Source organism: Escherichia sp. MOD1-EC5433 (genome assembly GCF_002966005.1).
GTDB lineage: Bacteria > Pseudomonadota > Gammaproteobacteria > Enterobacterales > Enterobacteriaceae > Escherichia > Escherichia ruysiae.
Map to the genome: position 1 here is coordinate 170,196 of NZ_PTRL01000005.1, position 115,343 is coordinate 285,538.

At 50.3% G+C, this 115,343-nt stretch carries 117 protein-coding genes, 2 tRNA genes, 2 other RNA genes and 1 other annotated feature (1 of these 122 only partly in view); of the genes, 61 read left to right on the plus strand and 60 right to left on the minus strand.

Features of this window, described 5'->3' with window-relative positions; all coding sequences use genetic code 11:
• Positions 1-315, minus strand: partial view of an aminoacyl-tRNA hydrolase gene (gene pth / locus C3D30_RS12495; RefSeq protein ID WP_000152950.1) — the 5' portion only. It extends 270 nt beyond the left edge of the window; the window shows 315 of its 585 coding nt (coding positions 1-315); the start codon lies at positions 313-315; its stop codon lies beyond the left edge, outside the window.
• Between the two features lie 276 nt (positions 316-591).
• Between pth and ychH the strand changes: the two genes are divergently transcribed.
• Positions 592-870, plus strand: coding sequence for a stress-induced protein YchH (ychH, locus tag C3D30_RS12500; protein ID WP_000823884.1), 279 nt, complete (start codon positions 592-594; stop codon positions 868-870).
• A 59-nt stretch (positions 871-929) separates the two neighbouring features.
• Here the strand turns inward: ychH and dauA are convergent, their stop codons facing one another.
• The 4 genes from dauA to lolB all read right to left on the minus strand — a co-directional run bounded on the left by dauA (position 930) and on the right by lolB (position 5,306).
• Complete coding sequence (dauA, locus tag C3D30_RS12505) at positions 930-2,609, minus strand: C4-dicarboxylic acid transporter DauA (RefSeq protein WP_001033163.1); 1,680 nt, start codon at positions 2,607-2,609, stop codon at positions 930-932.
• 124 nt (positions 2,610-2,733) lie between these two features.
• Positions 2,734-3,681: a ribose-phosphate diphosphokinase gene (gene prs / locus C3D30_RS12515; protein ID WP_001298109.1), complete on the minus strand. Its 948-nt coding sequence runs from the start codon at positions 3,679-3,681 to the stop codon at positions 2,734-2,736.
• Between the two features lie 150 nt (positions 3,682-3,831).
• Positions 3,832-4,683, minus strand: coding sequence for a 4-(cytidine 5'-diphospho)-2-C-methyl-D-erythritol kinase (gene ispE / locus C3D30_RS12525; RefSeq protein ID WP_001260349.1), 852 nt, complete (start codon positions 4,681-4,683; stop codon positions 3,832-3,834).
• Entirely contained in the window at positions 4,683-5,306 is a 624-nt protein-coding gene (lolB, locus tag C3D30_RS12530; protein WP_001130692.1) for a lipoprotein insertase outer membrane protein LolB, read from the minus strand. Before lolB ends, ispE begins: the two co-directional genes overlap by 1 nt.
• Before the next feature lie 213 nt (positions 5,307-5,519).
• On the opposite strand from lolB, the gene hemA reads away from it, so the two are divergent.
• Genes hemA through kdsA form a run of 6 tightly spaced genes read left to right on the plus strand, consistent with a single transcriptional unit; the run spans position 5,520 to position 10,824 of the window.
• Complete coding sequence (gene hemA / locus C3D30_RS12535) at positions 5,520-6,776, plus strand: glutamyl-tRNA reductase (RefSeq protein WP_010352454.1); 1,257 nt, start codon at positions 5,520-5,522, stop codon at positions 6,774-6,776.
• A gap of 40 nt (positions 6,777-6,816) precedes the next feature.
• Positions 6,817-7,899, plus strand: a complete 1,083-nt coding sequence (prfA, locus tag C3D30_RS12540; RefSeq protein ID WP_000804729.1) for a peptide chain release factor 1 — start codon at positions 6,817-6,819, stop codon at positions 7,897-7,899.
• Positions 7,899-8,732: a peptide chain release factor N(5)-glutamine methyltransferase gene (gene prmC, locus C3D30_RS12545; protein ID WP_000456437.1), complete on the plus strand. Its 834-nt coding sequence runs from the start codon at positions 7,899-7,901 to the stop codon at positions 8,730-8,732. The genes prfA and prmC overlap by 1 nt, the downstream gene beginning before the upstream one ends.
• Entirely contained in the window at positions 8,729-9,121 is a 393-nt protein-coding gene (gene sirB2, locus C3D30_RS12550; protein ID WP_000200409.1) for an invasion regulator SirB2, read from the plus strand. The genes prmC and sirB2 overlap by 4 nt, the downstream gene beginning before the upstream one ends.
• A 3-nt stretch (positions 9,122-9,124) precedes the next feature.
• Positions 9,125-9,934: an invasion regulator SirB1 gene (gene sirB1, locus C3D30_RS12555; RefSeq protein WP_001257033.1), complete on the plus strand. Its 810-nt coding sequence runs from the start codon at positions 9,125-9,127 to the stop codon at positions 9,932-9,934.
• A 35-nt stretch (positions 9,935-9,969) separates the two neighbouring features.
• Positions 9,970-10,824 carry a 3-deoxy-8-phosphooctulonate synthase gene (gene kdsA / locus C3D30_RS12560; protein ID WP_000811058.1) on the plus strand — a complete coding sequence of 285 codons (855 nt, stop codon included), beginning with the start codon at positions 9,970-9,972 and terminating at the stop codon, positions 10,822-10,824.
• Positions 10,825-10,970: 146 nt separating this feature from the next.
• Here the strand turns inward: kdsA and C3D30_RS12565 are convergent, their stop codons facing one another.
• From C3D30_RS12565 to chaA, 4 genes are all read right to left on the minus strand, one after another.
• A complete protein-coding gene (locus tag C3D30_RS12565) occupies positions 10,971-11,078 on the minus strand; it encodes a type I toxin-antitoxin system toxin Ldr family protein (RefSeq protein ID WP_001441942.1) in 108 nt (35 codons plus the stop codon).
• Between the two features lie 427 nt (positions 11,079-11,505).
• Positions 11,506-11,613, minus strand: a complete 108-nt coding sequence (locus tag C3D30_RS20355; protein WP_001441942.1) for a type I toxin-antitoxin system toxin Ldr family protein — start codon at positions 11,611-11,613, stop codon at positions 11,506-11,508.
• A 427-nt stretch (positions 11,614-12,040) separates the two neighbouring features.
• Positions 12,041-12,148, minus strand: coding sequence for a type I toxin-antitoxin system toxin Ldr family protein (locus C3D30_RS12575; RefSeq protein ID WP_000170954.1), 108 nt, complete (start codon positions 12,146-12,148; stop codon positions 12,041-12,043).
• Between the two features lie 405 nt (positions 12,149-12,553).
• Complete coding sequence (gene chaA / locus C3D30_RS12580; protein WP_000180147.1) at positions 12,554-13,654, minus strand: sodium-potassium/proton antiporter ChaA; 1,101 nt, start codon at positions 13,652-13,654, stop codon at positions 12,554-12,556.
• A gap of 267 nt (positions 13,655-13,921) precedes the next feature.
• On the opposite strand from chaA, the gene chaB reads away from it, so the two are divergent.
• Positions 13,922-14,152: a putative cation transport regulator ChaB gene (gene chaB / locus C3D30_RS12585; RefSeq protein ID WP_001146436.1), complete on the plus strand. Its 231-nt coding sequence runs from the start codon at positions 13,922-13,924 to the stop codon at positions 14,150-14,152.
• 157 nt (positions 14,153-14,309) lie between these two features.
• Complete coding sequence (chaC, locus tag C3D30_RS12590) at positions 14,310-15,005, plus strand: glutathione-specific gamma-glutamylcyclotransferase (protein ID WP_010351803.1); 696 nt, start codon at positions 14,310-14,312, stop codon at positions 15,003-15,005.
• Positions 15,006-15,060: 55 nt separating this feature from the next.
• Here chaC and ychN read toward each other — a convergent pair whose 3' ends face one another.
• Positions 15,061-15,414, minus strand: coding sequence for a DsrE/F sulfur relay family protein YchN (ychN, locus tag C3D30_RS12595; protein WP_001169665.1), 354 nt, complete (start codon positions 15,412-15,414; stop codon positions 15,061-15,063).
• A gap of 183 nt (positions 15,415-15,597) precedes the next feature.
• On the opposite strand from ychN, the gene C3D30_RS12600 reads away from it, so the two are divergent.
• Complete coding sequence (locus C3D30_RS12600) at positions 15,598-16,992, plus strand: YchO/YchP family invasin (RefSeq protein WP_000087126.1); 1,395 nt, start codon at positions 15,598-15,600, stop codon at positions 16,990-16,992.
• On the opposite strand, the gene narL is transcribed toward C3D30_RS12600, so the two are convergent.
• Positions 16,993-17,643: a two-component system response regulator NarL gene (gene narL, locus C3D30_RS12605; protein WP_000070495.1), complete on the minus strand. Its 651-nt coding sequence runs from the start codon at positions 17,641-17,643 to the stop codon at positions 16,993-16,995.
• Positions 17,636-19,432 (minus strand): nitrate/nitrite two-component system sensor histidine kinase NarX, encoded by a 1,797-nt coding sequence (gene narX, locus C3D30_RS12610; protein ID WP_000918091.1) that lies wholly within the window; start codon positions 19,430-19,432, stop codon positions 17,636-17,638. Before narX ends, narL begins: the two co-directional genes overlap by 8 nt.
• A 338-nt stretch (positions 19,433-19,770) precedes the next feature.
• Here narX and narK point away from each other — a divergent pair, with 338 nt between their 5' ends.
• From narK to narI, 5 genes are all read left to right on the plus strand, one after another.
• Entirely contained in the window at positions 19,771-21,162 is a 1,392-nt protein-coding gene (narK, locus tag C3D30_RS12620) for a nitrate transporter NarK (protein ID WP_000019814.1), read from the plus strand.
• A 391-nt stretch (positions 21,163-21,553) separates the two neighbouring features.
• Positions 21,554-25,297, plus strand: a complete 3,744-nt coding sequence (locus C3D30_RS12625) for a nitrate reductase subunit alpha (protein WP_105286949.1) — start codon at positions 21,554-21,556, stop codon at positions 25,295-25,297.
• Positions 25,294-26,832: a nitrate reductase subunit beta gene (gene narH, locus C3D30_RS12630; protein ID WP_000702663.1), complete on the plus strand. Its 1,539-nt coding sequence runs from the start codon at positions 25,294-25,296 to the stop codon at positions 26,830-26,832. Before C3D30_RS12625 ends, narH begins: the two co-directional genes overlap by 4 nt.
• Complete coding sequence (gene narJ, locus C3D30_RS12635) at positions 26,829-27,539, plus strand: nitrate reductase molybdenum cofactor assembly chaperone (RefSeq protein WP_000571678.1); 711 nt, start codon at positions 26,829-26,831, stop codon at positions 27,537-27,539. The genes narH and narJ overlap by 4 nt, the downstream gene beginning before the upstream one ends.
• The gene (gene narI, locus C3D30_RS12640; protein WP_001160110.1) at positions 27,539-28,216 is read left to right on the plus strand and encodes a respiratory nitrate reductase subunit gamma; all 678 of its coding nucleotides are present in this window, start codon (positions 27,539-27,541) and stop codon (positions 28,214-28,216) included. Before narJ ends, narI begins: the two co-directional genes overlap by 1 nt.
• A 151-nt stretch (positions 28,217-28,367) precedes the next feature.
• Here the strand turns inward: narI and C3D30_RS12645 are convergent.
• The 6 genes from C3D30_RS12645 to C3D30_RS12670 form a co-directional block, all read right to left on the minus strand.
• A non-coding RNA gene (locus C3D30_RS12645) (RtT sRNA) lies at positions 28,368-28,499 on the minus strand.
• A gap of 43 nt (positions 28,500-28,542) precedes the next feature.
• A tRNA-Tyr gene (locus C3D30_RS12650) sits at positions 28,543-28,627 on the minus strand.
• 33 nt (positions 28,628-28,660) lie between these two features.
• Positions 28,661-28,792, minus strand: a non-coding RNA gene (locus C3D30_RS12655) — RtT sRNA.
• A gap of 43 nt (positions 28,793-28,835) precedes the next feature.
• Positions 28,836-28,920, minus strand: a tRNA-Tyr gene (locus tag C3D30_RS12660).
• 159 nt (positions 28,921-29,079) lie between these two features.
• Complete coding sequence (gene purU / locus C3D30_RS12665) at positions 29,080-29,922, minus strand: formyltetrahydrofolate deformylase (protein ID WP_000555850.1); 843 nt, start codon at positions 29,920-29,922, stop codon at positions 29,080-29,082.
• A gap of 49 nt (positions 29,923-29,971) precedes the next feature.
• On the minus strand, positions 29,972-30,430 hold the full coding sequence (locus C3D30_RS12670) for a YchJ family protein (protein WP_016158404.1): 459 nt from the start codon (positions 30,428-30,430) through the stop codon (positions 29,972-29,974).
• 112 nt (positions 30,431-30,542) lie between these two features.
• Between C3D30_RS12670 and rssA the strand changes: the two genes are divergently transcribed.
• From rssA to galU, 3 genes are all read left to right on the plus strand, one after another.
• Positions 30,543-31,454, plus strand: coding sequence for a patatin-like phospholipase RssA (gene rssA / locus C3D30_RS12675; protein ID WP_010350469.1), 912 nt, complete (start codon positions 30,543-30,545; stop codon positions 31,452-31,454).
• An 86-nt stretch (positions 31,455-31,540) separates the two neighbouring features.
• Complete coding sequence (rssB, locus tag C3D30_RS12680; RefSeq protein WP_000193438.1) at positions 31,541-32,554, plus strand: two-component system response regulator RssB; 1,014 nt, start codon at positions 31,541-31,543, stop codon at positions 32,552-32,554.
• Between the two features lie 201 nt (positions 32,555-32,755).
• The gene (galU, locus tag C3D30_RS12685) at positions 32,756-33,664 is read left to right on the plus strand and encodes a UTP--glucose-1-phosphate uridylyltransferase GalU (RefSeq protein ID WP_000718987.1); all 909 of its coding nucleotides are present in this window, start codon (positions 32,756-32,758) and stop codon (positions 33,662-33,664) included.
• A gap of 146 nt (positions 33,665-33,810) precedes the next feature.
• Here the strand turns inward: galU and hns are convergent, their stop codons facing one another.
• Positions 33,811-34,221, minus strand: a complete 411-nt coding sequence (gene hns / locus C3D30_RS12690; RefSeq protein ID WP_001287384.1) for a histone-like nucleoid-structuring protein H-NS — start codon at positions 34,219-34,221, stop codon at positions 33,811-33,813.
• Between the two features lie 603 nt (positions 34,222-34,824).
• Here hns and tdk point away from each other — a divergent pair.
• Positions 34,825-35,442: a thymidine kinase gene (gene tdk / locus C3D30_RS12695; RefSeq protein WP_016158403.1), complete on the plus strand. Its 618-nt coding sequence runs from the start codon at positions 34,825-34,827 to the stop codon at positions 35,440-35,442.
• A gap of 305 nt (positions 35,443-35,747) precedes the next feature.
• On the opposite strand, the gene adhE is transcribed toward tdk, so the two are convergent.
• Entirely contained in the window at positions 35,748-38,423 is a 2,676-nt protein-coding gene (adhE, locus tag C3D30_RS12700) for a bifunctional acetaldehyde-CoA/alcohol dehydrogenase (protein WP_000301665.1), read from the minus strand.
• A gap of 479 nt (positions 38,424-38,902) precedes the next feature.
• Between adhE and ychE the strand changes: the two genes are divergently transcribed.
• The 6 genes from ychE (at position 38,903) to oppF (ending at position 45,872) form a co-directional block, all read left to right on the plus strand.
• Entirely contained in the window at positions 38,903-39,550 is a 648-nt protein-coding gene (gene ychE / locus C3D30_RS12705; RefSeq protein ID WP_000616769.1) for an NAAT family transporter YchE, read from the plus strand.
• 736 nt (positions 39,551-40,286) lie between these two features.
• Positions 40,287-41,918: an oligopeptide ABC transporter substrate-binding protein OppA gene (gene oppA, locus C3D30_RS12715; RefSeq protein WP_024257611.1), complete on the plus strand. Its 1,632-nt coding sequence runs from the start codon at positions 40,287-40,289 to the stop codon at positions 41,916-41,918.
• An 84-nt stretch (positions 41,919-42,002) separates the two neighbouring features.
• Positions 42,003-42,923 (plus strand): oligopeptide ABC transporter permease OppB, encoded by a 921-nt coding sequence (oppB, locus tag C3D30_RS12720; protein ID WP_000911117.1) that lies wholly within the window; start codon positions 42,003-42,005, stop codon positions 42,921-42,923.
• Positions 42,924-42,937: 14 nt separating this feature from the next.
• A complete protein-coding gene (oppC, locus tag C3D30_RS12725) occupies positions 42,938-43,846 on the plus strand; it encodes an oligopeptide ABC transporter permease OppC (RefSeq protein ID WP_000979659.1) in 909 nt (302 codons plus the stop codon).
• Between the two features lie 11 nt (positions 43,847-43,857).
• Positions 43,858-44,871 carry a murein tripeptide/oligopeptide ABC transporter ATP-binding protein OppD gene (gene oppD / locus C3D30_RS12730; RefSeq protein ID WP_000110935.1) on the plus strand — a complete coding sequence of 338 codons (1,014 nt, stop codon included), beginning with the start codon at positions 43,858-43,860 and terminating at the stop codon, positions 44,869-44,871.
• Positions 44,868-45,872: a murein tripeptide/oligopeptide ABC transporter ATP-binding protein OppF gene (oppF, locus tag C3D30_RS12735; RefSeq protein ID WP_000994883.1), complete on the plus strand. Its 1,005-nt coding sequence runs from the start codon at positions 44,868-44,870 to the stop codon at positions 45,870-45,872. The genes oppD and oppF overlap by 4 nt, the downstream gene beginning before the upstream one ends.
• 51 nt (positions 45,873-45,923) lie before the next feature.
• On the opposite strand, the gene C3D30_RS12740 is transcribed toward oppF, so the two are convergent.
• Positions 45,924-46,253, minus strand: a complete 330-nt coding sequence (locus C3D30_RS12740) for an HI1450 family dsDNA-mimic protein (protein WP_000366958.1) — start codon at positions 46,251-46,253, stop codon at positions 45,924-45,926.
• A 34-nt stretch (positions 46,254-46,287) separates the two neighbouring features.
• The gene (gene cls, locus C3D30_RS12745; protein WP_000214525.1) at positions 46,288-47,748 is read right to left on the minus strand and encodes a cardiolipin synthase; all 1,461 of its coding nucleotides are present in this window, start codon (positions 47,746-47,748) and stop codon (positions 46,288-46,290) included.
• A 142-nt stretch (positions 47,749-47,890) separates the two neighbouring features.
• Between cls and C3D30_RS20360 the strand changes: the two genes are divergently transcribed.
• Positions 47,891-48,064 carry a YciY family protein gene (locus C3D30_RS20360; protein ID WP_001309467.1) on the plus strand — a complete coding sequence of 58 codons (174 nt, stop codon included), beginning with the start codon at positions 47,891-47,893 and terminating at the stop codon, positions 48,062-48,064.
• A 53-nt stretch (positions 48,065-48,117) separates the two neighbouring features.
• On the opposite strand, the gene kch is transcribed toward C3D30_RS20360, so the two are convergent.
• On the minus strand, positions 48,118-49,365 hold the full coding sequence (kch, locus tag C3D30_RS12755) for a voltage-gated potassium channel protein (protein WP_010350461.1): 1,248 nt from the start codon (positions 49,363-49,365) through the stop codon (positions 48,118-48,120).
• A gap of 300 nt (positions 49,366-49,665) precedes the next feature.
• Positions 49,666-49,962: a YciI family protein gene (locus C3D30_RS12760; RefSeq protein WP_000967596.1), complete on the minus strand. Its 297-nt coding sequence runs from the start codon at positions 49,960-49,962 to the stop codon at positions 49,666-49,668.
• Positions 49,963-50,185: 223 nt separating this feature from the next.
• Here C3D30_RS12760 and tonB point away from each other — a divergent pair, with 223 nt between their 5' ends.
• Positions 50,186-50,905, plus strand: a complete 720-nt coding sequence (gene tonB / locus C3D30_RS12765; protein WP_105285543.1) for a TonB system transport protein TonB — start codon at positions 50,186-50,188, stop codon at positions 50,903-50,905.
• Positions 50,906-50,944: 39 nt separating this feature from the next.
• Here the strand turns inward: tonB and yciA are convergent, their stop codons facing one another.
• The 3 genes from yciA to C3D30_RS12780 form a co-directional block, all read right to left on the minus strand.
• Positions 50,945-51,343 (minus strand): acyl-CoA thioester hydrolase YciA, encoded by a 399-nt coding sequence (gene yciA / locus C3D30_RS12770; protein ID WP_000108155.1) that lies wholly within the window; start codon positions 51,341-51,343, stop codon positions 50,945-50,947.
• Positions 51,344-51,447: 104 nt separating this feature from the next.
• Positions 51,448-51,987, minus strand: a complete 540-nt coding sequence (locus C3D30_RS12775) for a septation protein A (protein ID WP_000808667.1) — start codon at positions 51,985-51,987, stop codon at positions 51,448-51,450.
• A 29-nt stretch (positions 51,988-52,016) separates the two neighbouring features.
• A complete protein-coding gene (locus tag C3D30_RS12780) occupies positions 52,017-52,760 on the minus strand; it encodes a YciC family protein (RefSeq protein WP_000028527.1) in 744 nt (247 codons plus the stop codon).
• A 354-nt stretch (positions 52,761-53,114) separates the two neighbouring features.
• Here C3D30_RS12780 and ompW point away from each other — a divergent pair, with 354 nt between their 5' ends.
• Positions 53,115-53,753: an outer membrane protein OmpW gene (ompW, locus tag C3D30_RS12785; protein WP_000737249.1), complete on the plus strand. Its 639-nt coding sequence runs from the start codon at positions 53,115-53,117 to the stop codon at positions 53,751-53,753.
• A gap of 58 nt (positions 53,754-53,811) precedes the next feature.
• Here ompW and C3D30_RS12790 read toward each other — a convergent pair whose 3' ends face one another.
• The 9 genes from C3D30_RS12790 to trpL form a co-directional block, all read right to left on the minus strand.
• On the minus strand, positions 53,812-54,318 hold the full coding sequence (locus tag C3D30_RS12790) for a ferritin-like domain-containing protein (protein WP_001079483.1): 507 nt from the start codon (positions 54,316-54,318) through the stop codon (positions 53,812-53,814).
• A gap of 45 nt (positions 54,319-54,363) precedes the next feature.
• Positions 54,364-54,864, minus strand: a complete 501-nt coding sequence (locus tag C3D30_RS12795) for a YciE/YciF ferroxidase family protein (protein ID WP_001056502.1) — start codon at positions 54,862-54,864, stop codon at positions 54,364-54,366.
• Positions 54,865-54,949: 85 nt separating this feature from the next.
• On the minus strand, positions 54,950-55,129 hold the full coding sequence (locus tag C3D30_RS12800) for a con-10 family general stress protein (RefSeq protein ID WP_000807651.1): 180 nt from the start codon (positions 55,127-55,129) through the stop codon (positions 54,950-54,952).
• A gap of 380 nt (positions 55,130-55,509) precedes the next feature.
• Complete coding sequence (gene trpA / locus C3D30_RS12805; RefSeq protein WP_105286950.1) at positions 55,510-56,316, minus strand: tryptophan synthase subunit alpha; 807 nt, start codon at positions 56,314-56,316, stop codon at positions 55,510-55,512.
• Positions 56,316-57,509: a tryptophan synthase subunit beta gene (gene trpB, locus C3D30_RS12810; protein WP_105286951.1), complete on the minus strand. Its 1,194-nt coding sequence runs from the start codon at positions 57,507-57,509 to the stop codon at positions 56,316-56,318. The genes trpA and trpB overlap by 1 nt, the downstream gene beginning before the upstream one ends.
• Positions 57,510-57,520: 11 nt before the next feature.
• Positions 57,521-58,882, minus strand: coding sequence for a bifunctional indole-3-glycerol-phosphate synthase TrpC/phosphoribosylanthranilate isomerase TrpF (trpCF, locus tag C3D30_RS12815; protein WP_176242091.1), 1,362 nt, complete (start codon positions 58,880-58,882; stop codon positions 57,521-57,523).
• A complete protein-coding gene (trpD, locus tag C3D30_RS12820) occupies positions 58,883-60,478 on the minus strand; it encodes a bifunctional anthranilate synthase glutamate amidotransferase component TrpG/anthranilate phosphoribosyltransferase TrpD (RefSeq protein WP_016158394.1) in 1,596 nt (531 codons plus the stop codon). It lies immediately after the preceding gene.
• Positions 60,478-62,040 (minus strand): anthranilate synthase component I, encoded by a 1,563-nt coding sequence (gene trpE, locus C3D30_RS12825; protein WP_105286952.1) that lies wholly within the window; start codon positions 62,038-62,040, stop codon positions 60,478-60,480. The genes trpD and trpE overlap by 1 nt, the downstream gene beginning before the upstream one ends.
• Positions 62,041-62,063: 23 nt before the next feature.
• Positions 62,064-62,157 (minus strand) — a sequence feature (Trp leader region).
• Positions 62,134-62,178: a trp operon leader peptide gene (gene trpL, locus C3D30_RS12830; protein WP_001700591.1), complete on the minus strand. Its 45-nt coding sequence runs from the start codon at positions 62,176-62,178 to the stop codon at positions 62,134-62,136. (Overlaps the previous feature by 24 nt.)
• A gap of 137 nt (positions 62,179-62,315) precedes the next feature.
• Between trpL and rnm the strand changes: the two genes are divergently transcribed.
• The 5 genes from rnm to C3D30_RS12855 all read left to right on the plus strand — a co-directional run bounded on the left by rnm (position 62,316) and on the right by C3D30_RS12855 (position 66,280).
• Entirely contained in the window at positions 62,316-63,197 is an 882-nt protein-coding gene (rnm, locus tag C3D30_RS12835; RefSeq protein WP_001285653.1) for an RNase RNM, read from the plus strand.
• Positions 63,194-63,814 carry an L-threonylcarbamoyladenylate synthase gene (locus C3D30_RS12840; RefSeq protein WP_001516499.1) on the plus strand — a complete coding sequence of 207 codons (621 nt, stop codon included), beginning with the start codon at positions 63,194-63,196 and terminating at the stop codon, positions 63,812-63,814. The genes rnm and C3D30_RS12840 overlap by 4 nt, the downstream gene beginning before the upstream one ends.
• Before the next feature lie 100 nt (positions 63,815-63,914).
• Complete coding sequence (rluB, locus tag C3D30_RS12845) at positions 63,915-64,790, plus strand: 23S rRNA pseudouridine(2605) synthase RluB (protein WP_001291217.1); 876 nt, start codon at positions 63,915-63,917, stop codon at positions 64,788-64,790.
• A gap of 169 nt (positions 64,791-64,959) precedes the next feature.
• Complete coding sequence (locus tag C3D30_RS12850) at positions 64,960-65,961, plus strand: hypothetical protein (protein WP_105286953.1); 1,002 nt, start codon at positions 64,960-64,962, stop codon at positions 65,959-65,961.
• A gap of 10 nt (positions 65,962-65,971) precedes the next feature.
• A complete protein-coding gene (locus tag C3D30_RS12855) occupies positions 65,972-66,280 on the plus strand; it encodes a hypothetical protein (protein ID WP_105286954.1) in 309 nt (102 codons plus the stop codon).
• A gap of 52 nt (positions 66,281-66,332) precedes the next feature.
• On the opposite strand, the gene cobO is transcribed toward C3D30_RS12855, so the two are convergent.
• A complete protein-coding gene (cobO, locus tag C3D30_RS12860) occupies positions 66,333-66,923 on the minus strand; it encodes a cob(I)yrinic acid a,c-diamide adenosyltransferase (protein WP_001278900.1) in 591 nt (196 codons plus the stop codon).
• On the minus strand, positions 66,920-67,678 hold the full coding sequence (locus C3D30_RS12865; protein WP_000559298.1) for a YciK family oxidoreductase: 759 nt from the start codon (positions 67,676-67,678) through the stop codon (positions 66,920-66,922). Before C3D30_RS12865 ends, cobO begins: the two co-directional genes overlap by 4 nt.
• Positions 67,679-67,896: 218 nt before the next feature.
• Between C3D30_RS12865 and sohB the strand changes: the two genes are divergently transcribed.
• Positions 67,897-68,946, plus strand: a complete 1,050-nt coding sequence (gene sohB, locus C3D30_RS12870) for a protease SohB (protein ID WP_000422075.1) — start codon at positions 67,897-67,899, stop codon at positions 68,944-68,946.
• 35 nt (positions 68,947-68,981) lie between these two features.
• Here the strand turns inward: sohB and C3D30_RS12875 are convergent, their stop codons facing one another.
• Positions 68,982-69,233: a YciN family protein gene (locus C3D30_RS12875; protein WP_001031530.1), complete on the minus strand. Its 252-nt coding sequence runs from the start codon at positions 69,231-69,233 to the stop codon at positions 68,982-68,984.
• Between the two features lie 379 nt (positions 69,234-69,612).
• Between C3D30_RS12875 and topA the strand changes: the two genes are divergently transcribed.
• The 6 genes from topA to acnA all read left to right on the plus strand — a co-directional run bounded on the left by topA (position 69,613) and on the right by acnA (position 77,077).
• Positions 69,613-72,210, plus strand: a complete 2,598-nt coding sequence (gene topA, locus C3D30_RS12885) for a type I DNA topoisomerase (RefSeq protein ID WP_010350249.1) — start codon at positions 69,613-69,615, stop codon at positions 72,208-72,210.
• 209 nt (positions 72,211-72,419) lie between these two features.
• A complete protein-coding gene (gene cysB, locus C3D30_RS12895) occupies positions 72,420-73,394 on the plus strand; it encodes an HTH-type transcriptional regulator CysB (RefSeq protein ID WP_000776255.1) in 975 nt (324 codons plus the stop codon).
• Positions 73,395-73,712: 318 nt separating this feature from the next.
• The gene (locus C3D30_RS12900) at positions 73,713-73,853 is read left to right on the plus strand and encodes a YmiA family putative membrane protein (RefSeq protein WP_001234284.1); all 141 of its coding nucleotides are present in this window, start codon (positions 73,713-73,715) and stop codon (positions 73,851-73,853) included.
• A 3-nt stretch (positions 73,854-73,856) separates the two neighbouring features.
• Positions 73,857-74,027, plus strand: coding sequence for a YciX family protein (locus C3D30_RS12905; protein WP_000261430.1), 171 nt, complete (start codon positions 73,857-73,859; stop codon positions 74,025-74,027).
• Between the two features lie 116 nt (positions 74,028-74,143).
• The gene (gene ymiC, locus C3D30_RS20365; protein ID WP_016158389.1) at positions 74,144-74,239 is read left to right on the plus strand and encodes a small membrane protein YmiC; all 96 of its coding nucleotides are present in this window, start codon (positions 74,144-74,146) and stop codon (positions 74,237-74,239) included.
• Between the two features lie 162 nt (positions 74,240-74,401).
• A complete protein-coding gene (acnA, locus tag C3D30_RS12915) occupies positions 74,402-77,077 on the plus strand; it encodes an aconitate hydratase AcnA (RefSeq protein ID WP_000099544.1) in 2,676 nt (891 codons plus the stop codon).
• Positions 77,078-77,140: 63 nt separating this feature from the next.
• Here the strand turns inward: acnA and ribA are convergent, their stop codons facing one another.
• On the minus strand, positions 77,141-77,731 hold the full coding sequence (gene ribA / locus C3D30_RS12920) for a GTP cyclohydrolase II (RefSeq protein WP_001176292.1): 591 nt from the start codon (positions 77,729-77,731) through the stop codon (positions 77,141-77,143).
• A 169-nt stretch (positions 77,732-77,900) separates the two neighbouring features.
• On the opposite strand from ribA, the gene pgpB reads away from it, so the two are divergent.
• The 5 genes from pgpB to yciH all read left to right on the plus strand — a co-directional run bounded on the left by pgpB (position 77,901) and on the right by yciH (position 81,554).
• Positions 77,901-78,665 (plus strand): phosphatidylglycerophosphatase B, encoded by a 765-nt coding sequence (pgpB, locus tag C3D30_RS12925; protein ID WP_105286955.1) that lies wholly within the window; start codon positions 77,901-77,903, stop codon positions 78,663-78,665.
• Positions 78,666-78,813: 148 nt separating this feature from the next.
• Positions 78,814-79,122: a lipopolysaccharide assembly protein LapA gene (gene lapA / locus C3D30_RS12930; RefSeq protein ID WP_000876294.1), complete on the plus strand. Its 309-nt coding sequence runs from the start codon at positions 78,814-78,816 to the stop codon at positions 79,120-79,122.
• Between the two features lie 6 nt (positions 79,123-79,128).
• Positions 79,129-80,298, plus strand: coding sequence for a lipopolysaccharide assembly protein LapB (gene lapB / locus C3D30_RS12935; RefSeq protein WP_000891364.1), 1,170 nt, complete (start codon positions 79,129-79,131; stop codon positions 80,296-80,298).
• Positions 80,299-80,490: 192 nt separating this feature from the next.
• A complete protein-coding gene (pyrF, locus tag C3D30_RS12940) occupies positions 80,491-81,228 on the plus strand; it encodes an orotidine-5'-phosphate decarboxylase (protein WP_024191126.1) in 738 nt (245 codons plus the stop codon).
• A complete protein-coding gene (yciH, locus tag C3D30_RS12945; RefSeq protein WP_010355617.1) occupies positions 81,228-81,554 on the plus strand; it encodes a stress response translation initiation inhibitor YciH in 327 nt (108 codons plus the stop codon). Before pyrF ends, yciH begins: the two co-directional genes overlap by 1 nt.
• A 125-nt stretch (positions 81,555-81,679) precedes the next feature.
• Here the strand turns inward: yciH and osmB are convergent, their stop codons facing one another.
• The 3 genes from osmB to C3D30_RS12960 form a co-directional block, all read right to left on the minus strand.
• Positions 81,680-81,898, minus strand: coding sequence for an osmotically-inducible lipoprotein OsmB (gene osmB / locus C3D30_RS12950; protein ID WP_000498252.1), 219 nt, complete (start codon positions 81,896-81,898; stop codon positions 81,680-81,682).
• 268 nt (positions 81,899-82,166) lie between these two features.
• Positions 82,167-82,916 (minus strand): DNA-binding transcriptional regulator YciT, encoded by a 750-nt coding sequence (yciT, locus tag C3D30_RS12955; protein ID WP_001088634.1) that lies wholly within the window; start codon positions 82,914-82,916, stop codon positions 82,167-82,169.
• An 88-nt stretch (positions 82,917-83,004) separates the two neighbouring features.
• The gene (locus tag C3D30_RS12960; RefSeq protein ID WP_001288366.1) at positions 83,005-83,178 is read right to left on the minus strand and encodes a YciZ family protein; all 174 of its coding nucleotides are present in this window, start codon (positions 83,176-83,178) and stop codon (positions 83,005-83,007) included.
• A 35-nt stretch (positions 83,179-83,213) separates the two neighbouring features.
• Between C3D30_RS12960 and C3D30_RS20865 the strand changes: the two genes are divergently transcribed.
• Complete coding sequence (locus C3D30_RS20865) at positions 83,214-83,342, plus strand: hypothetical protein (RefSeq protein WP_225762567.1); 129 nt, start codon at positions 83,214-83,216, stop codon at positions 83,340-83,342.
• Here the strand turns inward: C3D30_RS20865 and pdeR are convergent.
• Positions 83,324-85,309, minus strand: coding sequence for a cyclic di-GMP phosphodiesterase (gene pdeR / locus C3D30_RS12965; RefSeq protein ID WP_016158387.1), 1,986 nt, complete (start codon positions 85,307-85,309; stop codon positions 83,324-83,326). The genes C3D30_RS20865 and pdeR overlap by 19 nt on opposite strands.
• Before the next feature lie 53 nt (positions 85,310-85,362).
• On the opposite strand from pdeR, the gene C3D30_RS12970 reads away from it, so the two are divergent.
• The gene (locus C3D30_RS12970; protein WP_000221850.1) at positions 85,363-85,485 is read left to right on the plus strand and encodes a hypothetical protein; all 123 of its coding nucleotides are present in this window, start codon (positions 85,363-85,365) and stop codon (positions 85,483-85,485) included.
• 65 nt (positions 85,486-85,550) lie between these two features.
• Here the strand turns inward: C3D30_RS12970 and C3D30_RS12975 are convergent, their stop codons facing one another.
• The 13 genes from C3D30_RS12975 to puuA all read right to left on the minus strand — a co-directional run bounded on the left by C3D30_RS12975 (position 85,551) and on the right by puuA (position 99,621).
• Entirely contained in the window at positions 85,551-87,485 is a 1,935-nt protein-coding gene (locus C3D30_RS12975; RefSeq protein WP_105286956.1) for an exoribonuclease II, read from the minus strand.
• 67 nt (positions 87,486-87,552) lie between these two features.
• Entirely contained in the window at positions 87,553-88,692 is a 1,140-nt protein-coding gene (locus C3D30_RS12980; protein WP_105286957.1) for a CMD domain-containing protein, read from the minus strand.
• Between the two features lie 143 nt (positions 88,693-88,835).
• Positions 88,836-89,624 carry an enoyl-ACP reductase FabI gene (gene fabI / locus C3D30_RS12985; protein ID WP_000506490.1) on the minus strand — a complete coding sequence of 263 codons (789 nt, stop codon included), beginning with the start codon at positions 89,622-89,624 and terminating at the stop codon, positions 88,836-88,838.
• 487 nt (positions 89,625-90,111) lie between these two features.
• On the minus strand, positions 90,112-90,474 hold the full coding sequence (locus C3D30_RS12990; protein WP_105286958.1) for a DUF559 domain-containing protein: 363 nt from the start codon (positions 90,472-90,474) through the stop codon (positions 90,112-90,114).
• A 70-nt stretch (positions 90,475-90,544) separates the two neighbouring features.
• Entirely contained in the window at positions 90,545-91,351 is an 807-nt protein-coding gene (gene sapF / locus C3D30_RS12995) for a peptide ABC transporter ATP-binding protein SapF (RefSeq protein ID WP_000573415.1), read from the minus strand.
• A gap of 1 nt (position 91,352) precedes the next feature.
• Complete coding sequence (gene sapD, locus C3D30_RS13000) at positions 91,353-92,345, minus strand: peptide ABC transporter ATP-binding protein SapD (RefSeq protein WP_001128858.1); 993 nt, start codon at positions 92,343-92,345, stop codon at positions 91,353-91,355.
• Positions 92,345-93,235, minus strand: a complete 891-nt coding sequence (gene sapC, locus C3D30_RS13005) for a peptide ABC transporter permease SapC (RefSeq protein WP_105286959.1) — start codon at positions 93,233-93,235, stop codon at positions 92,345-92,347. The genes sapD and sapC overlap by 1 nt, the downstream gene beginning before the upstream one ends.
• Positions 93,222-94,187, minus strand: a complete 966-nt coding sequence (sapB, locus tag C3D30_RS13010; RefSeq protein WP_000583302.1) for a putrescine export ABC transporter permease SapB — start codon at positions 94,185-94,187, stop codon at positions 93,222-93,224. Before sapB ends, sapC begins: the two co-directional genes overlap by 14 nt.
• Positions 94,184-95,827 (minus strand): ABC transporter substrate-binding protein SapA, encoded by a 1,644-nt coding sequence (gene sapA, locus C3D30_RS13015; RefSeq protein WP_021550857.1) that lies wholly within the window; start codon positions 95,825-95,827, stop codon positions 94,184-94,186. Before sapA ends, sapB begins: the two co-directional genes overlap by 4 nt.
• 307 nt (positions 95,828-96,134) lie before the next feature.
• Positions 96,135-96,380 carry a YmjA family protein gene (locus C3D30_RS13025; protein WP_001015114.1) on the minus strand — a complete coding sequence of 82 codons (246 nt, stop codon included), beginning with the start codon at positions 96,378-96,380 and terminating at the stop codon, positions 96,135-96,137.
• A 132-nt stretch (positions 96,381-96,512) separates the two neighbouring features.
• The gene (gene puuP, locus C3D30_RS13030; RefSeq protein WP_105285794.1) at positions 96,513-97,898 is read right to left on the minus strand and encodes a putrescine/proton symporter PuuP; all 1,386 of its coding nucleotides are present in this window, start codon (positions 97,896-97,898) and stop codon (positions 96,513-96,515) included.
• On the minus strand, positions 97,888-98,052 hold the full coding sequence (locus tag C3D30_RS20375) for a YmjE family protein (protein WP_123058196.1): 165 nt from the start codon (positions 98,050-98,052) through the stop codon (positions 97,888-97,890). The genes puuP and C3D30_RS20375 overlap by 11 nt, the downstream gene beginning before the upstream one ends.
• Positions 98,053-98,202: 150 nt before the next feature.
• Positions 98,203-99,621 (minus strand): glutamate-putrescine ligase, encoded by a 1,419-nt coding sequence (gene puuA, locus C3D30_RS13035; RefSeq protein WP_000449634.1) that lies wholly within the window; start codon positions 99,619-99,621, stop codon positions 98,203-98,205.
• A 212-nt stretch (positions 99,622-99,833) separates the two neighbouring features.
• Between puuA and puuD the strand changes: the two genes are divergently transcribed.
• The 5 genes from puuD to puuE all read left to right on the plus strand — a co-directional run bounded on the left by puuD (position 99,834) and on the right by puuE (position 105,397).
• Complete coding sequence (gene puuD, locus C3D30_RS13040) at positions 99,834-100,598, plus strand: gamma-glutamyl-gamma-aminobutyrate hydrolase (RefSeq protein WP_010350587.1); 765 nt, start codon at positions 99,834-99,836, stop codon at positions 100,596-100,598.
• A gap of 25 nt (positions 100,599-100,623) precedes the next feature.
• Positions 100,624-101,181, plus strand: a complete 558-nt coding sequence (gene puuR / locus C3D30_RS13045; protein WP_001278727.1) for an HTH-type transcriptional regulator PuuR — start codon at positions 100,624-100,626, stop codon at positions 101,179-101,181.
• A 149-nt stretch (positions 101,182-101,330) separates the two neighbouring features.
• Positions 101,331-102,812: an aldehyde dehydrogenase PuuC gene (gene puuC / locus C3D30_RS13050; protein ID WP_105286961.1), complete on the plus strand. Its 1,482-nt coding sequence runs from the start codon at positions 101,331-101,333 to the stop codon at positions 102,810-102,812.
• 1 nt (position 102,813) lies between these two features.
• Positions 102,814-104,094 (plus strand): gamma-glutamylputrescine oxidase, encoded by a 1,281-nt coding sequence (gene puuB / locus C3D30_RS13055; protein WP_000134879.1) that lies wholly within the window; start codon positions 102,814-102,816, stop codon positions 104,092-104,094.
• A gap of 37 nt (positions 104,095-104,131) precedes the next feature.
• Positions 104,132-105,397: a 4-aminobutyrate transaminase gene (puuE, locus tag C3D30_RS13060; protein WP_105286962.1), complete on the plus strand. Its 1,266-nt coding sequence runs from the start codon at positions 104,132-104,134 to the stop codon at positions 105,395-105,397.
• 121 nt (positions 105,398-105,518) lie between these two features.
• Here the strand turns inward: puuE and pspF are convergent, their stop codons facing one another.
• Positions 105,519-106,496 carry a phage shock protein operon transcriptional activator gene (pspF, locus tag C3D30_RS13065; protein WP_016231730.1) on the minus strand — a complete coding sequence of 326 codons (978 nt, stop codon included), beginning with the start codon at positions 106,494-106,496 and terminating at the stop codon, positions 105,519-105,521.
• A gap of 166 nt (positions 106,497-106,662) precedes the next feature.
• Between pspF and pspA the strand changes: the two genes are divergently transcribed.
• The 8 genes from pspA (at position 106,663) to tyrR (ending at position 112,850) form a co-directional block, all read left to right on the plus strand.
• Complete coding sequence (gene pspA, locus C3D30_RS13070; RefSeq protein WP_000511032.1) at positions 106,663-107,331, plus strand: phage shock protein PspA; 669 nt, start codon at positions 106,663-106,665, stop codon at positions 107,329-107,331.
• Positions 107,332-107,384: 53 nt separating this feature from the next.
• On the plus strand, positions 107,385-107,609 hold the full coding sequence (pspB, locus tag C3D30_RS13075; protein WP_001274965.1) for an envelope stress response membrane protein PspB: 225 nt from the start codon (positions 107,385-107,387) through the stop codon (positions 107,607-107,609).
• On the plus strand, positions 107,609-107,968 hold the full coding sequence (pspC, locus tag C3D30_RS13080) for an envelope stress response membrane protein PspC (protein ID WP_000907390.1): 360 nt from the start codon (positions 107,609-107,611) through the stop codon (positions 107,966-107,968). Before pspB ends, pspC begins: the two co-directional genes overlap by 1 nt.
• A gap of 8 nt (positions 107,969-107,976) precedes the next feature.
• Positions 107,977-108,198, plus strand: coding sequence for a phage shock protein PspD (gene pspD / locus C3D30_RS13085; protein ID WP_105286963.1), 222 nt, complete (start codon positions 107,977-107,979; stop codon positions 108,196-108,198).
• A gap of 74 nt (positions 108,199-108,272) precedes the next feature.
• Entirely contained in the window at positions 108,273-108,587 is a 315-nt protein-coding gene (gene pspE, locus C3D30_RS13090; RefSeq protein WP_000473120.1) for a thiosulfate sulfurtransferase PspE, read from the plus strand.
• Between the two features lie 118 nt (positions 108,588-108,705).
• Positions 108,706-110,103 (plus strand): YcjX family GTP-binding protein, encoded by a 1,398-nt coding sequence (locus tag C3D30_RS13095; protein ID WP_000825802.1) that lies wholly within the window; start codon positions 108,706-108,708, stop codon positions 110,101-110,103.
• Complete coding sequence (locus C3D30_RS13100; protein WP_000138700.1) at positions 110,100-111,158, plus strand: YcjF family protein; 1,059 nt, start codon at positions 110,100-110,102, stop codon at positions 111,156-111,158. Before C3D30_RS13095 ends, C3D30_RS13100 begins: the two co-directional genes overlap by 4 nt.
• A gap of 150 nt (positions 111,159-111,308) precedes the next feature.
• Entirely contained in the window at positions 111,309-112,850 is a 1,542-nt protein-coding gene (gene tyrR, locus C3D30_RS13105) for a transcriptional regulator TyrR (protein ID WP_010348994.1), read from the plus strand.
• A 44-nt stretch (positions 112,851-112,894) separates the two neighbouring features.
• Here tyrR and tpx read toward each other — a convergent pair whose 3' ends face one another.
• Positions 112,895-113,401, minus strand: a complete 507-nt coding sequence (gene tpx / locus C3D30_RS13110; RefSeq protein ID WP_000078459.1) for a thiol peroxidase — start codon at positions 113,399-113,401, stop codon at positions 112,895-112,897.
• A gap of 118 nt (positions 113,402-113,519) precedes the next feature.
• Between tpx and ycjG the strand changes: the two genes are divergently transcribed.
• Entirely contained in the window at positions 113,520-114,485 is a 966-nt protein-coding gene (ycjG, locus tag C3D30_RS13115; protein ID WP_105286964.1) for an L-Ala-D/L-Glu epimerase, read from the plus strand.
• Here ycjG and mpaA read toward each other — a convergent pair.
• The gene (gene mpaA / locus C3D30_RS13120) at positions 114,460-115,188 is read right to left on the minus strand and encodes a murein tripeptide amidase MpaA (RefSeq protein ID WP_105286965.1); all 729 of its coding nucleotides are present in this window, start codon (positions 115,186-115,188) and stop codon (positions 114,460-114,462) included. The two genes, ycjG and mpaA, sit on opposite strands and share 26 nt — an antisense overlap.
• Positions 115,189-115,343: the final 155 nt, after the last annotated feature.

Genomic DNA, 115,343 nt, shown 5'->3' on the forward strand with positions numbered 1-115,343 from the left:
AAATTTGGCGACGCCAGGGGGCAGATCCAGTTCGTCGTGGGCGACCAGAATTTCGTCCGGGTTAATGCGGAAAAAACTGGCCATCGCCGCGACGGCTTTGCCGCTGAGATTCATAAATGTGGTCGGGACTAACAGGCGGACATCTTCGCCTCCAACGGTAACTCGCGAGGTATAACCAAAAAATTTAGCTTCTTCGCGCAGGGGGGCGCGCAAACGCTCCGCCAGTAAGTCAACGAACCAGGCGCCAGCATTGTGTCGCGTTGCGGCGTATTCAGCGCCGGGATTCGCCAGGCCGACAATCAATTTAATCGTCACGTTTTTTGTCCTGAGTGAGTGCATAACTGGCGCGTAGTTTACTGGTTGTGGCCTCGCTTGACAAAAAACAGCACCTTATACGCAGACAACACAATCATTGCCTCTGCGAACTATTAGAAAGTCAGGGTGTTCAGGCGGTTATTTGTAAAGTTTTGTTGAAATAAGGGTTGTAATTGTGATCACGCCCGCACATAACCTACAGGGTGTTGTCTATACTTTACACATAAGGAAGAGGGGTATTCCCTGTTACAACCCAGAAAGTTCCGGAGGTGACATATGAAACGCAAAAACGCTTCGTTACTCGGTAACGTGCTCATGGGGTTGGGTCTGGTGGTCATGGTGGTCGGCGTGGGGTATTCAATCCTCAACCAGTTACCACAGTTTAATATGCCCCAGTATTTCGCACATGGTGCAGTGCTGAGTATTTTCGTCGGTGCCATTCTCTGGCTGGCGGGTGCCCGTGTTGGCGGGCATGAACAGGTGTGTGACCGTTACTGGTGGGTTCGCCACTATGACAAACGTTGCCGCCGTAACGATAATCGTCGTCATAGCTAACGCATAATGTAGTTTGCTGACCAGTCAGTTTGCGCTGACTGGTCAATTTAATGCCTTTCTTACAGATCAGCCATTGCTGCGCTGCGATTCGGGAAGAACGCCAGGCGTCCAGGGATCGGTTGAATACCAGAACGAGCCATGGTGCGCAGTGGCTGGAATTCCACGTTACACACCCGCAGTTCACACCCTTCAGGCAGGCGCTTCACAAAACGCTGGAACGCATCAAGGCCACCGGCATCAAGCACCGGAACTGCATCCCACTTCAGAATAACAATTCGTTTGCCTTCCAGACGCGATTCAAGATCGGTGAATAAGCCTTCAGCCGCAGCGAAAAACAGCGGACCAATAACTCTCAGAACCAGTACATCGTCAGGAACATCTACCGCCACAGGTGCCAGACGAGTCATACGGGCGATGCGACGCATAAACAGCAGCGATGCCAGTACGATACCCACACTGATGGCAATAACCATATCAAACAGCACGGTCAGCGACATGCAAAGCAGCATGACGATGATGTCATCTTTCGGCGCATGGCGCAGCAAGTCGACCACTTTGTGTGCTTCACTCATGTTCCATGCCACCATTAACAGCAGGGCAGCCATGGCGGAAAGCGGCAGCCAGGAGAGCAGCGGTGCCAGTACCAGCAGGGCGAGAATAACCAGAATCGAGTGGATCACCGCCGAGATGGGCGAGGTTGCACCGGCACGGACGTTAGCGGCAGAACGCGCGATCGCGGCTGTAGCGGTAATACCACCAAAGAACGGGGCAATGATATTCCCCAGACCCTGACCGACCAGCTCGCTGTTCGCTTTGTGTTTAGTCCCGGTCATACCATCCAGTACCACAGCGCAGAGCAGAGATTCGATTGCGCCGAGCATTGCCATTGAGAATGCCGCAGGCAGCAGTGTGCGTATGGAGTCCCAGGTCAGCGTGAATTCTGAATTAGGTAGATCCCACGGCAGTACCAGTTGCGGCAGCAGTTGCGGAATACCATTACCCTGAGATCCATCGGCGAGGACGTAGTGGAATTGCGAGCCGATGGTAGCAACGTGTCCACCGAGCAGGTTAACAATACCCATCACCGCACAACCAGCCAGCAAGGCCGGAAGATGACCAGGTAAACGAATGCCCAGACGCGGCCAGAAAATCAGTATCCCAAGCGTTACAATACCAATTGCGGCATCGCCCACGTTAATGGTCGGTAGCGCCATAAATAATGCGCCAACTTTTTGCAGATAATGTTCCGGGACATGTGCCATTTGCAGACCGAGAAAATCTTTAATCTGCATCGTACCGATGGTGATCCCGATACCCGAAGTGAAGCCTAAGGTAACGGAAACCGGAATATACTCAATCAGGCGACCGAAGCGCGCCAGCCCCATCAGGATCAAAAAGATCCCCGACAACAACGTCGCAACCAGCAGGCCTGCCAGTCCAAACTGTTGCGAAACAGGATAGAGAATTACCACAAATGCCGCAGTCGGACCGGAAACGCTAAAACGCGACCCACCCGTCAGAGCAATGACAATCCCTGCAACAGCAGCGGTATATAAACCGTACTGCGGAGCTACGCCACTACCAATTGCCAACGCCATCGCCAGCGGAATAGCGATAATCCCGACGGTAATCCCGGCAATCAGGTCACGGGTAAACCGTGCGGCAGTGTATTTTTCTTTCCAGCAAGCGTCGATCAGAGCGCGGAAAGGCATCACATGTGAGAAGAATATTTTGTTCACAATAATGTTTCATCCGTGAGCGCATCATCTGTCAACTAAATGGCAGGTGAAGGAGGCATAGGTCATACAAATGGATATTACAGACAAAAAAACCCGCCGCAGCGGGTCTTTGAGCCGGGTTCGATTAATGTTCGAACATAGCAGAGATCGATTCTTCGTTGCTGATACGACGAATCGCTTCGGCCAGCATACCTGACAGGGTCAGAGTACGCACGTTCGGCAGTGATTTGATTTCATCGCTCAGCGGAATGGTATCGCAGACAACGACTTCATCAATTACAGAGTTACGCAGGTTGTTCGCCGCGTTGCCAGAGAAGATCGGGTGAGTCGCGTACGCAAATACACGTTTAGCACCACGTTCTTTCAGAGCTTCAGCAGCTTTACACAGCGTACCGCCAGTGTCGATCATATCATCGACCAGTACGCAGTCACGACCTGCAACGTCACCGATGATATGCATCACCTGGGAAACGTTCGCACGCGGACGACGTTTATCGATGATTGCCATATCGGTATCGTTCAGCAGCTTAGCGATAGCGCGGGCACGCACAACGCCGCCGATGTCCGGGGAAACCACAATCGGGTTATCCAGATTCAGCTGCAGCATGTCTTCCAGCAGGATCGGGCTACCAAATACGTTATCAACCGGAACGTCGAAGAAACCCTGAATCTGTTCAGCGTGCAGATCCACTGTCAGCACACGGTCAACACCGACGCTGGAGAGGAAGTCTGCAACCACTTTCGCAGTGATTGGTACACGAGCGGAACGGACGCGACGGTCCTGGCGCGCATAGCCAAAGTAGGGGATAACAGCGGTGATACGACCTGCGGAAGCACGACGCAGGGCATCAACCATAACGACTAATTCCATCAGGTTGTCGTTAGTAGGGGCACAAGTGGACTGGATGATGAAAATATCACCACCGCGTACATTTTCATTGATTTGTACGCTGACTTCGCCGTCGCTAAAGCGACCTACAGCGGCGTCGCCGAGTGAAGTGTACAGGCGGTTGGCAATACGTTGTGCTAGTTCCGGGGTGGCGTTACCAGCAAAAAGCTTCATATCAGGCACGAGAAGAACCTCAGGCATGCGTCCATTGGTGGAAAGAATCTGCCGAAAACTGTGCGGGCCAGGCAATATTCTTTCCAGGCGGTGTATTAAAGAGCGCGATGCAACGTCTGGAACAAGGTGACGTTGTCACCGAAACTCAGCTTGCCCGGCTTAAAGCATGGCTCTGTGCAATGGGGAAAGGTTGACGCCTTTCGCCACAAAGCCATTGAGCCATTCCGGGGCTTGCTCTAGCACCTGGCGGGCTTCAGACTCTGTATCAAATTCAGCAAAGACACAGGCCCCTGTCCCAGTCAGGCGCGACGGGGCGTATTCTAACAGCCAGGAAAGCACCGCATCAACCTCGCGAAAACGTTTTCTTGCGATAACCTCGCAATCATTACCGAATTCACATTTTAGCAACGTATCAATTGACCTTTTCGGCGTGTTGCGCGGGAGTTCAGGATCTTTAAAAATCACCGGTGTCGGAATACTTACACCAGGGTGCGCCACCAGATACCATTTCTCTGGCGGATTCACTGGCGTTAATATTTCACCCACTCCCTCAGCAAAAGCGGCATGACCACGGACAAATACAGGAACATCTGCGCCCAGCGTCAGACCCATTTCCGCTAGCTCATCGATGCTCAGGCCGCATTGCCAGAGATGATTCAGCGCCACCAGAACAGTCGCGGCATTCGATGAACCACCGCCCAGGCCGCCGCCCATCGGTAATTGTTTGTCAATGCTGATATCTGCACCGCTTCCCGCCGGAAGACGCCCGCTGTTTGCTGCTGTTTTCATCAACAACCGTGCTGCGCGAACGATCAGATTATCTTCGTGTTCCACGCCTTCAACGGGTGTTAACAGGCGAATATCCCCATCGTCACGAAGTTCAATGCTGATGGTGTCGCCGTAATCAAGAAACTGAAACAGCGTTTGCAGCGTGTGGTAACCATCCGCACGCTGACCGGTAATGTATAAGAACAGATTAAGTTTTGCCGGAGAGGGCCACTGTGTCCGCATTATTTCACTATCCAGTTATCCATTTTTAACTTGATGCGCTGACCACCGTCGGTGAGTTCCATATTGGCAGGCATCGCAGGTTGCGTTTTGGTGTCATAACCACCGTATACGACTTTCCAGTTTTTGCCGTTCTGGCTGTAGGTGATTTCGCTCAGGCGGTACTGATCGTCCAGTTTGTAGTCGGTCGCATCACCAGGCAAACCTAAAATCCACTGACGCAAGCTGTTGAGCGGAATCGGCATTCCTGTCAATTTGCCAATCATCTCTTCGGCGTCATCGGCGGTGTAACGTTGACCTTTGTTATCTACGAGCTGCACGTTACCCGGCTGAGCATTCAGCTCCAGTTCGGTGCTTCCCAATGGGTTAGTCAGCAGCAGACGGTAGCGATCCTGGCCAGTTTGCTGCCAGAAGAAGCGGGCATACACTTTCTGCTGGTCGGAAATATACGCAAATGCACCGCGTGTCTGATATTGATTGAGGTTACGAACGTCTTGCTGATGCTGACGCCACTGCGGGGAATCCGGGCTTTTGCCGGGGCCTTTTGGCGTGGTAACGGAACAGGCAGTGAGCACGAGGGCAGCCAGCGGTAGCAGGCGGATAAGACGAAAATCGGGCAGGGGCATAGTGATGACAAGTCCTTGAGATACGTTGCAGTTATAACCCTTAATGCTAGCGTTACCGTCCGCTATCGTCTATGTTCAAGTTGTCTTAATTGCCAGAATCTAACGGCTTTTGGCAATTACTCCAAAAGGGGGCGCTCTCTTTTATTGATCCCACGCATCCTGTATGATGCGAGCAGACTAACCATATCAACGTTGGTATTATTTCCCGCAGACATGACCCTTTTAGCACTCGGTATTAACCATAAAACGGCACCTGTATCGCTACGAGAACGTGTATCGTTTTCGCCGGACAAGCTCGATCAGGCGCTTGACAGCCTGCTCGCGCAGCCGATGGTGCAGGGCGGCGTGGTGCTGTCGACGTGTAACCGCACGGAACTTTATCTTAGCGTTGAAGAGCAGGATAACCTGCAAGAGGCGCTCATTCGCTGGTTGTGCGATTACCACAATCTCAACGAAGAAGATCTGCGTAATAGCCTCTACTGGCATCAGGATAACGACGCGGTCAGCCATCTGATGCGTGTTGCCAGCGGGCTTGATTCACTCGTCCTTGGTGAGCCGCAAATCCTTGGTCAGGTGAAAAAAGCATTTGCTGATTCGCAAAAAGGCCATATGAAGGCGAGCGAGCTGGAACGCATGTTCCAGAAATCTTTCTCTGTAGCAAAACGCGTCCGCACTGAAACGGATATTGGCGCCAGTGCCGTATCTGTCGCTTTTGCGGCTTGTACGCTGGCGCGGCAGATCTTTGAATCGCTCTCAACGGTAACGGTTTTGCTGGTTGGTGCGGGTGAAACCATCGAGCTGGTGGCGCGTCACCTGCGCGAACACAAAGTTCAGAAGATGATTATCGCCAACCGTACTCGTGAACGTGCCCAAATTCTGGCAGATGAAGTCGGTGCGGAAGTGATTGCATTGAGCGATATCGACGAACGTCTGCGTGAAGCCGATATCATCATTAGTTCCACTGCAAGCCCGTTACCGATCATCGGTAAAGGTATGGTGGAGCGCGCATTAAAAAGCCGTCGCAACCAACCGATGCTGTTGGTGGATATTGCCGTTCCGCGCGATGTTGAGCCGGAAGTCGGCAAACTGGCGAATGCTTATCTTTATAGCGTTGACGATCTGCAAAGTATTATTTCGCATAACCTGGCGCAGCGTAAAGCTGCAGCAGTTGAGGCGGAAACTATCGTCGCTCAGGAAACCAGCGAATTTATGGCGTGGCTGCGCGCACAAAGCGCCAGCGAAACCATTCGCGAGTATCGCAGTCAGGCAGAGCAGGTTCGCGATGAGTTAACCGCCAAAGCGTTAGCCGCCCTTGAGCAGGGCGGAGACGCGCAAGCCATTATGCAGGATCTGGCATGGAAACTGACTAACCGCCTGATCCATGCGCCAACGAAATCACTTCAACAGGCCGCCCGTGACGGGGATAACGAACGCCTGAATATTCTGCGCGACAGCCTCGGGCTGGAGTAGCAGTACATCATTTTCTTTTTTACAGGGTGCATTTACGCCTATGAAGCCTTCTATCGTTGCCAAACTGGAAGCCCTGCATGAACGCCATGAAGAAGTTCAGGCGCTGCTGGGTGATGCGCAAACCATCGCTGACCAGGAACGTTTTCGCGCATTATCTCGTGAATATGCGCAGTTAAGTGATGTTTCGCGCTGTTTCACCGACTGGCAACAGGTTCAGGAAGATATCGAAACCGCACAGATGATGCTCGACGATCCTGAAATGCGTGAAATGGCGCAGGATGAACTGCGCGAAGCTAAAGAAAAAAGCGAGCAACTGGAACAACAACTTCAGGTTCTCTTGCTGCCAAAAGATCCTGATGACGAACGCAACGCCTTCCTCGAAGTGCGTGCCGGAACCGGTGGTGATGAAGCCGCATTATTTGCCGGCGATCTGTTCCGTATGTACAGCCGTTACGCAGAAGCCCGTCGCTGGCGCGTGGAAATCATGAGCGCCAGCGAGGGCGAGCATGGTGGCTATAAAGAGATCATCGCCAAAATCAGTGGTGATGGTGTATATGGTCGTTTGAAATTTGAATCCGGCGGTCATCGCGTGCAGCGTGTTCCGGCCACTGAATCTCAGGGGCGTATTCATACTTCTGCTTGTACCGTTGCTGTAATGCCAGAACTGCCTGACGCGGAACTGCCGGATATCAACCCGGCAGATTTGCGCATTGATACTTTCCGCTCTTCAGGGGCAGGCGGGCAGCACGTTAACACCACCGATTCGGCAATCCGTATTACCCACTTACCAACCGGTATTGTTGTTGAATGTCAGGACGAACGTTCACAACATAAAAACAAAGCTAAAGCTCTTTCTGTACTTGGTGCTCGCATCCACGCAGCAGAAATGGCAAAACGCCAGCAGGCGGAGGCGTCTACCCGTCGTAACCTGCTGGGCAGTGGCGATCGCAGCGACCGTAACCGTACCTACAATTTCCCGCAGGGGCGCGTCACCGACCACCGTATCAACCTGACGCTCTACCGTCTGGATGAAGTGATGGAAGGGAAGCTGGATATGCTGATTGAGCCGATCGTCCAGGAACATCAGGCTGACCAACTGGCGGCGTTGTCCGAGCAAGAATAATGGAATATCAACACTGGTTGCGTGACGCAATAACCCAACTTCAGGCGAGCGAAAGTCCGCGTCGCGATGCTGAAATCTTGCTGGAGCATGTTACCGGCAAGGGACGCACCTTCATTCTCGCTTTTGGCGAAACACTGCTGACTGATGCGCAGTGTGAGCAACTCGACGTACTGCTGGCGCGTCGTCGTGCGGGTGAACCTATTGCTCATTTAACCGGTGTGCGTGAATTTTGGTCGTTGCCGTTATTTGTTTCGCCAGCGACCTTAATTCCCCGTCCTGACACCGAATGTCTGGTGGAACAGGCTCTGGCGCGGTTGCCTGAACAGTCTTGTCGTATTCTCGATCTCGGTACGGGCACCGGGGCAATTGCGCTGGCGCTGGCCAGCGAGCGTCCAGATTGTGAGGTAACCGCCGTTGACCGAATGCCGGATGCTGTTGCCCTTGCGAAGCGTAATGCGCAGCATCTGGCGATTAAAAATATCCATATCCTGCAAAGCGACTGGTTTAGTGCGCTTGGCGAGCAGCAATTTGCGATGATTGTCAGCAATCCGCCATATATTGACGAGCAGGACCCCCATCTTCAACAAGGCGATGTCCGCTTTGAGCCGCTGTCGGCGTTGGTTGCGGCAGACAGCGGTATGGCGGATATCGTTCACATCATCGAAAAGTCTCGTAACGCACTGACATCTGGCGGATTTCTGCTTCTGGAGCATGGCTGGCAGCAGGGCGAAGTGGTTCGACAGGCATTTATGCAGGCGGGTTATCGTAATGTCGAAACCTGCCGGGACTACGGTGATAACGAGCGCGTGACGCTTGGTCGCTATTATCGATGACAAGTTTTACTACGCTGCTTAGCGTTCATCTCATTAGCATCGCGCTTTCTGTTGGGCTACTAACCTTACGTTTCTGGCTACGTTATCAGGAGCATCCTCAGGCATTTGCTCGCTGGACGCGCATTACGCCGCCGGTTATCGACACGGTGTTATTGTTAAGCGGCGTTGCGCTAATGGCTAAAGCGCACATCCTGCCATTTTCCGGGCAGGCACAATGGCTGACTGAAAAGCTGTTTGGAGTTATCATTTATATCGTTTTGGGTTTTATTGCTCTCGATTATCGTCGGGTGCACAGTCAGCAGGTGCGCATTATTGCCTTCCCGCTGGCGCTGGTGGTGCTGTACATCATCATTAAACTCGCCACCACAAAAGTACCGTTACTGGGGTAAGTCATGAGATCGTTAGCTGATTTCGAATTTAATAAAGCGCCGCTGTGCGAAGGCATGATCCTGGCTTGCGAAGCAATCCGCCGCGATTTTCCCTCGCAAGATGTATACGACGAACTGGAGCGTCTCGTTAATCTGGCGAAGGAAGAAATTAGCCAGCTTCTGCCTTTAGAAGAGCAGCTGGAAAAATTGATCGCGTTGTTTTACGGCGAATGGGGATTTAAAGCCTCACGCGGTGTTTATCGTCTTTCCGATGCATTATGGTTGGATCAGGTGTTAAAAAATCGGCAGGGCAGTGCGGTATCATTAGGCGCCGTTTTGGTGTGGGTCGCTAATCGTCTTGATTTGCCGCTGATGCCGGTGATATTCCCGACGCAGCTTATATTGCGCATTGAATGTCCGGATGGCGAAATTTGGTTGATTAACCCTTTTAACGGTGAATCGTTAAGCGAACATATGCTGGATGTATGGTTAAAGGGAAATATCAGCCCGTCAGCGGAACTGTTTTATGAAGACCTGGATGAAGCCGATAACATTGAGGTTATCCGCAAACTATTGGATACGCTGAAAGCGTCGCTGATGGAAGAAAATCAGATGGAACTGGCATTACGCACCAGCGAGGCCTTATTACAGTTCAACCCAGAAGATCCGTATGAAATTCGCGATCGTGGGTTGATTTACGCGCAACTGGATTGCGAACACGTTGCGTTAAATGATTTAAGTTATTTCGTTGAACAGTGTCCGGAAGACCCGATCAGCGAAATGATCCGTGCGCAAATTAATAACATCGCGCATAAACATATTGTGCTGCATTAATTAATCGACATTTTACTTAAGATTAAGGCGATCCTATGAAACAAAAAGTGGTTAGCATTGGCGACATCAACGTAGCAAATGACCTGCCGTTCGTGCTGTTTGGCGGTATGAACGTGCTGGAATCTCGCGATCTGGCGATGCGCATTTGCGAACACTACGTAACCGTGACCCAGAAACTGGGTATCCCTTACGTGTTCAAAGCCTCTTTTGACAAAGCCAACCGCTCCTCTATCCACTCTTATCGTGGACCGGGCCTGGAAGAAGGGATGAAAATCTTCCAGGAATTGAAGCAAACTTTTGGCGTGAAAATTATCACCGACGTTCACGAACCAAGCCAGGCACAGCCAGTTGCTGATGTTGTGGATGTGATCCAGTTACCGGCATTTCTCGCTCGTCAGACTGACCTGGTGGAAGCCATGGCGAAAACCGGTGCGGTAATTAACGTCAAGAAACCGCAGTTTGTCAGCCCGGGTCAGATGGGTAACATCGTTGATAAATTCAAAGAAGGCGGCAACGATAAAGTGATTCTTTGCGATCGCGGCGCTAACTTTGGCTATGACAACCTGGTTGTCGATATGCTGGGCTTCAGCATTATGAAGAAAGTTTCTGGCAACTCGCCGGTGATTTTCGACGTGACCCACGCACTGCAATGCCGCGATCCGTTTGGTGCAGCTTCTGGTGGTCGTCGTGCTCAGGTGGCTGAGCTGGCACGTGCTGGTATGGCGGTAGGTCTGGCGGGGCTGTTTATTGAAGCGCATCCGGACCCGGAACACGCAAAATGCGATGGCCCATCTGCGCTGCCGCTGGCTAAACTGGAACCGTTCCTCAAGCAGATGAAAGCGATTGATGATCTGGTGAAAGGTTTCGAAGAACTGGATACCAGCAAGTAATTTTTTGCTTGAAAACAAAAGCCTTATCGTTCTGCGGTAAGGCTTTTTTCATGGTTGACGGAGACAAAAAAGGCCGCAGGCTGTTACCCCTGCGGCCGGTTTCGGGCGCATATTACCATCACGGCAGCCTGACGCCCGTATTCACCTTATTTCCGGTTACGCCACCAGCCGACAATCGCTGCGGTAATAATTCCCGCAAGTATCGGTGCTGCCAGGTCGTGCCAGAAAATCACGGCAAACTGTGCGAGCGTCATATAGCCGCCTTGTTGTAATGACAACATTTTGCGGCTATTCTTGAAGTGTCTGGTTTCAAGATTAGCCCCCGTTCTGTTGTCAGGTTTTACCTCTCAACGTGCGGGGGTTTTCTCTTTCCAGCAACCAATGCCGCCAGGGATAAAACCCCCACAACATTGCGCCTCACCGGATAACGCCGGCTTGGTGTGGATTCTATATCTCAAGTGTTCTTCACTTCACCCCAGGAATGTTCGTAATGCAGTATGCATTCCGGCTTTTTATCAGCCGTTGCAGTTGTTTCATGAATGCTCTGGTTGATGCTTCCAGGTTGGGTTGACGGTGTCTACTTCTGAAAGAGATAAAGACAAAAAAGGCCGCAGGCTGTTACCCCTGCGGCCGGTTTCGGGCGCATATTGCCATCACGGCAGCCTGACGCCCGTTTTCACCTTATTTCCGGTTACGCCACCAGCCGACAATCGCTGCGGTAATAATTCCCGCCAGGATCGGCGCTGCCAGGTCGTGCCAGAAAATCACGGCAAACTGTGCGAGCGTCATATAGCCGCCTTGTTGTAATGACAACATTTTGCGGCTATTCTTGAATTGTTCTGGTTCAAGATTAGCCCCCGTTCTGTTGTCAGGTTTTACCTCTCAACGTGCGGGGGTTTTCTCTTTCCAGCAACCAATGCCGCCAGGGATAAAGCCCCCACAACATTGCGCCTCACCGGATAACGCCGGCTTGGTGTGGATTCTATATCTCAAGTGTTCTTCACTTCACCCCAGGAATGTTCGTAATGCAGTATGCATTCCGGCTTTTTATCAGCTGTTGCAGTTGTTTCATGAATGCTCTGGTTGATGCTTCCAGGTTGGGTTGACGGTGTCTACTTCTGAAAGAGATAAAGACAAAAAAGGCCGCAGGCTGTTACCCCTGCGGCCGGTTTCGGGCGCATATTGCCATCACGGCAGCCTGACGCCCGTATTCACCTTATTTCCGGTTACGCCACCAGCCGACAATCGCTGCGGTAATAATTCCCGCCAGGATCGGTGCTGCCAGGTCGTGCCAGAAAATCATGGCAAACTGCGCGAGCGTCATATAACCGCCTTGTTGTAATGACAACATTTTGCGGCTATTCTTGAATTGTTGATGGTTCAAGATTAGCCCCCGTTCTGTTGTCAGGTTTTACCTCTCAACGTGCGGGGGTTTTCTCTTTCCAGCAACCAATGCCGCCAGGGATAAAGCCCCCACAACATTGCGCCTCACCGGATAATCCCGGCTTGGTGTGGATACTACGTCTCAAGTCTTCTTTACTTCACCACTGAAACGTTCGTAATGAAGAGTTCATTCCAGCTTTTCATCAACTGTTGCAGTGCTTTCTTGCATGTTGTGGTACAGGCTCGCAATCATGTCTGACGAATTGTTCAGAATAACTGAAGAAAGGAACCGGGCAGGTATTTTTATTATCTCCCCCAGCTTCCGTCGCCAGGGGAGATATCAATGTCAGGCAAATATTGTCATCAAATAGGCGGCAAAGAGTGCCAGATGTGCAGCGCCGTTGAGCACGTTAGTACGTCCGGTGGAGAAGGAGATATGGCACAGCACCAAAGAGGCTACCATCACCACCATTTCAGGCGCACCAAGCGCAAACTGCAATTCATTGCCTGTCATAAAGGCGATCAGCGTGACGACAGGTACGGTAAGCGAAATTGTCGCTAAAACCGAACCAAAGAACAGATTCATCGCGCGCTGGACCTGGTTGTTTAATACCGCTTTTAACGCCCCTAAACCTTCCGGCGAAAGAATCAATAGCGCCACCAGGAAACCGGTAAAGGCCACCGGGGCATTCATGCTGGTGAGCAGTGTTTCCAGCGGACTTGCGTTCATTTTGGTAACCGCTATCACTGCAATTAAATGGATAATCAACCAGACGGCATGCCACAGGCTGCTATGGGCAGAGGGTTTGCCATGGTGCGGATCGTCATCATCACTGTCATCTTCATGTTCATAGACAAACAGACTTTGATGCGTTTTGGTCTGAATTAGCAAAAATACTCCGTACATTGCTGCGGAAATTAATGCCACCAGCAACGCCTGACCGGTTGAAAAATTCGCCGCAGGCAGGGCCATCGGGAATACCAGCACAATAATTGCCAATGGAAACAGGGCGATTAAATACTGTTTAATACCAAACAGATTCATATATTGGGTGGCAAATTTGCGCCCGCCCAACAGTAATGAAAAACCAACCAGTCCACCAGTAACAATCATAATGATTGAATAGAGCGTATCTCGCATTAACGTCGGCGCCGCATCGCCAGTCGCCATTAAGGCTGATATCAGGCTGACTTCAAGAATAACCACGGAAAGGCTAAGAATAAGAGAACCATAAGGTTCTCCCAGTCGATGGGCTAATACGTCCGCATGACGGACAACACTAAAGGCGCTGCTTAAAATACCAATAAGCGCAAGAAGATTGATGCCTATGACCACTGGTAGTGTTTGACTGCTTCCCCAAAGGAACAGCACTACCAGCGCCAGAACCGGGAAAATAAGAGAGGTCTCCTTGTGGCGGGTTTTTACCGCCTCGTGAGCATTTGTCATTATGGTTATCCTTTGCAGATGAATTTGTCGAAAATGTAATAAATAGGCAGAAAAAATAACAGAAAGTGTCTGGATATCGGTAACATTTTACGAAATTTTACCCCACTGTCGCTTTTTTACTCTTTGGGGTATAAAAATAATCAACGTGTTTAGACAACGTTTGTATTAGCACCTCTTAAGAAAAGTCTGACGTGAAAAGTCTTATATGCTGGCAAGCGTGGATTTGTTGACCACACTTAAAGTTCACCTTTAAAAAAGGAGTCAACAATGCCGTATAAAACAAAAAGCGATCTGCCGGAAAATGTAAAACACGTTCTACCGTCCCATGCCCAGGATATCTATAAAGAGGCATTCAACAGCGCCTGGGATCAATATAAAGATAAAGAAGATCGGCGTGATGATGCCAGTCGGGAGGAGACAGCGCATAAAGTGGCCTGGGCAGCAGTGAAACATGAATATGCCAAAGGGAGTGATGATAAATGGCATAAAAAGTTATAACTCCCGGTGATGAGTTAAAGCTATTCGTGCGGCGCCGCCTTGCAAGTGGTCTGCAGATTGCATATTGTCCCGGTAATGGTTCCAAAATGAGCAGTAAAAATGTCCGGAAGACACCAAAAAGTTGTCGCAGGGAAGTATGCAGTGGCGGAGGTATAAGGTGATAACTCGGGATTTCTTGATGAATGCCGATTGTAAAACGGCATTTGGCACTATTGAAGAATCACTCTTATGGTCGGCAGAACAGCGGGCAGCCTCGCTGGCAGCTACGCTGGCTTGTCGTCCTGATGAGGGGGCGGTGTGGATCTTCGGTTATGGATCGTTGATGTGGAATCCGGCGCTGGAGTTTATCGAGTCCTGTACCGGTACGCTGGTTGGCTGGCATCGGGCATTCTGTCTGCGCCTGACCGCCGGAAGGGGGACTGCACACCAGCCGGGAAGGATGCTTGCCCTGAAAGAGGGCGGTCGCACCACGGGAGTGGCGTATCGCTTGCCGGAAGAGACGCTGGAGCAGGAACTGACCCTGCTGTGGAAACGGGAGATGATTACCGGCTGCTATCTGCCAACCTGGTGCCAGCTTGATCTTGACGACGGGCGCACAGTCAATGCGCTGGTGTTTATTATGGATCCGCGCCATCCTGAATATGAATCTGATACCCGAGCTCAGGTGATTGCTCCGTTGATTGCTGCGGCGAGTGGTCCACTTGGAACCAATGCACAGTATTTATTTTCTCTGGAACAAGAGCTCAACAAACTGGGGATGCAGGATGACGGGCTGAATGATCTACTGGTGTCGGTGAAAAAACTGCTGGCGGAGAATTTCCCGGATGGTGTCTTGCGGCCCGGTTTTGCCTGATGAAACAGTCATCACAGCGGGGCGTTTCTGTAGCCTTAAGCGCCCCATACTGTAATTAAAATGTGAGCACTTTATCGGCAACCAGCGTCCATTGCGCCAGCTCGACCAGTGTGCCAATTTCAACTCCATCAATCAGCGGAAGTGGGCTGATACCGCGACCATCGGTGCAGGTTTTGCACAATTTCACAGGCACATTTTGCGCAGTGAGGATCTCGAGCATTTGCTGAATATTGTAGCCTTCCCCCGGTTTTTGTCCGCGTAATCCGGCAGTTACCGCATCAGACATCAGGAACAGACGTAGATCCAGGTTGCTCTCCTGCTCCCGTAGCGCAATGGCCAGCCGCAGGCTGTTAAATAAGGATTCGCTCCCGTAGGGCGCGCCATTGGCAACGATCACGATTTTTTGCATTACTCACTCCTGTATTCAGATAATTAGATTTCCGACTTCTATCTTACTGCTTTTACGCTGTCTGACCAATTTGCCACATTTTTAGGATTTTCCATAAAGCATGAGAAAGTACGAGAAAAGTTACCAGTAATCGTTATTCTATAAAGTAATGGGTGTTCATTTTTACCGGAAATTACTGACGTTTTGAGCCGTATCGTCTCTCGTGTTACCCCACTTTATTTACTCTTGCTGCTGGCAGGCGGTATAGCCAGCGCACAGCCATCCGTTGAGCAGCAATCGGCAAATCCTTTTGATAACGATAAGGATGGTCTGCCGGACTTAGGAATGGCACCGGAAAATCATGACGGTGAAAAACACTTCGCCGAAATCGTGAAAGATTTTGGTGAAACCAGTATGACCGATAACGGTCAGGATACAGGTGAGCAGGCAAAAGCCTTTGCGCTGGGAAAAGTCCGTGATGCGCTCAGTCAGCAGGTTAATCAGCATGTGGAATCGTGGCTTTCGCCGTGGGGGAACGCCAGTGTTGACGTCAAAGTGGATAACGAAGGGCATTTCACCGGCAGCCGGGGGAGCTGGTTTGTACCGTTGCAGGATAACGAGCGTTATCTCACATGGAGCCAACTTGGACTCACCCAGCAGGACGATGGACTCGTAAGTAACCTTGGCGTTGGTCAACGCTGGAGGCATGGCACATGGTTGATGGGATACAACACGTTTTATGACAACTTGTTAGATGAAAATCTTCAGCGGGCAGGGTTTGGCGCTGAAGCCTGGGGAGAATATCTGCGTCTGTCGGCAAATTATTATCAGCCTTTTGCCTCATGGCATGAACAGACTGCCTCGCTCGAGCAGCGTATGGCGCGTGGTTATGATTTGACTGCCCGGATGCGAATGCCGTTTTACCAGCATCTCAACACCAGTGTCAGCCTCGAACAATATTTTGGTCAGCGTGTCGATCTGTTTAATTCTGGTACGGGTTATCATAATCCTGTCGCCATGAGTCTGGGGCTTAATTACACCCCTGTCCCACTCGTTACTATGACCGCCCAGCATAAACAAGGCGAAAGTGGAGAAAGCCAAAATAATCTCGGGCTGAATATTAACTACCGCTTTGGGGTGCCACTAAACAAACAACTTTCTGCTGGCGAAGTTGCTGAGAGTCAGTCGTTGCGCGGCAGTCGCTATGACAATCCGCAGCGGAATAATCTGCCGGTCATTGAGTATCATCAGCGTAAAACCTTAACGGTATTTCTGGCGACGCCCCCCTGGGATCTTAAACCTGGTGAAACGGTGCCGCTGAAATTACAAATCCACAGTCGTTACGGTATTCGACAATTGATCTGGCAGGGAGATACGCAGATGTTAAGTCTGACATCGGGAGCAACTGCCAACAGTGCGGATGGCTGGACGCTGATCGTGCCGGACTGGCAAAGTGGAGAAGAGGCGACCAATCGATGGCGCTTGTCGGTGGTGGTGGAAGATAACCAGGGACAGCGTGTCTCCTCCAATGAGATCACGCTAACGCTTGCCGAACCTTTCGATGCAATGGCAAAGGACGAACTGCGCTGGGAACCATAATCAGAAAATACGTTCCTGATGCACCCATACTGCGGCTTCCACACGAGATTTTAGCTTCATTTTTTTCAGCATGTGCTTCACGTGCACTTTGACCGTGCTTTCAGTGATGTCCAGGCGGCGGGCGATCATCTTATTCGGTAAGCCCTGAGCAATCAGTTTCAGAATATCGCGCTCGCGCGGCGTTAACTGGTTGACGTCGCGTTCAGTCGTGGCGCGGTTAGCACGCAGGCTGGCGGCCAGAACAGGGGTTAATGCCTCGCTTAGTACCATTTCGCCAGCAGCAGCCTGGTGTAACGCTTTCAACAGATCTTCCGGCTCCATATCTTTTAACAGATAGCCATCTGCGCCGCGTTTCAGCGCGGTGACGACGTCTTCTTCATGGTTCGAGACGCTGAATACCACAATGCGGCCGGATAAAGATTTTTCGCGCAGTTTATCCAGCGTTTCCAGACCGTTCATACCGGGCATATTCAGATCAAGCAGAATCAGATCAGGATCGAGAGATTCCGCAAGTAAAATACCCTGCTCGCCATTGCTCGCTTCGCCAACCACAGTGATATCGGGGGCCATGCTGATAAGCTGTTTTACGCCAGTTCGCAGCATCGGGTGATCGTCGATCAGCAGGATAGTAGCCGGTTCCTGATTACTCATGGGTATCTCCTTGGACGTCTGTGAAAGTTTTTTCGGGAATAAAGGTGACCACCACTTCGGTGCCACCTGATTCACGACGGCGGACGCGGCAGTCGCCACGCAGACTTTGCGCACGGTCACGCATAATTATCATGCCGTAGTGATTGCTGCGGATGGCATTTTCAGGCACCCCGCAGCCGTTATCCTGGACGGTCAGTTTGACCTGATTATCGTTTTGCGCCACCGTTACAACGACCTCGCTCGCTTGCGAATGTTTGAGGGCGTTACTTAATGCCTCACGGGCAATTTGCAATAGATGGATTGCCTGATGCGAGGGCACCAGACGCGGTGGCAACTGGTAATCCAGCTTCACCGGGAAGCCAAATTTGGCGCTGTACTCTTCACAACTCGCCTCCAGTGCCGGGCGTAATCCCGGTTCGGTGAGCTGCAAACGGAATGTGGTGAGCAACTCACGCAACTGCGCCCATGACGCATTCAGTTCGTTACGGATCTGGCTTAACAGTTCGCGGCTGCTTTCTGGCAGTGCGTCGCCTTGCATCTGTAAACAACTCACCTGCATCTTCATACAAGAGAGAGATTGGGCAATAGAATCATGTAGTTCGCGCGCAATGGTGGCACGCTCTTCCATCACGATCAACTGCTGCTGGCGTTCCTGATGGCGATCCAGCGCCAGAGTGGCGGTTAATTGCTCAACCAGTGTATCCACCAGTTGCTGTTGATCATGGCTCAGGTGGCGGCCCTGAGGCAGGGTCGCCAGCAAAATTCCGTACTGCATATGAGAATCCGCCAGTCGCCATTTCAGGGTCGTGCCGCGATCGCCGACGGGTAATACCCCGCGCGGGCAGAGCTGGCAACCTTTGTCGTCGCAGGTCATATCCGGCTGACAGGTGAACTCCTGATGATTCTCTTCATCTTCAGTGTCATATACCCGCAGTTCGATATCACGCAGCAGGGTTAAATTTTGCAAGCCGTTGAGTACAGGTGACAGGCGTTCACACAGCGGGGCGCGAGAATGCAAACGACGATTAGCCTGCCACAAAAACGAGAGTATTTGATTTTTATGCTCCAGCCCGGCGGTTTTCTCCTGTACCCGATGCTCAAGTACGGCATAACTCTCCGCCAGTTCCGCAGACATATTGTTCAGTGCCGTTCCGAGCATCGCCATTTCGTTGCGCCCGCTGATATTCGCCCGCTGGGTAAAATCGCGATGGCTGACGGCACTCGCCATCGCCAGTAATTGCCGCCACGGCTGTAGCAGCCGTGCCCGCAGCCATATGATGGTAAATACCAGTAGAAGTGCCATAAACACAGCCATCACCCGATGAACCAGTACGACCGTCTCAATACGCATTTCCGTGGTGCGGTCAAAACCAGATACCAGTTGATCAAGCCCGGCAACAAACTGGCTGACGTCAGCCGACACCGTTTCGCGGCTTTGTGCGTGTAGCAGCGCAGGAATCAGCTCATGGCGCCAGTAATCCTGCAAACCCTGCAATTGCGCCAGTTGCCCGTCTCGTTCTGCTGCTCGAGTTAATTCGGGGCTAAATGCCGTTTGTTCCATCTCCTTGATTAAGGGCTTGTCTTTCTCGCTTAATGGCACTGCCGCCAGTAGCCGATAAGTTTGCATACGCAGCGATCCCGCTTTGTTAATAGCATGGGCGCTGCCCTGAACGCCTTGTACCAGCCAGCCAGAAACCGCCATCCCCGCCAGTCCAATAGCAGTAGAAAGCAAAACAATAAGCGCAACCTGATTAACCAGGGTGAGCGGAGAGAGACAACGTTTAAGCATGTAAACCTCTTCCTTCAGGCTTTGAATGAGCAATAACCTTAATGAATGTAACGATACATTCTGGAATGGCGTTATTCTCGGCTATTGGCTGAAGTATACCCATACCCGGAAAGAGTTACTCCTTATTTGCCGTGTGGTTAGTCGATTTACATCAGTAAGAGTAGGGATTTTACAGTACTGTGAAAAATCTCATAATTTTTATGAAATCTCTGTACTCACTATGGGTAATGATAAATATCAATGATAGATAAAGTTATCTTATCGTTTGATTTACATCAAATTACCTTTGGCTACAGACACTAAGGTGGCAGACATCGAAACGAGTATCAGAGGTGTCTATGAGTCACTCATCCGCCCCCGAAAGGGCTACTGGAGCTGTCATTACTGATTGGCGACCGGAAGATCCTGCGTTCTGGCAACAGCGCGGCCAGCGTATAGCCAGCCGCAATCTGTGGATTTCCGTTCCCTGTCTGCTACTGGCGTTTTGTGTATGGATGTTATTCAGTGCCGTCGCGGTGAATTTGCCGAAAGTCGGCTTTAATTTTACGACCGATCAGCTGTTTCTTTTGACTGCACTACCTTCGGTTTCTGGCGCATTATTGCGTGTGCCATACTCCTTTATGGTTCCAATCTTCGGCGGTCGTCGCTGGACGGCGTTCAGCACCGGTATTCTGATTATTCCTTGCGTCTGGCTGGGTTTTGCCGTGCAGGATACCACTACGCCATACAGCGTATTCATCATCATTTCTCTGCTGTGCGGCTTTGCTGGCGCGAACTTCGCCTCCAGTATGGCAAACATCAGCTTCTTTTTTCCGAAGCAGAAGCAGGGTGGCGCGCTGGGGCTGAACGGTGGTCTGGGCAACATGGGCGTTAGCGTCATGCAGTTGGTTGCTCCGCTGGTGGTATCACTGTCAATTTTTGCTGCATTTGGCAGCCAGGGCGTAACACAGCCGGATGGCACCGAATTGTATCTGGCTAACGCGTCCTGGGTATGGGTGCCGTTCCTCGCCATCTTCACCATTGCAGCGTGGTTTGGCATGAACGACCTTGCTACCTCGAAAGCCTCTATCAAGGAGCAGTTGCCGGTACTCAAACGGGGTCATCTGTGGATTATGAGCCTGCTGTATCTGGCAACCTTCGGTTCCTTCATCGGCTTCTCTGCGGGTTTTGCCATGCTGTCTAAAACGCAGTTTCCGGATGTACAGATCCTGCACTACGCCTTCTTCGGACCGTTTATTGGCGCACTGGCGCGTTCTGCGGGGGGAGCATTATCTGACCGTCTCGGCGGTACTCGTGTAACGCTGGTGAACTTCGTGCTGATGGCGATTTTCAGTGGTCTACTGTTCCTCACCTTACCGACTGACGGGCAAGGCGGAAACTTCATGGCGTTCTTTGTAGTCTTCCTGGCGCTGTTCCTGACGGCGGGGCTGGGTAGTGGTTCCACCTTCCAGATGATTTCCGTGATCTTCCGTAAACTGACGATGGATCGCGTGAAAGCAGAAGGCGGTTCTGACGAACGTGCTATGCGTGAAGCGGCAACCGACACTGCGGCGGCGCTGGGCTTCATCTCCGCGATTGGCGCTATCGGTGGCTTCTTTATCCCGAAAGCGTTCGGTAGCTCACTGGCATTAACAGGGTCGCCAGTCGGTGCAATGAAAGTATTTTTGATTTTCTATATCGCCTGCGTGGTAATTACCTGGGCGGTATACGGTCGGCATTCTAAAAAATAAATCGTAATATTTGATTATCCTTTGCGCGGCGTAATGTCGCGCTTTTTTTATTTCTCATTTAGTTACAACATACTTTAAGAGGATAATTATTTCAACGGCGTCAATTAAGCGCCATTAATATGTCATCCATGGGGGATACTCCTTAATACCCATCTGTATAAAAATCCGAAGTGTTTAAATGGTGATGGATGTAAAAAACATTAATTTACAATAAGTTGTGTAATAAATATTAATTATCCCAAAGGGGTATATTAGGAATTTACTTTATTTTTCATCCCCACCACTCTTGATCGTTATCAATTCCCACGACGTTTCAGAGCGTTACCTTCGTTTTAAACATTAGCAATGTCGATTTATCAGAGAGCCGACAGGCTCCCACAGGAGAAAACCGATGAGTAAATTCCTGGACCGGTTTCGCTACTTCAAACAGAAGGGTGATACCTTTGCCGATGGGCATGGCCAGCTTCTCAATACCAACCGTGACTGGGAGGATGGATATCGCCAGCGTTGGCAGCATGACAAAATCGTCCGCTCTACCCACGGGGTAAACTGCACCGGCTCCTGCAGCTGGAAAATCTACGTTAAAAACGGTCTGGTGACCTGGGAAACCCAGCAGACTGACTATCCGCGTACTCGTCCGGATCTGCCAAACCATGAACCTCGCGGCTGTCCGCGCGGTGCCAGCTACTCCTGGTATCTCTATAGCGCCAATCGCCTGAAATACCCAATGATGCGTAAACGCCTGATGAAAATGTGGCGTGAAGCGAAGGCGCAGCATAGCGATCCGGTTGAGGCATGGGCTTCTATTATCGAAGACGCCGATAAAGCGAAAAGCTTTAAACAGGCGCGTGGACGCGGTGGTTTTGTTCGTTCTTCCTGGCAGGAAGTGAACGAACTGATCACCGCATCTAACGTTTACACCATCAAAAACTACGGCCCGGACCGTGTCGCCGGCTTCTCGCCAATTCCGGCAATGTCGATGGTTTCTTACGCATCAGGTGCTCGCTATCTCTCGCTGCTTGGCGGTACTTGCTTAAGCTTCTACGACTGGTACTGCGACCTGCCTCCTGCGTCTCCGCAAACCTGGGGCGAGCAAACTGACGTACCGGAATCTGCTGACTGGTACAACTCCAGCTACATCATCGCCTGGGGTTCAAACGTGCCGCAGACGCGTACCCCGGATGCTCACTTCTTTACTGAAGTGCGTTACAAAGGCACCAAAACTGTTGCCGTCACGCCGGACTACGCTGAAATCGCCAAACTGTGCGATCTGTGGCTGGCACCGAAACAGGGCACCGACGCAGCAATGGCGCTGGCAATGGGTCACGTGATGCTGCGTGAATTCCATCTTGATAACCCAAGCCAGTATTTCACCGATTATGTGCGCCGCTACACCGACATGCCGATGCTGGTAATGCTGGAAGAGCGCGACGGTTATTACGCTGCAGGTCGTATGCTGCGCGCCGCCGATCTGGTTGATGCGCTGGGTCAGGAAAACAACCCGGAATGGAAAACCGTAGCTTTTAATACGCAAGGTGAAATGGTTGCGCCGAACGGTTCGATCGGTTTCCGTTGGGGCGAGAAGGGCAAATGGAATCTTGAACAGCGCGATGGCAAAACTGGTGAAGAAACCGAACTGCAACTGAGTCTGCTGGGTAGTCAGGATGAGATCGCTGAAGTGGGCTTCCCGTACTTTGGCGGCGACGGCACGGAACACTTCAATAAAGTGGAGCTGGAAAACATTCTGCTGCACAAGCTGCCGGTAAAACGCCTGCAACTGGCTGATGGCAGCACTGCACTGGTGACCACCGTTTATGATTTGACGCTGGCAAACTACGGCCTGGAGCGTGGTCTGAACGACGTTAACTGCGCGACCAGCTATGACGACGTGAAAGCCTACACCCCGGCGTGGGCTGAGCAGATCACCGGTGTTTCTCGTAGCCAGATTATCCGCATTGCCCGTGAATTTGCCGATAACGCTGATAAAACGCATGGTCGCTCGATGATTATCGTCGGTGCCGGTCTGAACCACTGGTATCACCTCGATATGAACTATCGCGGTCTGATCAACATGCTGATTTTCTGCGGCTGTGTCGGTCAGAGCGGCGGTGGCTGGGCACACTACGTGGGTCAGGAAAAACTGCGTCCGCAAACCGGCTGGCAGCCGCTGGCGTTTGCCCTTGACTGGCAGCGTCCGGCGCGTCATATGAACAGCACCTCTTACTTTTATAACCACTCCAGCCAGTGGCGTTATGAAACCGTGACCGCAGAAGAGTTGCTGTCGCCGATGGCGGATAAATCCCGCTATACCGGACACCTGATCGACTTTAACGTCCGTGCAGAACGCATGGGCTGGCTGCCGTCTGCGCCGCAGTTAGGCACTAACCCGCTGACTATCGCTCGCGAAGCGGAAAAAGCGGGCATGAATCCGGTGGACTATACGGTGAAATCCCTGAAAGAGGGGTCAATCCGTTTTGCTGCGGAACAACCGGAAAACGGCAAAAACCATCCGCGTAACCTGTTTATCTGGCGTTCTAACCTGCTGGGCTCTTCCGGTAAAGGTCATGAGTTTATGCTCAAGTACCTGCTGGGGACGGAGCACGGTATCCAGGGTAAAGATCTGGGGCAGCAGGGCGGCGTGAAGCCGGAAGAAGTGGACTGGCAGGATAACGGTCTGGAAGGCAAGCTGGATCTGGTGGTGACGCTGGACTTCCGTCTGTCGAGCACTTGTCTCTACTCCGACATCATTTTGCCGACGGCAACCTGGTACGAAAAAGACGACATGAATACCTCGGATATGCATCCGTTTATTCATCCGCTGTCTGCGGCGGTCGATCCGGCCTGGGAAGCGAAAAGCGACTGGGAAATCTACAAAGCCATCGCGAAGAAATTCTCCGAAGTGTGCGTTGGTCATCTGGGTAAAGAAACCGACATCGTTACGCTGCCAATTCAGCACGACTCCGCCGCCGAACTGGCGCAGCCGCTGGATGTGAAAGACTGGAAAAAAGGCGAATGCGACCTGATCCCAGGTAAAACCGCACCGCACATTATGGTGGTTGAGCGCGATTATCCGGCCACTTACGAACGCTTTACCTCTATCGGCCCACTGATGGAGAAAATCGGTAACGGCGGTAAAGGGATTGCCTGGAACACCCAGAGCGAGATGGATCTGCTGCGTAAGCTCAACTACACCAAGGCTGAAGGTCCGGCGAAAGGCCAGCCGATGCTCAACACCGCAATTGATGCGGCAGAGATGATCCTGACGCTGGCACCGGAAACCAACGGTCAGGTAGCCGTGAAAGCCTGGGCGGCACTGAGCGAGTTTACCGGTCGCGACCATACGCATCTGGCGCTGAATAAAGAAGACGAGAAAATCCGCTTCCGCGATATTCAGGCACAGCCGCGCAAAATTATCTCCAGCCCGACCTGGTCTGGTCTGGAAGATGAACACGTTTCTTACAACGCCGGTTACACCAACGTTCACGAGCTGATCCCGTGGCGTACGCTCTCTGGTCGTCAGCAGCTGTATCAGGATCATCAGTGGATGCGTGATTTTGGTGAAAGCCTGCTGGTTTATCGTCCGCCGATCGATACCCGTTCGGTGAAAGAAGTGATGGGACAGAAATCCAACGGTAACCCGGAAAAAGCCCTGAACTTCCTGACGCCACACCAGAAGTGGGGTATTCATTCCACTTACAGCGACAACCTGCTGATGCTGACTTTAGGTCGCGGTGGGCCGGTGGTCTGGCTGAGCGAAGCCGATGCCAAAGATTTGGGAATTGCCGACAACGACTGGATTGAAGTCTTCAACAGCAATGGTGCGCTGACTGCCCGTGCGGTTGTCAGCCAGCGTGTCCCGGCAGGGATGACCATGATGTACCACGCGCAGGAACGTATCGTTAACCTGCCGGGTTCGGAAATCACGCAGCAGCGTGGGGGTATTCATAACTCGGTCACCCGTATCACGCCGAAACCGACGCATATGATCGGTGGCTATGCCCATCTGGCATACGGCTTTAACTACTACGGCACCGTAGGTTCTAACCGCGATGAGTTTGTTGTAGTGCGTAAGATGAAGAACATTGACTGGTTAGATGGCGAAGGCAATGACCAGGTACAGGAGAGCGTAAAATGAAAATTCGTTCACAAGTCGGCATGGTGCTGAATCTCGATAAGTGCATCGGCTGCCACACCTGTTCAGTTACCTGTAAAAACGTCTGGACCAGCCGCGAAGGCGTTGAGTACGCGTGGTTCAACAACGTTGAAACCAAACCGGGTCAGGGTTTCCCTACCGACTGGGAAAACCAGGAAAAATACAAAGGCGGTTGGATCCGTAAAATCAACGGCAAACTGCAACCGCGTATGGGTAACCGCGCGATGCTGCTGGGTAAAATCTTCGCCAACCCGCATTTGCCGGGGATCGACGATTATTACGAGCCGTTCGATTTTGATTATCAGAATCTGCATACCGCGCCGGAAGGTAGCAAATCGCAGCCGATTGCCCGTCCACGTTCGCTGATTACTGGCGAACGGATGGCGAAAATCGAAAAAGGGCCGAACTGGGAAGATGACCTGGGCGGCGAGTTTGACAAACTGGCGAAAGACAAGAACTTCGACAACATCCAGAAGGCGATGTATAGCCAGTTCGAAAACACCTTCATGATGTATTTGCCGCGTCTGTGTGAACACTGCCTCAACCCGGCATGTGTGGCGACCTGTCCGAGCGGGGCTATCTACAAACGTGAAGAAGATGGCATCGTACTGATCGATCAGGATAAATGCCGTGGCTGGCGTATGTGCATCACCGGATGTCCGTACAAAAAAATCTACTTCAACTGGAAGAGCGGTAAATCTGAGAAGTGCATCTTCTGCTATCCGCGTATTGAAGCCGGTCAGCCGACGGTGTGCTCAGAAACCTGTGTTGGTCGTATCCGTTATCTTGGCGTGCTGTTGTACGATGCCGACGCTATTGAACGTGCAGCCAGCACCGAGAACGAGAAAGATCTCTACCAGCGTCAGCTGGAAGTGTTCCTCGATCCGAACGATCCGAAAGTCATCGAGCAGGCGATTAAAGACGGTATTCCGCTGAGCGTTATTGAAGCCGCACAACAGTCGCCGGTTTATAAAATGGCGATGGAATGGAAACTGGCGCTGCCGCTGCATCCAGAATATCGCACATTGCCGATGGTCTGGTACGTGCCGCCTCTGTCACCGATTCAGTCTGCGGCAGACGCGGGCGAGCTGGGTAGCAACGGCATTCTGCCAGACGTAGAAAGCCTGCGTATCCCGGTTCAGTACCTGGCGAATCTGCTGACCGCCGGTGATACCCAACCGGTACTGCTCGCGTTGAAACGTATGCTGGCAATGCGTCATTACAAACGAGCTGAAACCGTTGACGGTAAAGTTGATACCCGTGCGCTGGAAGAGGTCGGCCTGACCGAAGCCCAGGCACAGGAGATGTACCGTTATCTGGCGATTGCAAACTACGAAGATCGCTTTGTGGTGCCGAGCAGCCATCGTGAACTGGCGCGGGAAGCCTTCCCGGAGAAAAATGGTTGCGGCTTTACCTTTGGTGACGGCTGCCACGGTTCAGATACCAAATTCAATCTGTTCAACAGCCGTCGTATCGATGCCATCGACGTGACCAGCAAAACGGAGCCGCATCCATGATCGAACTCGTGATTGTATCGCGTCTCCTTGAATATCCTGATGCTGCCTTATGGCAGCATCAACAAGAGATGTTTGAGGCGATTGCTGCGTCGGAAAATCTGTCGAAAGAGGATGCCCATGCGCTGGGCATTTTCCTGCGCGATTTAACCGCGATGGATCCGCTGGACGCTCAGGCGCAGTACAGCGAACTGTTCGACCGTGGTCGCGCCACGTCGCTGTTACTGTTTGAACATGTGCACGGCGAATCCCGCGATCGTGGTCAGGCGATGGTGGATTTGCTGGCGCAGTATGAGCAACACGGCTTGCAGTTAAACAGTCGTGAACTGCCGGATCATCTGCCGTTGTATCTGGAGTACCTGGCGCAGCTGCCGCAAAGCGAAGCCGTGGAAGGTTTGAAAGATATCGCGCCGATTCTGGCGTTGCTAAGTGCTCGTCTGCAACAGCGTGAAAGCCGTTATGCAGTGCTGTTTGATCTGCTGCTGAAACTGGCGAATACCGCTATAGACAGCGACAAAGTGGCGGAAAAAATTGCCGATGAAGCGCGCGATGATACGCCGCAGGCGCTGGATGCTGTCTGGGAAGAAGAGCAGGTTAAATTCTTTGCTGACAAAGGCTGCGGTGATTCGGCAATCACTGCTCATCAGCGTCGCTTTGCCGGTGCCGTCGCGCCGCAATATCTGAATATCACCACCGGAGGACAGCACTAATGCAATTCCTGAATATGTTCTTCTTTGATATCTACCCGTACATTGCCGGGGCGGTCTTCCTGATTGGTAGCTGGCTGCGCTATGACTACGGGCAGTACACCTGGCGCGCGGCGTCCAGCCAGATGCTGGATCGCAAAGGGATGAACCTGGCGTCTAACCTGTTCCATATCGGGATTCTGGGGATTTTTGTCGGTCACTTCTTCGGTATGCTGACGCCGCACTGGATGTATGAAGCCTGGCTGCCAATTGAAGTGAAACAGAAAATGGCGATGTTTGCTGGTGGTGCCAGCGGCGTGCTGTGTCTGATTGGCGGTGTACTGTTGCTGAAACGCCGCCTGTTCAGCCCACGCGTGCGTGCAACGACTACCGGAGCGGATATCTTGATCCTGTCGCTGCTCGTTATCCAGTGCGCGCTGGGCCTGCTGACCATTCCGTTCTCCGCTCAGCATATGGACGGTAGCGAGATGATGAAACTGGTTGGCTGGGCGCAGTCGGTAGTGACCTTCCACGGTGGCGCTTCTCAGCACCTTGATGGCGTGGCGTTTATCTTCCGTTTGCACCTGGTGCTGGGGATGACGTTATTCCTGCTGTTCCCGTTCTCGCGTCTGGTACACATCTGGAGCGTACCGGTGGAGTATCTGACGCGTAAGTATCAGCTGGTGCGTGCTCGCCACTAAGCGAAATTTAGTTCACATAGACCCTGCTTCGGCGGGGTTTTTTGTTTTGTGTAAAAGTGTGCAGACCTAAAAACAGGCATGACGAATTCTGTGTGACAACAAGAAATAAATGGTTAGTAAATTGGTTTAGAAGAGTATTTTCAGGAAGTAATGGTGGTGGGGGAAGGATTATTCGTCGCTTCGCTCCTCATCCTTCGGGCCGTTGCCTGCGGCAACGTTCTCTCGCTTTCGCTCGAGTCGAACCTTAATCGAAGGTTCTCACCCTTCCTCGATGAGTGCAAAGATTAATAATCTCACCGAAGTTACCACATCGCTGTGGTGAATAATGGTGGTGGGGGAAGGATTCGAACCTTCGAAGTCGATGACGGCAGATTTACAGTCTGCTCCCTTTGACCGCTCGGGAACCCCACCAGGGGAAAATCAAATTGTAGGTAATGCTGAAGATGGTGGTGGGGGAAGGATTATTCGTCGCTTCGCTCCTCACCCTTCGGGCCGTTGCCTGCGGCAACGTTCTCTCGCTTTCGCTCGAGTCGAACCTTAATCGAAGGTTCTCACCCTTCCTCGATGAGTGCAAAGATTAACAATCTCACCGAAGTTACCACATCGCTGTGGTGAATAATGGTGGTGGGGGAAGGATTCGAACCTTCGAAGTCGATGACGGCAGATTTACAGTCTGCTCCCTTTGGCCGCTCGGGAACCCCACCACGGGGTAATGCTTTTTACTGGCCTGCTCCCTCATTGGGAAGCGGGGCGCATCATACCAAATGACACGCCGCTGTAAAGCGTTACGTTGAGAAAAATGAACTGGTTGCGTAATTTTCATCCGTAACGGATTAAAGGCAACCAGTTCTTTTTGCTGGCGATTAAAGAATAATCGTCCGGTTACCGTAAACAAACACACGTTGCGCCAAAACCTGGTAAAGGGCGCGGCTTAATACGTTTTTCTCGACGTCACGACCTGCACGCATCATATCTTCGGCTGTATAAGTGTGATCCACATGAATAACGTCCTGCATAATGATTGGACCTTCATCCAGATTGTCATTTACATAGTGTGCCGTTGCGCCAATTATCTTCACGCCGCGTTCATAGGCCTGATGATACGGACGTGCCCCAATAAACGCCGGCAGGAATGAGTGGTGAATATTGATAATTTTATTCGGGAAGCGCGCCACAAATTCCGGCGTTAATACGCGCATATACTTCGCCAGCACAACGTAATCAGGCTGATAAGCATCAATGGCATCCGCCATCTTTTGATCGTGCTCGTTGCGACTTAATCCTTCATGGCTGACCAGTTCAAATGGAATATCAAAACGTTCAACCAGCGAACGCAAGGTATCGTGGTTGCCGATGACTGCCGCGATTTCCACATCCAGTCCACCGTAATTGGCTTTCATCAGCAGATCGCCAAGGCAATGCGCTTCTTTAGTGACCAGAATGACTATCCGGCGACGACCGGCGGGATTTAGTTCGCGCACAGAGCCTTCCGGCAATGCGCTATCGAGATCCGCCAGCAGGGTCGAATCATTAAAAATGCCTTCCAGTTCCGTGCGCATAAAAAAGCGTCCGGTACGATGATCAACAAATTCATTGTTCTGCACGATATTTAACTCGTGCTTGTAGCAAATATTAGTAATGCGCGCGATCAGACCTTTTTGATCCGGACAAATAGTACGAAGAACTTTTCGTTGGAGTGAGTGCATTGCTGGAAAAACCTTGTTGAGAGTGTTTGCTAAACCGTACCGTCAACCATTATTGGCCGCAGCACTTTTTAAATTTTTTACCTGAACCACAAGGGCAGGGATCGTTGCGGCCAAACTGTGGACGTGTACCGTCAATATAGTACCACTGACCGTTTTCTTTCAAAAATCGCGAACGTTCAATTATCGCTCCTGTTTTACCCTGTTCGGCAAATCGGGCGACGAAGCTAACATAACCTACGTTATCTCCTTCGTGATATGAACGCTCAAATACGGTCAGCCCTAACCATTCGGTATGCGCAAACCCGGCAATCAATTCGGCACGTAACGCCGCTGCGCCACAGGACGGATGCCAGGTCTTAATTAAATAATCTGCGTCCTGCATCACAAAAGCGCAGTAACGCGAACGCATGAGATGTTCTGGATCAGGTGCGACCTTTTCACCAGACACATAACGGTGGCAACATAGGCTATACTCGACAGCACTACCACAGGGACAAAGCTCAGACACAAATAATCTCCCTGGAAACAATAACGGCGTATTAATCGCCTGCGTAGCACTATGTTAACCGAGCAGTAGCGATGTGGCTACGGCTGCATTCCAGGGGAAGCCTTCAGGAACAATGAGAAAGATAAAAATAGGGCTGGCGCTAGGATCTGGCGCGGCGCGAGGATGGTCGCATATTGGCGTCATTAACGCGCTTAAAAAAATGGGCATTGAAATAGATATCGTCGCTGGATGTTCAATCGGTTCGCTGGTGGGCGCTGCTTTTGCATGCGATCGCCTGACCGCGCTTGAACAGTGGGTTACCTCTTTTAGCTATTGGGATGTTTTACGGCTGATGGATCTTTCCTGGCAGCGTGGTGGATTGTTGCGCGGTGAGCGTGTGTTCAACCAGTACCGCGAAATAATGCCGGAAACAGAGATCGAAAATTGTTCACGCCGTTTCGCTGCGGTTGCCACTAATTTAAGCACGGGGCGAGAACTCTGGTTTACCGAAGGCGACCTCCATCTTGCTATTCGTGCATCATGCAGCATCCCCGGCCTAATGGCGCCGGTCGCTCATAACGGCTATTGGCTGGTTGATGGCGCAGTTGTTAATCCGATTCCTATTTCCCTCACGCGTGCGATGGGCGCTGATATTGTGATTGCGGTCGATCTGCAGCACGATGCTCATTTAATGCAACAAGATCTCCTTTCATTTAATGTCAGTGAAGATAATGGCGAGAACGACGATCCTCTCCCGTGGCATGCGCGTTTGAAAGAACGATTAAGCAGTATAACGGCACGTCGGGCAGTGACTGCGCCAACCGCAACAGAGATTATGACCACGTCTATCCAGGTGCTGGAAAACCGTCTTAAACGAAACCGTATGGCTGGGGATCCGCCTGATATTCTGATTCAACCTTTATGCCCGCAGATATCCACTCTGGATTTTCATCGTGCAAATGCTGCCATTGCGGCAGGACAATTAGCGGTAGAGAAGAAAATGGATGAACTTTTACCGCTGGTTCGAACCAACGTTTTGACCTGATTTTTTATCTACACTTAAGTTAATTCTGACAGGCACTGATGGCAATAGCATGTCACTATTGAATAAAGCCAGTCAGGGGAGAGAACATGACGCAGCCATTGGTCGGAAAACAGATTCTCATAGTTGAAGATGAGCCAGTCTTTCGCTCGCTTCTGGATTCATGGTTTTCCTCATTGGGAGCAACGACAGTACTGGCGGCTGATGGGGTGGATGCCCTTGAGCTACTGGGCGGTTTTACACCCGATCTGATGATATGTGATATTGCAATGCCAAGAATGAATGGCTTAAAACTGCTGGAACATATACGCAACCGGGGAGACCAAACCCCGGTTCTGGTGATTTCTGCTACGGAAAATATGGCAGATATTGCGAAAGCATTACGGCTGGGTGTGGAAGATGTTTTGCTGAAACCAGTTAAAGACCTTAATCGCTTACGTGAGATGGTTTTTGCTTGTCTGTATCCCAGCATGTTTAACTCCAGGGTTGAGGAAGAAGAAAGGCTTTTTCGCGATTGGGATGCAATGGTCGATAATCCGACAGCTGCCGCGAAATTATTGCAAGAATTACAACCACCGGTTCAGCAGGAGATTTCCCATTGCCGGGTTAATTATCGCCAACTCGTTGCTGTTGATAAACCTGGGCTGGTACTTGATATTGCAGCACTTTCGGAAAACGATCTGGCTTTTTATTGCCTTGATGTAACCCGTGCTGGACATAATGGCGTCCTTGCCGCCTTGTTATTACGTGCGTTGTTTAATGGCTTATTACAAGAACAGCTTGCGCACCAGAATCAACCTTTGCCTGAGTTAGGCGCGTTATTGAAGCAGGTAAACCATTTACTACGCCAGGCCAATCTGCCCGGTCAATTTCCTCTATTAGTCGGCTATTATCATCGTGAATTAAAAAATCTCATTCTGGTATCCGCAGGCTTGAATGCGACGTTGAATGCGGGTGAACACCAGATTCAAATCAGTAATGGCGTTCCGTTAGGAACATTAGGCAACACTTATTTGAATCAATTGAGTCAGAGATGTGATGCCTGGCAATGCCAAATTTGGGGCGCTGGTGGAAGGCTACGCTTGATGTTGTCTGCGAATTGAGCAAACGATAATTTGGGATAAAATTGCATTACCCGCTAATGTCGGCTGGTGGTACTATCGTCGCCATTCGTATAAGTAATTGTCTTAATTATGTTAACTCGCTTCCTTTTCGGAACCAGGCGTCGCCAGGGTACTGATATACTGGGATGTGATACAGAAATATGAACACGTTCAATACACGAACAGTCCAGGAGAATTTAAATGGCTGCCATTAACACGAAAGTCAAAAAAGCCGTTATCCCCGTAGCGGGATTAGGAACCAGGATGTTGCCGGCGACGAAAGCTATCCCGAAAGAGATGCTACCGCTTGTCGATAAGCCATTAATTCAATACGTCGTGAATGAATGTATTGCGGCTGGTATTACTGAAATTGTGCTGGTTACTCACTCATCGAAAAACTCTATTGAAAACCACTTTGATACCAGTTTTGAACTGGAAGCAATGCTGGAAAAACGTGTAAAACGCCAGCTGCTTGATGAAGTGCAGTCTATTTGCCCTCCGCACGTAACTATTATGCAAGTTCGTCAGGGGCTGGCGAAAGGTTTAGGGCACGCAGTATTGTGTGCTCACCCGGTAGTTGGTGATGAACCTGTGGCTGTTATTTTGCCTGATGTTATTCTGGATGAATATGAATCTGATTTGTCGCAGGATAACCTCGCAGAGATGATCCGCCGCTTTGATGAAACTGGCCATAGCCAGATCATGGTTGAGCCTGTTGCTGATGTGACTGCATATGGTGTTGTGGATTGCAAAGGCGTGGATTTAGCGCCGGGTGAAAGTGTACCTATGGTCGGTGTAGTAGAAAAACCGAAAGCAGATGTTGCACCGTCCAATCTCGCTATTGTTGGTCGTTACGTACTTAGCGCCGATATTTGGCCGCTGCTGGCAAAAACTCCTCCGGGAGCAGGCGATGAAATTCAACTTACCGATGCTATTGATATGCTGATCGAAAAAGAAACGGTTGAAGCCTATCACATGAAAGGGAAGAGCCATGACTGCGGTAATAAATTAGGTTACATGCAGGCTTTCGTTGAATACGGTATTCGTCACAACTCGCTGGGTGCTGAATTTAAAGCCTGGCTTGAAGAAGAGATGGGCATTAAGAAGTAACACCAATAGCGGTGTTTTCTACGAAACGGCATTGAGTTATCAATGCCGTTTTTTTATAGCTTATTCTTATTGGATAGTCTTAAAACGGACAATAAAAAATCCCGCCAATGGCGGGATTTTAAGCGAGCGTAATCTAAAAAAGATTATTACTTGATCAGGAAATCGTCGAGGGATTTACCTTGCTCATCCATTGCTTTTTTGATTACAGCCGGAGTACGACCCTGGCCAGTCCAGGTTTTGGTTTCGCCGTTCTCGTCAACGTAGCTATATTTAGCTGGACGCTGTGCGCGTTTAGCTTTGGTGCCGGATTTAACAGCCGCCATGCTATTCAGCAGTTCGTTCGGGTCAATACCGTCAGCGATCAGCATTTCACGATATTGTTGCAGTTTACGAGTGCGTTCTTCAACTTCAGCAGCAGCCGCACTTTCTTCTTCGCGACGCTCGTTAACAACTACTTCTAATTTTTCCAGCATTTCTTCCAGCGTTTCAAGTGTACATTCTCTTGCTTGCGCACGAAGAGTACGGATGTTGTTCAGAATTTTAAGTGCTTCGCTCATTGTAGTAATCTCAAACTTATATTGGGGTGGTTTGTTGAGGTAATAATAGAGCCTTAAATTCAGTTGTGCAATAGCCAGGAATGTAAGGAATTCAAAATTGTTCTTTATTTTGTGCCGCCAATAAATATCTTTTCATAAAATTAGCCAGAAAAGATGCGGCATATAGCCCTATTTGCACCGATGATTTCGCATCACCTAAGGTTAAAACTTCCTGATTCATGTCACATTTTATGTAGGGATTAACACGCGCTGACGTCTTTTACTCTTCGGTATTAGTCATGTTTACGAAAAATCCTCTATTAAGAGAATGATGAAAAGAAGAACAGTCGCAATAAGTGCAGGGACTTCGTATTGCCGTATCCTGGAGGTCAACAGAGGGTTATTACTTGTGCAACAAGTTAAAGATTGTGAATAGTTACCAGGAGTCATTTACGCAGTTATAACAAGCAAAAACAGACGCAATGATAGCTCTGAAGGATTATGTCATCCTTCTTAAGGAATGATGTATATACGCTCTTCTGCGTGTACTGTTGGGCTGTAAAACTGGCGAATTATGATAAACTTCAGCCAACTTTATTTCATATCATTGAGGGCCTGTGGCTGATGGCACAGCTATATTTCTACTATTCCGCAATGAACGCGGGTAAGTCTACGGCATTGTTGCAATCTTCATACAATTACCAGGAACGCGGTATGCGGACCGTCGTATATACGGCGGAAATTGACGATCGTTTCGGGGCAGGGAAAGTCAGCTCGCGTATAGGTTTGTCATCACCGGCAAAATTATTTAACCAAAATTCATCATTATTTGATGAGATTCGTGCGGAACATGAACAACAGGCAATTCATTGTGTACTGGTTGATGAATGCCAGTTTTTAACCAGACAACAAGTATATGAATTATCGGAGGTTGTCGATCAACTCGATATACCCGTTCTTTGTTATGGTTTACGTACAGATTTTCGCGGTGAATTATTTACCGGCAGTCAATACTTACTGGCATGGTCAGACAAACTGGTCGAATTAAAAACTATCTGCTTTTGTGGTCGTAAAGCAAGCATGGTGCTACGTCTTGATCAAGAGGGTAGGCCTTATAACGAAGGCGAACAGGTAGTTATTGGTGGTAATGAGCGTTATGTCTCGGTTTGTCGTAAACACTATAAAGAAGCGTTAGAAGTCGGTTCTTTGACGGCTATTCAAGAAAGACATCAACACGATTAATAAGATTTTCTTTACTGACAGGATGAATCGAGGCTTTTATCCTGTCAGTTCGTTTTACTAACTTCTTCCGAGCCATAATCCTTTCTCTACTCCTAACCATCGCTAAAAACGTAACAGAACGATTTAGTGCTTCGTCATCTACGATGTTGAGTCATTTTCAGGTTATCGCGGTTTGTGCGCATTAGATAACAGTATATATATGAGAATACTAATGCTGTTGGGTTATTTGACTTTGCATAGCGAGTGGCGAAAACAAAAAAACGGCCCCAAAAGGGACCGTTTATGAGGATGTACAGAGTTACTGATTAAGCGGATTTCTTCGCTTTTTTCTCTGCTTTAGCTGGAGCTGCTTCCTTTGCTGCCGCCGGTGCTCCTTCTACGTAATCACGACCATAGTAGGTATCCAGCAGAATCTGTTTCAGCTCGGAGATCAGCGGGTAACGCGGGTTAGCGCCGGTGCACTGGTCATCGAATGCGTCTTCAGACAGTTTATCTACGTTCGCCAGGAAGTCAGCTTCCTGAACGCCAGCCTCACGGATAGATTTCGGAATACCCAGTTCTGCTTTCAGCGTTTCCAGCCATGCCAGCAGTTTCTCGATCTTCGCAGCAGTACGGTCACCCGGTGCGCTCAGACCCAGATGGTCTGCGATTTCAGCATAACGACGACGAGCCTGCGGACGATCGTACTGGCTGAATGCAGTCTGCTTGGTCGGGTTGTCATTCGCGTTGTAGCGGATAACGTTACAAATCAGCAGGGCGTTGGCCAGACCGTGCGGAATATGGAACTGGGAACCCAGTTTGTGCGCCATTGAGTGACATACACCCAGGAAGGCGTTCGCAAACGCGATACCCGCGATAGTTGCCGCACTGTGAACACGTTCACGCGCTACCGGGTTTTTAGCCCCTTCGTGGTAAGACGCTGGCAGATATTCTTTGAGCAGTTTCAGCGCCTGCAGAGCCTGACCGTCAGAGAACTCAGATGCCAGTACAGAAACATAAGCTTCCATGGCGTGAGTGACTGCGTCCAGACCACCGAAAGCACACAGAGACTTCGGCATATCCATAACCAGGTTGGCGTCAACAATCGCCATATCCGGGGTCAGTGCATAGTCTGCCAGCGGATATTTCTGACCTGTTGCGTCGTCGGTTACAACCGCAAATGGAGTCACTTCAGAACCTGTACCGGAAGTGGTGGTTACGGCGATCATTTTCGCTTTCACGCCCATTTTCGGGAACTTGTAGATACGTTTACGGATATCCATAAAGCGCAGCGCCAGTTCTTCGAAGTGAGTTTCTGGATGTTCGTACATAACCCACATGATTTTCGCGGCGTCCATCGGGGAACCACCACCCAGCGCGATGATCACGTCTGGCTTGAAGGAGTTCGCCAGTTCGGCACCTTTACGAACGATGCTCAGTGTCGGGTCAGCTTCAACTTCAAAGAAGACTTCAGTTTCAACGCCGGCAGCTTTCAGTACAGAAGTAATCTGGTCAGCATAACCGTTGTTGAACAGGAAGCGGTCAGTCACGATGAGCGCACGTTTGTGGCCATCAGTAATCACTTCATCCAGCGCGATTGGCAGTGAGCCACGGCGGAAGTAGATAGATTTCGGAAGTTTGTGCCACAACATGTTTTCAGCTCGCTTAGCAACGGTTTTCTTGTTGATCAAGTGTTTTGGACCAACGTTTTCAGAGATGGAGTTACCACCCCAGGAACCACAACCCAGAGTCAGGGAAGGTGCGAGTTTGAAGTTATACAGATCACCGATACCACCCTGAGAAGCTGGGGTGTTGATCAGGATACGGGCAGTTTTCATTTTCTGACCGAAGTAGGCAACGCGTGCCGGTTGGTTATCCTGGTCGGTGTACAGGCAAGAGGTATGACCGATACCGCCCATGGCAACCAGTTTCTCTGCTTTCTCTACCGCGTCTTCGAAATCTTTTGCACGGTACATTGCCAGAGTCGGGGACAGTTTTTCATGTGCGAACGGTTCGCTTTCATCAACAACGGTCACTTCACCGATCAGAATCTTAGTGTTTTCTGGTACAGAGAAGCCTGCCAGTTCAGCAATTTTATAAGCCGGTTGACCAACGATAGCTGCGTTCAGTGCGCCGTTTTTCAGGATAACGTCCTGAACGGCTTTCAGCTCTTTACCCTGCAGCATGTAACCGCCGTGGGTAGCGAAACGTTCACGTACAGCGTCATAAACAGAGTCAACAACAACAACAGACTGTTCAGAAGCACAGATTACGCCGTTGTCGAAGGTTTTGGACATCAGTACGGATGCAACTGCACGTTTGATATCTGCGGTTTCATCGATAACAACCGGAGTGTTACCAGCACCTACACCGATTGCCGGTTTACCGGAGCTGTATGCTGCTTTAACCATGCCCGGACCACCGGTCGCGAGAATCAGGTTAATGTCAGGGTGGTGCATCAGCGCGTTGGACAGTTCAACAGAAGGTTGATCGATCCAGCCAATCAGATCTTTCGGTGCACCAGCAGCGATAGCAGCCTGCAGAACGATATCAGCAGCTTTGTTGGTTGCATCTTTTGCACGCGGATGCGGAGAGAAGATGATGGCGTTGCGGGTCTTCAGGCTGATCAGTGATTTGAAGATTGCAGTTGAAGTCGGGTTAGTCGTTGGAACGATACCGCAGATAATACCGATTGGTTCAGCGATAGTGATAGTACCGAAAGTGTCGTCTTCAGACAGAACACCGCAGGTTTTTTCATCTTTATAGGCGTTGTAGATATATTCAGAAGCAAAGTGGTTTTTAATTACTTTATCTTCGACGATACCCATGCCGGATTCGGCAACGGCCATTTTCGCGAGTGGGATTCGAGCATCTGCGGCAGCCAGAGCGGCGGCGCGGAAGATTTTATCAACTTGCTCTTGAGTGAAACTGGCATATTCACGCTGGGCTTTTTTTACACGCTCTACGAGTGCGTTAAGTTCAGCGACATTAGTAACAGCCATAATGCTCTCCTGATAATGTTAAACTTTTTTAGTAAATCATCTGCTCGAATACGAGAGTATAGTCAGTGTGGTGATGATTTGCTTAACCTATGAAAATCAAAAGCTTACTCGCGCTCACACTCACTGTGATTTACTAAAAGAGTTTAAACATTAGAGGGACTAATCTCTAATGCGTCACTTCCAGGTGGCGTAAGCAAGATTACTCACTTCTGGGTACTGATTACGTGATCTAGATCAAAATTCCGCAAAGCTGACACCTTTCAGCTCCGCTTTTAGCTATAAAAGCTAATAGTTAATAAATTGTAGTATTTATTGTTGGCTACATTAGCATGTTTTGCACGACTAGATAACAATAATGAATGATAGTAATTTTAAGCGGTTAGGAGGTGAAAAATGCTGCCAAAAGGCGTATTGTCAGCGCGTATTTTTTTACCTTTGTTTATGGCTAACATTATCCGGCTTTTGCTTCGGAGCTAACCGTGATTCAGACACTCTTTGATTTTCCCGTTTACTTTAAATTTTTCATCGGGTTATTTGCGCTGGTTAACCCGGTTGGGATTATCCCCGTGTTTATCAGTATGACCAGCTATCAGACTGCGGCAGCGAGAAACAAAACAAATCTGACTGCCAACCTGTCGGTAGCGATTATCTTGTGGATCTCGCTTTTTCTCGGCGACACGATTCTGCAACTTTTTGGAATATCGATTGATTCGTTCCGCATCGCGGGCGGCATACTGGTGGTTACAATTGCGATGTCGATGATCAGCGGTAAGCTTGGTGAGGATAAACAGAACAAACAAGAGAAATCAGAAACCGCAATTCGAGAAAGCATCGGCGTTGTACCGCTCGCATTGCCTTTGATGGCGGGGCCAGGGGCGATCAGTTCAACTATCGTTTGGGGAACGCGTTATCACAGCATTGGTTATCTGTTCGGCTTTTTTGTGGCAATTGCATTGTTTGCTTTATGTTGCTGGGGCTTATTCCGCATGGCACCCTGGCTGGTGCGAGTTCTGCGCCAGACCGGTATAAACGTGATTACTCGTATTATGGGGTTGCTGCTGATGGCATTAGGGATTGAATTTATCGTTAATGGAATCAAAGGGATTTTCCCTGGTCTGCTCAATTAATTTCTTTCATACGAAATGGAGCCATGGTGCTCCGTTTTTTCGTCATTATTTTTACTTTTGCCCAGCGCAGTTATCAAAAGCAAACGAAATAGATAAATATTTTTCCTCATATTACAGCTAGTTATAAGAATATCCTTACCCCGCCATCCTCCTCATCATGTTATTTTCGCGACATCATAATTCTGGGTCTTGCTGAAGAATAATTGAAATGATATTAGTAATTCCACTGCGTTTGGCAGAGGAATGTGCTAAATAATGGTCTGTTGTTAAATTATTGTGTATTTCTCTGTCGTGACGGCAACAAGGAAAAACAGACTTGCTTTCTGCGGTTTTATATCATTGTTTTTAAATGATTTTATTGGCAGCCTGATGAGGTCTTTAGATATTGGCGCGGTCAGCAAAAGAGAATTACTTAACAATTTTGCAAAATGTATTGGCGGGCAAGAAGCGCATTTGATACTTTCCGGCCAACCGTCAGGCGATTTTTTTGGTAATGAGAATAATTAACAATAAAAATTGCTGCATTAAAGAATAAATGTGTCTCGACAGGGGAGACACAGTAGGAACCGACGTAAGGTGGTCGTTCGAATCACCAGAATAAATAAAGTCGGTGATAGCAAAGCGTAACGATATATCAACCTGGCAGCAGAAAGTCTCCGAATCTGTCCAGGGTCCCAACCCGGGATTACACATGCTGGTTAAAGCCAGTAATTATAATGAGGGAGTCCAAAAAACAATGACCAACATCACCAAGAGAAGTTTAGTAGCAGCAGGCGTTCTGGCTGCGCTTATGGCAGGGAATGTTGCGCTGGCGGCTGATGTACCCGCTGGTGTTCAGCTTGCAGAAAAACAAACGCTGGTGCGTAACAATGGTTCTGAAGTTCAGTCATTAGATCCGCACAAAATTGAAGGGGTTCCGGAGTCTAATATCAGTCGCGACCTGTTTGAAGGCTTGCTGGTCAGCGATCTCGATGGTCATCCGGCGCCTGGCGTCGCTGAGTCCTGGGATAATAAAGATGCCAAAGTCTGGACATTCCATCTGCGTAAAGATGCGAAATGGTCCGACGGCACGCCAGTCACTGCGCAGGACTTTGTATACAGCTGGCAACGTTCTGTTGATCCGAACACCGCTTCTCCCTATGCCAGTTATCTACAATATGGGCATATCGCCGGTATTGATGAAATTCTCGAAGGAAAAAAACCGATTACCGATCTCGGCGTGAAAGCCGTCGATGACCACACTTTAGAAGTCACATTAAGTGAGCCTGTTCCGTATTTCTATAAATTACTGGTTCACCCATCGACTTCTCCGGTGCCAAAAGCCGCTATTGAGAAATTCGGCGAGAAATGGACCCAGCCAGGAAATATTGTCACTAATGGTGCCTATACCTTAAAAGATTGGGTCGTTAACGAACGTATCGTTCTTGAACGCAGCCCGACCTACTGGAACAACGCGAAAACCGTCATTAACCAGGTCACCTATTTGCCTATTGCTTCTGAAGTCACCGATGTTAACCGCTATCGTAGCGGCGAAATTGATATGACCTATAACAACATGCCGATCGAACTGTTCCAGAAGCTGAAAAAAGAGATCCCGAACGAAGTTCACGTCGATCCGTATCTGTGCACCTACTATTACGAAATTAACAACCAGAAACCGCCATTCAACGACGTGCGTGTGCGTACCGCACTGAAACTGGGTATGGATCGCGATATTATTGTTAATAAAGTGAAAGCACAGGGCGATATGCCAGCCTATGGTTACACTCCTCCTTACACAGATGGTGCAAAATTAACTCAGCCGGAATGGTTTGGCTGGAGCCAGGAAAAACGTAACGAAGAAGCGAAAAAATTGCTGGCTGAAGCGGGCTATACCGCAGACAAACCGTTGACCATTAACCTGCTATATAACACGTCCGATCTGCATAAAAAGCTGGCGATTGCCGCCTCTTCACTGTGGAAGAAAAACATTGGTGTAAACGTCAAACTGGTTAACCAGGAGTGGAAAACCTTCCTCGATACCCGTCACCAGGGAACTTTTGATGTGGCTCGTGCAGGCTGGTGTGCTGACTACAACGAACCAACTTCCTTCCTGAACACCATGCTGTCGAACAGTTCGATGAATACCGCGCATTATAAGAGCCCGGCCTTTGACAGTATTATGGCGGAAACGCTGAAAGCGACTGACGAGGCGCAACGCACTGCACTGTACACCAAAGCAGAACAGCAGCTGGATAAAGATTCGGCCATTGTTCCGGTTTATTACTACGTGAACGCGCGTCTGGTGAAACCGTGGGTTGGGGGTTATACCGGCAAAGATCCGCTGGATAATACCTACACCAGAAATATGTACATTGTGAAGCACTAATGGCAATACGTGGGGCAGGGGAACTTGCTCCACGGTGTCTGATTTTTATCGCATTACAGAAGGCACAGGCCAGAAGGTAGGGCAATGTTAAAATTTATTCTACGTCGCTGTCTGGAAGCGATTCCGACGCTATTTATTCTTATTACTATTTCGTTCTTTATGATGCGCCTTGCGCCGGGAAGTCCTTTTACCGGCGAACGTACATTACCGCCAGAAGTGATGGCCAATATCGAAGCGAAATATCATCTTAATGATCCGATCATGACACAGTATTTCAGCTACCTGAAACAACTGGCGCATGGTGATTTCGGTCCGTCTTTTAAATATAAAGATTATTCGGTCAATGACCTGGTCGCATCCAGCTTCCCTGTTTCTGCAAAATTGGGGGCAGCCGCGTTTATACTTGCGGTAGTGCTGGGTGTTAGTGCTGGCGTTATTGCCGCATTAAAACAAAACACCAAATGGGACTATACCGTGATGGGGCTGGCAATGACCGGGGTAGTTATCCCCAGTTTTGTGGTTGCGCCGTTATTAGTCATGATATTTGCGATCATATTGCATTGGCTACCAGGCGGTGGCTGGAATGGCGGGGCGCTGAAATTCATGATACTGCCGATGGTGGCGTTGTCTCTTGCCTATATCGCCAGTATTGCGCGTATTACCCGTGGTTCGATGATTGAAGTTTTACATTCCAACTTTATTCGTACTGCCCGCGCGAAAGGTTTACCTATGCGCAGGATCATCCTTCGCCACGCATTAAAACCTGCTCTGTTACCCGTACTCTCATATATGGGGCCCGCATTTGTCGGCATTATTACCGGTTCTATGGTTATCGAAACCATTTATGGTTTACCAGGGATCGGGCAATTGTTTGTGAATGGTGCGTTGAACCGTGACTATTCATTGGTATTAAGCCTGACCATTCTGGTTGGTGCATTAACCATTTTGTTTAATGCCATTGTCGATGTGCTATATGCGGTTATCGACCCGAAAATCCGTTACTGATACTGGAGCTCGCGATGATGTTAAGTAAGAAAAACAGCGAGACGCTGGAAAATTTCAGTGAAAAGCTGGAGGTCGAAGGGCGCAGCTTGTGGCAGGACGCACGCCGACGTTTTATGCATAACCGTGCGGCGGTCGCCAGTCTGATTGTACTGGTGCTGATTGCGCTGTTTGTTATCCTGGCACCGATGCTTTCGCAATTTGCTTATGACGATACCGACTGGGCAATGATGTCCAGCGCCCCGGATATGGAATCTGGTCACTACTTCGGTACTGACTCATCTGGTCGCGACCTGCTGGTGCGCGTTGCGATTGGCGGACGAATCTCACTCATGGTCGGTGTCGCTGCGGCGCTGGTGGCAGTGGTCGTAGGTACACTTTATGGTTCACTTTCCGGTTATCTTGGCGGCAAAGTGGATTCGGTAATGATGCGTCTGCTGGAAATCCTCAACTCCTTCCCATTCATGTTCTTCGTCATTTTGCTGGTGACCTTTTTCGGCCAAAACATCCTGCTGATTTTCGTGGCGATTGGCATGGTTTCCTGGCTGGATATGGCGCGTATTGTGCGTGGGCAAACCCTGAGTCTGAAGCGCAAAGAGTTTATTGAGGCGGCACAAGTTGGCGGTGTATCTACGCCCGGCATTGTAATTCGCCATATTGTGCCCAACGTGCTCGGCGTGGTGGTGGTCTACGCATCGCTACTGGTGCCCAGCATGATCCTCTTTGAATCCTTTTTAAGCTTCCTGGGGCTGGGTACACAAGAGCCGTTAAGCAGCTGGGGCGCATTGCTGAGTGATGGCGCGAACTCAATGGAGGTCTCTCCGTGGTTACTGCTGTTCCCTGCGGGATTTCTCGTGGTGACGCTGTTTTGTTTCAACTTTATCGGCGATGGCTTGCGTGATGCCCTCGACCCGAAAGATCGTTAAGGAGTGCAGCCATGAGCGTAATTGAAACTGCAACTGTGCCGCTCGCACAACAACAGGCTGACGCACTGCTGAACGTGAAAGATTTGCGTGTCACCTTTAGTACCCCGGATGGCGACGTCACGGCGGTCAATGATTTGAATTTTTCCCTGCGTGCCGGGGAAACTCTGGGTATCGTTGGTGAATCTGGCTCGGGTAAATCGCAAACCGCGTTTGCCTTAATGGGGCTGCTGGCTGCCAACGGACATATTGGCGGCTCGGCAACGTTCAATGGGCGAGAAATCCTCAATCTTCCAGAGCGAGAACTCAACAAACTGCGCGCTGAACAAATCTCGATGATTTTTCAGGATCCGATGACCTCATTAAATCCTTATATGCGCGTCGGTGAGCAGTTGATGGAAGTGCTGATGCTGCATAAAAGCATGAGCAAGGCTGAAGCGTTTGAAGAGTCGGTGCGGATGCTTGATGCAGTAAAAATGCCAGAAGCGCGTAAGCGCATGAAGATGTTCCCGCATGAATTTTCTGGTGGGATGCGTCAGCGCGTCATGATTGCGATGGCGTTGCTGTGTCGGCCTAAACTGCTGATTGCCGATGAGCCGACAACCGCGCTGGACGTGACCGTACAGGCGCAGATCATGACGCTATTGAATGAACTGAAGCGGGAATTTAATACCGCCATCATTATGATCACTCACGATCTTGGTGTCGTGGCGGGGATCTGTGACAAAGTGCTGGTGATGTACGCCGGGCGCACGATGGAATATGGCAATGCGCGCGATGTCTTTTATCAACCCGTTCATCCTTATTCTATCGGTTTGCTGAATGCGGTGCCGCGCCTTGATGCGGAAGGTGAAACCATGTTGACCATCCCGGGTAATCCGCCAAACCTACTACGATTACCGAAAGGTTGCCCGTTCCAGCCACGTTGTCCGTATGCGATGGAAATTTGTAGTAGTGCGCCGCCGCTGGAAGAGTTTACGCCTGGTCGTCTGCGTGCCTGCTTTAAACCGGTGGAGGAGCTGTTATGAATGCTGTAACCGAAGGAAGAAAAGTCCTCCTCGAAATCGCTGACCTGAAAGTGCACTTTGAGATCAAAGATGGCAAACAGTGGTTCTGGCAACCGGCAAAAACGCTGAAAGCGGTCGATGGTGTCACGCTTCGCCTGTATGAAGGGGAAACATTAGGTGTGGTAGGGGAATCGGGATGCGGTAAGTCCACCTTTGCTCGTGCCATCATCGGTTTGGTCAAGGCTACTGACGGTCGTGTTGCCTGGTTAGGCAAAGAGTTGTTGGGGATGAAGCCCGATGAATGGCGTGCCGTTCGTAGTGATATCCAGATGATTTTTCAGGATCCGCTGGCGTCGCTGAATCCACGTATGACCATCGGCGAGATCATCGCAGAACCGCTGCGCACCTATCATCCGAAAATGTCACGTCAGGAAGTTCGTGAGCGCGTGAAGGCGATGATGATGAAAGTTGGCTTGCTACCCAATCTGATTAACCGCTATCCGCATGAGTTCTCCGGCGGGCAGTGTCAGCGTATCGGGATTGCTCGTGCACTTATTCTTGAACCGAAGCTGATTATCTGCGATGAGCCGGTGTCGGCGCTGGACGTGTCAATTCAGGCGCAGGTAGTCAACCTGCTCCAGCAGTTGCAACGTGAGATGGGATTGTCATTAATCTTTATCGCCCACGATCTGGCAGTGGTAAAACACATTTCCGATCGCGTGCTGGTGATGTATCTCGGACATGCGGTAGAACTGGGGACGTATGATGAGGTCTACCATAATCCGCTGCATCCTTATACCAAAGCATTGATGTCGGCAGTGCCCATTCCTGACCCGGATCTGGAAAAGAATAAATCTATTCAGTTACTGGAAGGGGAATTACCGTCGCCGATCAACCCACCTTCTGGTTGTGTTTTCCGTACCCGCTGCCCGATTGCCGGTCCTGAGTGTGCCAAAACGCGACCTGTGCTGGAGGGGAGTTTCAGACATGCCGTTTCTTGCCTGAAAGTCGATCCGCTTTAAAACAAAAAGGGCTGACAACTGTCAGCCCTTTATCACGCCAAAAGCGATTATTTATTCTCGCCAGATAATATGGCAAAGTTTGTGATCTTTTTCGCGGCATAACAGGATACGGGCGAAAATATCGTTGATTTCACCATCTTCACTGTCCGCCAGGCCAATCACCACTTCGGCAAAAAAGTCCGGATTCAAGTCGAAATCAACATGCTCCTGCCAGTCTTCTGCCGGGTCGAATAACTCCGCACCGCCGCGCTCTTCAAACTGAAGATTGAACAGCAGGACATCAGCCGGATCGAGATTATCTGCGGCCAGTTCGAGAAAAATATCATAGGCCTGTTCAAGTGTTTCATCTTCAGTCAGGCGATTGTTTAAATCCATATCCATAGTCACTACCCGTTTAACATCTGTTGGCCACGTTTTACAGCAACGGGCTGAAGAAGTAAAACAGTCGCTCGGCAACGCGCTGCCAGAGTGGTCGTTTCGCCCACAATCGCGCATCAAGTAAACGTGAACGCGAAATATAATCGTCCTGAACGGCGGCGAGGTCAGCACCAAAACCTTTATCGTCGATCGCCAGCGTGATTTCAAAGTTCAGCCAAAGACTACGCATATCGAGGTTAACGGTGCCCACCAGACTTAACTCGCCATCGACCAGCACGCTCTTGGTATGCAGTAATCCGCCTTCAAACTGATAAATTTTAACCCCTGCAGCCAGTAGTTCAGTAAAGAACGCGCGGCTGGCCCAGCCAACCAGCATTGAGTCATTTTTACGTGGCAGGATAATACTGACATCAACACCACGTTGCGCTGCCGTGCAAATAGCGTGAAGCAAATCATCGCTGGGCACGAAGTAGGGCGTCGTCATAATTAAATATTCGCGCGCCGAATATGCAGCGGTGAGCAGGGCCTGGTGAATCAGGTCTTCCGGGAAACCGGGGCCAGAAGCAATGGTATGGATCGTATGGCCGCTGGCCTGCTCAAACGGCATAATATTGACGTCTGGCGGTGGTGGCAGAATGCGTTTTCCAGTTTCAATCTCCCAGTCACAGGAATAAATAATCCCCATTGCGGTAGCAATAGGACCTTCCATACGCGCCATCAGGTCAATCCATTGTCCTACACCTGCATCCTGTTTGAAGAAGCGCGGATCGACCATGTTCATGCTGCCGGTATAGGCAATGTAGTTATCGATCATGATCATCTTGCGGTGCTGGCGCAGATCCATACGGCGTAAAAATACGCGCATCAGATTAACTTTTAGGGACTCGACCACTTCGATACCTGCATTACGCATCAGTTCTGGCCACGGACTGCGGAAGAACGCGACGCTACCGGCGGAATCGAGCATCAGTCGGCAATGAATACCGCGTCGGGCTGCTGCCATCAATGACTCAGCTACCTGATCCGCCATACCGCCGGGTTGCCAGATATAAAACACCATCTCAATATTATGCCGGGCGAGCTGGATGTCGCGGATTAACGCCTGCATTACATCATCAGATTCGGTCATCAGTTGTAGCTGATTTCCTTTGACCCCGGCGATCCCCTGACGACGCTCGCAGAGCTTGAATAACGGCCCGGCGACACTGCTGTTTTCTTCCGCGAAGATATGTTTACAGGCTTTAAGATCGTTAAGCCATTTAGCGGTAGAAGGCCACATCGCTCTGGCGCGTTCGGCACGGCGTTTACCTAAGTGGAGTTCGCCGACTGCAAGATAGGCAATAATTCCGACCAGCGGCAGAATATAAATGATCAACAGCCAGGCCATGGCGGAGGGAACTGCACGTCGTTTCATCAGAATGCGTAATGTTACGCCTGCAATGAGCAACCAGTATCCCAGAATGGCCAACCAACTCACCAACGTATAAACGGTTGTCATAGATTAGAAATCCTTTTGAAAGCGCATTGTTATGAGTTTACGCATATGGATTCATCTGGCAAATAAAAACGCGGGAAAAGCACTGGTCAGCGTCGGGGGCGAGGGTATAATGACCGCTCTGTTATTGCATAGAGTAGTTAACATGAAGCGGAGTAGAACGGAAGTGGGACGCTGGCGTATGCAGCGTCAGGCTAGCCGGCGTAAATCGCGTTGGCTTGAGGGGCAGTCTCGCCGAAATATGCGTATCCACAGCATCAGGAAGTGCATTCTAAACAAACAGCGTAACTCGTTATTGTTTGCGATCTACAATATCTGAATGTTACGGGCACCATCGCGGTGCCCGATAAGTTTGCCTTCGGCCTTTATAATCTATTTTTGTGCCGATTCATTACTGCCAGTTTTCGTTTCATCGTCATCGCTGAAAATACCATGCCCGGAGTTCAGCAACATTGAGACGAGCATATCATTATTAATCTCTTCACCATTTAAAACCCGCGCCAGAATTTCGCTGCCAAAAAGCTGCGGCGAAAGAATGATGTCCGGATGTACCATTTTAATTTTGTTCAGGTTTTTGCTATCACTGACCGCAAGCACCGTTTTGACATCTTTGCTCATATCTTTGGCTGACAGGACGACAAAAGCGTTATCTGCATCGTTATCACTGAGTGCCAGAATAGCTCGACAGTGATCAATTCCCGCTTTCTTTAATACCGAACTGTCATTGCTGTCACCGGGAATAACATCAGCATTGTCGCCTAAGCGTTGCTCAAGTTGTTTGATGTCATCTTCTGGCAAGTTACTGATAACAGTTACGTTTTGTCCGCGTTGATTCAGTTGTAGAATCGTGTTGATTGCCAGAATGGAGTGACCGCAAACAATAAAGTGATCTTTACGATTCATCGTATGCTTGTTTCCTTTCACAAGTTTATTGAATCCTCCTCGGATAAGGGGACCAAAAATAGAGGTCATGGAGGTGGCGAAAACGGTAATGCCAGAAATAATGACGGAAATAGTAAACAGGCGTGCCGATTCAGAAACGGGGACGATATCGCCATAGCCCACGGTTGACATAGTTTCTATCGAAAAATAGAAGGCGGTCATCAGGCTCTCTATTCGCGGATTGAAACCCTCGCTTAAATACAGCGCGCCGTAGGTGGAGTAAAACAGTAACGTCGTAAAACTAATAAAAGCAAAAATTGTCCCGGCTGCGGCACTACTGTGTGAGAAGTCTTTGCGCAGCACCAGTAAAATTACCAGCGTAAAGATGCAAAAACCGATGCTGAATTTCAGCCAGGGATAAAAATGAAGGGTGTAAATCAGTGTTATTAACAACAAAATAATACTGATTGCCCATGCCAGTTTTGCCCGAAATAACAAGCCGATCGAATTCAGAACAAGAAAGACGCCGAGCATAAACAGCGGCGCATTGGCCAGCAAGGAGAGATCAAGTTCCGAAAACGCCTGGATATGGAAGATATCGAGCAGATTGACCGACATGCCATAGATTGTTTTAAAAATAAGCAATCCATTTAAAAAGACGGCTAGCGCGATAATATCGTGCCGCAGGGTCACCCATAAATTTACTGCTGTTTGCCTGAATGTAGCCCAGTGACTCACTGATACCTCTGTAACCACAATTTTGTTTAATTATCTCTACGCGTACATAATGTGCACATACATGCGACGCGTGAATATGTTAAACAATAGTAGATGACTTTATCCGCAGTAATCAAAGGATTTGATTGAGCAATACCTTGTCCGGGAGGGGCATTTTTCCTGAATATGCTGACATCGTATAAAGAAATACAGATAAAGTTATTATCTGTTTGTGATGGTGGCTGCGATGGCATACCTACAAGGAAAGGCCAAATAAGAACACGGTTGCTAAAACCGTGTTCTAAGATGTGGAGCCTCTATTCAGAATACTTTCTTAAAGGGCTTTACTGAAACTTGTTCATACACTCCGGCCGCCACGTAAGGATCGGCATCGGCCCAGGCTTGCGCTGCTTCCAGAGATTCAAATTCAGCAATCACCGTCGAACCGGTAAAACCAGCGGCACCAGGATCATTGCTATCAACTGCTGGCATTGGTCCCGCAGTCAGCAAACGACCTTCATCATGCAGTAACTGCAAACGCGCTAAATGTGCCGGACGAACGGAAAGGCGTTTTTCGAGACTATCGGCTTTGTCTTGAGCGTAAATTACATACAACACGGGCACAACTCCTTGTTCGGAAAAGTTGTAAAGTACGTTATTTGAAAGGGCGAAGATCTGCAACGGAAAGATGATGTCTTTGTTAAGAGTCTGGATAAAGTCAGGCTAATTACGCCAAAAATTGCGTTTTCACTGATCCTGATCGTTTTGCGTTATTGAATATGATTGCTATTTGCATTTAAAATCGAGGCCTGGTTTTTCTACTGAAATGATTATGACTTCAATGACCCTTGATTTACCTCGCCGCTTCCCCTGGCCGACGTTACTTTCAGTCTGCATTCACGGTGCTGTCGTGGCGGGTCTACTCTATACCTCGGTACATCAGGTTATTGAACTACCTGCGCCCGCGCAGCCGATTTCTGTCACCATGGTTGCGCCAGCCGATCTTGAACCGCCACAAGCTGTTCAACCGCCACCAGAGCCGGTGGCGGAGCCAGAGCCGGAACCTGAACCATTACCAGAACCGCCAAAAGAAGCGCCGGTGGTCATTGAAAAGCCGAAGCCGAAACCTAAGCCAAAACCGAAGCCAGTGAAAAAGGTGCAGGAACAGCCAAAGCGCGATGTTAAACCAGCGGAGTCGCGTCCGGCATCACCGTTTGAAAATACGGCACCCGCACGCCCGACATCAAGTACGGCAACGGCTGCAACTAGCAAGCCGGTTACAAGTGTGGCTTCAGGACCACGCGCATTAAGCCGTAATCAGCCGCAGTATCCAGCGCGCGCGCAGGCATTGCGCATTGAAGGGCAGGTTAAAGTTAAGTTTGACGTTACACCGGATGGTCGCGTGGATAACGTACAAATTCTTTCTGCCAAACCCGCGAACATGTTTGAGCGCGAAGTGAAAAACGCGATGCGTAGATGGCGCTACGAGTCGGGTAAGCCAGGAAGTGGGATTGTGGTAAATATTCTGTTTAAAATTAACGGCACCACCGAAATTCAGTAAGCAAAAAGTCAAAAGCCTCCGACCGGAGGCTTTTGACTATTACTCGACAGGTAAGGCGCGAGGCTTTCCTTCAGGATCAACCGCGACATACTTAAATAATGCTTCCGTCGCTTTATAGCGTTGCCCAAGTGGTTCAGACGCTACCTTTTTCACCCACACTTCAATATTAATGCTGACAGATGTTGTCCCTTTCTTGACACAGCGCGCATAGCAGCACACCACATCACCGACTGCTACAGGTCGCAGAAAAGTCATGCCTTCCACGCGAACGGTCACTACGCGACCGTGTGCAATTTCTTTTGCCAGAATGGCACCACCAATATCCATCTGCGACATCAACCAACCACCAAAAATATCGCCATTGGCATTGGTATCGGCAGGCATGGCTAAAGTTCGTAAAACCAGATCGCCCTGGGGGACGTTATGTGTTGTTGACATGGTAAAACCGACTAAAAAGGAAAATCACAGGCGCGATGCTACTATGATTTTCCTGAGGAGAACAGAGGAGATACAGCGCCAGCCCCGAAGGACTGGCTGTCTGGTTATGATTTATCTTCCTGTGGCATGTGGCGGTAGATATAGATACCGCTTAACAGCGTGAAGATTAAGGTGAGGGCGGTCAGACCGAACACTTTGAAGTTGACCCAAATATTTTGTGGCAGCCAGAAAGCGATATAGATGTTTGCCAGCCCGCAAAGGATAAAAAAGACTGCCCAGGCCAGATTCAACTTCGACCATACTGGCTGCGGCAGGGTAAGCTCTTTACCCAACATACGTTGAATCAGCGGCTTTTTCATTACCCATTGGCTAACCAACAAGGCACCGGCAAACAGTGCGTAAATAACGGTGACCTTCCATTTAATAAACTCATCATTGTGGAAGAAAAGCGTCAGACCGCCGAAGACGACCACCAGAACAAAGGTGATCAGGGCCATCTTCTCAACCTTACGAAAGCGAACCCAGCTATAAATAAGCACAATCGCTGTGGCGACGATCAGCGCCGCAGTTGCCGCATAGATGTCATAAATCTTATAGAACGCGAAGAAGACAACCAGCGGTAGAAAATCAAGAAACTGCTTCATTTTACGATTCCGTAATCAAATGCTTAGGGTTATTGGCGAATCAACATGTACAGACGGAACAGATAGATGAGCAATACGGCTGAAATCAGGTTGCTCAAGGTGTTCGCCAGTACAGCGCCAATTTCTGGGGTTAATGCGGCAAACGAAGAGGCAAACAGCAACAACAGAGTTTTTGCCAGTAACCAGCTCAATACCGCAGGTGCCACCAGACGCATATTCGCCCATGTCAGCCGCATACTGCTGCGCATGGAGGCGAAAATGCCCATTTTATCCTGGACCAGCATCACGGGAGCCAACGCCAGCAGGATGGCCATGATGATACCAGGAACGACCACCAGCATGATGCCTATTTGCACAATCAATGTCGTCAGGAGGATTAGCAAGAATAGCTTCGGTAATACCGGAGCGCTCGCGCCAATTGCCCGTAATGCGCTGACCCGCTGACCGGCGGACACTAGCTGGATCATTAATAATACGCCGCCCGCAAGAATGGCGTTACCGATTAATCCTGAAAAGGTAGAAGCGGCAGACGCACGCAGCAAAATCTGCTGTTGTTCCGGGGACATATTTTGTACCAGGTCGAACAACCCACCGCCGCCACTAACGGGTACACCGTCATTGAGCTGCGCAAGTTGAGCGTCACTGGGTGAGAAAACATGTCCTAACACCACTGTGATAAATGCACAAAGCAACGATACCAACAGAATGGTCATAAATTGATTACGGAAGAAATTTCCGGTGTCACGGTATACGGACTGCGCCGTGATAGACATGCACTCTCCTTGAGTTTTATGCAGGTGTTAATTAGCGGGCAATTGTACCCTGGTTAGCCTCTCAGTGGCAGCATCAGGTCATGTATGGAAAAGCATATCTTTGTAAAGCGGAGGTAATTGTTGGCATTTATGTGTGCAGACAGGAGCAAGTGGCGAGCGCGTTAATATTTGCGCAGCGAAAATATATAAAAATTGATTTAAATCACGTTAACCAGGATTTTTGATACAACTTCTAAATTAATCCAGATCAATAAATGGTGATTTAGAGAATGTAGTGTGATCTGTGTAGAATCATTTGTTACCCCAATGTAGGTATATTTGTCACGTTTTTATAACCATAACGACGGAGCGGATATGAAAAAATTAACAGTGGCGGCTTTGGCAGTAACAACTCTTCTCTCTGGCACGGCCTTTGCGCATGAAGCAGGCGAGTTTTTTATGCGTGCAGGTTCTGCGACTGTGCGTCCGACAGAAGGCGCTGGTGGTACATTAGGAAGTTTGGGTGGGTTTAGTGTGACTAATAACACTCAGTTGGGCCTGACGTTTACGTATATGGCGACTGACAATATCGGTGTTGAATTACTGGCAGCGACGCCTTTCCGCCATAAAATTGGTACTCGCGCGACCGGTGATATTGCAACAGTCCATCATCTGCCGCCAACACTGATGGCGCAGTGGTATTTTGGTGATGCCAGCAGCAAATTCCGTCCTTACGTTGGTGCCGGTATTAACTACACCACGTTCTTTGATAATGGATTTAACGATCATGGCAAAGAGGCCGGGCTTTCCGATCTCAGTCTGAAAGATTCCTGGGGAGCTGCCGGGCAGGTGGGGGTTGATTATCTGATTAACCGTGACTGGTTGGTTAACATGTCAGTCTGGTATATGGATATCGATACTACCGCAAATTATAAGTTGGGCGGTGCACAGCAACACGACAGTGTACGCCTCGATCCGTGGGTGTTTATGTTCTCAGCAGGTTATCGCTTTTAATTCCCCGCAAAAATGACCCCGTAATTACGGGGTCAATAAGGACATGGCATAAAGGGTATTATTTCTTCGCTTCTACGCCATCAGCTTCAGAGCGAATTAAAAATTTCTCAGTTGTTTGCGGAATATGCTGAATCAGCCAGTCGGCCATCTGCTTTTCCTCATTTAAAATCGCTTCGATGACCGGAATAGAGGCTGTATCACCGGCATTTTTTGCCGCAGCTAATAGTGAGGTATAGCAGGCGATTTCAAATTGCTCGAAGACATAGCCGCTAATTGAACCTTTTACAATTTCATCAGAAGGGAAAATACCACCAATAGACTGCCCAAGCGCCGCCATTTTACTCATCGAATCTTTAATGACTGAGCGCGAAATGTCATTACGGTCAAGAATAGTTTCCAGTTGAACAATCTGGTTTTTAGTTTCGCTAAGATGTTGTTCAATACGTGCGCGTAAATCAGGATAATTATCTATGCGGCTGGCCATGGATTCAAGCATAGATTCTGCTTGCTTTTCCATTGCATGGGCGTCACGTAGCCAGTCATGATAATGTTCAATACGATTCATGAAAATGTCCTCTTTATAAAATTACTGAAAGTTTAAGTTCATATTTCAGGCTTTATTTTCGGCTTTCTTATTTACGTTATTAAGGGCCAGATCAGTCAGTTTGATATCGGTAGCCTTTTCTTCTTCCAGGGTTTCTTTAAGAAGCTTCGCTGCTTTACGATAACCTAACTGTTCAGCCAGCGTCGCTAATGTCCCGTAACTGGCAATCTCATAGTGCTCGACTTTCTGTGCGGCGGCAATCAGTGCGGCATCACGCACTTCGTTTTTCTCGGTGCTTTCGATGACCTCATTAGCTTCTTCAATGAGTCCTTCCATTGCTACACACTTCATGCGTTTAATTTTAAGATTTGATTCGGATTCTACGACTTGATCAATACGTTCTATCTGTCCATGAGTTTCCTCAAGGTGCGCATGAAAGGCCTGGCTTAATTTTTCGTTAGATGTCGCTCTGGAAAGTTTTGCCAGCGCGCGAGTTAACTGTTTTTCTGCGCTGTAGGTGTCTGAAAGCAGGTGAATAAATACATCTTCAATGGTCTTCATATTCATATTTTTCTCCAGTGAAATCACTGCGAGCCAGAAGGCTCGCAGATGCAATTATCTTTATCAGCTGATATTAATAATTAACGGTGGATCAGGATTTTCCTGATTTATTACCACCGCTTTGTTGACCGCCTTTTTTACCCGCTTCGGATGCGCGTTGCGGATCATTTTTAAAATTACCGCCGCTGTGCTGACCGCCTTTACGACCTGCGTCGGATGCCTTCTCACGGTCTTCGGCGAAATTTCCTGAACCACCACGATGTTCGGCCATGTTATTTCTCCCGTTGCGTTGCATTGTTTCATTAATATGAGTGTTGTGTGTCGACACTCATTAAAATTAGCCGCTAATGAGAATTAGTCAAATTAAGTGTGACAAGAAGGAGGATGGGAAATATATTTTGAGGAAACTTCTGGATATATTAACAATTGCCTGAGGAATAAGTGAGTTAGGAAAAATTATTGATTTTACTGGCGTTATGTTGCGGGATTAATTTGTTTGATTATATTACTGTTGGGCGGAAAAATGACGTAAGTTGACGTATGTTAGGGTTAAGCGAAACGGTAAAAAGGCAAATAATAAATAAAATTAAGATTTTTCTGGCTTCGTTAAAGGAATACAAAATGCCGTCAGCAGAACTGACGGCTGTGGGATTAACTGCGTGTTGCCGCTTTCATCGGTTGTACAAAAGCTTTCAATGCTACCAGCATTTTCTCTGGCTCATTAATATGTTGCTCGATGATTTTAACAATTGCCGAACCAGAAATCGCGCCCGCAGCTCCTGCATCAATCGCTGCTTTTACCTGTTCCGGGGCAGAAATACCAAACCCTTGTAACGGAGGCGCAGCGTTGTACTCTTTCAGCTTCGCGACCAGATGATTGAGGGGTAACGCGGCGCGTTTTTCAGCTCCGGTCACGCCTGCTCGCGACAGTAAATAGGTGTAACCACGACCGTAAGAGGCAATCTGGCGCAGCAAATCATCATCCGCATTCGGCGGGCAGATAAAGATAGGTGCGACATTATGGCGCAACGCGGCCTGACGGAAGGGCGCAGACTCTTCCACGGGCACATCGGCAACCAGAACCGAATCGACACCGACTTTCTCGCACTGGGCATAAAACTCATCAATGCCTTTGTTAAACACCAGGTTGGCATACATCAAAAGGCCGATGGGAATGGTCGGGTGCTTCTGGCGAATCAGTGCCAGCATCTCAAAGCACTGCGCCGGGGTCACTCCTGCCGCAAAAGCACGCAGAGTCGCGTTTTGAATGGTCGGGCCATCCGCGAGTGGATCGGAGAAGGGGATGCCTAACTCCAGCGCGTCAGCACCAGCTTCAATTAGTGTATCGATAATTTTCAGCGACTGCTCAATGCCAGGGTCACCGAGAGTCACGAAAGGAACAAATGCGCCTTCTTTGCGCTCCTTCAACTGGGCAAACAGAGTTTCATAGCGTTCCATCAGATTTCCCCTCGTGCTTTCAAAATATCGTGAACGGTGAAGATGTCTTTATCGCCGCGACCGGAAAGGTTAACCACCAGCAGCTGCTCTTTTTCCGGATTTTCGCGCATCATTTTCAGCGCATGAGCCAGGGCATGGGAGGATTCCAGCGCCGGAATAATCCCTTCATGCAAGCACAGCGTTTTAAAGGCTTCCAGTGCTTCATCATCGGTAATTGACACGTAATCTGCGCGTCCAATGCTGTTGAGATACGCATGTTGCGGGCCGACGGACGGGAAATCCAGTCCGGCGGAGATGGAGTAAGATTCTTCAATCTGCCCGTCTTCGGTCTGCATCATCGGCGCTTTCATACCGAAATAGATGCCCACGCGACCATGTTTTAACGGTGCGCCGTGCTCGCCGGTTTCGATACCGTGACCGCCAGGCTCCACGCCAATCAGGCCGACGTCGGTTTCGTTGATGAAATCAGCAAACATACCGATGGCATTAGAACCGCCGCCAACGCAGGCGATAACGGCATCCGGCAGGCGACCTTCTCTTTCCAGAATTTGCGCTTTCGTTTCTTCGCCAATCATCCGCTGAAACTCACGCACAATGGTCGGGTAAGGATGCGGGCCAGCTGCGGTGCCCAGCATATAGTGCGCGGTTTCATAACTGCCTGACCAGTCGCGCAGCGCCTCGTTACAGGCATCTTTCAGCGTCGCGGAACCGCTATGCACCGGGAGCACTTCCGCACCCATTAAGCGCATACGAAAAACGTTGGGCGACTGGCGTTCAACGTCTTTGGCTCCCATATAAATGCGGCATTTCAGGCCGAGCAGGGCGCTGGCAAGGGCAGACGCCACGCCATGCTGACCGGCACCGGTTTCGGCGATGATTTCGGTTTTACCCATCCGCTTCGCCAGCAACGCCTGACCCAGCACCTGGTTGGTTTTATGTGCGCCGCCGTGCAATAAATCTTCGCGCTTCAGGTACAGAGTGGTTTTAGTGCCCGCCGTAATGTTCTGGCATTTAGTCAGCGCGGTCGGACGTCCGGCATAGTTTTTCAGCAGATCGTTGAACTGAGCCTGAAATTCAGGATCCTTTTGCGCGCTGACGAAGGCCTCTTCCAGCTGGCGCAGGGCAGGCATCAGGATTTGTGGCACGTACATGCCGCCAAACTCACCAAAATAGGGGTTAAGTAATGTTGTCATTGTTCCTTTCCTTAATATGCGCGCAGTGTCTGAAAGACCGAGGCCAAAAGACGTGCGTCTTTGATGCCCGGTTGCGACTCTACAGCAGAATTAAAATCAAGTCCGGCGCAGCCGGTTTGTGCCGCTTCCACGCAGTTATCTGCGCCTAAGCCCCCCGCCAGCAGGACGTTGCCAAGCGATTGACCATTTAACAGTGACCAGTCGAAACGTTGCCCGCTCCCGCCCTGACCGTTGTCGAAAACATATTTATCAATGTGCTGAAAATCGCGCGCGGGCAGGGTTTCTCCAACGCTCAATGCTTTCCAGATGGCAACGTTTGCTGGCAGAGCATCACGCAGTGCGTCGATATACTGCTGGTCTTCATTGCCATGCAGTTGTACTGCTGCCAGCGATAAGGTATTCGCTTTTGCTAGCACATCGGTAAGGTCGTGGTTACGGAACACGCCGACATACTGTAGTGGTGCCGCAGTCATTACTTCTTGCGCCTGTTCAACGCTGACGCAGCGCGGCGATGTCGCAACAAAAATCAATCCGCCGTAAATCGCGCCTGCGTCATAAGCTGCTCTGGCATCTTGTGGGCGAGTCAGGCCACACACTTTATTCTCGCCCAGTAGTACCCGACGCACGGCGGCGTTTAGATCGTCGTGCGCCATCAGCGCCGAGCCAATCAAAAAACCATTAGAAAAGTGGCTTAACTCGCGTACTTGCGCGTAAGTGTTGATACCCGACTCGCTGATCACCGTCACGTTGTGCCCCAGTTTCGGCGCAAGCTCGCGCGTGCGGTTGAGATCAATCGACAAATCACGCAGATCGCGGTTGTTGATGCCAACGACTTTTGCCCCCAGCGCAATGGCGCGCTCCAATTCCTCTTCATTACTGACTTCGGTCAGCACACCCATCCCCAGACTATGGGCGACAGCAGCGAGCTGGCGATACTGTTCGTCGTCAAGTACTGAAAGCATTAATAAACAGGCATCGGCCTGGTAATAGCGCGCCAGATAAATCTGGTAAGGGTCGATAATAAAGTCTTTACATAAAATCGGCTGGGGCGCGATTTGGCTGACGATGGGGAGGAAATCAAAGCTCCCCTGGAAATATTTCTCATCAGTCAGCACCGAAATTGCCGAAGCGTAATGCTTATAAATCGAGGCAATGCGTGCCGGATCGAAATCATCACGGATCACGCCTTTTGACGGCGACGCTTTCTTGCATTCCAGAATAAATGCGGTACGTGCACCCTGTAGCGCATCATAAAAATGTCGCGTGCTCGGCTGAACCTCATTCTGAAAACTGGCCAGCGGTTGCTGCTGTTTGCGGGCTTCTATCCAAATCGCCTTGTCTGCGACGATTTTCGCTAAAACGGTTTGCATCATTTACCCTCGTGCCGCCAGTGCGGTGACTCTGTCGTAAGCGGAACCACTGCGCAGTACCTCAAGAACGGTTTGCGCATTGGCTTGCAGATCTTCCTGGCCATGCAGGCGCATTAACATGGCGACATTCGCCGCGACGGCTGCCTCATGGGCGGCGTCGCCTTTACCTTGTAACAAACGTGTTAAAATGTCACGGTTTTCTTCCGGCGTTCCGCCTGCCAGTTGTTCCTGGTGGTAGGGAGTCAGGCCAAAATCTTCTGCGGTCAACTGATAGCTCTTAATTTCGCCGTCATGAAGCTCTGCAACGATTGTCGGCGCGTGTAATGAAACTTCATCCATCCCGCCGCTGTGCACCACCGCCGCGCGTTGATACCCCAGCACGCGCAAGGTTTCGGCAATCGGCAGTACCAGTTCCGGACTATAAACACCAATTAACGCCAGCGGCGGATGCGCCGGGTTAATCAATGGCCCCAGCACGTTGAACAGAGTGCGGGTTTTTAGTTGCTGACGAACTGGCATCGCATGGCGGAATCCAGTGTGATATTTCGGTGCGAAGAGGAAGCAAACGCCTAACTCGTCCAGCGCCTGGCGCGATTTATCGGCATTCATATCCAGGTTGATACCAAACGCTGCCAGCAGATCCGACGAACCCGATTTACTGGAGACACTGCGGTTGCCGTGTTTCGCCACTTTCAGGCCACAGGCTGCTGCAACAAAAGCACTGGCGGTAGAAATGTTGATACTGTTGCTGCCGTCACCGCCGGTGCCGACGATATCGGCAAACAGATAATCCGGGCGCGGGAACGGCGCAGCGTTTTCCAGAAGCGCAGTTGCTGCTCCGGCGATTTCGTTCGGGTGCTCGCCGCGAATTTTCATGCTCACCAGCGCCGCTGCCAGTTGTTCCGGTTTCAGTTCGCCACGCACCACCGCTGAAAAAAGCTGGTGGCTTTCCTGCTGGCTAAGCGTCTGCGCCTGATACAGTTTTTCCAGAATCGGTTGCAGCGTGTTGGTGGGTTCCAGCTTTTGCTGCGCCCAGGCCAGCGTTTGTTCCAGCAGGCGAGCGCCCTGAGTGGTGAGAATGGATTCCGGATGGAACTGGAATCCGCAAACGCGATCCGCATCATGACGAACCGCCATTACCATGCCATTAAAATGGGCATTGATGGTTAAACCGGCCGGAATGTTACTGCCAACCAGCGAGTGATAACGCGCCACCGGCAGTGGGTTTGTTAACCCGGCAAACATCGCCTGACCGTCATGTTCAATGCTCGACGCTTTACCGTGCAAAATTTCGCCCGCTTGTCCGACATACCCCCCATAGGCTTCGACAATCGCCTGATGACCGAGGCAAATGCCAATAATCGGCAGCTTGCCGCGCAGACGGGTAAGCAGTTCCGGCATACAACCGGCTTCGCTTGGCACACCAGGGCCAGGAGAAAGCATCAGCACCGGATTGCTCATCGTCGCCAGGCGTTCAATTAAGGTCTGCGCCGGAATATGGTTGCGGTAAATCACCACGTTATGACCATTGCTGCGCAACTGATCTGCCAGGTTGTAAGTAAAAGAGTCGATATTATCGAGCAGCAGAATGTCAGCCATCAGAAAGTCTCCTGTGCATGATGCGCGGTGGCGATAGCGCGCAGTACAGCGCGGGCTTTATTACGGGTTTCGTCGGCTTCCGACTGCGGAACAGAATCAAGAACCACGCCAGCACCGGCTTGCACGGTGGCGACGCCGTTTTCCACCAGCGCCGAGCGGATCACAATGCAGGTGTCGAGATCGCCGTGTGCGGTGAAATAGCCTACCGCGCCGCCGTAACTGCCGCGTCGACGACCTTCTGCTTCGGCAATTAACTGCATGGCACGCACTTTCGGCGCACCGCTTAATGTGCCCATATTCATACAGGCGCGGTAAGCGTGCAGAGCGTCGAGATCGTGACGCAATTCACCGACAACGCGGGAGACGAGATGCATCACGTAAGAGTAACGGTCAACTTTGGTGAGGTCGGCAACGTAGCGGCTGCCGGGGGTGCAAATGCGTGCCAGATCATTACGAGCGAGATCCACCAACATCAGATGTTCCGAAAGCTCTTTATGGTCGGTACGCATCTCCAGTTCAATGCGGCTGTCGAGGTCTCTGTCCAGTGAACCATCGGCGCGACGACCTCGTGGGCGTGTTCCTGCAATCGGGTAGATTTCAATCTGGCGGCTGGTGGCGTCATACTTGAGCGAACTTTCCGGCGACGCGCCAAACAGGGTGAAATCATTATCCTGCATAAAAAACATGTACGGGCTGGGATTACTCTTTTTCAGCACGTAATAGGCCGCCAGCGGTGACGGGCAGGGTAGTGAGAAACGGCGAGAGGGTACGACCTGGAAAATCTCTCCGGCGCGAATCGCTTTTTGCAACGAACGCACGACACCGCCGAACTCTTCATCACTTTGATTACACTCACAACGCATATGCGGCACAGAAACCACCGGTAGCGGCGGTGCGGTTTCGGTTAGCTGTTGGCGAAGTTCAGCAAGGCGTGCGGTGAGGCGCTGTTTTTCTTCTTCATTTGGAGCAAACAGGCTGGCCTGAATACGGGTACTTTTCTTCTGATGGTCAATCACCATCAGCGTTTCAGCGAGATAAAAACAGAAATCAGGGCAGTTATTTTCCGCTGACAATTGCGGTAAATCTTCAAACCCCGCCACAAGGTCATAAGAGAACAGGCCGCCGAAGAACATTGCTTCTCGTTCTTCCTTTGGCACATCCAGCAGATCCTGCAATAAGCGGAAAGCGTCAAAAACAGAAAGGGAGCATAAGCGAGCGTCTTCATCCAGCAGTGAACTGACAGGGGGGAAGCGCAGCACACGGCAGTTTGGTGATTGTTCATTTTCCACACCCGCAGGCAGGGCGTTATCCAGTAGTGTCAGCAGGGCTTCACCATTGCCGGAAAGCGACTGGATTGTGACAGTGTCACCTAAAGCTGTAATGCGCAGCGCACTGTCCACCAACAGCAGGCTTTTTAAATCATCTTTGCTGTCGATATCTGCGGATTCCAGCAGCAGCGTTGCGGGACGATCCCCACACAACTGGTGAAAAAGTGCGGTTGGATTGTCGAGATAAGCACCTTCGCAGGTTAACAGTTCGAGAGTCGGTTTTTGTGTTTGCATTGTTATTCTCGTTAATTTTGTTCAAAAAAAAGCCCGCTCATTAGGCGGGCTGGGTATCTGATTGCTTTACGCATGGTGAATACACTGCCCGTTTCAGGAAGTGCGCCACCAACCTTTCAGTACGAAAATCGCTTTCATTGTCGATACCCTTTTTACGTGAACTTGCGTACTAGTTAACTAGTTCGATGATTGATTGTCAACAGCTCATTTCAGAATATTTGTCAGAACCGTTATGATGTCGGCGCAAAAAACATTTTCCAAAACGGGAGTGCGCCTTGAGCGACACAAATTACGCAGTCATTTATGACCTGCACAGCCATACCACGGCTTCCGATGGCTGCCTGACGCCAGAGGCGCTGGTACACCGTGCTGTAGACATGCGCGTCGGCACGCTGGCGATCACTGACCATGACACCACAGCAGCAATCGCACCAGCAAGAGAAGAAATTTCACGTTCAGGACTGGCGCTGAATCTTATTCCAGGCGTGGAAATTTCTACCGTATGGGAAAATCATGAAATTCATATTGTCGGGCTGAATATTGATATTACTCATCCGCTAATGTGTGAGTTCCTGGCGCAGCAAACAGCACGGCGCAATCAGCGGGCGCAGTTAATCGCTGAAAGACTGGAAAAAGCGCAAATACCTGGTGCTCTGGAAGGCGCGCAAAGACTGGCGCAGGGGGGCGCAGTGACGCGCGGTCATTTTGCTCGTTTTCTGGTCGAATGCGGCAAAGCCAGTTCAATGGCGGATGTCTTTAAAAAATATCTGGCGCGTGGGAAAACCGGATACGTTCCGCCGCAGTGGTGTACAATAGAACAAGCTATTGATGTCATTCATCATTCTGGCGGTAAGGCGGTGCTAGCTCATCCTGGGCGGTACAATCTTAGTGCTAAATGGCTGAAAAGATTGGTTGCGCATTTTGCCGAACACCACGGCGACGCGATGGAAGTCGCGCAGTGCCAGCAATCGCCCAATGAACGCACCCAACTGGCGACACTTGCCCGCCAGCACCATTTATGGGCATCACAAGGATCTGATTTTCATCAGCCGTGCCCGTGGATTGAACTGGGTCGTAAACTCTGGCTGCCCGCAGGCGTTGAAGGCGTCTGGCAGCTATGGGAACAGCCGCAGAACACCACAGAGAGGGAATTATGAGTCAGTTTTTTTATATTCATCCTGATAACCCGCAGCAACGTCTGATCAACCAGGCGGTAGAGATTGTGCGTAAAGGCGGGGTGATTGTTTATCCAACCGATTCCGGCTATGCGCTCGGCTGTAAAATTGAAGATAAAAACGCCATGGAGCGTATTTGTCGTATTCGCCAGCTGCCGGACGGTCACAACTTTACCCTGATGTGTCGCGATCTTTCTGAACTCTCGACCTATTCCTTTGTGGATAACGTCGCGTTTCGCCTGATGAAAAACAACACGCCAGGTAACTACACTTTCATCCTGAAGGGAACGAAAGAGGTGCCACGCCGTTTGTTGCAGGAAAAACGCAAAACCATCGGGATGCGCGTACCGTCTAACCCCATCGCTCAGGCGTTACTTGAGGTGCTGGGTGAACCGATGCTTTCCACTTCGTTAATGCTGCCGGGTAGCGAATTTACTGAATCCGATCCGGAAGAGATTAAAGACCGTCTGGAAAAACAGGTGGATTTAATTATTCATGGCGGCTATCTCGGTCAGAAACCAACAACGGTCATCGACCTCACCGATGATACGCCAGTCGTGGTGCGTGAAGGCGTGGGTGATGTGAAGCCTTTCTTATAAGAGCGTAACTCTGTATACTACGCGGCCTTAAAATGGCACTGAATGGTGCCATTCATTCTCCTGTTCGACGCCTGTGAAGGCGACACCAAAAGGAAGCTCTATGAGCGAAAAGCTACAGAAAGTGCTGGCGCGTGCCGGCCACGGTTCTCGCCGTGAAATCGAATCTATTATTGAAGCCGGTCGTGTGAGTGTTGATGGCAAAATTGCTAAACTCGGCGATCGCGTTGAAGTTACCCCTGGACTGAAAATCCGTATCGATGGTCATCTTATTTCGGTGCGTGAGTCCGCTGAGCAAATTTGTCGCGTTCTGGCCTATTACAAGCCGGAAGGTGAGTTATGTACCCGTAACGACCCGGAAGGGCGTCCGACAGTGTTTGATCGTCTGCCAAAACTGCGTGGTGCGCGCTGGATTGCCGTAGGTCGTCTCGACGTTAATACCTGTGGTCTGTTGCTGTTCACCACCGACGGTGAACTGGCAAACCGTTTAATGCACCCCAGCCGTGAAGTTGAACGTGAATATGCCGTGCGTGTATTTGGTCAGGTTGACGACGCGAAACTGCGTGATTTGAGTCGCGGTGTGCAGCTGGAAGATGGTCCGGCAGCCTTTAAAACCATCAAGTTCAGCGGCGGCGAAGGGATCAACCAGTGGTACAACGTTACTCTGACCGAAGGCCGTAACCGTGAAGTTCGTCGTTTGTGGGAAGCGGTTGGCGTGCAGGTTAGCCGCCTGATTCGTGTGCGTTACGGTGATATCCCTCTACCGAAAGGTCTGCCACGTGGTGGCTGGACGGAGCTGGATCTCGCCCAGACTAACTATTTGCGTGAGCTGGTGGAACTACCGCCAGAAACCAGTTCTAAAGTTGCCGTAGAAAAAGATCGTCGTCGTATGAAGGCGAATCAAATTCGACGTGCGGTGAAACGTCATAGTCAGGTGAGTGGCGGTCGTCGTTCTGGTGGACGTAATAATAACGGTTAATTTAAGTTAAGTATAAAATAAAGGCCCTCCGGGGCCTTTTCTTCATTTGAAGCATGATAAATAGTCGCAGTATTTTAATTTAATTTCATACTTGCTTATGAATAATACCCGGAAATAGCCACATTACTATTTAATTATCTGAGATAAACTCAACGTCAAGAGGTGGGTTATGATTAGATATAGTGGAATATTTCTATCTCTGTTAATGCTTTCAGGATGTGCAACCGAAGCATTAAAGAATGAACAAGCTGAATCTGTTATTTCTGCGGGTAACAAGGCGGTTGCGGCGAATGCAAGTTTCTTTAAACAATACTATGCTTCTCGTGAAAACTTTCTTGTTAATTTTTATGCGACTAATCCAGAGTGTGCATTGCGGCCTGATTATACCATTGATGTAGGGAACAATCGACAGGGCGAAAGTTTATGCCAACCGCCGGGTCCAATGACAGAAAAAGTACAACTAGCTCCATTTGAAAAAAAGAAATTACTTGCTTCAATGGAAGTCATTAATAGCATGAGTGCTTATGTAGAACTCCTGACTGAAGATATGGCATCGACTGAGAGTCAGCAGGTGGCATTACTTAAACAGGCTCTGGATCACGCAAACAACGCGGAAGCATTACTTGGTGTTTCGCCAGGGAAAGATTTAGAGCAATCTGCGGAAGCAGTTAAAGATTTAGTAAATTATTTCAATGAGTTATATATAATAAAAGTTAATTCTGGGAAAATAGGTAAAACGGTAGATAAAAACTGGGCAAGACTTATAAATAATATGAAAGTTTTGCGTGATGATATTTATACAAAAAGCAATAGAATTGAAAAATTCACCTTTGCGAATGTGCATAATAATATGGTTTATTATAATGCCACATCTAAAAATTCAAGGAGTACAGAGTTTAATACTCTGAAAAACAGGAAAGAGTTTCTAAGCTCAGTAATCAATGTGAATGAAACCAGACTACAGGCATCGGCACCAGCTATGCCCGCCATTGAGGCTTTAAATGCCTTTATAGATAAGGGTGATTATCTGAAAAATTTATACACTAATAAAACACGCACAGCGGCTGAACAAAAAAGGTTAAATGAAATATTACGCGCACAAGTAATTAGTGGATTAAAGGCGTCTGAGGGGCTGGCAAAACTACTTCTTGCTAGCGGAATAATGTTATAGGAGGATTTTTATGAACGATGTACAAAATCGTAGAATACTGGCATTACTCGACATGCTGTATAATACCCTGGGCAACAAAACCACATGCAGGGTTTGCCATAAATATTTTATCCTTATCCTCTCGGTTATGAACAACCTGACGATTAACTATGGTACTGAAACCTCACCAGAGTTAAGCGCAATCAGTTATGAAGACGCGAATGCGTTAATTACTGAACTGATATTATTTATTGAAGATGTTGACGCTGAGAATCATGAAGCATATCCGGGACATTTGAGTGAGATTAAACGCATTCTGAATTTCGCTATTGCCGCTTGAATATAATTATGATTAAAGCACCCCAAGAGACGATCTTTTGAGGTGCTTTCACTTAATAATCAATCCCGATTTGCGCCTTAACGCCTGCATCAAACGCATGTTTGACGGGGCGTAATTCACTGACGGTATCTGCCAGCTCAAGTATATCCCGATGACAGCCACGACCCGTGATAATCACCGTTTGCTGATGTGGACGATCATTTAAGGCCTGCATCACTTCTTCCAGTGGCAAATAGTCATACGCCACCATATACGTCAGCTCATCGAGCAAAACCATATCTAGCGAGGAATCAGCCAGCATTCGTTTTGCATGTTGCCAGACTTCGCGGCAGGCGGCGGTATCAGACTCGCGGTTTTGTGTATCCCAGGTAAAGCCGGTTGCCATCACCTGAAACTCGACGCCGTGCGGCTCCAGCAGATTTCGTTCGCCGTTAGGCCAGGTGCCCTTAATAAACTGCACGACGCCCACTTTTTTTCCGTGACCTACCGCGCGCGTTGCCGTACCAAATGCCGCAGTGGTTTTGCCTTTTCCATTGCCAGTAAAAACGATAATAATGCCGCGTTCATCCTGGGCCTGCGCCACACGGGCATCCACTTTTTCTTTAACTCGCTGCTGACGCTGTTGGTAGCGTTCATCACTCATTGGGAAATTCCTGGTTTACGGCCCGGTTGGGCGTCAAAGGTCATGCCGGTTTTACGGCGGCTATCATCGCCCATCAGCCAGAGGTAAAGTGGCATGATATCAGCGGGGGTTTTGAGTTTCTGCGGATCTTCCGTCGGGAAGGCACTGGCACGCATTGCGGTGCGCGTACCTCCTGGATTAATACAGTTAACGCGCAGACGTTGCTGATATTCATCGGCAAGTACCTGCATCATCCCTTCGGTGGCAAATTTCGACACCGCATATGCGCCCCAGTTGGCTCGCCCCTGACGGCCGACGCTTGATGAGGTAAAGACCAGCGAACCAGCGTCCGATTTGAGTAATAAAGGAAGCAGTGCCTGGGTCAGCATAAAGGTGGCATTAACGTTGACCTGCATGACATCCTGCCAGACCTGTGGATTTTGTTCGCTCATCGGGCAAACTTCGCCAAGCAATCCGGCATTATGCAGAACGCCGTCCAGACGCGGATAATTAACGGCAATGCGCTGTGCCAGTTGATGGCAATCTTCGGATGTGCAGGTCAGTAAATCGAGAATAAACCACTGTGGATGACGTCCGGTCTCTTCGAACATACGCTGGGCGACCTGACGTAATTTTTCTTCATTACGACCCAGTAAAATCACTGTCGCGCCATAACGCGCATAAGTCTGAGCGGCTTCACGACCAATGCCGTCGCTGGCGCCGGTTACCAGGATAATACGATCATTGAGTAAATCTTGTTTTGGTTGGTAATGCATGGCTACTCCTCAACGACATCATCAGTCGCGCTGCCAGTGTACTTTATGACTTTGAGGGGTTATGCCTTAAACAGAGGCGCATTTCAATCGGCCTGGGGCGATAACGCCGCAAAATGAATACTTTGTCATACTTTCTCGTCAAGAATATCTCTGCGAGACGGCTTAAGATGCCTGTTGTAAACTGTGAGGCAAAGCGTTGTTTAACCAAGGTGGGACTCGTGGAATTGTTGTCTGAATATGGTTTGTTTTTGGCGAAAATTGTCACTGTTGTTGTGGCGATTGCGGCTGTTGCCGCCATTATTGTCAATGTTGCTCAACGTAATAAACGCCAGCGTGGCGAGTTACGGGTTAACAATCTCAGCGAACAATATAAGGAGATGAAAGAAGAACTGGCAGCAGCGTTGATGGATCCGCATCAGCAAAAGCAGTGGCACAAAGCGCAGAAGAAGAAGCACAAGCAAGAAGCGAAAGCAGCGAAAGCGAAAGCCAAACTGGGCGAGGTGGTGACTGACAGTAAACCCCGCGTCTGGGTACTGGATTTCAAAGGCAGTATGGACGCGCATGAAGTTAACTCGTTACGCGAAGAGATAACCGCAGTACTCGCGGCATTTAAGCCACGGGATCAGGTTGTTTTGCGTCTGGAAAGCCCCGGCGGCATGGTTCATGGTTATGGCCTGGCAGCTTCGCAGTTGCGGCGTCTGCGCGATAAAAACATTCCTTTAACCGTTACGGTAGATAAAGTAGCTGCCAGCGGCGGGTACATGATGGCCTGCGTGGCTGACAAAATTGTTTCCGCGCCGTTTGCCATTGTAGGCTCCATCGGTGTGGTGGCGCAAATGCCCAACTTTAACCGCTTCCTGAAAAGCAAAGATATTGATATTGAACTGCACACCGCCGGGCAATATAAGCGCACGCTGACATTGCTGGGTGAAAATACCGAAGAGGGGCGCGAAAAATTCCGCGAAGAACTGAACGAAACACATCAGCTATTTAAAGATTTTGTAAAACGTATGCGTCCGTCTCTGGATATTGAAGAGGTGGCTACCGGTGAACACTGGTATGGGCAACAGGCGGTAGAGAAAGGCCTGGTTGACGAAATCAACACCAGTGATGAAGTCATTCTTAGCCTGATGGAAGGTCGTGAAGTGGTCAATGTACGTTATATGCAGCGTAAACGGTTGATCGACCGATTCACCGGCAGTGCGGCAGAGAGCGCCGACCGATTGTTGCTACGCTGGTGGCAACGCGGGCAAAAGCCGTTGATGTAAAAGATAAACGCGAGGGTAAAACCTCGCGTTTTGCTTTAATCTACCAGATGGTATTTTTCCGAGAGCACGTGTGCCAGGTGTTTGAACATATTAAACACCGCAGTGCTTTTCGCTGTCGGCAGTCCTTGCTCATCTAAAAAGTAATCGCCGGTGAACACCAGCACGCCATTACGCTGCGTGACGCCGGTGGCTTCAATTCCTGCGAGCGTGTCCTCATGCTCACGAATGATTTTGTTGGCCTCTTTCAACAGCGTTTCGCGGTCGATGGGTTGTGTCTCTTTGTTCATTATTTACTCCTTAAACAAGGACATTAGTCTACGCCAGGCATGGCATACAGACAAATATACCACGCTGGCGTCAGGAGCGCCTTACTGGCAACTTTGGATTTTGCATGCTAATAAAGTTGCGTAACGGATTTTATCAGGTACAGTGTGACGCTTTCGTCAATCTGGCAATAGATTTGCTTGACATTCGACCAAAATTCCGTCGTGCTATAGCGCCTGTAGGCCAAGACCTGTTAACTCAGTCACCGGAATTTTCGTGAACAGAGTCACGACAAGGGGTTGATATCCGCAGAGAGCGAGTCCATATCGGTAACTCGTTGCCAGTGGAAGGTTTATCAATGTGCGACGCATTCCTGGAAGAATCAAATTAGGTAAGGTGAATATGGGTAAAGCTCTTGTCATCGTTGAGTCCCCGGCAAAAGCCAAAACGATCAACAAGTATCTGGGTAGTGACTACGTGGTGAAATCCAGCGTCGGTCACATCCGCGATTTGCCGACCAGTGGCTCAGCTGCTAAAAAGAGTGCCGACTCTACCTCCACCAAAACGGCTAAAAAGCCTAAAAAGGATGAACGTGGCGCTCTCGTCAACCGTATGGGGGTTGACCCGTGGCACAATTGGGAGGCGCACTATGAAGTGTTGCCTGGTAAAGAGAAGGTCGTCTCTGAACTGAAACAACTGGCTGAAAAAGCCGACCACATCTATCTCGCAACCGACCTTGACCGCGAAGGGGAAGCCATTGCATGGCACCTGCGGGAAGTGATTGGGGGTGATGATGCGCGTTATAGCCGAGTGGTGTTTAACGAAATTACTAAAAACGCGATCCGCCAGGCGTTCAACAAACCCGGCGAACTGAATATTGATCGTGTTAATGCCCAGCAGGCGCGTCGCTTTATGGATCGCGTCGTGGGTTATATGGTTTCTCCGCTGCTGTGGAAAAAGATCGCTCGCGGTCTTTCCGCCGGGCGTGTGCAATCCGTAGCGGTTCGCCTGGTGGTTGAGCGTGAGCGTGAAATTAAAGCCTTCGTGCCGGAAGAATTCTGGGAAGTCGATGCCAGCACGACTACGCCATCTGGCGAAGCGTTGGCTTTGCAGGTGACTCATCAGAACGACAAACCGTTCCGCCCGGTCAACAAAGAACAAACTCTGGCTGCGGTAAGTCTGCTGGAAAAAGCGCGCTACAGCGTGCTGGAACGTGAAGACAAACCGACAACCAGTAAACCTGGCGCTCCTTTTATTACCTCTACGCTGCAACAAGCTGCCAGCACCCGTCTTGGTTTTGGCGTGAAAAAAACCATGATGATGGCGCAGCGTCTGTATGAAGCAGGCTATATCACTTACATGCGTACCGACTCCACTAACCTGAGTCAGGACGCGGTAAACATGGTTCGCGGTTATATCAGCGATAATTTTGGTAATAAATATCTGCCGGAAAGTCCAAACCAATACGCCAGCAAAGAAAACTCACAGGAAGCGCACGAAGCAATTCGTCCTTCTGACGTCAATGTGATGGCGGAATCGCTGAAAGATATGGAAGCAGATGCGCAGAAGCTGTACCAGTTAATCTGGCGTCAGTTTGTTGCCTGTCAGATGACCCCGGCGAAATATGACTCCACCACGCTGACCGTTGGCGCGGGTGACTTCCGCCTGAAAGCGCGCGGTCGTATTCTGCGTTTCGACGGCTGGACGAAAGTTATGCCAGCTCTGCGTAAAGGCGATGAAGATCGTATTTTACCGGCTGTCGATAAAGGTGACTCCCTGTCGCTTGTTGAACTGACGCCTGCGCAGCACTTTACCAAGCCGCCAGCTCGTTTTAGCGAAGCTTCTCTGGTTAAAGAGCTGGAAAAACGCGGGATCGGTCGTCCGTCTACTTATGCGTCGATCATTTCGACCATTCAGGATCGCGGCTATGTGCGTGTGGAAAACCGTCGCTTCTATGCGGAAAAAATGGGTGAGATCGTTACCGATCGCCTGGAAGAAAATTTCCGCGAGTTAATGAATTACGACTTTACCGCGCAGATGGAAAACAGCCTCGACCAGGTGGCAAATCACGAAGCAGAGTGGAAAGCTGTACTGGATCACTTCTTCTCTGATTTCACTCAGCAGCTTGATAAAGCGGAAAAAGATCCGGAAGAGGGCGGTATGCGCCCGAACCAGATGGTTCTGACCAGCATTGACTGCCCGACCTGTGGTCGAAAAATGGGGATTCGCACCGCCAGCACCGGGGTATTCCTGGGCTGTTCCGGTTATGCGCTGTCGCCGAAAGAGCGTTGCAAAACCACCATCAACCTGGTGCCGGAAAACGAAGTGCTTAACGTGCTGGAAGGCGAAGACGCTGAAACCAACGCGCTGCGCGCCAAACGTCGTTGCCCGAAATGCGGTACAGCGATGGACAGCTATCTCATCGATCCGAAACGTAAGTTGCATGTTTGTGGTAATAATCCAACCTGCGACGGTTATGAGATCGAAGAGGGCGAATTCCGTATTAAAGGTTATGACGGCCCGATCGTTGAGTGTGAAAAATGTGGTTCTGAAATGCACCTGAAAATGGGGCGTTTCGGTAAATACATGGCCTGCACCAATGAAGAGTGTAAAAACACACGTAAGATTTTACGTAACGGTGAAGTCGCGCCGCCGAAAGAAGATCCGGTTCCGCTGCCAGAATTACCGTGCGAAAAATCGGATGCTTATTTCGTGCTGCGTGATGGCGCTGCCGGTGTGTTCCTGGCTGCCAATACTTTCCCGAAATCACGTGAAACGCGTGCGCCGCTGGTGGAAGAGCTTTATCGCTTCCGCGACCGTTTACCAGAAAAATTGCGTTATCTGGCTGATGCGCCACAGCAAGATCCAGAAGGTAATAAGACAATGGTTCGCTTTAGCCGGAAAACCAGGCAGCAATATGTCTCTTCGGAAAAAGACGGAAAGGCAACTGGCTGGTCAGCATTTTATGTTGATGGCAAATGGGTTGAAGGGAAAAAATAACCTTTAATTCTTTCTGGTTTTTTAAAACAAAGGGTCGCAAAAGCGACCCTTTTTTATTGCATATTATTTTATCTCCACACCTATACACTAAAGCTATAAATGATATAGTGGTTATAGTTAGCACCTTTTTTATTATTAAATCGTATTAGTCACCCGTCAGGTGTGACGAAAAAACGATGTTCTGATGGCGTCTAATTGGATGGTTTAACATGAAATTACAACAACTTCGCTATATTGTTGAGGTCGTCAATCATAACCTGAACGTCTCATCAACGGCTGAAGGACTTTACACATCACAACCTGGGATCAGTAAGCAAGTCAGAATGCTGGAAGATGAGCTGGGTATTCAAATTTTTTCCCGTAGCGGCAAGCATTTGACGCAGGTTACTCCAGCCGGGCAGGAAATAATTCGTATCGCTCGTGAAGTTCTGTCGAAAGTTGATGCTATTAAATCGGTCGCCGGAGAACACACCTGGCCAGATAAAGGCTCGCTGTATATCGCCACCACGCATACTCAGGCGCGCTATGCATTACCGAATGTCATCAAAGGTTTCATTGAGCGTTATCCTCGCGTTTCTTTGCATATGCATCAGGGATCGCCAACACAAATCGCCGATGCTGTCTCTAAAGGTAATGCCGATTTCGCTATTGCCACGGAAGCACTTCATTTGTATGAAGATTTGGTGATGCTGCCATGCTATCACTGGAATCGGGCTATTGTGGTGACACCAGACCATCCGCTGGCGGGCAAAAAAGCAATTACCATTGAAGAACTGGCGCAGTATCCGTTGGTGACGTATACCTTCGGTTTTACCGGACGCTCCGAGCTGGATACCGCCTTTAACCGCGCAGGGTTGACGCCGCGTATTGTTTTCACTGCTACCGATGCTGACGTGATTAAAACTTACGTTCGATTAGGGTTGGGTGTAGGGGTGATTGCCAGCATGGCGGTGGATCCGGTTTCGGATCCCGACCTGGTTCGTGTTGATGCGCATGACATTTTCAGTCATAGCACAACCAAAATTGGTTTTCGCCGCAGTACGTTTTTGCGCAGTTATATGTATGATTTCATTCAGCGTTTTGCGCCACATTTAACTCGCGATGTCGTTGATGCCGCCGTAGCACTGCGTTCCAATGAAGAAATTGAGATCATGTTTAAAGATATCAAATTGCCGGAAAAATAATTACCTGCATTATTTCCGGCACCTTTTATGTTTTCAGGGTGCCGGAATATATCCTCTGTTCTTTTTTATTTGTCCACCGCTCACAATATAATTATCCCTGAAATCTTTATGGTAAATCGGACATAAAGTAGTGTCTAATTACCTGCCTCGCAAATGTCAGTCTTCAAATATCTATTTCAGGTCAAAAGATTGAATTATTCACTGGAGACGATTCGTAAATTAGCTGGATTTTTGGCTAAAGTTTCATTAGGATTTGTCTCATCAATTGATTAATTATACCAATCGTTTAGCGTCTTGCTGATAAGTGATGGCGATTATATGAGGTTAGCAATGCCTTCTGGAAATCAGGAACCTCGCAGGGACCCTGAATTGAAACGCAAAGCCTGGCTTGCGGTATTTCTTGGGTCTGCGCTCTTCTGGGTGCTTGTCGCACTGCTAATTTGGAAAGTGTGGGGGTAAAGCATGGTCGTTCAGGAGCAGCATCAGGTTGCTTTGCCACTGTCTCAGCATAGTGACAATGAAACGGAAACGAAACGGGAATGTTCAGTCGTTATTCCAGATGGCTGGAAACTGACGTCGCAACAGCAAGCTTTTATAGAGATGTTTGCTGAAGATGATCAGCAGAAACAATAATTATCATCATTCTTATTATCCGATATATTCGTGAATTAAACGGTTTTTAATACACCACAGCAATAAAAGGTTGAATAATTTCAACAGAAAGTAATAACAAGTGAAGGGTGTAGCCTATGATCACCACAAATATGAAATACTGGTCCTGGATGGGCGCATTTTCTCTGTCGATGCTCTTCTGGGTTGAACTCATCTGGATAGTTGCTCACTAATCTCTGACCTCGCTACGGCGAGGTTTTTCTTTTCTTATCCGCAAGGTTTCCCTCTTTTATCAATTCGGGTTGTTATCAAATCGTTACGCGGTGTTTGTGTTATCTTTAATATTCACCCTGAAGAGAATCAGGGCATCGCAACCCTGTTATTAAGGAGGAGCTATGTCGTCAACCCTACGAGAAGCCAGTAAGGACACTTTGCAGGCCAAAGATAAAACTTACCACTACTACAGCCTGCCGCTTGCTGCCAAATCACTGGGCGATATCACCCGTCTGCCTAAGTCACTCAAAGTTCTGCTCGAAAACCTGCTGCGCTGGCAGGATGGTAACTCGGTTACCGAAGAGGATATCCACGCGCTGGCGGGCTGGTTGAAAAATGCCCATGCTGACCGTGAAATTGCCTACCGTCCGGCAAGAGTGCTGATGCAGGACTTCACCGGCGTGCCCGCTGTCGTGGATCTTGCGGCGATGCGAGAAGCGGTAAAACGTCTCGGTGGCGATACCGCGAAAGTGAATCCGCTCTCACCGGTCGACCTGGTAATTGACCATTCGGTGACCGTCGATCGTTTTGGCGATGATGAAGCATTCGAGGAAAACGTGCGTCTGGAAATGGAGCGAAACCACGAACGTTATGTATTCCTGAAATGGGGGCAGCAGGCGTTCAGTCGTTTTAGCGTCGTGCCACCAGGCACAGGCATTTGCCATCAGGTTAACCTCGAATATCTCGGCAAAGCAGTGTGGAGTGAACTGCAGGACGGTGAATGGATTGCTTATCCGGATACGCTCGTCGGTACTGACTCGCACACTACTATGATCAACGGTCTTGGCGTACTGGGGTGGGGCGTTGGCGGGATCGAAGCGGAAGCCGCAATGTTAGGTCAGCCGGTTTCCATGCTTATCCCGGATGTAGTGGGCTTTAAACTCAGCGGAAAATTACGTGAAGGTATCACCGCCACAGACCTGGTTCTCACCGTTACCCAGATGCTGCGTAAACATGGCGTAGTGGGGAAATTCGTCGAATTTTACGGCGATGGGCTGGATTCGCTGCCGCTGGCAGATCGCGCTACCATTGCCAATATGTCGCCAGAATATGGCGCGACCTGCGGCTTCTTCCCAATCGATGCGGTCACCCTCGATTACATGCGTTTAAGCGGGCGCAGTGAAGATCAGGTCGAACTGGTCGAAAAATATGCTAAAGCGCAGGGCATGTGGCGTAACCCGGGCGATGAACCGATTTTTACCAGTACGTTAGAACTGGACATGAATGACGTTGAAGCGAGTCTGGCGGGACCAAAACGCCCACAGGATCGCGTTGCACTGCCCGATGTACCAAAAGCTTTTGCCGCCAGTAACGAACTGGAAGTGAATGCCACGCATAAAGATCGCCAACCGGTCGATTATGTTATGAACGGACATCAGTATCAGTTGCCTGATGGTGCAGTGGTCATTGCCGCGATAACGTCGTGCACCAACACCTCTAATCCAAGTGTACTGATGGCCGCAGGCTTGCTGGCGAAAAAAGCCGTAACTCTGGGCCTCAAGCGGCAACCGTGGGTCAAAGCGTCGCTGGCACCGGGTTCAAAAGTCGTTTCTGATTATCTGGCAAAAGCGAAACTGACACCGTATCTCGACGAACTGGGGTTTAACCTTGTGGGATACGGTTGTACCACCTGTATTGGTAACTCTGGGCCGCTGCCCGATCCTATCGAAACGGCAATCAAAAAAGGCGATTTAACCGTCGGTGCGGTGCTGTCCGGCAACCGTAACTTTGAAGGCCGTATCCATCCGCTGGTTAAAACTAACTGGCTGGCTTCGCCGCCATTGGTGGTTGCCTATGCGCTGGCGGGCAATATGAATATCAATCTGGCTTCAGAGCCTATCGGTCATGATCGTAAAGGCGATCCGGTATATCTGAAAGATATCTGGCCATCAGCACAAGAAATTGCCCGTGCGGTAGCACAAGTCTCTACAGAAATGTTCCGTAAAGAGTACGCAGAAGTTTTCGAAGGGACAGCTGAGTGGAAAGAAATTAACGTTGTGCGATCCGATACCTACGGATGGCAGGATGATTCGACCTATATTCGGTTATCGCCATTTTTTGATGAGATGCAGGCAATGCCTGCGCCAGTGGAGGATATTCACGGCGCGCGGATACTCGCAATGCTGGGGGATTCGGTCACCACTGACCATATCTCTCCGGCGGGCAGTATTAAGCCCGACAGTCCGGCGGGGCGATATCTACAAGGTCGGGGTGTTGAGCGGAAAGACTTTAACTCCTACGGTTCGCGGCGTGGTAACCATGAAGTGATGATGCGCGGCACGTTTGCCAACATTCGCATTCGTAACGAAATGGTGCCTGGCGTTGAAGGGGGGATGACGCGGCATTTACCTGCCAGCGATGTTGTCTCTATTTACGATGCAGCGATGCGCTATAAGCAGGAGCAAACGCCGCTGGCGGTGATTGCCGGTAAAGAATATGGTTCTGGCTCCAGCCGTGACTGGGCGGCAAAAGGTCCGCGTCTGCTTGGTATCCGGGTGGTTATTGCCGAATCGTTTGAACGTATTCACCGCTCGAATTTAATTGGCATGGGCATTCTGCCGCTGGAATTTCCGCAAGGCGTGACGCGTAAAACATTAGGGCTGACCGGGGAAGAGAAGATTGATATTAGCGATCTGCAAAATCTACAACCCGGCGCAACGGTTCCAGTGACGCTAACGCGAGCTGATGGTAGCCAGGAAGTTATGCCGTGCCGTTGTCGTATCGACACTGCGACGGAATTAACCTATTACCAGAACGACGGGATTTTGCATTATGTCATCCGTAATATGTTGAAGTAACGAGTATTTGCTTGCCGGAAGTCAGATAACCGGCAAGCAAATTAACTTCACAACGCAAGTGGGTTATTTGTTCAACAGATGACCCATTTTTTCGGCTTTGGTATCGAGATAATGTTCGTTATTGGGGTTACGACCAACAATCAACGGCACGCGTTCAACAATATTAATCCCGGCTTCGGTCAGAATTTCGACTTTTTTCGGGTTGTTGGTTAACAAACGGACTGCATTGACACCAAGGAGTTTGAACATATCAGCGCAAAGAGTGAAGTCGCGCTCATCAGCAGCGAAGCCTAACTGGTGGTTAGCCTCTACGGTGTCGTAGCCTTGATCCTGCAATGCGTAAGCGCGAATTTTATTCAGCAGACCAATGTTACGACCTTCCTGGCGGTGATACAGCAAAATACCACGGCCTTCTTCGGCGATTTGTGTCAGCGCCGCTTCCAGCTGGAAGCCACAATCGCAGCGCAAGCTGAACAGGGCGTCACCGGTCAGACATTCGGAATGGACGCGCGCAAGTACCGGGGTATGCCCGGAAATATCGCCATAGACTAGCGCGACATGATCGTGTCCGGTTGCCAGTTCTTCAAATCCCACCATCAGGAAATCGCCCCATGGGGTTGGCAGTTTGGCTTCTGCCACACGTTTAAGCTGCATGAAATTCTCCAGATAATGCTGGTTCTGTATTGGCTTATTTTGCCATAACGTGAAGGCGTTCACCTAATCACGACGCGTCGATCGTTCACTGAATGGCACAAATCTGTCAATTTTTCCAGGTCAGGGCATTTTCAGTTATGATTGTGAGACTTATAAGAAAGGAGAGACCATGCGTTCGATTGCCAGACGTACCGCAGTTGGAGCTGCACTATTACTTATCATGCCTGTAGCGGTATGGATTTCTGGCTGGCGTTGGCAACCAGGAGAGCAAAATGGGTTGTTAAAAGCGGCCTTTTGGGTCACTGAAACCGTCACTCAGCCCTGGGGCGTCATTACGCATCTGATTTTATTCGGTTGGTTTCTCTGGTGTCTGCGCTTTCGTATCAAAGCTGCAATTATGTTGTTTGCCATACTGGCAGCGGCGATCCTTGTCGGGCAAGCGGTAAAATCCTGGATTAAAGACAAAGTTCAGGAGCCGCGCCCGTTTGTTATCTGGCTGGAAAAAACACATCATATTCCGGTTGATGAGTTCTACACTTTAAAGCGTGCAGAGCGCGGAAATTTAGTGAAAGAACAGTTGGCTGAAGAGAAAAATATTCCGCAATATTTGCGTTCTCATTGGCAGAAAGAGACCGGTTTTGCCTTTCCTTCTGGTCACACAATGTTTGCTGCCAGTTGGGCTCTGCTGGCCGTTGGGTTGTTATGGCCGCGTCGGCGAACCGTAACCATTGCACTCTTGCTGGTTTGGGCAATGGGAGTCATGGGAAGCCGCCTGCTGCTTGGGATGCATTGGCCGCGCGATCTGGTGGTGGCTACGTTGATTTCGTGGGCGCTGGTCGCGGTAGCAACCTGGCTTGCGCAACGTATTTGTGGGCCATTAACACCACCACCGGAAGAAAATCGTGAGATAGCGCAACGAGAACAAGAAAGTTAATACTGGTTGAATTTCCGAATTTAACCCTCAAATCATCAACAATGATTGTGGCTACCATTTCGCAGACGTCGTGAAAATGGTAATTTAAAGGGCTATTGCGGTAAATTGACCATAATTTATTCGCTCTAACCACATAACGGGAAGTAATGTGAAATATTTACTCATTTTCTTACTGGTGTTAGCGATTTTTGTGATTTCCGTCACATTGGGTGCGCAAAATGATCAACAGGTAACGTTTAATTATCTGTTAGCGCAAGGGGAGTATCGTATCTCCACATTGCTCGCTGTATTGTTTGCTGCGGGTTTTGCTATTGGTTGGTTGATTTGTGGCCTTTTCTGGCTGCGAGTTCGTGTTTCTCTGGTACGCGCTGAACGTAAAATAAAGCGACTGGAAAACCAGCTTTCACCTGCGACTGGCGTGGCGGTAGCGCCTGATTCGTCAGTGGCGAAGGAATAACTTTCTATGCTGGAGTTGTTGTTTCTGCTCTTGCCTGTAGCCGCTGCCTATGGCTGGTATATGGGCCGCAGAAGTGCGCAACAAAACAAGCAAGATGAAGCCAACCGCCTGTCACGTGATTACGTAGCAGGGGTTAACTTCCTGCTTAGTAATCAACAGGATAAAGCGGTTGATCTGTTCCTCGATATGCTCAAAGAGGACACCGGCACCGTTGAAGCCCACCTTACGCTCGGAAACCTGTTCCGTTCGCGTGGCGAAGTCGATCGCGCGATTCGTATTCATCAAACCTTAATGGAAAGTGCCTCGTTGACCTATGAGCAACGCTTGCTGGCAATTCAGCAACTGGGGCGTGATTACATGGCGGCGGGTTTATACGATCGTGCGGAAGATATGTTTAATCAACTGACCGATGAAACGGACTTCCGTGTTGGCGCATTGCAACAGCTGTTACAAATCTATCAGTCCACCAGTGAATGGCAGAAAGCAATTGATGTTGCAGAACGCCTGGTGAAGCTGGGCAAAGATAAGCAACGCGTTGAGATCGCCCATTTCTACTGTGAACTGGCGCTCCAGCACATGGCCAGCGACGATCTTGATCGCGCTATGACCTTGTTGAAAAAAGGGGCGGCGGCAGACAAAAACAGCGCCCGCGTATCCATCATGATGGGACGTGTGTTTATGGCGAAAGGAGAATACGCCAAAGCGGTCGAAAGCCTGCAACGCGTCATTTCCCAGGACAGAGAACTGGTCAGCGAAACGCTGGAAATGCTGCAAACCTGCTATCAGCAACTGGGTAAAACTGCCGAATGGGCAGAGTTCCTGCAACGCGCGGTGGAAGAGAATACCGGTGCCGATGCTGAATTGATGCTTGCAGACATTATCGAAGCGCGCGACGGCAGTGATGCCGCACAGGTCTATATTACGCGCCAGCTACAACGTCACCCGACCATGCGCGTGTTCCACAAGTTAATGGATTACCACCTGAATGAAGCAGAAGAAGGGCGCGCTAAAGAGAGCCTGATGGTGCTGCGTGACATGGTAGGTGAGAAGGTGCGTAGTAAGCCGCGTTATCGTTGCCAGAAGTGTGGTTTTACTGCATATACGCTCTACTGGCATTGCCCGTCATGTCGGGCGTGGTCAACCATTAAACCTATTCGCGGCCTTGATGGCCTGTAATTTTTAAAAAAAATCCAGCTTTAGTTACAACATCCTAATGGTTGTTCCCACATTTTGCTTCGGCAACTCCAGCGTAAAAAAGCCTGGCAGGGGAAAAATCGCAACTGTTAATTTTTTATTTCCACGGGTAGAATGCACGCCGTTTACCTGTTTCGCGCCACTTCCGGTGCCCATCATCAAGAAGGTCTGGTCATGACGTTAACTGCTTCATCTTCTTCCCGCGCTGTTACGAATTCTCCTGTCGTTGTTGCCCTTGATTACCATAATCGTGACGCCGCGCTGGCATTTGTCGACAAGATCGACCCACGTGATTGTCGTCTGAAAGTCGGCAAAGAGATGTTTACGCTGTTTGGGCCGCAGTTTGTGCATGAACTGCAACATCGTGGTTTTGATATTTTCCTCGATCTGAAATTTCACGACATTCCCAACACCGCAGCGCACGCTGTGGCTGCAGCGGCTGACTTAGGCGTGTGGATGGTTAACGTTCATGCCTCCGGTGGGGCACGTATGATGACCGCAGCGCGTGAGGCTCTGGTTCCGTTTGGTAAAGATGCACCGTTATTAATTGCCGTGACTGTATTGACCAGCATGGAAGCCAGTGACCTGACCGATCTTGGCGTGACACTGTCACCAGCGGATTATGCAGAACGTCTGGCGGCATTGACGCAAAAATGTGGGCTTGATGGTGTGGTGTGTTCTGCTCAGGAAGCTGTGCGTTTTAAACAGGTATTCGGTCAGGAGTTCAAACTGGTTACGCCGGGCATTCGTCCGCAGGGGAGTGACGCTGGTGACCAGCGCCGTATTATGACGCCAGAACAAGCGTTGGCGGCTGGAGTTGATTATATGGTGATTGGTCGCCCGGTAACGCAATCGGCAGATCCAGCGCAAACGCTGAAAGCGATCAACGCCTCATTACAACGGAGTGCATGATGAGTGATTCCAATAGCCGTCTGGTTTACTCAACGGAAACCGGACGTATTGATGAGCCAAAAGCGGCCCCTGTACGCCCTAAAGGCGACGGCGTGGTGCGCATTCAACGTCAAACCAGTGGACGTAAAGGAAAGGGCGTTTGCCTGATCACTGGAGTCGATCTCGATGATGCAGAACTGACAAAACTGGCGGCGGAGCTGAAGAAAAAATGCGGCTGCGGTGGAGCAGTAAAAGACGGAATTATCGAAATCCAGGGAGATAAGCGTGATTTATTAAAAGCACTCCTTGAAGCGAAAGGAATGAAAGTAAAACTCGCTGGCGGTTAACAAAAAAGCCACGGAAATATTCCGTGGCTTTCGTTTATTTTACTGTGTGTACTATTCAGTTATTTCGTAATGAACAGAGTCAAGCGTATTATAATTGCGAGTCGCTTATCGACATTTATTTACGATTATTTACCGACCTGGTGACCGATAATACCACCAACTGCTGCACCACCTAATGTACCCAGCGTGCTGCCATCAGTCAGTACTGCACCACCTAAAGCCCCTGCACCCGCACCGATTGCGGTGTTACGGTCTCGTTTTGACCAATTAGAACAGGCGCTTAGAGACATTGCCAGTGTAATTGCCAGAACAGCTGCGGTCATTTTTTTGCTCGTTACAAACATAATACTCTCTCCTGAATTTATGATTCACGGAAGTAAGCTCTCTATAACTATAATAGTTTAGAATACGCCTGGTAAAATAATTCCGTGAAATCTTCTCGCGCGCAGGGTTATATCACGCAGGTGATAGTGACTTCCTGTTATATCGCTGATAATAAGTTTATAACTTTAGGATGTTAATAACAGGTAAATAGTCTTAATTATCAACCAGGAATCATCTTAGAGCGGATGATTTGCGTCGGGGCAAACCATCCGTAGGGAGGGAAAGTGATTATATGTCAACGACGTGAACGATTAATTTACTGTGTTCCAAAAGCATCATATCGCTGGCGCGAATCTTCGAATCGGTTATAACACGTTTGATTCTCTCCACAGGACCGATGGAGTAAGAGTGTACGGCACCAAACTTAGAACTGTCAGTCAGGACTATGGTTTCGCATTCTTTTTCCAGCACGGCATTGACCACATCGGTACGCATCATGTCGCGACCTGTAAATCCAGTTTCAGGTTGCCAGCCATCGATACCAATAAATGCCTTACTGAAATGCACCTGTTGGATGCACTGACGTGTCAGTGGCCCAACCATACTTTCGCTTTTTTTCTGGTACACGCCGCCAAGTAAAATGACCTCACAAGGCGCGTCTTTCAGTAAATGCGCTATATAGCTGCTGACCGTAATGATGGTGACATTTTTCTTCTGCTCACCTAATGTGCGAGCCAGAAGGGCGTTACTGCTACCATTCTCGATAAAGATGGTTTCACCCGGTTGAACCAGTGAGGCGGCAAACTCGGCGAGTTCACGCTTCAGCGTATAATTACTCATCATACGGGTTTCGACGTCATCACTATCAAGCGAAACTGCAAAGCCATGTGCACGGCGTAGATAGCTAAGTTTTTCGAGGGTGTTGAGATCCTGGCGAATGGTAACTTCGGAAACTCCAGTGGCTTTCGCCAGATCGGTTACGCTAACCTGACCCTGCTCAATGACCATCTGTAGAATAGTTTGTTGTCGGGAATTCATCGCTGTAATTCTTATAACGTTATAATACTAAATAAAAAATGCTGACGTGCCGGGCATCCTTAAATAGGGAAAACTGAAAGCACGATTGTTAAATCTCCCACGGTGCCTTCGGGATGTCTGGCGTAGATGCAGCAACCTGGCGCAACAGTTCTGCTTTAAGTATCTCGAGATTATGGATCGCAGAGTGGTAATCGCCCGCCACAAGGATATCTAACACAATATCAATACGTTCGGCAACGCGTTGGGCATCAAATTCAGACATCAGGGTATCCTCAAGGCAAAAAGTGAAAATGAATAATGCAAAAATTGCCGCTAAAAGAGAAGTGCTTAACGGCAAAGGCTAATTATCATTCATTAATACGATATGTAATGGAATTATATACCGTTACATTTATATATTCGTCTCTTTATGCGCGCTTCAGATAACGTTTATACCAGCGTTCGAAAGCTACAGCAGGCATCGGTTTGGCAAACAAAAATCCTTGTCTCTCATTGATGCCATTTTTGGTCAAAAAGGCATCTTCTTTTGTACTCTCTACACCTTCGGCAATCACCTGAAGATTGAGCGCCTGAGCCACGGCGACGATCGCACGTACCAGCGATTGCGAGACTGGCTGTTTGTGAATATCACGAACAAAAACCTGGTCGAGTTTTATAGCATCGATGGGGAATCGTGCCAGTTGGGAAAGAGAAGAGTAACCCGTGCCGAAATCATCCAGATGAACCTGTGCGCCTAATTGACTGAATTGCTGAATAACGGAAAGCGCCAACTGATCGTTTTCAATCAGACAGCTTTCAGTCAGTTCGACATCAATAGGGCAATACTCAAATTTAAGTTCCTGGAGTACCTGTTTCAGGTCAGTGAAAATGGTTTGATCGGCGAGTTGGCGTGCTGAGACATTCACCGCCACCCGAAGATTAATACCTTTATCTCTCCATTTTGCAACCTGGCGCACGACGTCGAGAATAACCCAACGGCCCAGTGGCACAATCAGACCAGACTCTTCGGCATAGGAAATAAAGTCCAGAGGGGGAATTAAGCCACGTTCGGGGGACTGCCAGCGTACCAGAGCTTCCAGACTGCGTACTTCACCGCGCCAGGTGATTTTCGGCTGATAGTGAATGACTAACTGATCGTTTTCCAGTGCTTTACGCAGGTTGGTATCCAGCCAGAGATATTCAAATACCCGTTGATTCATTTCCGGCGAAAAGACGCAAAATTGTCCTCGTCCGCCTTCTTTGGCACTGTACATTGCCGTATCGGCATGGCGAATAATCGCCGCGCTGTCTGGACCGTGTTGCGGTGAAAGTGAAATACCAATCGAGCAGCCAGTATAAACTTCGATTAAACCGATGCGAAAGGGTTGGCGCAGGCGGGTCAAAATCCGCGATGCCATTGCTTCCAGGGCACTTTGTGAGGTGTCTGGTGCGAGTACCAGAAATTCATCGCCGCCAAGACGTGCCAACACCTGATCCTGTTCAAGACAGCTTAAAATGGCCAGTGAAACCTCGCGTAACAGCTGGTCGCCAAACAAATGCCCGTAGGCATCGTTCACTTTTTTAAAATTGTCTAAATCGAGATAAACCACTCCGACCTTACTCTCGTCGGTCTGATTAATGGCGTAGTCGATTAATTCCTGCATTGCGTTACGATTCGGTAGCCCGGTGATGCTGTCAGTGTTAGCCAGGATTCGCAATCGTTCCTGGGCGTGACGTTCTTCGGTTATATCGGTGCCGGAACAGATTAAATAGATCTCATTTTTGCCGCTACCGCTGTGGACAAATTTGTTGCGAAACAGAAACAGTCGCTGACCTTTGCGCGTCTGTACCCAACGCTCGACTTCATAGGCGTTGCCACTACGAAAAAAACTGCTGTTGTTACGCCGTGAGATCGCAGCTTCACGGCGACTCATAAACAATTTAAACACGCTTTGCCCAATGACATCGTGTTCTTTCAGCCCTGTATATTCTTCACATAACCGATTAAAACGCTGGATATTCCCCCGGCTGTCCAGAATCACTATTGCGGAATGCGCTTCAGAAACTACCTGTTCGGCAAAGGAAAGTCCGTGTGATAAATCACGAGCAACCGCCGGTGTATCATGCCATGCCGACGCGTTGCCACCCCATTCGCGCTTATTGATTTTTCGTCCCACCAGATGGACAGAAAGGTCGCTCTCATCGACTGTCAGACTCATCATCAGGCTGGAGGTGATGACCGTCATTTCCCGGATGCGAGCAGCCTGTTCGGCGGATAACTGCAGAGTACGTTCAGGTTCTGTTGTTTCAGTGGTGGAAAAGCGCAAAACATCACTGTTTTCCGACAACCGCCAGTATGGGTTGTGCGATCCGAGAAAGTTGTACAACGTTGTGGACTCCCTAACGGTTTTCATGATGCATACCCTACGGTTAACGGCGAACCATGCCATTAAATGGAAGGTCCAACATGACTTACATGAAATTAATGTCGGCTAAACGTATTGTTTTTTTTATATATTTATTTGTAATCCAGTTTTGGGAAAACGCCAGTTTTCAAACGGAAGTCATTAAAAAAAATCTGCTGAGATAAAACGAATGCGAAGGGAGGGGGGAAAGCAAACGGCCCATCCGTAATGAACGAGCCGTGAAGGGGGATTACGCGACCGGGCGCGCAATAATACTGCGGGTTTCCATGCGTACTTCGGCGATGGTGACGTCGATAACGTCGGTTACTTTGTAAACTGTTTCACCTTTAATTTGTACGGTGCCGTTTTCCTGACTGCAAACCAGTTCATCGCGCACAGCGTGTAAGAATGGTGCAGGGATAAAGGCAATAGCGCCGTTATCGACCAGCCGCACACGCATACCGCCACGGCTGATATCGACGATTTCTGCCGCAAAACGGGTGTCGGTTCCGGCTTTGTCTTTCAGGAAACGTGCGTATAACCAGTCGCCGACATCACGTTCTGCCATCCGGTTAAGACGGCGACGTTCTGCCATTTGGACGGTGATTTCATCCTGCGGGCGCGTCGCTGTTTCGCCTTTGATGATCGCTTTCAGCAGACGATGGTTGATCATGTCGCCATACTTACGAATCGGTGAAGTCCAGGTGGCATACGCTTCCAGACCGAGGCCAAAGTGAGGGCCAGGTTCGGTGCTGATTTCTGCAAAAGACTGAAAACGGCGAATGCGGCTGTCAAGAAAACCTGTCGGTTGCGCATCCAGCTCACGGCGCAGTTTGCAGAAGCCGTCCAGTGTGAGCACTTCTTCGGCGTCAACATGTAGGCCGTGCGTTTTCAGTAATGCTGCCAGCGCGTCGGCATTTGCCGGATCAAAGCCCATATGTACGTTATAGATACCGAAACCGAGCTTATCGCGCAGCACGCGAGCCGCACAAATGTTAGCGGCGATCATCGCTTCTTCGACGATACGGTTAGCAATACGACGCGGTTCAGCGACGATATCCAACACTTCACCTTTTTCACCGAGAATAAAACGGTAATCCGGGCGATCTTTAAACACCAACGCATGGTTATTACGCCATTCGCCGCGACGCTGGCAAATTTGCGCTAACAGGCGGATTTGTTCCGCAATCGCATCACTTTCTGGCTGCCAGTCACCGGTGTTTTCCAACCAATCTGAAACCTGGTCATAAACCAGCTTGGCTTTGGATTCGATGGTAGCAGCAAAAAATTCGATGTCGTCTTCAATGGTGCCGTCAGCGGATAGCGTCATCCGACATGCCAGCACCGGACGCACTTCATTGGCACGCAGGGAGCAGAGGTCGTCGGAAAGTTCCCGTGGCAGCATTGGGATATTGAAGCCTGGCAGATAGTTGGTGAACGCACGAATTCTCGCGGCTTTGTCCAGCTTGCTGCCTTCTGCGATCCACGCGGTTGGGTCGGCAATCGCGACAATCAACTGTAGTTTGTCATCCGGCAACGCCTTAGCGAAAAGGGCATCATCCATATCCTCCGTGCTGGCGCTGTCAATGGTGACAAAGTCCAGAGCAGTCAGATCTTCACGTTGCAGACCTTCATCGAGCATTTCGGTAGCAACACCGTCTGGCGCTTCTTTTTCCAGATTATGGCGTGCCAGGGTTACCCACCACGGTACGAAGTGGTCGTCACCAAAAGTGATGTATTGTGTCAGTTCCGCATAGAAGGAGCGATCGCCTTTCAACGGATGGCGGCGCATTTCGGCAACCGCCCAGTCGCCTTCTTTAAACTCATGGGTCAGGCCACGAGCCGCGCGACAAGGAATGGCGTCTTTTAAGAGTGGATGATCAGGAACGATGGTCAGACGATCATTTTTACCCTGAACTTTACCCACGAAACGAGTCAGAAACGGTTCAACCAGTTCTTCTGGCTCTGCGGATTCACGTTCTTTTTCACTGTGGATCACCGCGATAATTCGGTCGCCATGCATGACTTTTTTCATCTGCGGCGGCGGAATGAAATAACTTTTCTGTGCGTCGACTTCCAGGAAGCCAAAGCCTTTTTCAGTGGCTTTTACCACCCCTTCAGCGCGGGGCGTCTGGGAGTGCAGTTGCTGTTTAAGCTGCGCTAGCAGCGGGTTGTCCTGAAACATAATTGTCTATTTTGGTGGCCATTAGAGCGGCTGACAGTTTTACGCGATTCTGCCTGACGCAGCAAGGTTAATGTGTTTCACCCAACGCGATTTTTAAGCGATTTATCCAACCACAAAACCCGCTCCATACCAGCAGATTGATAACCTGAGCTGATGATATTTCATGTTCGAGTAATGGGCTGAACTGGGCGGCGCTAAAGCGATCGGGTGCTCGTGTTAGCCATTGTATCGCCTGAACGGTAGCGCGCTCAACAGAATGACGATCAGCCCATTGGTTTATTTCGTTTTCGCCCTGACGCAGAATGCATATTGCGTCTTTATATTCAACATTTGAATGAATTAAGGAGGTGAAACAGGCAACGCTACCGTTAATTCGCGCACTGAGTAAGGCAGCAAGTTGATGGCTGGATTTTGTTGTTACCAACGAGCTGGATAGCAACGTCACAAAGAGTGAAAGTGAGGCTGGGTGCAGATTCAGGATTGCGACCAGTTGGCGGAGTTCGGATGGTAACTGTCGGTGAGCATTCATCTCTTGCTCTTGCGGAGATTTCTCCACTTCGTAGCAGGCACGCCAGCCAGTTGATGTTTCAGCAAAAAGTGAACCGTCTGCGTAGCTTTGCACTTCCAGACCGGGTAGCCAGCGTATCGGTTGCTCAAGATAAGCCTGAAATGTGGCGATCGCTCGCGCCTGGAAACCAACAAAGCCGATGATTTGGTTGATAATCACACAATCCCAGGCGGTAAGCCCGACATCGTTAAGATGCTGGCGGGACTGACCGTCGATGATTGATGGAGAACCGGCCAGTTGACGGGCATATTGCGTGATTTGCGCCAGCCGATGATTGCTTTCCCTGGAGGAGTCAGGTCCGGGAAGCGGTGTCAGACGCGCGGAATAGTAGTTGCATAGCCGCTGGACGCCGCAGACCTGAGCAACGGTCAGTGCGGTCGTCAGGCGTTCATAGGCGGTGAATGTCTGTAAACGGGTCACCGCAAGCTGGTCGGGGAAGAACTCTACAGCAAGAGCACGCGCCGGGATCAGCCACGAATGAAAGGGATCAAGTGTTTCTTCATCAAGGATCACGTCGAGCAGAAAAGGATCGGTTACCTTTGCGGCTCCCGGAACCAGTGGCAAAACGTCATACTCCGAAGTACTGGATTGCGTTTCATGATACCAGTGGCTTTTGCCGGTAATGTGGCGTTGTTCCATGGGGACTCCTTGGTCGTAAAGGAAATCGTTATCCTGACGCAAGGCTGGGAGGGGAGAAAGACGGATCGGCGATAACAAATATCAGAAAGGTATAACAGAGAAATCGGGCGGCAGAACGCCGCCCATCTTTATCAATAGAACGATTATTTCAGTTCCAGTTCGTTCATGGCAGCAATGCTGAAACCGCCGTCAACGTGAACGACTTCACCGGAGATACCTGCGGAGAGGTCGGAGCACAGGAACGCTGCAGAGTTACCCACATCTTCGATGGTAACGGTACGACGAATCGGTGTAACCGCTTCGCAGTGAGCCAGCATTTTACGGAAGTCTTTGATGCCGGAAGCCGCCAGAGTACGGATCGGACCAGCAGAGATGGCGTTAACACGCACACCTTCCGGACCCATCGCGTTAGCCATATAGCGTACGTTCGCTTCCAGAGACGCTTTTGCCAGACCCATAACGTTGTAGTTCGGGATAGCGCGTTCGGCGCCCAGGTAGGAGAGGGTCAGCAGGGCAGAACCCGGATTCAGCATGGAACGGCAAGCTTTTGCCATTGCAACGAAGCTGTAAGAGCTGATGTCGTGGGCAATTTTGAAGCCTTCACGGGTAACGGCGTTAACATAGTCACCATCCAGCTGATCGCCAGGTGCAAAACCAATAGAGTGTACGAAGCCGTCAAATTTCGGCCAGACTTTACCGAGTTCAGCGAACATGGTGTCGATGCTGGCATCTTCGGCAACATCGCACTGCAGAACGATGTCAGAACCTAATTGAGCGGCAAATTCTTCTACGCGGCCTTTCAGTTTGTCGTTCTGGTAGGTGAATGCCAGTTCAGCTCCTTCGCGGTGCATCGCCTGAGCGATACCGTAGGCGATGGACAGTTTGCTGGCAACACCGGTTACCAGAATGCGCTTACCGGAAAGAAAACCCATAGCTTTAATCCTTATTGTTGATGCTTGTTGTGCCTGAAAATCAGGCGATTCGTCGTTTAAATAAACAGTACGAACAGATAAACGGTTATTATAATCAACCAGGCTGTGGGTGGCTATAGTTGCCAGGTCCGACCGGAGCAGGGCGCGGGCAGGGGGGGCTTTTCCCCTCACCCTAACCCTCTCCCCAGAGTGGCGAGGGGACCGTATTGTGCAAATATTGTCACCCCAGCAACAAACAGGCACATACAGCCCCTTTCAGGGAGAGGGCTAGGGTGACCGGCGATTCAGTCTTTGCCGAATATTCTGCACCATCCGCCTCCATGTTTTCACCACAGCAGCTACCCGGCTCAGTCGACTCTCTCGCCCTTTCAGGGAGAGGGCTGGGGTGAGGGTAACCGGCGGTTCAGTCCTTGCCGAATATTCTTCACCATCCGCCTCCATGTTTTCACCACAGCAACTACCCGACTCAGTCGGCTCCCTCGCCCTTTCAGGGAGAGGGCTGGGGTGAGGGTGACAGGCGACTCAGTTCCTGCAGAATAATCTCCAGCACCGCCTCCTCATTACAATCAATCTCGTTATTCCAGAAACGCAGCACGGTCCAGCCCTGCGACTCAAGCCAGCGTGTGCGCCTGGTATCATAGGCAACTGTTGAATCATGCTGCCCACCATCCAGCTCAACTACTACACGCGCCGAGCAGCAGGCAAAATCGAGAATGTAGCTCCCCACCGGATGTTGACGGCGAAATTTGAAATCACCAAAACGTCGGCTGCGAAGATATCGCCAGAGCTTTCGTTCCTGCGGGGTGAGATTGCGTCTTAAATAACGCGCATTTGATTCTATTTTATCCATCCACTCATTCTGACAAGATTTAATCCCTTGTCAGAATGAGGTGAATTATCTGGAAGGCGGGTTCAGAAAATCAACGATCTTTACGCCACGCATCCGCCGTTAACGCTTCGCCAAAGTGCCCGGAAATGAGCCGTTTGGTGAGTTCATGTAGCGGCGATGCCAGCACGTCAGCCGTACTACCGCGCTCGACCACTTCGCCCTGATGCATGACCAGAACCTGGTCGCTGATATGCTTCATCATCCCGATATGTTGGGTAACATAAATATAAGAAATGCCCTGTTTCTCTTGTAGCTCCAGCATCAGATTAATCAACTGCGAACGCATCGACATATCCAGCGAGGCGAGAGCTTCATCCGCGATAATGACTTTTGGGCGCAATATCAGCGCGCGCGCCAGACCCAGACGTTGTTTTTGCCCTGGTGCCAGCATATGCGGATAGTAACTGACGTGATCCGGTAGCAGCCCGACCATACGCATTGTTTCAATAATCTGTTTGCGGCGCTGTTCAGGCTCCAGATCGGTGTTCAAACGCAGAGGAAAATCAAGGATCTGCGAGATACGCTGACGCGGATTCAACGAGGTCGATGGATCCTGAAAAATCATGCGAATCCGCTGGCTGCGGAAGGAGTAATCGCCAAAATGCAGCGGATGATCGTCAATCAATAACTCACCGCTGGTTGGCTCAATCATTCCTGCCAGCATTTTCGCCAGCGTCGATTTACCGGAACCGTTTTCACCAATAATCGCCAGCGTCTGGCGTTCACGTAGCGTAAAGCTCAAGGGTTTTACGGCTTCTACGGTCTGACGACGAAACCAGCCAGTTCGGTAGCGGAACGTTTTGCTTAAATTACGCACTTCGAGCAGAGTTTCTATCATCTCACTCTTTCTCCATGTTCAGCGGGAAATGACAGGCATAGAGATGATTTTTCGCGCCCGTCAGGCGCGGCGTCACTATACATTCTCGTTGTGCATACGGGCAACGTGGCCCCAGACGACAACCTATGGGCAATTGTTCCAGAAGCGGGATTGCACCAGGCAGCGTATTGAGGCGACTTTTATGCGGCATTGCGCTGCCGAAATCTGGTATCGCGCGGATCAGCGCCTGGGTATAAGGATGATGCGGCATCGTCACCAGCTCCTTACTCGGCGCTGTTTCCACGGTTTGTCCGCAGTAAAGCACGTTGATTTTGTCCGCCCATTGACTAAGCATTTGTAAGTCATGACTAATAAGCAAAATAGTGGTATTGCTGTTTTGATTCAAACGCGTCAGCAGGCGAAATATTTGCGCCTGGGTGGTTGGCTCCATCGAGTTTGTTGGTTCGTCAGCTATCAGCAGACGTGGTTGATTCGCCAGCGCGATGGCAATCATCACTTTCTGGCATTCACCTTCGGTCAACTCATACGGAAAACTGCGCATCGCATCTTTGTGATCTTTAATCCCCACGCGGTGCAGCAGCTCAATGGCACGGCGTTTGCGCCAGCCAAATCGCTGCCACCAACGGCCTTTATAGGTCCAGGCCGGGATGTTTTGCATTAACTGACGCCCCACACGTTCAGAAGGGTCTAGACACGATTGCGGTTCCTGAAAAATCATCGACACGTTGTGCCCAACCAGCTTGCGCCGTTCGCGCGCGGAGAGGCGCAGCAGATCGATGTCATCAAAACGCATACGGTCAGCGGTAACACGCCAGTTATCTTTATTGACGCCACAAATCGCTTTCGCAATCAAACTTTTGCCGGAGCCGGATTCACCAACAAGGCCACGGATTTCACCTTCGGTTAAGGTCATACTCACGCGGTCAACGGCTTTAACCCACTCATCACCAGTTTTAAATTCAATGGTCAGGTTACGAATATCCAGTAACGGCATTATTCCACCCCCGCAATAATTGCACGACGCACACCATCACCAAGGAGGTTAACCAACAACACGCTGATCATAATTGCAGCACCAGGCAGCATGACGGTCCACGGGGCGACATAAATCAGTTCCAGCGCATCGCCGAGCATCGCTCCCCATTCAGGTGAGGGGAGTTGCGCGCCGAGATCAAGAAAGCCCAGTGCGGCGATATCAAGAATTGCCATCGACAGTGCGCGGGTGATCTCCGTGACCAGCCCAGCGGTGATGTTTGGCAGCACGGCAAACCAGAGAATATTCAGCGTCGTTGCACCATCCAGGCGAGCAGCGATAACGTACTCTTTTTCCAGCTCATCATGCACCATGCTGTAGACCGAACGCACCATACGCGGCAGTAGTGCCAGCCAGACGGCAAACATCGCGTGCGACAAACTCGGCCCGGCAAACGCCACAACGATAATTGCCAGCAGCAGGGACGGGATCGCCAGTAAGGTATCCAGAATATGATTAAGCACCGCTGACCGTAGGCCATGCGTCGCGCCGGCGAAGGTGCCGAGCACCAGGCCACAGACGGTAGCAGCAAGTGTCACCACAAATGCGCCGCCAACGGTAGGCGCCGCGCCGCTCAATAAACGGCTTAAAACGTCGCGTCCGAGGTCGTCAGTCCCCAGGAAGAAAGAGACTTCGCCATAGCGAGACCATGACGGTGGCAACAATTGATAACCGAGAAACTGCTGGTCAATGCCGTAAGGCGCAAACCAGCAGCCAAAAATACACAGTACAGCCAGCCCCGCGCAGCCGTACAGGCCGACCATTGCAGCGGCGTCACCATAGAATTTGCGCCAGGCGGTACGTAGCGTGCCCGGCGGGCGCTTCTCGCTGTATACGCTATCGTAAGGCATACCATTCCTTATGTTTCAGAGGGTTAGCCATAGCACCCAAAATATCAGAAATCACATTAACAATAATGACCAGCGAACCACACACCATCACACCGGCGGAAATCGCTGCGTAATCTTGTTGGCGAATGGCGTTAATTAACCAGCGTCCCAAACCAGGCCAGCTAAAGACCATTTCGGTGATCATCGCCAGCGTCAGCATGGTGGAAAACTGCAAACCCAGACGAGGGATGACAGGGGGTAACGCGTTATGCAGCACATGGCGACGCAAAATAGTAAAGCGTGACAAACCACGAGTCGCCGCTGCTTTCACATAATTCTGGTCATAGACTTCGATGGTGCTGATACGCATCAATCGGATCACTTCAGTTGTTGGCGCAACCGACAGGGTGATGACCGGCAATACCATATGGCGTATTGCGCTCATGATCATTTCATCCCGCCACGGAGAGTCCGAAAGCCAGGCATCAATCAACGCAAAGCCGGTAACAGGTTTCACTTCATAGAGCAAATCGAAACGCCCTGAAACGGGCAGCCAGCCCAGCGTCAGCGAACAAAACAGCGTCAACAGAAGCGCCAGCCAGAAAACCGGGATTGAAAAGCCCAGCAACGCGATGGCATTGATCAAGTTATCTTGCCACTTATGGCGCGTAATCCCGGCAATCATGCCCACCGGGATGCCGACAATCAACGCAAAACCGAAAGCGAGAATGCATAGCTCAATCGTCGCCGGAAAGACCTCTTTTAACTGTTCGGCTATCGGCTGACCGTTAATGCTGGAAACACCAAAATCCCAGTGAATCAGGCCGTTAAACCAAAATACCCAGGCATTCCCCAGTGAAGCGCCTTGTAACGGCGCATGTGGCGTGAAATAGCTCAAACTGAAGCCAACAAAAGTCAGCAGGAACAAGGTCACGATCAATAATAAAACGCGGCGTAAGGTGAAGATAATCATGGTTTTTTCACCTCATTTTGCTTTTCGCGGTACACACCAGCGAAGGAGGCGTTACCAAATGGGCTAAGAACCAGCCCTTTGATATCGTACCGATAGGCCTGCAAGCGTAGTGATGAGGCCAGCGGTAGAATGGGTAACTCCTGCGCCAGAATACTTTGCGCTTCGTCATAGGCTTCAATACGCGCCGCCAGTTGCTGCGAGGAGAGCGCCTTACGCAACACGCTGTCGAATTTCGGATCGCACCAGTGGGCAAGGTTGGTCTGCGAATGAATTGCCGCGCAGCTCAGTAACGGGCGGAAGAAACTGTCCGGGTCGTTACTGTCCGTCGCCCAGCCGGATAACGTCAGATCATGGCTCATATCCATCAACCGCGCCTCCTGAAAACGACCTTCTACCGGCACAATCACCACTTTCACGCCGACCTGCGCCATATCCGCCTGAATCAGTTCGGCAGTTTTCAGCGGACTGGGGTTCCACGCTTGCGAGCGTGTTGGCACCCACAGTTTCAGCGTTAAATTTTCCAGCCCCAACGCCTTCAACTGTTCGCGTGATTTCGCTGGATTGTATTCGGTAATTTTAGACTCGTTGTCATAAGCCCACGAGGCGCGCGGTAAAATAGAGGCCGCCGTTTCAGCCGTACCGTAATAGATAGATTGCATCAGGCGCTGGTTATTAATCGCCAGTGCCAGCGCATGACGTACTGCCGGATTATTCAGCGGTGGTTTGGCAGTGTTAAACGCCAGATAGGCGACGTTCATCCCCGGACGCAGCGTTAAACGCAAACGCGGGTCGTCGCGCAAAATAGACAGTTGGCTGGCAGCAGGCCAGGCCAGAACGTCACATTCACCGGTCAAGAGTTTCGACAGACGTCCGGTGCCACCAGAACCTAAATCCACCACCACCTGTGGCATCAACGGTTTGCCTCGCCAGAACTCATCATGCCGTTGTAAGCGAATATATTGTCCCGTGCGATTTTCCGACAGTTTATACGGTCCGGTGCCTACGGGTTGGCGGTCGAGTTGTTCCTGACGATCTTCTTTCTCTAATTTTTGCGCATATTCGGCAGACATTACCGACGCATAATGGGTCGCCAGATGCCATAAAAAAGAAGCATCCGGCTGGGCGAGACGGAACTCAACGGTGTGATTATCCAGCTTGCGGACGCTTTTCACGTTATCAGCAAATTGCAGGCTGTCGAAATAGGGGAAGTTGCTACCGTTGACATTATGCCACGGGTTGTTACGGTCAAAAATTCGCTGGAAGGTAAACACCACATCATCAGCATTCATTTTGCGAGTAGGTGTAAACCAGTCGGTTTTTTGAAACGGAACATCGCGACGCAGGTGGAAGCGATAGGTTGCGCCGTTGTCGAGCACTTCCCAGCTTTCGGCAAGCTCCGGCATCAGACGATAAGTATAGGGATCGACATCCAGTAGTCGATCATAAAACTGGGCGGCAAGGGTATCGACAATTAACCCACTGCTCGCTTTGGATGGGTTAAAGGTGTTGACCTGCCCGCTAACGCAATAGACAAAACCGCTGTCGCGGATATCAGCGTGCGGGGTGGGTTCAGGCGCGGCGATTGCCTGACCACTCACAAGTCCAGCAATCACCAAAAGAGACGATAATACCTGGCGCATAATATTAAGGGATTTTATGTAAAGAGGCTATCTTACTAATATTTAATGACATTTGCCATTACCGTTTGTGTCCAGGGGTCGCAATGAGGGCAGTATGGTTGGTTGTTGCACATGTGGCGTCGCCATCTGTTCAACATTCGTACCCGTGATTTCTTTATAACTATAACTCACAGAACTACTTAGCGAGGAACAGCGTGGCGCGATCGTGAGAAACCCATTAAAGCTGGGTTCATGTCATTTTTAGCCGGATGCGGCATGAACGCCTTATCCGGTCTGCGATACTGACCGGGCATCCGCAATTAAATGATTACTCATTACCCCATTGATTCAAAAACTCTGCGATCTCATCAATGCGTGCGGGATTAATCCCCGCTTCAGCGGCCATTTCATGCTGGGCTGCTTCGCTGATCTCTTCATTATTCATCAAACGGGTGAGCAGTAACTGGAAGTAGTGAGCTAGTGGCGTGCGTTCAGCTTCTGCGACAGGTTCTGCGCATTCGGTCGCGTACTCATCGGCAATATCAAAATATTTCAGTTGGATATCGTGGTTCATTTTTTGCCCTGGGGTTAATGCGTTAAGCATAAGGGCGGATGATAGCACTCGTGATCCGGGTCATACATCTTTTTATAGATAATGGCGCGGCGCATTGCCCCCGGCAGGACAATGCGCCGCGCATCCTACGTATTACGTTTCGCTCACCGGCGTTCTGTCGCCTTCGTACAGCGGCACTTTGCGATAACGGCGGATCAGATACCACAAATATGCGCCGCCTAATGAGGCCCATACCAGACCGAGCGTCAGTGACGTTGACTCGAGGTTAACCCACAACACGCCCACCGTCAGAGCGCCAACCAGCGGCATTAATAAATAGTGGAAGTGTTCCTTCCAGCTTTTATTCATCCCTTTGCGTCGCCAGAAGTGATTAAACACAGACAAATTAACGAAGGTAAACGCCACCAGTGCGCCGAAATTAATCAACGCCGTGGCGGTGACTAAATCAAAGAACAGCGCCGACAATGCCACAATTCCTACCATAATGACGTTCAGCGCCGGGGTGCGCCATTTCGGGTGAACATAGCCAAACACGCGTTCCGGGAACACATTGTCGCGGCCCATCACATACAGCAGACGCGAGACGCTGGCATGTGAAGCCAGGCCAGACGCTAACGTGTTCACAAACGTGGTGCAAAGGAAAATCGACTGGAACAGCTTGCCGCCGACGTACAGTGCAATTTCCGGCAGTGCGGCATCCGGGTCTTTAAAGCGGCTGATATCCGGGAAGAACAGTTGCATAAAGAACGATGCGGCGATAAAGATAACGCCACCGTAAACCGCCGTCAGGAAGATGGCTTTCGGGATCACGCGTGCGGCGTCCGGCGTCTCTTCCGAAAGCGTGGTCACCGCATCAAAACCGAGGAACGAGAAGCAGACTATCGTCGCCCCGGTAATAATCGGAATCAGATGCGCGTTCTCGCTAATAAACGGTTGTAGCGACCAGACGGTGCCGACGCCTTCACCTTTATGTAGCCCCTGAACCACCAGGAAGATAAACACCACCATAATGGAGATTTGTACCAGTACAAACAGGGTATTGAAGTTGGCGACCAGGTTGACGCTCTTCAGATTCGCGGCGGTTAAAATGGCGACGAAGGTTACCACCCACACCCACGGCGGCACTTCCGGGAAGAGGGCGGAGAGATAGATTTTCGCCAACAAGACGTTGATCATCGGCAAAAAGAGATAATCCAGCAGCGATGACCAACCGACCATAAAGCCGACATGCGGGTTAATCGACTTTTGTGCGTAGGTATAGGCCGAGCCAGCTTCCGGGAACTGGCGAACTAGCTTGCCGTAGCTGATCGCGGTAAACAGCACGCCTGCCAGCGCCAGCAGGTAGGATGCCGGAACGTGACCGTCGCTAATGCCGGACACAATGCCAAAAGTATCGAACACGGTCATCGGTGTGAGATAGGCCAGACCCATCATCACCACCTGCCACAATTTCAGTGATTTTCGCAGGCGGGTTTTGCCCGGTTGTGTAGTAATGTCCAGCGGTGAATTAATAGCCATAATCGCTGCCTCCACTGCGTAATCGGGTTTGCGGTCGCGTCGACCTGAAATCAAACCTGTTTAGCAGGGGAAGCAAAGGGGGCGGAGTCCGGTCAGTCGCAGGGGGAGCGCATACGCAGCCTCCCTCGCCATGCGGGAATTTCATCATCGGCATCATCTCATTTCCTCGTCACAGTCTTAATCGTTAACGGAAGCCCGTTGCCGCCTGCGCTCCATAACGCGACATCCGGGAAATGTCTGGATTACCAGCAAATGTCAGGCCTGGCTCCGCTCAGGCCGATGAGACAACCCCCGCAAGGGGGCACTACGCGTTTTTCAACATCCACTCAATTTCTGTTTCTGTGATGAGGCGCTCAAACTGCAACAGCTCATCATTTTTACAGGCGTGATACACATGACAGAAACGCTCGCCTAAATAGTGGCGCAGGTGATCGTTTTCGATAAACTCCCACAGGGCATCGCTCTGGCGAATCGGGAAGGGTAATCCTTCCTGTTCCAGCCCGTTACCTTCGACTTCTTCCTGCAACGGCAGCTCGTTATCAAGACCGTGCAGAATACCGGCGAAAATCGCCGCCATCACCAGATACGGGTTGGCATCGGCACCCGCCACGCGATACTCCACGCGGTGGTTATGACGATCGCCGCACGGAATTCGCAGGGCAACGGTACGGTTGTTATGACCCCACGATGCCTGCGTCGGCACATACATGCCTGGCTGGAAGCGGCGATATGAGTTTACGTTCGGCGCCAGCAATGCCATTGATGACGGCATCAGGTCGATCATCCCGGCGAGCATCTTTTTCAGCAGCGGCGAATCTTCGCCTTCCGCGTCAGACAGCACGTTCTCGCCACGATTATTTTGCATACTGATATGGATATGCATCCCGCTGCCCGCGTGCTCTTCATACGGCTTCGCCATAAAAGTGGCGTGCATCTTATGCTTTTCCGCCATCAAGCGCACCAGGCGTTTAAGGGCTAATGCATCATCGCAGGCTTCCAGCACGTTATCGGTATGGTAGAGGTTGATTTCAAACTGACCTGGCGAAGCCTCGGCGACCGCACCATCTGCCGGAATCAACTGTAATTGCGCCAGTTCATCAATATCATTGAGCACATCGGCGAAGTGGTTGAGGTTATCGACAGAGTAGACCTGGCTTTGGGTATTGCGGTCATCGGTGCCTGGCGCGCAGGGCGGTTGCAGATACCCTTCGGCGTCGCGCTGGCGATCCAGTAAATAGAACTCCAGCTCTACCGCTACGACCGGGAACAATCCGCGCTGGCGTAGCTGCTGCCACAGGCGGTTGAGTACATTCCTCGGCTCAACGTCAAAGGGAGCGCCATCTTCATCGACCATGGTCAGAAGCATTTGACCAATAAACTCAGGATCAGCAGCGGAAGGGGTCAAAGAACCGAGAATGGGGACACAGGTACGATCGGGTTCGCCCATTTCTTGTCCTAGCCCAGCTTCTTCTACCACATTGCCCAGAATATCCATCGCAAACACCGAAGCCGGGAAGTAGCATCCTTTCTCCAGCTTTTTCAGGCTGGAGAAGGGGACACGTTTTCCACGAAAACAGCCATTAAGATCGGTAAGTAAAACATCAACATATTGCGTATTAGGGTAGCGTTCCAGGTAGCGTTTCACTTCCTGCGTAAAGGCGCTACCCCGCCTCTCTTCTGACTGCTGAACAAAGTTCTCTACTTCAACGATATTGGTTTCCATGATTCTTCGCCTTTGGTTTTGTTTTCCACTCGTTATCAGAGCGTAAAATATAATGACCACTCTTCGAATCTGTATGCAAACTAAATGTTTGTCAAATGTTAAATTGAGTTTGCAAAAAAGAAAACTCACTGCTAGATTGAAAAAATATTGAACAGAAAGGTCATTTAAACCGCAGTAATGGCGATAATTTAGTCCACTTTGTGAGATTGAGCATGGAAAATATAATGAACAATCCTGTTATCGGTGTCGTAATGTGCAGGAACAGGCTTAAGGGTCATGAGACCCAGACTCTGCAAGAAAAGTACCTGAATGCCATCATCCACGCAGGCGGCTTGCCAATTGCGCTACCACATGCGCTGGCGGAACCGTCGTTACTTGAACAACTTTTGCCGAAACTCGATGGCATTTATCTTCCTGGTAGTCCCAGCAATGTGCAGCCGCACCTATATGGTGAAAACGGCGATGAGCCTGACGCCGATCCCGGGCGTGATCTTCTGAGCATGGCGTTAATTAATGCCGCACTCGAAAGGCGCATCCCCATTTTCGCCATCTGCCGGGGTTTACAGGAACTGGTGGTGGCAACCGGTGGTTCGTTGCATCGCAAGCTGTGCGAACAGCCTGAATTGCTGGAACATCGGGAAGATCCCGAACTGCCGGTGGAACAGCAATATGCGCCGTCGCATGAAGTTCAGGTTGAAGAGGGGGGATTACTGTCTGCGTTGTTACCTGAATGTAGCAACTTTTGGGTAAACTCTCTGCATGGACAAGGGGCGAAGGTTGTTAGCCCACGGTTACGTGTGGAAGCTCGCTCGCCGGATGGCTTAGTTGAGGCGGTTAGCGTCATCAATCATCCTTTCGCGCTGGGCGTACAGTGGCACCCGGAATGGAACAGTAGCGAGTATGCGCTTTCGCGTATATTGTTCGAGGGCTTTATCACCGCTTGTCAGAACCATATCGCTGAAAAACAGCGACTCTGACCACTACAGTTAAGGAAATGCAAATATGAGTGATGAGGGACTGGCGCCAGGAAAACGCTTGTCGGAAATCCGCCAGCAGCAGGGGCTTTCACAACGTCGTGCCGCCGAACTCTCCGGGCTGACTCACAGTGCTATAAGTACGATAGAACAGGATAAAGTCAGCCCTGCCATCAGTACGCTGCAAAAGCTGCTGAAAGTGTATGGACTGTCACTCTCGGAATTCTTTTCCGAGCCGGAGAAACCTGATGAGCCGCAGGTCGTCATTAATCAGGACGACTTAATTGAAATGGGCAGTCAGGGTGTGTCAATGAAGCTGGTGCATAACGGTAACCCGAATCGCACGTTGGCGATGATCTTTGAAACGTACCAGCCGGGCACAACCACTGGGGAAAGAATTAAGCATCAGGGTGAGGAAATAGGCACTGTACTGGAAGGTGAAATTGTTCTGACCATTAATGGACAGGATTATCACCTCGTCGCGGGGCAAAGTTATGCCATTAATACCGGCATCCCGCACAGTTTCAGCAATACGTCGGCAGGTATTTGCCGGATTATCAGCGCCCATACCCCCACCACGTTTTAATCTTTTTGTTCTGTAAGCCGGGTAAGCGCAATGCGCCCGGCAATCTATAAAGAATGTCGCCAGAAATAAACGGGCATACGGCCCGGGGATCTCTGCGCCCTGACGTTCACAAACTGCATATATCTGATAGACGTGAAACAGGAGTCATAATGAATTTTCATCATCTGGCTTACTGGCAGGATAAAGCGTTAAGTCTCGCCATTGAAACCCGCTTATTTATTAACGGTGAATATACCGCTGCGGCGGAAAACGAAACCTTTGAAACTATTGATCCGGTCACCCAGGCACCGCTGGCGAATATTGCGCGCGGTAAAAGCGCCGATATTGACCGCGCGGTGAGCGCGGCACGCAACGTATTTGAACGCGGCGACTGGTCGCTCTCTTCTCCGGCTAAACGCAAAGTGGTACTGAATAAACTCGCCGATTTAATGGAAGCCAACGCGGAAGAACTGGCGCTGCTGGAAACCCTCGACACCGGTAAACCGATTCGTCACAGCCTGCGTGATGATATTCCCGGCGCGGCGCGCGCCATTCGCTGGTACGCCGAAGCTATCGATAAAGTTTACGGCGAAGTCGCTACCACCAGTTGCCATGAGCTGGCGATGATTGTGCGCGAACCGGTCGGCGTAATTGCCGCCATTGTACCGTGGAACTTCCCGCTGCTGCTGACCTGCTGGAAACTCGGCCCGGCGCTGGCAGCAGGTAACAGTGTTGTCCTGAAACCGTCCGAAAAATCGCCGCTCAGTGCGATTCGCCTTGCCGGGCTGGCGAAAGAAGCCGGTCTGCCGGATGGCGTGTTGAACGTGGTAACTGGTTTTGGTCATGAAGCCGGGCAGGCGCTGTCGCGTCATAACGATATCGATGCCATCGCCTTTACTGGTTCAACCCGCACCGGGAAACAACTGCTGAAAGACGCAGGCGACAGCAACATGAAACGCGTCTGGCTGGAAGCAGGTGGTAAAAGCGCCAACATCGTTTTCGCCGACTGCCCGGATTTGCAACAGGCTGCAAGCGCCACCGCCGCAGGCATCTTCTACAACCAGGGCCAGGTGTGCATCGCCGGAACCCGTTTATTGCTGGAAGAGAGTATCGCCGATGAATTCTTAGCCCTGTTAAAACAGCAGGCGCAAAACTGGCAGCCAGGGCATCCGCTTGATCCTGCAACCACGATGGGCACATTAATCGACTGCGCTCACGCTGACTCGGTACACACCTTTATTCGTGAAGGCCAAGGGCAACTGCTGCTGGATGGTCGCAACGCTGAACTGGCTGCGGCCATCGGCCCGACCATCTTTGTGGATGTGGACCCGAATGCGTCCTTAAGTCGCGAAGAGATTTTCGGCCCAGTGCTGGTGGTCACCCGTTTCACCTCAGAAGACCAGGCGCTACAGCTTGCCAACGACAGCCAGTACGGCCTCGGTGCGGCGGTATGGACGCGCGATCTCTCCCGCGCGCACCGCATGAGCCGCCGTTTGAAAGCTGGTTCCGTCTTCGTCAACAACTACAACGATGGCGATATGACCGTACCGTTTGGCGGTTATAAGCAGAGCGGCAACGGTCGCGATAAATCCCTGCACGCCCTTGAAAAATTCACCGAACTGAAAACCATCTGGATAAGCCTGGAGGCCTGAAATGACCGAACATACCAGTAGTTATTACGCCGCCAGTGCGAATAAATATGCGCCTTTCGACACGCTGAATGAGTCAATCACCTGTGATGTTTGCGTGGTCGGCGGCGGCTATACCGGGCTTTCCTCCGCGCTGCATCTGGCGGAAGCGGGCTTTGATGTGGTGGTGCTGGAAGCCTCACGCATTGGCTTTGGCGCCAGCGGACGCAACGGCGGCCAGCTTGTGAACTCCTACAGCCGTGACATCGACGTTATTGAAAAAAGCTACGGCATGGACACCGCCCGTATGCTCGGCAGCATGATGTTCGAAGGCGGAGAGATCATCCGCGAACGTATCAAACGTTATCAGATTGACTGCGATTACCGCCCCGGCGGCCTGTTTGTAGCGATGAATGATAAACAGCTCGCCACGCTCGAAGAGCAGAAAGAGAACTGGGAACGCTACGGTAATAAACAACTGGAACTGCTGGACGCCAGTGCCATTCGCCGCGAAGTTGCCAGCGATCGCTACACCGGTGCGCTGCTGGATCACAGCGGTGGGCATATTCACCCGCTGAACCTCGCCATTGGCGAAGCGGACGCAATTCGTCTGAACGGCGGACGCGTGTATGAGCTTTCTGCGGTGACGCAGATCCAGCACACCACGCCCGCTGTTGTGCGCACTGCCAAAGGCCAGGTGACGGCGAAGTATGTGATTGTCGCCGGGAATGCGTACCTGGGCGATAAAGTGGAGCCGGAACTGGCGAAACGCAGTATGCCGTGCGGCACGCAGGTGATCACCACTGAGCGACTTTCGGATGATTTAGCTCGTTCGCTGATCCCGAAAAACTACTGTGTCGAAGACTGTAACTATCTGCTTGATTACTATCGTCTCACTGCTGACAACCGCCTGCTGTACGGCGGCGGCGTGGTGTACGGTGCGCGTGACCCGGATGACGTTGAGCGCCTTGTGGTGCCGAAACTGCTGAAAACCTTCCCGCAGTTGCAGGGAGTGAAAATTGATTACCGCTGGACGGGCAACTTCCTGCTGACCCTGTCGCGTATGCCACAGTTTGGCCGCCTCGATAAAAACATTTACTACATGCAGGGCTACAGCGGCCACGGCGTGACCTGTACCCATCTCGCCGGGCGTTTAATTGCTGAACTGCTTCGCGGAGATGCCGAGCGTTTCGACGCGTTCGCCAATCTGCCGCATTACCCGTTCCCCGGCGGGCGCACGCTGCGCGTGCCGTTTACCGCGATGGGCGCAGCCTATTACAGCCTGCGCGATCGTCTGGGCGTTTAATTTCCGATTAACAGTGAAGAGTCAAAAGGTGTGAAACATGAGCAACAATGAATTCCATCAGCGTCGTCTCTCTGCCACTCCGCGCGGGGTTGGCGTAATGTGTAACTTCTTCGCCCAGTCGGCAGAAAACGCCACGCTGAAGGATGTTGAGGGCAACGAGTACATCGATTTCGCAGCAGGCATTGCGGTGCTGAACACCGGACATCGCCATCCTGAACTGGTGGCAGCGGTGGAACAGCAACTGCAACAGTTTACCCACACGGCGTACCAGATTGTGCCATACGAAAGCTACGTCACCCTGGCGGAGAAAATCAACGCCCTTGCCCCGGTGAGCGGGCAGGCCAAAACCGCGTTCTTCACTACCGGCGCGGAAGCGGTGGAAAACGCGGTGAAAATTGCTCGCGCCCATACCGGACGCCCTGGCGTGATTACGTTTAGCGGCGGCTTCCACGGTCGCACGTATATGACCATGGCGTTAACCGGAAAAGTCGCACCGTACAAAATTGGCTTTGGCCCGTTCCCCGGTTCGGTTTATCACGTGCCGTATCCGTCAGATTTGCATAGCGTTTCGACGCAAGATTCCCTCGACGCCATCGAACGCTTGTTTAAATCAGACATCGAAGCGAAACAAGTCGCGGCGATTATTTTCGAACCGGTGCAGGGCGAGGGCGGTTTCAACGTGGCGCCAAAAGAGTTGGTTTCTGCCATTCGCCGCCTGTGCGATGAGCACGGCATTGTGATGATTGCTGATGAAGTGCAAAGCGGTTTTGCGCGTACCGGTAAACTGTTTGCCATGGATCATTATGCTGACAAGCCCGATTTAATGACGATGGCGAAAAGCCTCGCGGGTGGGATGCCGCTTTCGGGTGTGGTCGGTAACGCCAGCATTATGGACGCGCCAGCGCCGGGCGGGCTTGGTGGTACCTACGCTGGTAACCCGCTGGCAGTTGCCGCCGCGCACGCAGTGCTCAACATTATCGACAAAGAATCCCTTTGCGACCGTGCGAATCAACTTGGTCAGCGCCTGACGCAAACGCTGATTGAGGCTAAAGAAAGCGTTCCGGCAATTGCTGCGGTACGCGGTCTGGGGTCAATGATTGCGGCAGAGTTTAACGACCCGCAAACGGGTGAGCCGTCGGCGGCGATTGCGCAGAAAATCCAGCAACGCGCGCTGGCGCAGGGGCTGTTACTGCTGACCTGCGGCACCTACGGTAACGTGATTCGTTTCTTGTATCCGCTGACCATCCCGGATACGCAGTTCGATGCGGCCATGAAAATTTTGCAGGATGCGCTGAGGGATTAATACGCAGAAGCGGAGGCCAACGCAATAATGCCTGATGCGCTGCGTTTATCAGGCCTGCAAACGGCGTCTTGATTTTGTAGGTTTGATCGCCTTATCCGGCAAGCTACATTGCCCAACTCCGCTAAATCTGGTGCTTTTTAAGCAATGCGCGGAACTGATGATAGGTTAACCCCAGCAACTCAGCTGCGCGCTTCTGGTTATATTTCCCCTGTTGCAAACTGAGTTGCAGCAACTCTTTTTCCTGCTGCATCTGAAACTCACGTAAATCCAGCGGCAATGCCGGAAGAGAGGTGGTTTCTGAAACGGCGATAGCGTCTTCAGGCGGACGCCGTTTAAAGGGATCAATAATGATCTCATCAAGCGGATAATCGCTGTTGCCGTGGCGATACACCGAACGTTCCACCACGTTTTTCAATTCACGGATATTTCCCGGCCAGCGATAGCTCAGTAACGTTTCTCTGGCGCGCTCGGTAAAACCCGGGAACAGAGGCAGCTTGATTTCCCGACACATCTGGATGGCAAAGTGTTCCGCCATCAGCATAATGTCGCCTTCACGCTCGCGCAGGGGCGGCAGTTGCACCACGTCGAAAGCCAGGCGGTCCAGCAGGTCAGCGCGAAAAGTGCCTTCATCGACCATCGCCGGAAGATCGGCATTTGTCGCACATACCAGCCGCACATTGACCTGTAATGGCTGGCTGCCGCCAACGCGTTCCAGTTCACCATATTCGATCACGCGTAATAATTTTTCCTGCACCATCATTGGTGCCGTAGCGAGTTCATCAAGAAACAGCGTTCCGCCGTCGGCACGTTCAAATCGTCCCGGATGGCGTTTTTGCGCCCCGGTAAACGCGCCCGCCTCGTGCCCAAACAATTCGGAATCCAGCAGATTTTCATTTAACGCCGCGCAGTTAAGGGAAATAAACGGCCCTTGCCAGCGGGAGGAGAGATAATGCAAACGGCTGGCGATCAGCTCTTTACCGGTGCCGCGCTCGCCAATAATCAAAACCGGTTTGTCCAGCGGCGCGAGATGCGAAACCTGTTCCAGCACTTCAAGAAAGCTGTTCGCCTCACCGAGTAAGTTATCTTTGTATTCTGCCATGATGAAATTCGCCACTTGTTAGTGTAATTCGCTAATTCATCCTGGCATGTTGCTGTTGAATCTTCAATCAGATCTTTATAAATCAAAAAGATAAAAAATTGGCACGCAAATTGTATTAACAGTTCAGCAGGACAATCCTGAACGAAGAAATCAAGAGGACAACATTATGGGTATTTTTTCTCGCTTTGCCGACATCGTGAATGCCAACATCAACGCTCTGTTAGAGAAAGCGGAAGATCCGCAGAAACTGGTGCGTCTGATGATCCAGGAAATGGAAGATACATTAGTTGAAGTGCGTTCTACCTCGGCGCGTGCGCTGGCAGAAAAGAAACAGCTGACTCGCCGTATTGAACAAGCGTCGGCGCGTGAAGTTGAGTGGCAGGAAAAAGCCGAACTGGCGCTGCTGAAAGAGAGAGAAGATCTGGCGCGTGCGGCACTAATTGAAAAACAGAAACTGACCGATCTGATTAAGAGCCTGGAACATGAAGTGACGCTGGTGGACGATACGCTGGAGCGTATGAAGAAAGAGATTGGCGAGCTGGAAAACAAATTGAGCGAAACTCGCGCTCGCCAGCAGGCATTGATGTTGCGTCATCAGGCTGCAAACTCGTCGCGTGACGTGCGTCGTCAACTGGACAGTGGCAAACTGGATGAGGCGATGGCGCGTTTCGAATCTTTCGAGCGTCGTATCGACCAGATGGAAGCGGAAGCAGAAAGCCACAGCTTCGGCAAACAAAAATCGCTGGACGATCAGTTTGCCGAACTGAAAGCCGATGATGCAATCAGCGAGCAACTGGCACAATTAAAAGCCAAAATGAAGCAAGATAATCAATAATAACACCCAGGCGGCGTCTGAACGCGCCGCCGCTCATTCTTTAAGGAGTACTTATGAGCGCGCTATTTCTGGCTATTCCGTTAACCATTTTTGTGCTGTTTGTTTTACCTATCTGGTTATGGCTGCATTACAGCAACCGCTCCAGTCGCGGTGAATTGTCGCAAAGCGAACAGCAGCGATTAGCGCAACTGGCTGATGAAGCAAAACGGATGCGCGAGCGTATTCAGGCGCTGGAATCCATTCTTGATGCAGAACATCCGAACTGGAGGGATCGCTAATGGCGGGCATTAATCTCAATAAAAAATTATGGCGTATTCCACAACAGGGCATGGTGCGCGGCGTCTGCGCGGGGATTGCTAATTATTTTGATGTACCGGTAAAACTGGTGCGTATCCTCGTGGTGCTGTCGATTTTCTTCGGCCTGGCGCTATTTACCCTGGTTGCTTACATCATTTTGTCATTTGCCCTTGACCCGATGCCGGACAACATGGCGTATGGTGAACAACAACCTTCCAGCAGCGAATTGCTGGATGAAGTCGACCGTGAACTGGCGGCCAGTGAAACGCGTTTACGCGAGATGGAACGTTATGTCACTTCCGATACCTTCACGCTGCGTAGCCGTTTCCGTCAATTGTGAGGAAAGTTATGAATATTCGCTGGCAACAGGCCGGGAAAAAGGTGAAGCCTGGTTTTAAATTAGCAGGCAAGCTGGTACTTCTTACCGCACTACGCTACGGCCCGGCGGGTGTGGCTGGCTGGGCGATAAAATCTGTTGCTCGCCGCCCGCTGAAAATGTTGCTGGCTGTGGCGCTGGAACCGCTGTTAAGTCGGGCTGCCAATAAACTGGTGCAGCGTTATAAAAGGTGAGGGGAGTTTCGCAAAAATTGTTAAATCTCAGGCGTATAATGGATGGCAATTTTCATTCATAGAAGGACGCTTACATGTTTAAAAAAGGCTTACTTGCGCTGACGCTGGTGTTTTCACTGCCTGTTTTTGCCGCTGAACATTGGATCGATGTTCGCATTCCAGAACAGTATCAGCAAGAACACGTTCAGGGAGCCATCAATATTCCTCTGAAGGAAGTGAAAGAGCGCATTGCCACCGCCGTTCCGGATAAAAACGACACCGTGAAAGTGTATTGCAACGCCGGACGCCAGTCCGGGCAGGCAAAAGAGATCCTCAACGAAATGGGATATACCCACGTTGAGAACGCCGGTGGTCTTAAAGACATTGCGATGCCGAAGGTCAAAGGTTAACAAATTACTTATTGAGCGGTGTAAATAACGCCGCTTATTCATTTGATAAATCAAAATTAACCCACATTATTATCTCCAGCATCTCATCCTTTCTACAGCTTTCTGGCACAGGACAGCAATGAAGCGACTCAAAAATGAACTTAACGCGCTGGTGAATCGTGGCGTCGACAGGCACCTGCGACTGGCGGTAACCGGACTTAGCCGCAGCGGCAAAACGGCGTTTATCACCGCGATGGTCAATCAGTTGCTCAATATTCATGCAGGAGCACGCTTGCCGCTGTTAAGCGCGGTGCGTGAAGAGCGCCTGCTGGGTGTGAAGCGTATTCCACAGCGCGATTTTGGCATTCCGCGTTTTACTTACGATGAAGGGTTAGCGCAGCTGTACGGCGACCCTCCCGCCTGGCCGACGCCAACGCGTGGCGTCAGTGAAATCCGCCTGGCATTGCGTTATAAATCGAACGATTCGCTACTGCGTCACTTCAAAGACACCTCCACGCTGTATCTGGAGATTGTGGATTATCCCGGCGAGTGGCTACTCGATCTGCCAATGCTGGCGCAGGACTATTTAAGCTGGTCACGGCAGATGACGGGCCTGCTTAATGGTCAGCGCGGCGAGTGGTCGGCAAAATGGCGGATGATGTGCGAAGGGCTTGATCCGTTAGCGCCTGCCGACGAAAACCGTCTTGCCGATATCGCCGCCGCGTGGACCGATTATCTTCACCACTGCAAACAGCAGGGGCTGCACTTTATCCAGCCAGGCCGCTTTGTTCTGCCGGGAGATATGGCAGGCGCGCCCGCGCTGCAATTCTTCCCGTGGCCGGATGTCGATGCCTGGGGCGAGTCTAAACTGGCACAGGCCGATAAGCATACCAACGCCGGAATGCTGCGCGAGCGGTTTAATTATTACTGCGAGAAAGTGGTGAAGGGGTTCTATAAAAACCACTTTCTGCGTTTTGACCGCCAGATTGTGCTGGTGGATTGCCTGCAACCGCTCAACAGTGGACCGCAGGCATTTAATGACATGCGTCTGGCGCTGACACAGTTGATGCAAAGTTTCCACTACGGGCAACGTACACTTTTCCGGCGCTTATTCTCGCCAGTTATCGACAAATTGCTGTTTGCCGCGACTAAAGCGGACCATGTGACCATCGATCAGCACGCCAATATGGTTTCATTACTGCAACAACTAATTCAGGATGCCTGGCAAAATGCGGCATTTGAAGGGATCAGCATGGACTGCCTGGGGCTGGCCTCAGTACAGGCGACCACCAGCGGCATCATCGACGTCAACGGTGAGAAAATCCCGGCTCTGCGCGGTAATCGACTGAGCGATGGCGCACCGCTTACCGTTTACCCAGGTGAAGTTCCCGCACGTTTGCCCAGTCAGGCGTTCTGGGATAAACAAGGCTTCCAGTTTGAAGCGTTTCGCCCGCAGGTGATGGATGTCGATAAACCGCTGCCGCATATTCGCCTTGATGCCGCGCTGGAATTTTTAATAGGAGATAAATTGCGATGACCGAACCGTTAAAACCACGTATTGATTTCGACGGTCCGCTGGAGGTCGATCAGAACCCTAAATTTAAGGCGCAGCAGACCTTTGATGAAAATCAGGCGCAAAATTTTGCCCCGGCGACGCTCGACGAAGCGCCGGAAGAAGATGGGCAAGTCGAAGCGGTAATGGATGCGGCGCTGCGTCCGAAGCGCAGTTTGTGGCGCAAAATGGTCATAGGCGGGCTGGCGCTGTTTGGTGTGAGCGTTGTTGGTCAGGGTGTGCAGTGGACGATGAATGCCTGGCAAACTCAGGACTGGGTGGCGCTGGGCGGTTGTGCGGCTGGTGCATTGATTATCGGGGCTGGCGTTGGCTCTGTGGTAACAGAGTGGCGGCGCTTATGGCGCTTGCGCCAGCGCGCGCACGAACGCGATGAAGCGCGCGATTTGTTGCATAGTCACGGCACGGGTAAGGGGCGCGTATTTTGCGAGAAACTGGCACAGCAGGCCGGCATCGATCAGTCGCATCCGGCGCTGCAACGCTGGTATGCCTCAATCCATGAAACGCAGAACGATCGTGAAGTCGTCAGTCTGTACGCACATCTGGTTCAGCCAGTGCTGGATGCGCAGGCGCGTAGAGAAATCAGCCGTTCGGCGGCAGAATCTACCCTGATGATTGCTGTCAGCCCGCTGGCGCTGGTGGATATGGCATTTATTGCCTGGCGCAATCTGCGGTTGATTAATCGTATCGCCACGCTCTATGGCATTGAACTGGGTTATTACAGCCGTTTGCGCCTGTTCAAACTGGTATTGCTGAATATCGCTTTTGCCGGTGCCAGCGAACTGGTGCGCGAAGTGGGGATGGACTGGATGTCACAAGATCTCGCCGCTCGTTTGTCGACACGTGCTGCCCAGGGGATTGGCGCCGGACTCCTGACCGCGCGACTGGGAATAAAAGCTATGGAACTTTGCCGTCCGTTGCCGTGGATCGACGATGACAAACCTCGCCTGGGAGATTTTCGTCGCCAGCTTATCGGTCAGGTAAAGGAGACGCTGCAAAAAGGCAAAACGACCAGCGAATAATAACGCAATATCGGGTGCTGATCGGATATCTTTACGCCGAAGTGCCCGATAATCCGTCTTTGTGTCAATCTTTGTTGACAGAAATCTTCCTGCCACTCGAATAGTGTCATATCATCATATTAATTGTTCTTTTCTCAGGTGAAGGTTCCCATGCGTCTGGAAGTCTTTTGTGAAGACCGACTCGGTCTGACCCGCGAATTACTCGATCTACTGGTTCTAAGAGGCATCGATTTACGCGGTATTGAGATTGACCCAATCGGGCGGATTTACCTCAATTTTGCCGAACTGGATTTTGACAGTTTCAGCAGCCTGATGGCGGAAATTCGCCGTATTGCAGGTGTTACCGATGTGCGCACTGTGTCATGGATGCCTTCCGAGCGCGAACATCTGGCGTTGAGCGCATTGCTTGAGGCGTTGCCTGAACCCGTGCTTTCTGTCGATATGAAAAGCAAAGTGGATATGGCGAATCCGGCGAGCTGTCAGCTATTTGGTCAAAAACTTGATCGTTTACGCAATCATACCGCTGCGCAATTGATTAACGGATTTAATTTTTTACGCTGGCTGGAGAGTGACCCGCAGGATTCGCATAACGAACATGTGGTGATTAACGGGCAAAATTTCTTGATGGAGATAACACCGGTTTATTTGCAGGATGAACACGACCAACACGTCCTGACCGGTGCGGTAGTGATGCTGCGCTCAACGATTCGTATGGGGCGTCAGTTGCAAAATGTGGCTGCGCAGGATGTCAGCGCCTTTAATCAGATTGTCGCTGTTAGCCCGAAAATGAAACACGTTGTCGAGCAGGCGCAGAAACTGGCGATGTTAAGCGCGCCACTGCTGATCACGGGTGACACTGGTACTGGTAAAGATCTCTTTGCTTATGCCTGTCATCAGGCCAGCCCTCGCGCCGGTAAACCTTATCTGGCGCTGAACTGCGCGTCTATCCCGGAAGATGCCGTTGAGAGCGAACTGTTTGGACATGCCCCGGAAGGGAAGAAAGGGTTCTTTGAGCAGGCGAACGGCGGCTCGGTGCTGCTGGATGAGATTGGTGAGATGTCTCCACGGATGCAGGCTAAATTGCTGCGTTTCCTTAATGACGGCACTTTCCGTCGGGTTGGCGAAGATCACGAAGTGCATGTCGATGTGCGGGTGATTTGCGCGACGCAAAAGAATCTGGTTGAGCTGGTGCAAAAAGGCGTATTTCGGGAAGATCTCTATTATCGTCTAAACGTGTTGACGCTGAATCTGCCACCGCTGCGCGACTGTCCGCAGGATATCATGCCGTTAACCGAATTGTTCGTCGCCCGCTTTGCTGACGAGCAGGGAGTACCCCGGCCGAAATTGGCTGCCGATCTGAATACTGTGCTGACGCGTTATGGCTGGCCGGGTAACGTGAGGCAGTTGAAAAATGCTATCTATCGTGCACTCACGCAACTGGACGGCTACGAACTGCGTCCACAAGACATTTTGCTGCCAGATTATGACGCGACAACCGTTGCCGTGGGTGAAGATGCGATGGAAGGTTCGCTGGATGAAATCACCAGTCGATTTGAGCGTTCGGTGTTAACCCAGCTTTATCGCAATTATCCCAGCACGCGCAAACTGGCAAAACGTCTGGGCGTTTCACATACCGCGATTGCCAACAAATTGCGTGAATACGGCCTGAGCCAGAAGAAGAGCGAAGAGTAAACACGTAAAATGCCTGATGGCGCAATACCATCAGGCATAATAAATTACGCCTTCAGTACCGCCAGAGCTGCTTCGTAATCCGGCTCAGTGGTGATTTCATTCACCAGTTGGCTGAAAATCACATTGTCATTTTCATCAATTACGACAACTGCGCGCGCAGCCAGACCTTTCAGTGGGCCTTCAGCGATCTCAACGCCGTAAGCTTGCAGAAATTCGCTATTACGGAAAGTGGAAAGGGTGATGACGTTGTTCAGACCTTCCGCACCGCAGAAACGAGACTGGGCGAACGGCAGATCGGCGGAAATACACAGTACAACGGTGTTGTCGATTTCTGTCGCCAGTTGGTTAAACTTACGTACTGATGCGGCGCAAACACCGGTATCAATACTCGGGAAAATGTTCAGCACTTTGCGTTTACCCGCAAACTGACCGAGGGTGACGTCAGACAGATCTTTTGCCACGAGAGTAAAAGTCTGCGCTTTGCTACCCACTTGCGGGATGGAATTGGCGACTGTAACCGGGTTGCCCTGGAAATGAACGATTTGTGACATGATTATCTTTCCTGTTTACATATAGTTAACGTCACACCTAGTTTATGCTAACTGTCAATAACACAGCAATCGCTATTTGCGCTTAATCCGCAGTCCATCGCGGCAACAAGGAGTAAAGATGAGAACCGTAAAGGTATTTGAGGAAGCCTGGCCGTTACATACCCCGTTTGTAATTGCTCGTGGCAGCCGCAGTGAAGCGCGTGTGGTAGTTGTTGAACTGGAAGAAGATGGCGTTAAAGGTGCCGGGGAATGCACTCCCTATCCGCGCTATGGTGAAAGTGACGCTTCAGTAATGGCGCAAATTATGAGTGTTGTACCGCAACTGGAAAAAGGGCTGACACGTGAAGAATTACAAAAAATTCTGCCTGCGGGCGCGGCGCGTAATGCGCTGGATTGCGCATTGTGGGATCTCAGTGCACGTAAACAGCAGCAGACTCTGGCTGAATTTATCGGTATAACGCTTCCCGACACCATTACCACTGCACAGACGGTTGTCATCGGTACGCCTGATCAAATGGCCAGCAGTGCTGTGGCACTATGGCAAGCAGGGGCGAAATTGCTGAAAGTGAAACTGGATAACCATCTTATTAGCGAGCGGATGGTGGCAATTCGCTCGGCTGTACCCGATGCAACGTTGATTGTTGATGCGAATGAATCCTGGCGCGCAGAGGGATTGGCAGCGCGATGTCAGTTGCTGGCTGATTTAGGCGTCGCGATGCTGGAACAACCGCTTCCCGCACAGGACGATGCGGCGCTGGAGAATTTTATTCATCCGTTACCCATTTGTGCTGATGAAAGTTGTCATACCCGTAGCAATCTGAAGGCGCTGAAAGGGCGCTATGAGATGGTTAATATCAAACTCGATAAAACGGGGGGGCTGACCGAAGCCCTGGCATTGGCGACCGAAGCGCGCGCCCAGGGTTTCAGCCTGATGTTGGGCTGCATGTTGTGCACCTCGCGCGCCATTAGCGCCGCTTTACCATTGGTGCCACAGGTCAGTTTTGCCGATCTTGATGGACCGACCTGGCTGGCGGTGGATGTGGAGCCGGCGCTACAGTTTACGACCGGCGAATTGCATCTTTAGGATGCCAGCGCAGTAAATTCGCCATTGCAAAGAGATACTTTTCACTGGCTTCATCGGAGGAGATGGGCGGAAACTCGGCGGTAATACAGTGCAGGTTCAGATCCGCACACCAACTGCCGAAGGAGCCGGGGGTTTCGTATCCGACGCTGGTCACCAGCGGCAATTCAAATGCCTGAGCCAGCCACTCACCTAATTCACTGTGTCGGGGATCTTCAATACAAACCAGAGGATCGTGAAAAGAGACAATCCAGGCGGGGTGGATACGATGAATGAGCTGGCACAACGCCTGAGTTTCAGGTTCGGAGCCGGGTTTATCGCCGGTCAGCAAGACCACGTCGCGCTCTTCGGCGGCACTGTTCCAGCGATACACCGTTTCACCTTCCTTCCAGTTCGCCGCCGGAAAGTTTCTGTTTAGATCCACACCATTGGCATTAGCCCGCAGACCAAGCTGGCAACCGTCAGGATTCACACAGAGCACGACATGATGGCGGCGCAGAGACGGTGTTAACGTGCGTAATGCGCAGGAGAGGGTGACGACGGAAGAATTTTCGTCGCCGTGGGTGCCAGCCAGGATTAAACCACTTTCGCTGCTGGCAGCAGAAGCCGGAAACCAGATCAACGGCGCACCTAATAATGAACGTCCGTAATGTTCGGTTCCTGGCGGAAAAGCGCCCCGTTCGGCGCGCGGGCGGGTCACGGTCATAATCGTCTCGAATATAAGAAGTATTACAGGCAGTGTTGTGCAAATTTTGCGGATTATCAAATCCTTTTCGACAACGATATGTTATCGATCCTTTATCACTTTTTTGCCGGAAGTTATTTGCATTTCTTCAAGGAGAAACAAATAATTACGCATCA

Coding starts and splice junctions, on each gene's coding strand:
- sapC (WP_105286959.1), bottom strand. CDS start 93,235: ATGCCTTACGATAGCGTATACAGCGAGAAGCGCCCGCCGGGCACGCTA.
- ycjG (WP_105286964.1), top strand. CDS start 113,520: ATGAGAACCGTAAAGGTATTTGAGGAAGCCTGGCCGTTACATACCCCG.
- C3D30_RS12795 (WP_001056502.1), bottom strand. CDS start 54,864: ATGAATATGAAGACCATTGAAGATGTATTTATTCACCTGCTTTCAGAC.
- pspC (WP_000907390.1), top strand. CDS start 107,609: ATGGCGGGCATTAATCTCAATAAAAAATTATGGCGTATTCCACAACAG.
- tdk (WP_016158403.1), top strand. CDS start 34,825: ATGGCACAGCTATATTTCTACTATTCCGCAATGAACGCGGGTAAGTCT.
- narI (WP_001160110.1), top strand. CDS start 27,539: ATGCAATTCCTGAATATGTTCTTCTTTGATATCTACCCGTACATTGCC.
- trpCF (WP_176242091.1), bottom strand. CDS start 58,882: ATGATGCAAACCGTTTTAGCGAAAATCGTCGCAGACAAGGCGATTTGG.
- C3D30_RS13100 (WP_000138700.1), top strand. CDS start 110,100: ATGACCGAACCGTTAAAACCACGTATTGATTTCGACGGTCCGCTGGAG.
- sirB2 (WP_000200409.1), top strand. CDS start 8,729: ATGACAAGTTTTACTACGCTGCTTAGCGTTCATCTCATTAGCATCGCG.
- sapD (WP_001128858.1), bottom strand. CDS start 92,345: ATGCCGTTACTGGATATTCGTAACCTGACCATTGAATTTAAAACTGGT.
- C3D30_RS12980 (WP_105286957.1), bottom strand. CDS start 88,692: ATGGAACAACGCCACATTACCGGCAAAAGCCACTGGTATCATGAAACG.
- C3D30_RS12775 (WP_000808667.1), bottom strand. CDS start 51,987: ATGAAGCAGTTTCTTGATTTTCTACCGCTGGTTGTCTTCTTCGCGTTC.
- mpaA (WP_105286965.1), bottom strand. CDS start 115,188: ATGACCGTGACCCGCCCGCGCGCCGAACGGGGCGCTTTTCCGCCAGGA.
- oppC (WP_000979659.1), top strand. CDS start 42,938: ATGATGTTAAGTAAGAAAAACAGCGAGACGCTGGAAAATTTCAGTGAA.
- C3D30_RS12780 (WP_000028527.1), bottom strand. CDS start 52,760: ATGTCTATCACGGCGCAGTCCGTATACCGTGACACCGGAAATTTCTTC.
- chaB (WP_001146436.1), top strand. CDS start 13,922: ATGCCGTATAAAACAAAAAGCGATCTGCCGGAAAATGTAAAACACGTT.
- lolB (WP_001130692.1), bottom strand. CDS start 5,306: ATGCCCCTGCCCGATTTTCGTCTTATCCGCCTGCTACCGCTGGCTGCC.
- C3D30_RS12850 (WP_105286953.1), top strand. CDS start 64,960: ATGATTAGATATAGTGGAATATTTCTATCTCTGTTAATGCTTTCAGGA.
- C3D30_RS20355 (WP_001441942.1), bottom strand. CDS start 11,613: ATGACGCTCGCACAGTTTGCCGTGATTTTCTGGCACGACCTGGCAGCG.
- osmB (WP_000498252.1), bottom strand. CDS start 81,898: ATGTTTGTAACGAGCAAAAAAATGACCGCAGCTGTTCTGGCAATTACA.
- C3D30_RS12855 (WP_105286954.1), top strand. CDS start 65,972: ATGAACGATGTACAAAATCGTAGAATACTGGCATTACTCGACATGCTG.
- trpE (WP_105286952.1), bottom strand. CDS start 62,040: ATGCAAACACAAAAACCGACTCTCGAACTGTTAACCTGCGAAGGTGCT.
- C3D30_RS12575 (WP_000170954.1), bottom strand. CDS start 12,148: ATGACGCTCGCGCAGTTTGCCATGATTTTCTGGCACGACCTGGCAGCA.
- topA (WP_010350249.1), top strand. CDS start 69,613: ATGGGTAAAGCTCTTGTCATCGTTGAGTCCCCGGCAAAAGCCAAAACG.
- oppB (WP_000911117.1), top strand. CDS start 42,003: ATGTTAAAATTTATTCTACGTCGCTGTCTGGAAGCGATTCCGACGCTA.
- cobO (WP_001278900.1), bottom strand. CDS start 66,923: ATGAGTGATGAACGCTACCAACAGCGTCAGCAGCGAGTTAAAGAAAAA.
- C3D30_RS20865 (WP_225762567.1), top strand. CDS start 83,214: ATGCAAAAATTGCCGCTAAAAGAGAAGTGCTTAACGGCAAAGGCTAAT.
- cls (WP_000214525.1), bottom strand. CDS start 47,748: ATGACAACCGTTTATACGTTGGTGAGTTGGTTGGCCATTCTGGGATAC.
- puuC (WP_105286961.1), top strand. CDS start 101,331: ATGAATTTTCATCATCTGGCTTACTGGCAGGATAAAGCGTTAAGTCTC.
- C3D30_RS20375 (WP_123058196.1), bottom strand. CDS start 98,052: ATGCCGATGATGAAATTCCCGCATGGCGAGGGAGGCTGCGTATGCGCT.
- pdeR (WP_016158387.1), bottom strand. CDS start 85,309: ATGAAAACCGTTAGGGAGTCCACAACGTTGTACAACTTTCTCGGATCG.
- pspB (WP_001274965.1), top strand. CDS start 107,385: ATGAGCGCGCTATTTCTGGCTATTCCGTTAACCATTTTTGTGCTGTTT.
- C3D30_RS12790 (WP_001079483.1), bottom strand. CDS start 54,318: ATGAATCGTATTGAACATTATCATGACTGGCTACGTGACGCCCATGCA.
- puuR (WP_001278727.1), top strand. CDS start 100,624: ATGAGTGATGAGGGACTGGCGCCAGGAAAACGCTTGTCGGAAATCCGC.
- C3D30_RS12840 (WP_001516499.1), top strand. CDS start 63,194: ATGAGTCAGTTTTTTTATATTCATCCTGATAACCCGCAGCAACGTCTG.
- narK (WP_000019814.1), top strand. CDS start 19,771: ATGAGTCACTCATCCGCCCCCGAAAGGGCTACTGGAGCTGTCATTACT.
- pspE (WP_000473120.1), top strand. CDS start 108,273: ATGTTTAAAAAAGGCTTACTTGCGCTGACGCTGGTGTTTTCACTGCCT.
- prfA (WP_000804729.1), top strand. CDS start 6,817: ATGAAGCCTTCTATCGTTGCCAAACTGGAAGCCCTGCATGAACGCCAT.
- sapF (WP_000573415.1), bottom strand. CDS start 91,351: ATGATAGAAACTCTGCTCGAAGTGCGTAATTTAAGCAAAACGTTCCGC.
- tonB (WP_105285543.1), top strand. CDS start 50,186: ATGACCCTTGATTTACCTCGCCGCTTCCCCTGGCCGACGTTACTTTCA.
- puuB (WP_000134879.1), top strand. CDS start 102,814: ATGACCGAACATACCAGTAGTTATTACGCCGCCAGTGCGAATAAATAT.
- C3D30_RS13025 (WP_001015114.1), bottom strand. CDS start 96,380: ATGAACCACGATATCCAACTGAAATATTTTGATATTGCCGATGAGTAC.
- ompW (WP_000737249.1), top strand. CDS start 53,115: ATGAAAAAATTAACAGTGGCGGCTTTGGCAGTAACAACTCTTCTCTCT.
- ychN (WP_001169665.1), bottom strand. CDS start 15,414: ATGCAAAAAATCGTGATCGTTGCCAATGGCGCGCCCTACGGGAGCGAA.
- C3D30_RS12975 (WP_105286956.1), bottom strand. CDS start 87,485: ATGTTTCAGGACAACCCGCTGCTAGCGCAGCTTAAACAGCAACTGCAC.
- oppF (WP_000994883.1), top strand. CDS start 44,868: ATGAATGCTGTAACCGAAGGAAGAAAAGTCCTCCTCGAAATCGCTGAC.
- fabI (WP_000506490.1), bottom strand. CDS start 89,624: ATGGGTTTTCTTTCCGGTAAGCGCATTCTGGTAACCGGTGTTGCCAGC.
- rssA (WP_010350469.1), top strand. CDS start 30,543: ATGAGAAAGATAAAAATAGGGCTGGCGCTAGGATCTGGCGCGGCGCGA.
- narL (WP_000070495.1), bottom strand. CDS start 17,643: ATGAGTAATCAGGAACCGGCTACTATCCTGCTGATCGACGATCACCCG.
- narH (WP_000702663.1), top strand. CDS start 25,294: ATGAAAATTCGTTCACAAGTCGGCATGGTGCTGAATCTCGATAAGTGC.
- puuD (WP_010350587.1), top strand. CDS start 99,834: ATGGAAAATATAATGAACAATCCTGTTATCGGTGTCGTAATGTGCAGG.
- adhE (WP_000301665.1), bottom strand. CDS start 38,423: ATGGCTGTTACTAATGTCGCTGAACTTAACGCACTCGTAGAGCGTGTA.
- ychH (WP_000823884.1), top strand. CDS start 592: ATGAAACGCAAAAACGCTTCGTTACTCGGTAACGTGCTCATGGGGTTG.
- puuP (WP_105285794.1), bottom strand. CDS start 97,898: ATGGCTATTAATTCACCGCTGGACATTACTACACAACCGGGCAAAACC.
- C3D30_RS12990 (WP_105286958.1), bottom strand. CDS start 90,474: ATGGATAAAATAGAATCAAATGCGCGTTATTTAAGACGCAATCTCACC.
- yciH (WP_010355617.1), top strand. CDS start 81,228: ATGAGTGATTCCAATAGCCGTCTGGTTTACTCAACGGAAACCGGACGT.
- prmC (WP_000456437.1), top strand. CDS start 7,899: ATGGAATATCAACACTGGTTGCGTGACGCAATAACCCAACTTCAGGCG.
- rssB (WP_000193438.1), top strand. CDS start 31,541: ATGACGCAGCCATTGGTCGGAAAACAGATTCTCATAGTTGAAGATGAG.
- C3D30_RS12905 (WP_000261430.1), top strand. CDS start 73,857: ATGGTCGTTCAGGAGCAGCATCAGGTTGCTTTGCCACTGTCTCAGCAT.
- pyrF (WP_024191126.1), top strand. CDS start 80,491: ATGACGTTAACTGCTTCATCTTCTTCCCGCGCTGTTACGAATTCTCCT.
- pspF (WP_016231730.1), bottom strand. CDS start 106,496: ATGGCAGAATACAAAGATAACTTACTCGGTGAGGCGAACAGCTTTCTT.
- C3D30_RS12565 (WP_001441942.1), bottom strand. CDS start 11,078: ATGACGCTCGCACAGTTTGCCGTGATTTTCTGGCACGACCTGGCAGCA.
- ribA (WP_001176292.1), bottom strand. CDS start 77,731: ATGCAGCTTAAACGTGTGGCAGAAGCCAAACTGCCAACCCCATGGGGC.
- C3D30_RS12900 (WP_001234284.1), top strand. CDS start 73,713: ATGAGGTTAGCAATGCCTTCTGGAAATCAGGAACCTCGCAGGGACCCT.
- lapB (WP_000891364.1), top strand. CDS start 79,129: ATGCTGGAGTTGTTGTTTCTGCTCTTGCCTGTAGCCGCTGCCTATGGC.
- C3D30_RS20360 (WP_001309467.1), top strand. CDS start 47,891: ATGAAGCGGAGTAGAACGGAAGTGGGACGCTGGCGTATGCAGCGTCAG.
- trpA (WP_105286950.1), bottom strand. CDS start 56,316: ATGGAACGCTATGAAACTCTGTTTGCCCAGTTGAAGGAGCGCAAAGAA.
- C3D30_RS12740 (WP_000366958.1), bottom strand. CDS start 46,253: ATGGATATGGATTTAAACAATCGCCTGACTGAAGATGAAACACTTGAA.
- ispE (WP_001260349.1), bottom strand. CDS start 4,683: ATGCGGACACAGTGGCCCTCTCCGGCAAAACTTAATCTGTTCTTATAC.
- yciT (WP_001088634.1), bottom strand. CDS start 82,916: ATGAATTCCCGACAACAAACTATTCTACAGATGGTCATTGAGCAGGGT.
- puuE (WP_105286962.1), top strand. CDS start 104,132: ATGAGCAACAATGAATTCCATCAGCGTCGTCTCTCTGCCACTCCGCGC.
- sapA (WP_021550857.1), bottom strand. CDS start 95,827: ATGCGCCAGGTATTATCGTCTCTTTTGGTGATTGCTGGACTTGTGAGT.
- C3D30_RS12800 (WP_000807651.1), bottom strand. CDS start 55,129: ATGGCCGAACATCGTGGTGGTTCAGGAAATTTCGCCGAAGACCGTGAG.
- oppD (WP_000110935.1), top strand. CDS start 43,858: ATGAGCGTAATTGAAACTGCAACTGTGCCGCTCGCACAACAACAGGCT.
- chaA (WP_000180147.1), bottom strand. CDS start 13,654: ATGACAAATGCTCACGAGGCGGTAAAAACCCGCCACAAGGAGACCTCT.
- ymiC (WP_016158389.1), top strand. CDS start 74,144: ATGATCACCACAAATATGAAATACTGGTCCTGGATGGGCGCATTTTCT.
- pspD (WP_105286963.1), top strand. CDS start 107,977: ATGAATATTCGCTGGCAACAGGCCGGGAAAAAGGTGAAGCCTGGTTTT.
- hemA (WP_010352454.1), top strand. CDS start 5,520: ATGACCCTTTTAGCACTCGGTATTAACCATAAAACGGCACCTGTATCG.
- C3D30_RS12625 (WP_105286949.1), top strand. CDS start 21,554: ATGAGTAAATTCCTGGACCGGTTTCGCTACTTCAAACAGAAGGGTGAT.
- hns (WP_001287384.1), bottom strand. CDS start 34,221: ATGAGCGAAGCACTTAAAATTCTGAACAACATCCGTACTCTTCGTGCG.
- cysB (WP_000776255.1), top strand. CDS start 72,420: ATGAAATTACAACAACTTCGCTATATTGTTGAGGTCGTCAATCATAAC.
- tpx (WP_000078459.1), bottom strand. CDS start 113,401: ATGTCACAAATCGTTCATTTCCAGGGCAACCCGGTTACAGTCGCCAAT.
- kdsA (WP_000811058.1), top strand. CDS start 9,970: ATGAAACAAAAAGTGGTTAGCATTGGCGACATCAACGTAGCAAATGAC.
- C3D30_RS12875 (WP_001031530.1), bottom strand. CDS start 69,233: ATGAACAAAGAGACACAACCCATCGACCGCGAAACGCTGTTGAAAGAG.
- acnA (WP_000099544.1), top strand. CDS start 74,402: ATGTCGTCAACCCTACGAGAAGCCAGTAAGGACACTTTGCAGGCCAAA.
- purU (WP_000555850.1), bottom strand. CDS start 29,922: ATGCACTCACTCCAACGAAAAGTTCTTCGTACTATTTGTCCGGATCAA.
- sirB1 (WP_001257033.1), top strand. CDS start 9,125: ATGAGATCGTTAGCTGATTTCGAATTTAATAAAGCGCCGCTGTGCGAA.
- galU (WP_000718987.1), top strand. CDS start 32,756: ATGGCTGCCATTAACACGAAAGTCAAAAAAGCCGTTATCCCCGTAGCG.
- pspA (WP_000511032.1), top strand. CDS start 106,663: ATGGGTATTTTTTCTCGCTTTGCCGACATCGTGAATGCCAACATCAAC.
- C3D30_RS12865 (WP_000559298.1), bottom strand. CDS start 67,678: ATGCATTACCAACCAAAACAAGATTTACTCAATGATCGTATTATCCTG.
- narX (WP_000918091.1), bottom strand. CDS start 19,432: ATGCTTAAACGTTGTCTCTCTCCGCTCACCCTGGTTAATCAGGTTGCG.
- oppA (WP_024257611.1), top strand. CDS start 40,287: ATGACCAACATCACCAAGAGAAGTTTAGTAGCAGCAGGCGTTCTGGCT.
- pgpB (WP_105286955.1), top strand. CDS start 77,901: ATGCGTTCGATTGCCAGACGTACCGCAGTTGGAGCTGCACTATTACTT.
- C3D30_RS13095 (WP_000825802.1), top strand. CDS start 108,706: ATGAAGCGACTCAAAAATGAACTTAACGCGCTGGTGAATCGTGGCGTC.
- puuA (WP_000449634.1), bottom strand. CDS start 99,621: ATGGAAACCAATATCGTTGAAGTAGAGAACTTTGTTCAGCAGTCAGAA.
- narJ (WP_000571678.1), top strand. CDS start 26,829: ATGATCGAACTCGTGATTGTATCGCGTCTCCTTGAATATCCTGATGCT.
- C3D30_RS12960 (WP_001288366.1), bottom strand. CDS start 83,178: ATGTCTGAATTTGATGCCCAACGCGTTGCCGAACGTATTGATATTGTG.
- tyrR (WP_010348994.1), top strand. CDS start 111,309: ATGCGTCTGGAAGTCTTTTGTGAAGACCGACTCGGTCTGACCCGCGAA.
- yciA (WP_000108155.1), bottom strand. CDS start 51,343: ATGTCAACAACACATAACGTCCCCCAGGGCGATCTGGTTTTACGAACT.
- rluB (WP_001291217.1), top strand. CDS start 63,915: ATGAGCGAAAAGCTACAGAAAGTGCTGGCGCGTGCCGGCCACGGTTCT.
- C3D30_RS12970 (WP_000221850.1), top strand. CDS start 85,363: ATGACTTACATGAAATTAATGTCGGCTAAACGTATTGTTTTTTTTATA.
- trpB (WP_105286951.1), bottom strand. CDS start 57,509: ATGACAACATTACTTAACCCCTATTTTGGTGAGTTTGGCGGCATGTAC.
- trpD (WP_016158394.1), bottom strand. CDS start 60,478: ATGGCTGACATTCTGCTGCTCGATAATATCGACTCTTTTACTTACAAC.
- sapB (WP_000583302.1), bottom strand. CDS start 94,187: ATGATTATCTTCACCTTACGCCGCGTTTTATTATTGATCGTGACCTTG.